This is a genomic window from Lysinibacillus fusiformis, from assembly GCF_002845985.1.
GTDB classification, from domain to species: Bacteria; Bacillota; Bacilli; order Bacillales_A; family Planococcaceae; genus Lysinibacillus; species Lysinibacillus fusiformis_D.
On record NZ_PDFK01000002.1, the window covers coordinates 749,731 to 865,073 of the forward strand.

Consider the following 115,343-nt stretch of genomic DNA (forward strand, 5'->3'; position numbering starts at 1 on the left):
TTCGTGTAATCATATTCACCTTATGAAACTCGTAACTATTCATCGTAAAGCCTTTTGTTGATAGTGTTGCCCGACGCATAGTATTCGCTAAAGAACCCATTTTCGTTAAATCGAAAATCAGTGGTTCAATGGAACGTCCCTGTGACAAGCCACCGGGTTTTTCAGGATAATAATCCGAGTAGCCTTTTGCATACTGGAAGCGTATATGCTTAGTTTTATTGTATAAAAAGCGTAACATTTCAGGTCCTCTCGTAATATAAGCTTCCTTTAACGCTTCTGGCACACGATCACCGATTGTTGAATCTAAATATTGGCGTGCAAGCTCATGTGTATCTGGAACACCTGCGCCTTTAATGACATGATTATTCGGAATCCATAAGGCACCGCCTGAAATAGCAGAAGCACCGCCGTAGCGATCTGTTTTTTCAATCACTAATGATTTCAATCCTTGTAATTTTGCTGTTAAACCTGCTGTCAATCCTGCTGCACCTGATCCTACTACAACTACATCATAACTTGCATCCCATTTCATTCAACCATTCCTCCCTATATGAGCTTAATCGATGAATCTGGTCTTTCTATTAAAAAGTATAAAATTAAACTAATATTCAGTCAATTGAATAAATTCGCTATTTTCCTACATTATGAAATTATCCACCGCTTTCTAGATACATTCTTGCAAGCATATTCATGTCCAATTAGCATATATTTGGAAAAATGACATTAAAGTTTATGATAGGGCGGAGGAACTTTACAGGTGAGTGCAATGATACTTGGCGGATTTCTATTTTTCAGTGTGAGCATTGGGGGTGCGATTGCCTGGATTTTCTCTAAGCTATTTCAGCATACGACACAGGGATTATCATTATTATGTGGGGGCTTTCTAGTAGGCATACTTGTGCTAGATATCATCCCTTCTTCATTTCAAATCTATCAATCATTCGGTATTATACTAGGCATTTTTATCGGTTATTTCATCTTTCAACTACTAGACACCCTATTTCATGCTTCACATACACAAAATCCATCGGTTTCTCTCCTAACTCTTGCTATGATTATCCATACAATCCCTATTAGTCTCACTGTTGGAAACTTACTTGGAAATGCTGCCTTAAGTATTTCGCTCACAGCCTCTATTATTCTTCATCATGTTCCAGAAGGCTTTGCTCTTTCAACCGCACTTATTTCTCAGGGGGAAAAGCTATGGAGACTTTTCATTTATTTCTTTATCTTCTCTATTTTCTTTAGTATCTTTATTTGGTTTGGACAATACTGGTCTTTACCGGAGAAAGCACAGGGGGTCTTAATGGGGATATCGATAGGATTAATTGCCACGGCTAGTATTTCTGAATTTATTTTGCATCAGCTACAGAAAGTCTCATTTAAATCATTTTTTATCTACCTCTTTTTAGGCTATTTCCTCAGCTATATTTTCCATATACTTGTGGAGTAAAAAAAGGGTGTCTCTAATATTAGAGACATCCTTTTTCATTATTCTTCTTCACTTAGTAGCATTAAAGTAAGCGTTAAAATTTTAGAAACCTCTGCACGAGTCAGATTTCCTTTCGGGTTAAATTTCCCATTCGTGCCATTTAAAATTCCTAAATGCTGTAAGAGACCAATAGCTTCTACTGTTTCTTTACGCATTTGATTTTTATCTGTGAAAGTATTAGTTGTGCTCACTTGTGAAACATTAACTTCCATACTTTCTAAATATCTAGCCGTAATGTATGCCATTTCCTCGCGTGTAACAGGCTTTTTCGGCTCAAATTTTTCACCATTAAAAATATCAATTAAGCCATACTCTTCTAGAATCGCTACTTCCTTTGCACCCCAGAATCCATTCAGGTCCGTATAAGTAGCTGGTCCCTCATAATCTTCATTTACATTTAAGCCAGATGCTCGGAAAATAATAGCCGCTAATTCTCCTCTAGTTACTTGTCCATTCGGATTAAAAGTTGTGGCAGATGTACCCGTGATAATATCAGCTTGATATAGCAATTGGATATAGCTCTCAGCCCAATGACCAATGGCATCCTTAAAATAACCACCTGGCTTTAACTCAACATCTGCACGAGCAAATACTTGAACCATATCATTTAAATCCTCTGCGCTAACAGCTTCCCATTTCCCTGCTGTATAAACTTCACTCTTAAAACCATTGCCAGTTTGCGTAATTTTTATTTGAATCGCATTACCGAATAACTTTTTAAGCTCTTCGTAGTTTTCTTTAAATTCTTTTTCTCCCTCTGGATATAGGTTTGTACCATCCTTGTAGGATTGAAGAATCGACTCTAACGAAATTTTTACTGTAATACTATTTTTCGTTGTAACAATCGAGACTTCATCATTCTCAAAGCCTATTTTAGATAGCAATAGCATTTTATAAATATCTTGATAGGACATTGCCTGTAATTGACTAGTAGCTGCAACAGCCTGCTTTGGATGGATAATATTTGCCACATTTACAGTTTCCTGTGCCTGTGCCTGTCCACCAAATCCTCCTGTTAAACATGCAATACTTAGTGCACCAGCTAACATTACTTTTTTCATCGTTCTTCCTCCTTCAATTCATACATCAAGTGTACTAAAACAGGACTTAGTAAATCTATAAAAATATGTAAATAATTCAATAATTATAAGAAAGACCTATTTATTACATACTAAAATTTTACTACTTCCCTTTTTATTTCGGCATGTATTCAATTAAGCAACAAGGTAATTTTTTATTATTTCTAAAAAAATTTAATAATATTACCACCTTATATTGATTACTAGCATGATTTTTATGTGCGTTTCTAGTCATAGATGCTATTGAAACCATCCGCCTCACATGTCCTAAATTTAACAACGACAAACATACAATAGAAAATCATGCTTACAGGAGGCTTCTTTATGGTTATCACCCCTGGTATTAAAGATTTACCCTATGTCATGCAAGTAAATGGTACGAAGTTTTTCACTTTGATTGCAGAAGAAATAACGTGGGAGCTTGTCGATGGAATCTTCATTCAGGCGTGGGGCTACAACGGTTCCACACCTGGGCCAACCATTCGTGTTTATCCGGGGGATCATATATGTATTCGTGTCATTAATCGACTACCTGAAAAAACTAGTGTACATTGGCACGGCTTACTTGTCCCGAACACAATGGATGGTGTTCCTCCCATTGAACCGTCACCTTTTATCGAGCCAGGGCATTATTTCGATTATCATTTTACAATTAAAAACCCTCCTGGAACATATATGTATCATTCGCATGTGAATGTCGCTGTGCAAGATAATGCTGGTCTTTTAGGCGGATTTATCGTTGAAGACCCTTGCTTACAAAACATTTCTCAGCACAAGGATTATCTATGCCTATTACAAGAATGGGCTGTCGATCAATTATCCTGGGGGAAGCTTACAAAAGGTACGTATCCTTTAAACTTTATTAAGCCTGAATTTAATTTTTTCACGATCAATGGCAAATGCTATCCTTTCACAAAGCCATTAGCCGTACATTTAGGTGATACTGTAAAAATTCGTTTTGGCAACATCCAAATGCATCACCATCCCATCCATTTACACGGTCACCAATTCCACGTCGTTGGGGCAGATGGTTTTCCTATCTCTAGCCACACACAAATTGCTAAAAACACCATTCTTGTTGCCTCTGGTGAAACATGGGATATAAGCTTTACGGCTAATAACCCTGGTATCTGGCCCATCCATTGTCATATGCCCCATCATGTTACAAACAATGGCGCACCTGGTGTTGGGGGCATGTTTACTACAGTGAATTATCTTTAACATGGAGGACAGCTTAAAAGCTGTTCTTTTTAACGTTATATTTCTTTATTATTGGGTACATACTTGATAAGGAACATCACATAAATCTTTATATCTCTATAATATTAGAGTCTATCATTTGATTTTTATTGAAGGTTAGAAGTAGTATGGAATTGTAACGAAGGATTATCTACCTATCCACACTATTATATTAATGTAACAATTTCAAAGGAGGAATTTCGATGAATTATCAAAACATTACGGTTGCAGGTAGCGGTGTATTAGGAAGTCAAATTGCTTACCAATCTGCTTTCAAAGGTTTTAATGTAACCGTTTACGACATTAATGACGAGGCTCTAAAAAATGCACAGGATCGCATTACAAATTTAAAACCCTTGTATCAACAAGACCTAGGTGCGACACAAGAAGAAGTAGATGCTGCTTATGCACGTCTTACTTTTAATAGTGACTTAGCTCAAGCTGTTGCGAATGCGGACCTTGTAGTTGAAGCAATTCCTGAGGTTGTGAGCATCAAAACTGAGTTTTACACAAATCTAGGCAAAGTAGCACCAGCAAAAACAATCTTTGCAACAAACTCGTCTACTTTATTACCTAGTCAATTTGCTGAGGCAACTGGACGCCCTGAGAAATTTTTAGCTCTCCACTTTGCAAATACTATTTGGAAAAACAATACAGCTGAAATTATGAAACATCCTGGTACAGATATGACAGTATTTGATGAGGTTGTAGAATTTGCACGTGCAATCGGCATGGTACCTCTACCATTATATAAAGAACAACCTGGCTATATTTTAAACTCATTGCTTGTGCCATTTTTAGATGCAGCTGAATCTTTGCTTGTAAAGGAAGTAGCTGATCCAGAAACGATTGATAAAACATGGATGATTGGTACTGGTGCTCCACTTGGGCCATTTGCTATCCTAGACATCGTCGGCATTAACACAGCCTATAACATTGTGGAAGCGAAAGCAAGTGCTACTGACGATGAAAACATGAAAAAATTAGCTAACCTTTTAAAAACAGAGTACATTGAAAAAGGTAAACTTGGTCGTGCAACTGGCGAGGGCTTCTACACATATCCAAACCCAAGCTTTGCTAAACCAGACTTCTTAAAAGGTTAATGCTTCAAAAGAGCAATTATCCCATTAAAAAGGAAAATTGCTCTTTTCTTTTTTTCATGTAAAGAAATCCCAAAATCCAGGTGTGTCCTTAAATTCTTTTGTCGCCATTTTTTCAATAATTTTTAATTTGATCTCCTGTTCCAGATCCTCTCTGTCCTGATAACTTGTTTGATGAAGACACTGCTTAATTTTTGGCATGAAGTTCTCAATGATTATTAGCGTCTCCTCATTGTAGTTGTTTTCCATTGATTATCTCTCCCCTTTTTTAAGCATCTGCTGAAGTTTCTTTAATGCCTTTCGATGTAGATTGGATATATTTTGAGGTGATGTGTGTAATGTTTCTGCTATTACTTTAATCGTACAATCTTTGACATAAATCAGCTCTAAAATTTGAAGTTGCTTGCCCGTTAATGTTTTTAAAGCTTTAAAGAGCTGTTCGTTTTCAACCATGTCCAATAATCCTCCCTCAATTCTTACGTCTCCTCTAGTACACTCAGTCTCAAATAGGTCATTATCTACGATTAATAAGAAGCGGTTTTGCAATCTTCTCCTTTTTTTATCAAAATCCAAGCTGAAGAAATAAATTAAACTGCTGACATATGTTATTTTTCGAACCCTTATATAGTGAGTTTGAAAAATTTCATCAACCATTTTCCTATTACAATCGGTTGGATATAAAATGGCATTTTGAACCAAATAAAGATTTTTAGCATCAGCTAAAAAACTTCTAATAATTGGATTTTTAATCTGCTCTATATTCCTGCGAAAAAACGCCTCTATTTTTTGATGCTCATTACACATTATTATCACTCCTATCTATCCGTCTTCTTGCTAAATAAAGTGAATATCCTCTCTCTATTATAAACCAAAAACAGAACAAATGTTCTGTTTGAGATTAATTTATATTGATTTTATGGTGCAGCAATTCACTTTAGTCATTGTAAGGCACAACAATATTGAAGGAGGAAGATGTCATGATTACACCTGAAACGATTCAAATATGGGTTAGCTTAATTGGAAACTCTGGTTTCCCTATTGCCATTACCATCTATCTCTTTGTGCGATTCGAAAAGAAAATAGAGGTTTTAGAAGCGGTCATCTTGAGATTATTAGATAAAATGGAGCAATAATCAGCCTAAAAAAATTTACGGCAGCACTCTTTAAAAGGAATGCTGCCGTGTGACTTAACCGTGCAAATTCATACAATATATGTAAGAACAAATACTTTTTAGATGGGAGGGGATTTTATGAATCACAATAACATGCTGTCACCGAATATTGTCATGACCCTTTTTATCATGCTTGGCATTTCCTATAATTACTTTTACGATTCATTCGCCATTCAAATCGAATACTTAGGTAATCTAGGATTTTGGCTAACACTCCCCTTATCAATTATTATTATTGTGTTGAGTATATGGCTACTTAAAAAGAAAGTGCCTATTGTTAGCACTTTACTTATACTTGTTATGGCTGGTATTACTTTAGTCATTGCATTATTTTCATTGTTCCATTGGAGTTCACCATAAAAATTTATAGCCTTTGAAGGCTGACTTCAAAGGCATTTCTTTTTTTACTAGATGTACAGCACCATATAATCTTCATCAACATATTGCTGTCCTATTTTTAACGCACGCTTTTCTGTTCCAAACACCTGAAAGCCTAGCGATTTATATAGCCCTTTTGCTGAATCATTGGAAGACACAACCGTTAAATTGATCTGCTCAACGACCGCTAATACCTTTGCTTGATTAATGACGGCTAACATTAAATGTTTACCTAAGCCAAGCCCTCGCTTTTTTGGAGAAACATAAACGGCAAAAATGTTCGCTTTATGCTTTAGCTTCATTTTATTTTCCTGTACCAATGTCGCAACGCCCAGCAAATCATTCTGTTCAAATGCCCCGAATGTAAACGATTCCTGACCCTCGAGTCTACTTGCAAATAAGGCAAGCCCCATATCCTTTTCCTCTTCAAAGCTAGAACCAAATGCCTCCGGATTCATTTGTAGTCCCTCTAATCTCAAATGACGATATACCTCAGCATCTGCTGCTGTTAAAAGCCTAATTTCCATTCTTCCCCTCCTATAACACTTTTCATTTTTATCGACCCTAGCGAATAGCATTTGATGTATTTTTTCAAGAAAATGAAGGAGGTTAAAATAGATGTCTAGCAGTATCGCGAAACACACTCTTATACTGTCGGTGAACACTATTAGCAGTACAAGAAAAATACACTTTGTACTAAGTAATCAAGACATAGAGCAACCTTAACGAAACAATCGTTTTGCAAGCGTTCTTAAAAGATTTTTCTAGGCAAACCCAATGCATATTTTCAAGCTATACAGTTGCTGGTTATTTATAGAAGACATCATTTTCGTATAACACTAGGGATTTTTCAGGAGATTTGTTTTCTTATCAAGCATAACCTCTACTAAATAAGTGATATAGTATCAATTATTTACGGAAATGATTTTATTAAGCATAAAGGATAATTATATATGAAACACCTTACTTTTAGTGATTATAATCCGTTGTTGATAAAATAAACAAACCAAATTACATACATTAAAGAGAAAAAAAGATATATATTCAGAAAATTACGACATATTATATTGACACTGTGTCATTTTTAATTTAGTATATGCATAGATTCACCAGATTTTTTAGAAATGATAGAAAGAAGTTGATCTATGAAAGATGAAATTTACACAAAGGGGATGAAAGAATGGTTAAACATAACCACAGTATGGAAGACATTATGGAACGTGAGCAAGGTTTAAACAAGGGATTAAAGACAAATCAAATTACGATGATTGCCATTGGAGGTGCCATTGGGACAGGGTTATTTCTCGGCAGTAGCTTAGCCATCGGTCTAGCTGGTCCAAGTGTTATTGTGAGTTACGCTATAGGAGCTCTCATTGCACTATTACTAATGGGTTGTCTCGCAGAAATGACGGTTGCGCACCCTACAACTGGATCATTTGGTGCTTATGCTGAAAAATACGTAAATTCCTGGGCAGGATTTGCTATTCGGTATTCCTATTGGTTCTCATTAATCTGTTCAATTGGTACAGAGGTGACCGCTGTTGCCCTTTATATGCGGTATTGGTTCCCAAGTGTACCCAATGCTGTATGGATTATATTATTTGCTGCTATACTGCTTTATGTAAACGCTACCACAGTGAAATTATTTGGCGCTGTAGAATATTGGTTCTCCGTTATTAAAATCACTGCGATTGTCGGCTTTATTATTTTAGCTAGTATTGTTATTTTCGGGGCAGATAGCTCCTCCAATATTGGCATCCAAAACTACTTCAATGATGGCGGCTTTTTCCCACATGGTTTTTGGGGAATGTGGATGGGTATATTTATTTCATTATTTAGTTATCTAAGTATTGAAATGATTGCTGTAAGTGCTGGGGAAGCAGAGAACCCAAGGAAAGCTGTCCCAATTGCATTAAAATCAGCTGTGATTCGTTTAATTTTATTTTATATTGTAACACTTGTACTAATGCTGATGATTGTCCCTTGGGGAATGGCAGGTGCAGACAAGAGCCCATTCGTTAAAGTAATGGAAATATTAAATATTCCTGGTGGCGCATCCATGATGAACTTTGTTGTTCTAATCGCAGCGCTTTCGGCTATGAATAGCCAGCTTTATATTTCTACTCGTATGATGTTCTCACTTTCACGGGGTGGCTTTGCTCCGAAGCAATTGGGTAAGCTTAACAAAAGACAAGTTCCGACGAGGGCATTGCTCGCATCTGTTATCGGTATTATCATTGCTACAGCATTTTCGATTTTCAAGCCAGAATCAGCTTTATCGCTTATGATTTCAATTTCAAGCTTTGGCGCTATGTTTGCGTGGTTTATGATTTTCATTACGCATCTATTTTTCCGTAAAAAATACAAACCGATAGATGGAGAAAAACTACCTGTACGTATGATTGGTTATCCTTATTTAACCATTTTAGGAGCCGTTCTATTAGCTTCTGTCGTATTATCAACATGGTTCTCTCCTGATTTTAAAGCAACATTACTTGTCGGCTTCCCTTGGCTTATCTTCATTTCCATCTGCTATTATATTTGGAAACGAATAAACATAGCAAAAAATCGTGTCATCACAAATGATCTTGAGGAAGAGCAAGTAGAAACCATATAGCATAGTTGTTAAAGCGCTAAAACTAATAAGATACCTCCAAGACTGATAAAGGATAGGAAATTCTCTATCCGTCTTGGAGGTATTTTTCAGATGAACAAAATGGAAAAATAGTTCCTAGAAAACCAGATGTAAACTTGATCTTAATACTATTAGAAAGCAAAGCCATTCAGTTCAAAAAATCTATTGATCGTACACATAGCTAACAGCCAGATAAAGATGCTACTATATAAAAGGCCTGAGTTCCTATACTATACTGAACTCAGACCTTTTCAATTTCTTTTTACATTCATATAATCTCAGTTCTTCGAGTACAATTACACGATTTGACCTTTTAATAGATCCTCTGCGCTTTCACATGGTAGCTGTAAAGCTTCAGCAACCTTACGCATTGTAATTATACCTTGATAAACATTCAAACCTTTTCGCAATGATTCGTTTTGTAATAGTGCTTCCTTATAGCCCTTTGCTGCAATTTGTATAGCATATGGTAATGTCACATTCGTTAAAGCCATTGACGATGTTTTCGGCACTGCACCTGGCATATTACCAACTGCATAATGCACAACACCGTGTTTTTCGTATGTTGGATTATCATGTGTTGTTACACGGTCTGCTGTTTCCACAATTCCGCCTTGATCAATGGCCACATCTACGATAACAGAGGCTGGCTGCATGGCTTTCACCATCTTCTCTGTCACAAGTCGGGGCGCCTTGGCACCAGGAATAAGTACTGCACCAATAACCAAATCTGCTGTTTTCAATTGTTCTGCAATGTTGAAGCTATTGGATAGCAACGTTTGAATACGATCCCCAAATATCTCTTCAAGCTGGCGAAGTCGAGCGGGATTGACATCTAAAATCGTCACATTTGCACCTAAGCCTACAGCAGTTTTTGCTGCATTATAGCCGACAACGCCACCACCTATAATGGTTACATTCCCTTTTGCCACACCTGGCACACCGCTTAGTAAAATACCTTTACCACCATTTGTTTTTTCTAAATAATGTGCACCGATTTGCGCAGCCATTCGACCAGCCACTTCTGACATCGGAGCAAGAAGTGGCAGGCTTCCATCGGCTAATTGGACCGTTTCATAAGCAATGGCTACTACTTCTTTTTCTAAAAGTGCCTTCGTTAATGCTTCATCTGCTGCTAAATGTAAGTAGGTAAATAAGATTTGTCCTTTGTAAAAATAATCATATTCTGAAGCGATTGGCTCTTTTACCTTTAGGACCATTTCGGCAGCCCATACGTCCTTCGCCTTTGGAACGATGGTTGCACCAGCTTCCATATAGTGCTCATCTGTAAAATTCGAGCCAAGACCTGCGTTCGATTCAACAAGTACTATATGACCTGCAGCTATTAAAACACTTGCACTTGCAGGCGTTAAAGCAACACGGTTTTCCATTACTTTTATTTCTTTAGGTACACCAATAATCATTCCATTACTCCTTTATTATGCAACGATTTCCCGTTCATTTTTGAATTGCTCATACAATTTTTCATCCATAATTGTTTTTAGTATTTGAACGACTTCATAGACCTCTTCAAAGGTGTTATAAAGTGCCACAGGTGCGATACGAATACCATTTGGTGCTCTAAAATCAGGAATAACTCCCTTCGCTTTTAATGCCTTACAAATACGAGCCGCTTCTGTATGTGTTAAAAAGATATGTCCACCTCGTTGCTCATTGATTACTGGGCAATTAACTTCGAAACCATATTCGCCCAAATATTGATAGTATAGTGCAATGAAATACTCTGTTAGCTGAATTGATTTCTTACGAATACGTTGAATGCCTGCTTCATTAAAGAGTTCCAACGCACCTAGCAGTGGCGCAAGGTTTAATAAATGTGGTGAGCCCATTTGATAAGCACCTGCATCTGGTGCCTGTATAAGGCTTGTTTCCATATCAAATTGCTTTTCTTTAGCCGAGCTAAACCAACCTGCCAAGCCTGGCTTTGTATTAAAATGCTTCTCATTGACGAATAATCCAGCGACAGCACCAGGACCTCCGTTTAAATGTTTATAATTACACCAGAAGGCAAAGTCCACATCCCAGTCATGTAGTGAGTGCTCTATAGAACCCACTGAATGACAAAGATCAAAGCCAATTAGAATACCACGCTGATGCGCTTCCTTTGTTAGCGCTTCCATATCAAGAATCTGGCCACTTCGATATAACACACCAGGAAGGATAATCAATGCCACATCATCTGTCATCGCAGATACAATATCATCATGCGCATAAAAGTGCCCGTCCTTACTACGAACATATTGAATATGCTCCTCAATATTTTCATAATGCAAACCTAATTGACTTTGTACTGCATATAAGTCAGTTGGGAAATTTAATTCATCAATAACAATTTTTGTTTTATTACCTGTTGGCTTATAAAATGTTGCAATCATTTGATGCATATTCACAGTAGTAGAACCTGTTGCAATGACCTCCTCTGGTTTCGCGCCTACAATCTTGGCCAGCTGAGCACCCACTTGCTCAGATAAATAAAACCAAGGATATTCCCCTTGCGTCCACCCATCAATGCCGTACTGTTTCCAAGAATCTAAAAGCGTCAACAGACTTGCCTCAGCTTTCTTTGATAAAAGCCCTAATGAATTCCCATCAAAATAAATGGTCTCTGGCTGAAGATAAAATTGTTCTCTAAATCCTTGTAAATCATCATTTTTGTCTAAAAAAGCTGCGTATTCTCTTGTAGGATTAAACTCCATATTAAACACCTCACCTTTCTAAAATAATGGTAGCATGGTCATCTTTTAACCACCTTATATTCATCTTATCAAAAAGTGACACAGTGTCAATATTTTTAAAAAAAGAATTTTTATGTTTTAAAATTGATTTTTAATACATAAAACAGAAAAAACCTCCAACAGGGGGAGGTTAATCAGTATAGAGGCCTTTCATATAAAAATGTACCATTAATTCTACATTTTGCTCGATTGAGACATTTGGGTCTTGCAAGCAACGCCAAAGGAAACTCTCATTAATGTGATACCACATATTTGCAACATCTTTGGCATTTAGATGGGCGTATGCAATATTATTATTTTGCACATATAAAATATCTTTCTCAATATGATCAATAAAGTGTTGCTGAACAAGAGACCATTTTTGACGAATTTCCTCTGAGCTCCCTATTGCCTCAAGAACCAGCTTCATGAGCTTCTCGTTTTCTATACCTTGCTTATTGAATGCCTTTACCTGGAATGTAATTTGCTCTCTTGCTTCTTCCTTTGATTTCGGAACAAAGCTTAACTTCGCAATATTGTACATTTTTTCAAGAAGCGAATCGATTATTTCTATTAAAAGTGCATCTTTATTGGAAAAATAAACATAAGCTGTGCCATGCCCAACACCAGCTTCCTTAATAATTTGCTTCATCGTTGATTTCTGAAAGCCCAGTTCGAAAAATACTTTTTTCCCAGCCTCAATTAATGTCCTACGCGTTTCATGAGCACGGTCTTGTTTAATTTGACTACGATTCTTCATATTACACCAACTTCCACTTTCTCATTATACAGTGATAAAAAATAACAAGGTATTACATGAGGTTGAACAGAACCAAAGCCAATTTTGATTGTACTTCAATCAAAACTGGCTTTCCTTTTCATTATAACATTTTTATTATGACGAAATAAGAAGAAACCTTTTATTACAGCACACTACGTTTTTTCTGCACCCTAACAACACTTAACTTCCCAAAACGAGTAAGCTCACAATCGCTTGTTCAAAATATTTTAATACAAAGTGAAAAGAGAAAGATACGCTGCTTGCACACGATTAAGTAATAAACTTAGCTAATAGAAATTAAAAAGGCTGCCCATATCAAACTTATAACCTCAATTGTATTTTTTAATATTTAACTTTAAATTCTACGCACATTATTTAGTCACAAATAGTGCCCTAAAATAAAAGCGGCGTGTAAGCTCATATTAGCCCCCTCGCCACTCATAAATTTATCAATCCTTCAAGAAAATCAAATGACCCTTTTTCAAATATCCAATAGAGGAAATCAATAATAATCTAAAGTAGCATGCGTAAAAACTGTTCAAAATGTACGCCTGCCTCGCGTGGAACTTGCTCCTTCGATGTAGCTTCGATCGCGGCGGCTAAAAATGTCTCTGCCAGCTTCATAGACTCCACTAAATCTTGCCCACGCATCATGCCGCCCATCACAACGGATGCAAATAGATCACCTGTACCTGAATAGCTCTCACCGTTATAGTTGCGAATACTATGGAAAGACCGCTCCGCATCGACAAACATATTGCCAACATAACGCTTGCCCGCAGCTGCTGTTGGTGGATTCAATCCAGTAATAATGACGTTCGCTCCAGTCGCCTGTTGTAGCTGTTGTCCTGCCTCTTCAAGAGTCTGAATATACTCGATATCGTTTTGATAGCGCTGTAGCTTCTCATACGACAAACCTGTAAGCAAGCAGCATTCCGTAACATTTGGTGTAATAATGTCAGCACACTTCACTAACTCTTTCATTCGATCAAGTAACTCACCCGTAAACATTTTATAAACCTCGCCATGATCGCCCATCACTGGGTCAACAAGCAATGTCGTTTCATTGGCGTGAAACACGTCTAAAAAACGAAAGATATTATCGATTTGCTCCTTCCCTGTGACAAATCCTGTGTGAATGCCATCAAAGGTAGTTCCAAGCTTGCTCCACTCATCTACAAAATAGTCCATCTTTGACGTTAAATCCTCACAATAAAAACTCGAATACCCTGTTTGCGCCGTTAAAATAGCTGTTGGAAGCGGTACTGCTTGTACGCCCATTACAGACAGTACAGGTATCGCAGCCGTTAACGAGCACTTCCCAAAGGACGACATATCTTGAATTACAGCAACTTTTTTCATCATTCATTCCACCTAACTCATCCTGCTTATACTTACCTCATCGTATCACAATTAGAAAGATGCGAAAATAACCTCAATCTGACCTCTAATTTTTTTATAAAATTGACACTTTCACAACAGTCAGTCCTTTGCTAAAGTAAAAATCATCAAAATATTCATCATAGTGAGGAAGAGACAAATGCAAAATATACAAAGGCCATCATCCTTTACAAAATCACGCACGAAAACATTTGATTTAGTCATTACAGCTATTTTAGCAGCACTTGTTTTCGTAGCTACCATGTTCATCAATCTTAAGCTACCGATCGGGCAAGGTGGACTTATTCATTTAGGGACATCCATGCTTTTCATTTCAGCTATTTTATTCGGACCTAAAAAAGGGGCACTTGCTGGAGCCATCGGAATGGGTTTATTCGATATCGTAGGCGGCTGGTTAATCTGGGCACCGACTACTATTATTTCACGTGCATTACAAGGCTTCATCGTTGGTAAAATCGCCTGGTCAAAAGGACATACAGGTGATAATCTTGGGCTGAATATTTTAGGGGCCGTCGTATCCATGCCTGTGATGATTGCCGTTTACTATGTTGGGCAAGCCATTATGTTCAATAGCTGGATTGCACCGATGGCATCCATTCCAGGAGATGTCATTCAAAACTTTGTAGGCTTAATGATCGCCATTCCAGTATGTGTTGTACTGAAAAAAACACCTTATTTTAAAAAGAATTTTTAATCTAAAGACGCCATCTTGCTGTTTTGTACACTGCAATGATGGCGTTTTTTTATTGAGTAGTATGAAAAACAACGAATTTCTAGATAAAGCGAAACTAGCCTTGATCTTTTTCATACTATAGGGTGGAGGTGTAAAAATGCCAAGAGTAAAATACCGCGATGCAGACGTTGCTTTAATGGCAAGGATGATGAGAGCAGAGGCTGAGGGTGAAGGACAACAGGGTATGCTATACGTGGGCAATGTCATTGTCAATCGTGCAGTAGCATCTTGTTTAGACTTCAACGATGTTAGAACCATTGAACAAGTTATTTACCAGGTACAAGGTGGAAATTATTCTTTTGAAGCCGTTCAAAAGGGCAATATGTTTTACCAACGAGCGAGAGAAACCGAAAAAAGATTAGCGAAACAAAATTTAGACTTCTGGCGAGATCATCCAGCAAAATATGCACTCTGGTACTTCAATCCATATGCCCCATGTCCCCCAACATGGTACGGCCAACCGTTTACTGGTCAATTCAAAAATCATTGCTTCTATGAACCTGCTCCAGATACTTGTGAGAGTGTTTATATGGGATAGGGTAATATTTGAGTTCGCTACGCATTTTTAGTTATTCCTATATTAAATAAGGAAAAACATATTATTGACCAATGAAATAAAGGGGAACAATCTAAAACTTAGATGTTCCCTTTTTGAAATTGAGTTAGGATCATTCAGAAGATGGAGCACCAACGTTCAAACGATTCTTATACATTTACGAACAGTAAATAATAAAATGCATTAGTGAAATTGATTTAAACTCCTTATTTAATCTTGGAAACTAGTTAATATACCATCTTCAAAATAAAGATATTGCCCGTTTCCATAAACCCATTGTTCATAAGACCCGTATTCTGTTACTGTTCTATTAATATCATAAGGTGCGCCCCATAGTGATGCTAATACTTCGTCATATGTCATTCCAAGTGTAGGATTCATCCCCCTTGCATTTTCAATTTTTTCGTTCATTACTTTTTTTTCTTCTGCTCTTCTCTCCATTGTATATAAATTACTTCGATATTCATGTTCTATCCATCCCCAATCATTTAGAGTTATTGGCCCAAACGATGATGGATTGGCATAAGACGTATTTGTTATTCCTGCTACAATTTCATCCCTCATTCTTCCAAAGTATTTAGGATTTACAGCAAGTGCTAGTGCTCCTGAAGCCTTATAGGAATTCTGATCGGTTTGTAAATATAAAGCATAATTATACATTGCTAAAAATTCTTCATTGTCTTCTAGTACTTTTGTATTTTCATATAGTTCTTGAACTTTTAGGAAATCTTTTGTTCTGACTGCTTGTTCCATCTCATCTAATTTTAACTTTTTCTCTTCTTCTATAATTTTTACAACCTTATTCCAATCTTCACGATTCAAAACGATTCTCATTCTGTTATATTTAGATCCCAAGAATTGTACATTTTTTTCCTGTATTAATTGATCTACAAATTTTGTACCAACTGCTCTAACTTTATCAATTTCTGATTCTGATACATCTAAAGTTTCCATTTCAACTAAAAGATCCTCATATTTCCTTTCTTTTATAAGTGTTTCTAATGTTAAAATCTCTGCCTCAATACCGCTTTCCATATTTTTTTCTTTTATAACTTTTTCATCATTACAAGCAGACAACATTAAAATGAGACCAACACCGATTGCAACATGTTTAACTTTTAACACTGTTCATTACCCCTTTACGCTTTCCCCATTATGTAATATTGCTATAGAAAATCTTTTGTTCTTGAATGCAAAAAATAATAACGATCCATTGGTACTATTCTTATTTATCAATCGTTTCATAAAAAATAAATCCTACTCAGAGGAAACATCTTTTTAAATACCTGATTATGAAATATGTTACAAAAAGCTCAATATATACATTTTATATTTCTATGTAATTTTAATCAATAAGATAGTAAATTTATACTGTAATGATTACGTTGAAGGAGTAATATGGATTCGTTTTGTACAATAAAAGGGAATTACCTTTAATACAGGTATTCCCTTTCGTCATTACATTATGGCGCAGTTTTATTCACCTTCGAAATCTATGCTCTGTTTATAAGTAGGATAAAAGGATGTTCTCAACCTCCTGTTTCCACACGCCTTTCCTTAAACAACATCACCCCAATTAAGCCCATAACAGAGAATGCGACTGGCGAGATGAAACCATAGTAATATCCATCACTGATGTTACCTGAGGCAGACTGAAAATAATCCAAAATATAGCCAAACATAATGGGTAATAATGCTGCACTTAGAAAGCCCCCTGTATTGGCAAACCCCGAAACGATACCTGATTCAGCTAAAGGGAAAGTTTGGCGAACAGCTGCAAAAGTCAAGGCACTTGCACCATATCCAAAGCCGATGATAAAGAACAGGACAATGAGCATGAAAATGGATGGATGCCCTTTCAATAAAAGAAAGGCAAACCAACTCACTAAAACTGCAATATGAACAACAATATAAGGCTTTTTAATCGTTCCTAACCAACCTGCAACCCAACTCGTTAACGGAGCTCCCATCAGTGCCCCAATCAATCCAATCATAATGAGCTGGCTTGCCTCAGCACGTGTCATCTCATACATATTGATCCCATACGGAACAGCCCACGAGCTGATAAAGCCAACATAGCCTCCCACAACGCCAAAATGACAAAAAAATAAAGCCCACGCTTGTCGACTCGAACATATTCTGCGTAATAAAACAGAGGTTTTTTCACGTTGTACTTCCTCAGTTACTACTACTAATTCTTCTGCAAAAATTCGTTTTGTAGTTTTCACAAGCACAAAATAAAGAAGCACTCCACATAAGCATAATAAGAGCCCCGTTGAAAAAAATGTGATCCGCCAACCAAATAACAGGATCAAGGTCGCAAAAGGGACTGTCGCCAATAAGAAACCAAGACTCCCAGTCATCCCAGTAAAACCAATTAATCGGACAAACTCCTTTTTCTGAAACCATTGCGCCAAAATGAGCACCATATTCACCCATATGGTCGCATCTCCTACCCCAGTAAGCATTCTAGAGAAAAACAGTACGAATTCATGTGTACCTAAACTATAAAGAATTGTACCTAATCCTGTAAGGGCAGCACCAACGATAAGAAAAAAATTCGGCCCAAACCGATCCGCTAAAATCCCCATCGGAATCTGCAAACCCGTATACACAAAAAATTGTATACTCGTCAATAACCCGATTGTCGATGCTGTCACACCAAAATCCTTCATCAATTGATCCGTAATTAACCCTGGAGCAGTTCGCTGACTTGCCATTAACAAATAGGTAAACAATACAGCAACAAACACAACCCATCTGTACTTATGATGTTGTTTGTCCAATAATCACTACTCCCATTAGCTTTTATTTTATGTATATGAATTTTAGGTTGGGGAGAAGACCTTCTATTTGAGGTAGTTTTGAAATGAACATACATGCTGACATTACATTGAAAGAAAATGCACCTAGCCTAGACTAGGTGCATTCCATAGTGTTGAAAAACAAAACCATCAATAGACTTTTTGTGAAAGGTGAAAATAGATTTCCGTTGCAGGCTACTTGCTTTCCTGTGGGCGAGCGCCGAGCCGCTTCCTCCGCTACCGCTCCGTGTAGGGGCTCGCCTGTCTCGCTATCCCACGGGAGTCAAGTAGCCCTCCACTCCAATCCATAAAAATATTTCTTTTTAGTAAAGGTTTTCAAATAAAGGGAAGGTGTTCACTACTTTTTATGAAGAGGTGTGTCACGCATCACTTCTCCATATTGAAAATAAGAGTTTATCCCCTCTAAGAATACAGATAGTGGGCTATTTGATCGCTCTACTACTATGAAAAAAAGTAAAGACACTTTGCAGAATGGTTGATTGGAGTGGAGCCAGCGTCACTCCTAGGGGATTTGGCGTCACAGATGAGACCCTGGAGCGAGCGTAAGTGAGTGAAGCGGCTCATCGGACGCCCCCTGGAGTGGCAACAGGAATGAACTAACTCTGGCACTCTGTAAATCTAGTTTCTTTCTAGCTGCTGATATTCACCTCTTTTCTTTCAACAATATGAATGCACCAGCCTAGACTAGGGTGCATCCATGCTTTCAGGCTAGCTTGAGGCTGTGCTGTGAACGGCATGTATTCCTTAATGTCCTGTCTAGTCCTTGGAAAAAATATCTGACAACCACACAACCTACCTGGCCAGCATTTCTAAAGACATTATCAGTTTGGTATTTATGATCGGACATTATCTGTCCAGGACCAGCCATTATATCTGCATTAAACTCTGTTAAAAAATGGAACTTTACACTTTAAATATCAACAAAATTTTTATTCTTAAAATATGACTCTGAATTACTATCTTTTTAATTCCAATCCATTAGCACTATGCTTTTATATCTATATAATCTGTTCTTTTACCATTTTTAGCTGTGCTGAATCCTATTGTAAATAAATTTTCAAATCCAAGTATTACTATACTGCTCTGATCATTAGAGTAATTGCAACTCCAAACTTTCACTGCCAAGTTCTTTGGTTACTTCACATTTAGACAGACATTCTTGCCATATAATGCAAAAAGAAATAGATAAAACAACTTGAGTCTATACTCAATATGGAAGAATCAGCACTACAATTTTCGAATTAAGGAATATGATATACTAAATAACTTCCAAAGCCTCCCAAAATGAAGACTATATTTTAACTCTAATTGAACTACGCTTAAATTCATTCAAATATTGCTAATTCTATAAATAATGATAGAATGCAACTACTAGATTCTTTGGTAATTGTGTGCAGACTGCATCCATTGAGGAAGATATCATCTTTATGGTGATCCTGAAACTATATCAAGAAATTACTTTGCAAAATCCACATCTCCATTAAAAAATCTCTAGAAGAAGGAAGTGATAGTGATTGAAAAATTTTAAAAATAGCTGCCAGAAACTTCACACACGCTGCTTAGCTATGTTCAATGTAAGAGAAAATCAGTATATAAATCACCCATAATATTATATGCTTATCTATTCGCACTCATTCTGCAATTTCTGCCTACTATGATCTTTCTAAAAAAACTACTAACTCCTACCTATAGTAGAGCTGTGCTCAACTTTTCGACATACAGGTGTACATCTTAGTTGCAAAATTTTCCTAACCATGCATTAAAACATTCAAACTGAATCGTCTGATGTACACTCAACTATAACAATCATACTCTAGATAAAAGAACAGAAATAAAGAACTAGAACAGCCTTTAATGACCTTTTATATCCTATATGAAAACTATAAACATTGTAAACCAAAAACATTGTATAAGAGACAGTTACTAGACTTATAGCAATGATTTTATATGTCCTTACATATAAATACTTCACAAAGAGAAATGATATTAACAAAACAATGATAATTAGTAAAGCTGCGTTCCAATCAAAATTAAAAATTAGCGGCAATAAAAAAGGTACAGTATATAGACCGTTTGTTAAAACCTTTTTCAACGAAGAGATATAAGTTAAATTATGTTTCATTAGTTTAAATAATAAGGTAAATTGTCTCAATAAATCAGTATTTAAAATTTTCATTAGAAATAACACAAAATAATATATTACTAATAACAATATTAATAACAATATTACTTCATTAACAAACGATATACTTTTCGTTAATAATGATAAATCCAACTGATTTGAATCTGGATTATATAAACTTTTAATGTTTTTATCAACAGAAGTGAAAAACTGTTTATCCTTCAATAAGGAAAAAAATCGAATTTGATCGGTAAAATCCACCGTTTTAATAGCCAAAAATAAAGTGAACACAAATGCACTAATAATAATTATAAATTTCTGTGCTTTGTGTAATCCTATAGGTTGTTTCCTACCCATTTTTAACTTCCTCCAATTCTAAGTATTGCTATATAAATTGCTCTCTCCACTTTAAAGACAAAAAAATACTTTTCGAAAAGTACATACTCACTACTGATTTTTTAATAATCCATTTGAAAGCTATGCTATAAGCGGAACCATGAATAATATAATTACTTATTTTTAACACATATTATAAAAACAAAATTTTGATATAATTTACAATTTACATAGTAAATAATCATAAAATAACCAAAAACAATTTAAGTTTTCAAATATAGACCGCCCCCTAATATATAAGGAATTTTGATATTGTTAATAAGCTGAAATTATAATTAAAAAGTATGCGGTAATCGCAAATATTGACATAGAATTAGAAATTACAATGCATTGAGCTTTTTCTAATTGTCTTAAATCCTATTTAGAAAAAACTCCGCTTCAGTAATCCCTGTATATAGCTAGTAATAGGTATAAGTAAAAGTTTTCATCTAATCTATAAAGTTATTTTGTTTGACTTGGCATACTAGAAAACATATAGTGTTGAATCGTTGTTTATCCTTGATAAAGAAATCTTGTATACTCAATAAAAATTTCTTCTAAAGATCCATACACGTTATCTGTGGTCAATCAATAATTCAGGCGGATTATTGCTATCATTTAATTTTCAGTTTTTCATTTATCGTTTTTATAAAAGGCTACCTCAATATCTATTAATGTCAGAGGAGGGCTCGTTTAAATACCGACATCGCCACATTCTACCTACTAAAAATTAAAAAAAAACGGGGTTTCTTCATATCTTCGGCATTTACTTAAAGACTATCCATGCATTTGGATATTAAAACTAAACTGCTCTCTATACTCACACTACAGAAGAATTAGATAATTAGGGATAAGTTACCACTTAACTACCACTATAGTATATAATAATTTTATAAGTTAAGTTTTTATATTTAATGATGTAATGTGGTTTTATGCAAAATTAAACCAAAATGAGATGTTAAATAAAAGAACTTTTTATTAACAATATTAAAAGATGCATTTAAAAAATAAAGCCTTTAATTTACAATAAATGCCAATAAATATATTTAATGAAGCATTTAGGTATGAATCTGATATTATGTTTTTCATCAACAATTAGGAATGCTTATTTTTGAAGTAAAATCCTATAAATTCGATCAAATAAAAGATGTATTTAGGGCAGAATGGTTATATTTCAAGGCATAATTTGGGGGTTATTGAAAAATGAAAAAGAATAACGTTTACAAAGTAATAATTGCAATTTTAACATCTATTATAGTGATGGCTATTGTAGTTATAGGGTATCTCTTATCAACCAATGGTTATCTTACAGAGAACAAACAAGAAAGTTTGAGCCCAGAAGGTGAAAATCCTGAGGTGATAGAAACCAAAGAGGTAGAAGCAGTTGAGGTAATAAACAAGCCAGCTACTGATAAATCTTGTCTATCACCTGAATACGCAATTGCTTTAGACGAAATGTATGCTAATTACCTTGAGTTTAAACGAGTGGCACTTAATGAAGGTGGATCACTAAATTTCGATAACGCAATCAACGCTTATAACGGCATCACACAGAACTTAGCTACATCGGTCCTTATAACTAAAAAAACGGCTTATGACAAAGAAGTATATAAAGTGGTGAACGAATGGGCTGTGGATGCTTCTAACGTCTCGAATGACATGCTGGGATTCATTCAAGGTACGCTGGAGCCGACTGACTTTAATTTAAATGTCTTCAGAGCTTCGTTTGATGATCTTGATAACTTCTATGGAAATAAACTGAAATGGGAGAATTGCCAATGACTATGATGTCGAGAAGTGAGTAACTCCTAATGATATATGCCCAGTTGGGAGGTCGAAAAATTATTCTCCGTCGCTGGTGAAGCGGTAGGATGTCTTAGCACAGTGAAGGATAAAAATAAATATAATGGTGATGGTTTATATTGTTGAAACAGAGAAAATCAAAGCTAATATTTAATAATATATGAACTATTAGAACAAGCTCTTTTTTAGACTTGTTCTTTTTATTTTTCTACAAACTCTAATTTGTCTATAAACACTATAAATAATATGATAAGTATGTAAGGTACTACTCACCTTACACTCTGTCTCTGTAAGCAGTACGGAGGAGGAATTACTTGGACGAGAAACTCCCAAATCAAAGAGTATACATTAACTGCTAATGATGCTAAATCACCCATTGATTTTATAAAATCTGCGGTTTGATAAGCGCTTGTAAAAATTGAAATCGGTTCTTTTACATCCATTTGATCCACTGTTCACCCCCTCCTAACTGCTGTTCCTGTTCATGTGCTTCTTGCACTTGGGCAGCATAGTTTTCGATTGAATGGTACCACCCCCAACAATTTTCACCGTTCCCTTAACTAAGGTGGCAGCATATTTAGCAATCGTAATACCTGCGCTAATGCTGAAGTACTCGCCTATGTCTAACAACATTCTGAAAGGTCCGCCAACTGCACTTTATTTTCTCACTAACAGCTAAAGGCGAGCAAGTAGCCGTTTATATCAGGTTCGAATGTCGATTAAATATCATAAAACTACTTTACCTTTTCAAATAGCCTACAAATGATGAAACACTTAATTTTGGTGGGATACTTATCAAATATGAAAATGATAAGATAGGCGGTTGTTTCAATAAATTCTACACCTCATATAATTGGCGAAGAATTCTATCTATAACTACTTTAATTTGACCATAAATAATTTGCCTTCTATACTTTAGTGCAAAGACGATGTGATACTTACAATTCCATGTTATATGTGCTAAACTTTTATTATCCATTTGGATCCCCTTTCGTACGAAGTCGTTTGACCAGACCTAGATTCATTGTACGGCTGGGGATTTTTTTCTTGTCCATAGCTAAAAGCTTATTGAAACTACTCGTATTGTAAGAGGCTTTCAAAAGAATATAAAAAAAGAGCCTGTTAAACAGACTCTCGTTTCCTCTTCATAATATGGCTGTCTTCACCTCTTTAATTTTTATCGATGATAATAGCTTTCTTCACTACTCAATAACCGTTTGCTATATTTTTTTACTCTTTTCTTGTTCTTCAACTTGCCATTGTTTAATTTGTAGCTACTTTTGTAATAAATCATCAACTTTTATAGTTCCTCTTGCCTTTGGATTGTCTTCCAACATTAAAAGTGATCGATATCGATATGTGAATTATTTCAATCCATTTTTACAATGGGCATATCAATATCGTTTACAAAATAATTTTCATATTAGCATCAAAATAATTCCTATGTAACTATACAACCTTACTATCCATTACTTTCGCAAACTTAATTTTACCCCTTATTCTACTCTATTTATTTCTCTCAACAATCATCGCCTGGCTTCCCAGTTCTTTATAGCTTCTGAAAAACTTCTCGGCATTATGTGAGACTCTTCCTTTTAGCGGATTCATCACATGAACGGTATTATTGAGCTCATTATATCCAACTAACACAACAGCATGTAGATTAATCGGTGCTTTAAAATATTCCTTTGTATCACTGAAATACCAAGAAGACGATACTTTTGGCGTACTTAAATCCAAGGTTACCCAAATGACTACTGGAACGTTATGATTAATTTTCTCATAGAAAAACTCTTTTTCCTTGCCGCTTACATCAGTTGCTGTATATTTAGTCGTTCTTCCAACGAAAAAATTTTCAGCAGCCGCAACAATGGGAGGTGCATAAGAAAAGAAGCCTGTCTCTAAACGAGGGTCACCTGCATATGCCTTATAAGGATTCGGACCGTATCTTTTATTATTTTGATAGGTAAATGATTCCTTTGGTAAATAATTATTGGCCATTTCCATTTTGTTTGTGGAAAATCCATAATAGTTTAAGACAGCTGTTAAAGAGGTTATTTCACAGCCATTTGGCAATTCTGGATTTTGCTTAACAATTGGAACCGTTATGTACATTTTATTTAGCTGAGGTTCTTCTACAGGAGCTTGCGCTTTTGGCGGCTCTGGTGCTACACGATATGTTTCATCTAATAACCTCGCCATCATCACGGCAAATTCTGCTCTCGTTAAAAAGCGTTCTGGTTGAAACGTCCCATCCGCAAAACCAAAAACAATTTCATTTTTCACTAATGCCTGAACAGACGAATAAGCCCAATCGTTCGGTGTAACATCCTTAAATTGAACTGAAGAAAGACCACTTAATTCAAAAGCTCTTGATAGAATCGATGACATTTCCTCCCTTGTCACAAATGCGTTCGGTTTAAATTCTTGCCCCTTTACAACATCATCAAAAACCCCTTCAGCCATGACGGCAGAAATGATATCGAAATGAGCATCTTCATTTTTTACATCAACCAACTGTGGGTCAGGTCGATCGATCACACTATATCCCTTCGCTCTCGTAACCATTAACGCAATTTGTAAACGCGTTAATTTATCATTAGGTGCAAAACTCCCATCCGGACTTCCTTGAATAATATTTTGTTGAGATAAGTATTGGATTTCCTTTGCTGCCCAATGCTTTTGATCCACATCGTTAAAAATCATTTCAGCTGCATAAACATTTGATGCAAAGTAAAGATTATTAATCGCAATCGTTAAAACAACCATTAGTAATAGTATCTTTTTCCTCATATAACGCTCCTCTGTTTTCAAAAATAATCATATTTATACTAAATTACAATAATTATATTTTCTGCATAAGAGGATTTTGTATCATAATAGGAGCTTAGTAAAAAAGGGGGGCATTTTGTAAAAATTTCACTGAATTTGTTTATAGTTTGAACACACCAAATCTACACTATGTAAATTCTAGCTATATTTTACTGCTGGTTGAGGTTGTCTCGCACATATACTGATTCAGTATGACCATCTAGTTGGCTCGTTCTCATCTTTGCAAATAAGAGGGACAAATTAGAGTACATTCACTTTACTACATTTCAACTTCTTTAAAACTTTCAATAGTTTCTTGTGCTTTAGTACGATATAAATAATGAACTCCTTCAAATATCATCACTTTCCCATGTATTAAATCTTTTATTATTTTTTTCCAATGAGAGTGTCTTCCCTATGACAACAAATAAAAAATGCTAGGGTGGGACAAGAAATGTCAAAATCGATTAATGAGGAATCGATATTTGATGAAAGGTTTTCTGTCACCGAATCTGCAATTTGAAAAATTCTACCGTTAATATCAAAGAAAAACATAGGGAGATTTTAGTCTTCCTATGTTTTCATTCAAATTATTAATCTGTTTGTTCTTGCTTCTTTTTCAAATACTCAGCACGTATTTTCTCAAGTTGCTGCTTTTTATCAAATTTGGCCGGCTTATGTTTTTCATGATACTTTGCCACAGCCACCTTACCTTTAGTATCCAATTGATATTTCCCCACTTTGGTTCACCTACTTTTCCTGCCTTTAAAGAAATCTATTCAACAAATATAGTATACCTTATTTTGTTGATGTAAACCTTTTTCCTATATTGGTGTACTGCTTAACCTTAGTTTCGGTAAAAGCTTAGTAAATAAATCATAACCAAATGTATTTAAAATATCTGTATCCGCACACATTTCAGATGATGATCCTTTATTCTTATATACCGCTATAATATTGCTCACCTTTATGTATGGAGACGGCGGGTCTTAAAACGGAAAATATAAAAAGTGCTGAAATACCAGTGTTTTAAATGGTTTTTCAGCACCTGTTTTAAAATCTGACCCATAGTTTGACCCAAAACGAAAATAATTAAAATTTGCTTACGGAGAAATAAATAACTAATAATTAATTTTTGAAAAGGTACTATTTGTGCTTTTATAAAAGATATTTGAAATAGAATTCATCTTAAGTCCCTTTTATTATGTTAATCATTTAAAGAAAGTTAAGCATGTTTAGTAATCTTATATATATATATTTTTCCATCTAATTCATGGTCTGTACCAACGGGAATACATGGACAAAAGTAAATTCTATCCGGCGCTCGAGTTGATATTTTCTCCATTTTTGTATGTAGTTCACAATTTATTTCTTTTCCCCCGTTAATTACCTTGACTAGCTTATCTTTAACAATTTCTCTACTTCTTTCAGGACTGCAGTCTAAAGACATTGCAGATCCTATATTTTGATAACCTCTAATCTCTTGAGAAATAATGTTAGGTATTTCACGTTGGATACAATATAAATGATATATAATTTCATTTTTTCTGTTATCAAACCCATCATTTAATTCTTCTATAGATTTATCAATATCTTCATCGAATACAATATGTGAAAGTATAACTCTTAGTTCATTTGTAAAACTATTAATTTCTCTAAATCTATTAGTAAACAGTAGAAGTGCGGTTTTTAAATCTTCATAATTATTTACATTTCTTAGGCTTCCTTCAGGGATACTTTCATTCGCATAAGTAATAATATTAATGTAATCATCAAAGTAACCATTATTTAATAGTATTTCTTTAAATGAAATAGATTCTTCTCTTCCTAAATTAATAACTCTCAATAATATTTGATTAAATTCTGTTGGTTCTTTAAAACTAAAAAGTTTTTCAAATAATTTACTTATTATTTTCACATCTTCATTTTTATTGGTATAAAGCTCATTATATATATTCATTAAACTATTATTTTCTTGCTGTATAAGTACTTTATATGATATATCCTTCAACAGTTCAATCACTGAAACAAACTCACTTATGTTTACACTATTTCCTTTTATCACTTCTAAAAATTTATTATTATCTAGCAACATCTCTCCCATTATTTAACCTCATTTTCCTAATTTCAAATAAATCTTTATCTTCTTGATCCATAAAACCATCTGGCCATTGTGTTATCTCAGCTAATTCATTTAATAATACTTCTTCCACTGTACATTTATCTCTAAAATTAAAATAGTTTATTGTTAATTCTGTATTAGTTAAAGGATTTTGACTAAAAAGCACTGCTTTTCTAAAACCATTAACAATATGTTCACTATGAGTTTCTATTATTACCTGAACTCCAGATGCGGCAATTACTGCTAAGAAAGTAGCAATATTAGATTGGGCTTGTGGATGTAGATGAAGTTCTGGATTTTCTACTATTATCACCGATCCTTCTTTAGCAATTAATCCTGCAATTATAATTGGAAGTATGAAAGAAATTCCATAACCTACATTGGTTTGATGTAAGTTAGAGTTATCACCGAATAATAAAGAGTAACTATTGTCAATCCCGTTGTTTTTAGCATTAACTCTACTATTCGGTAATATATAATTCAGCCATTCATTAATTTGTATATCTAGGACACTCGTTTCTTTGCTTCCCCAGTGATTTCTTTTTTTATCAACTTTGATGACATTTTTTTGTCGACCCTTTTCAATAATAAAACCCAAATATTCGTTTGATTGCCCAAGTTGTATATTATTAATGTTTCCACTTTTTTGATATTTAGAAATTGCTCTATCTGCACTAAGATAAATTATCTCTTTCGATGTTTTTAAACTTTCGTCAGATAAAGATATTTCCACTACATTAGTGTCATCTGTAGGTTTAAAAATAATTTTGGAAACATTTTTATCATAATTTAAACTTACACTAAAGAAATCATCGCTTGCATTATTATAGATTATTTCATCAAATGAAAATAAATTTAATCCATAGCTGTTAGTTATTAAATCTAGACTTTTTTCACCTGTAGAAACAGATTTTAATGACATTTGTGAAAGTAACAAAGCTTGTATAAAAGAAGATTTACCACCTGAATTTGCTCCTAACAACAAACTTGCTTTATTCAAATTAACGTTAATATTATCAAAACATTTAAAATTATTTATCTCAATATTTTTTATCATTTCTTACTCCCGTATATAGAATCAAGAAATTTTTCAATAAGAAGGAAAGTTGTATCAATTCTTGCTCTATCATTTGTACCGTTTGTTATTGAGTCAAACAAATATTCTTCTTTTTCCAACCACTTTGCAAATTTCAAAATAACGTTACCTTTCTCTTCTACCATCTTTGTGTCATAATTTGACAACAACACAGAAAATGCAGTGAACAACGATTTATTTATCATATTTCTTGATTCTGTTTTATAGTTTATTGATACTTTCCTAAATGCATAATCTCCAAACATTGTATAAGCATTCTTCATAGCAAGTTGGAAATCACATTCGATTTTATTGAATGGAAAACTTTTATATTCACTATTTAGTATTTCCACTACATTATCTAAAAATTCATTCATTTTTCCATTGTAAATTAATTTTATTGTTTGATTTTTATAAACTAGATAAAAACCAATAAATCTTATTATTAGTTCCTGATCCATCATTCTTGTTGGTCTGATACTATAATTAGTACCAATTTTGAAATCCTCTGACTCGGCTAATTTTCGAACAAAATCTCTAGATTTCTTTTTTAATATCGAGTTTCTTATTTCTTGGTTATTTAAACTTCTCCCTCCAGTATTTAATCTTTTAAATATATCTGATTTAACACGAAATGGAGTTTCCGGTTCAATAATATTACAATCAATTTGATATGACCTAAGATGTCTAACAAATTTTGGATGCAGAGAAAGTTTATTTTTCTTTAGAAAGTATCTTTGATCACAATCTTCTTTTAAGTATTCTAAATTTCGGAGTTTAAAACCGTTGGAGAAAAATTCGTTAATTACTGATAAACGCTGTACCCCATCAACAACCTGATATTTACCTTCATTATCTCTTGCAAGATAAAATACTGGCAACGGGATTCTTAGCAAAATAGATTCAATTAAACGAGATTTTCTTGTGTTATCCCATACATAATTTCTTTGAAAGTCGGGAGATAAATCTAAAATAGATTCCTCATCTTCAGTTCCATTAATCATTTCATCAATTTCTCGAAGTGAAAACCTTCCTTGAGTTACTCTTATTGAATTTGGATCATAAGGAATAGTAATATTCGGATCGCTACTTAAATAATCTCCTTCAGTATTCTCAACTCCACTTTTTAAATCTTCAATATTTTTATTCATGATTTGGTTATAAATTTCAACAAACATTTGCTCTATTACATCTGACATTTCATTTAAATAATCATTATTATCTATTCTTTTTGCACCAATACATAGAGATTGATTTCCAGATATTTTTGTATTTAGAATAACCCCTTCTTCTGTATAAAATTCATTTTCTCTCTCAGATCTTTTAAATTTCAAAAGAGTTAATTCACCATTTATATTAACTTCTACTTCCACCAATTTTAAATAATCCACTTTCTCAACTCACTTTCAAAAATCTTACATATCATTTTTTATAGATAACATGAACCTGTATTTCATCATATGAAGGGACTAAAACCTATTAAATGTACTGTTTTAAAGCCTTAATATCCTTCGTTTAAAACAGTTCCATTTCGCCTTATTGCTGAACTTAAATGCGACAATATAGAAAGTATACCACGTTGAACAGCATCTAATTCTTCACATCAATGCGTTCTATTAAAACTTGAACACTAGGACATCTTGTATCATTCGCTTAGCCATATTTTTCACTTAATTCACCACATCAACCTAACTTGAAATTTTTTTGATTTACTGTACTAACAACGCTCTACTTTTAATTATTGTGAACATATGATAATAAGTAAAAGATAAGTATTAGTGAAGAAAAGTTTATTTATAATACAGGAAAATTATAAATCGAAAAATAACGTGTATGAAACTCTTTTTTTAAAATGCGGAGAAGAAAATCTTTATTCCTTCTCCACAAACGTATATAGTGATTTTATCCCTTAATTATTTTACTTAAACGATATATTTCCTCACTATATATAAATGGTACTTGAGCAAATATTAAGTTTGGTTCCCCTGATAATCTAGCAGCAAGATGACCTCTTCCTAATAAATTCTCTGCACCCTTTTCTCCTAGAGCAATTTCGGATGTACCTGTGCTTCCAACTTTTAAGATAAGCCTATTTCCTAAGTTATCTCTTAATTGTACTGGTAATGCATCCTTATCTGGTCTTTGTGCAGCAAAAATTAAGTGAATTCCTGCCGCCCTAGCTTTTACCCCTAATCTTTGGACTGTTGATGAAACAGTATTCTTATATTCATTTATAAGCATCCAATCTGCAAATTCATCATGAATTAAATAAATAAAAGGAAGTCTTTCTGACTCATTTACTTTAGCATTATATTCTTTTAAATTTGGTACTCTGTATTCCCTAAATTTCAAATATCTAGCTTCCATTTCATTTACTAATTCTTCCAATATTTCAGATGCTCTATCTTGATCTATAACGATTCCTTCAGCTAAATGAGGCAACTCTTCAAGATTTTGATAATCAACACCATACTTTGGATCAATTAGATAAATTTTTGCAGTTTCAATTGAATTTGTAGCGCAAATATCAAGTATTAATGTTTGTATCAATACCGACTTACCACTGCCCGTTTCACCTGCTATTAATGTATGTGGTGCATGTTGTTCAAGACCTTCAAATGGTCCTCCGAGGTTTAAATATAACAATTCGCCGTCAATCTCTTTAACACCAATAACAAAGTTTAAGTTTGTATCATTTGCTACATCTTTAATTTTTCGTTTATTCCAAACATTTGCTAATGAGATTGTTTCTCTTTCTGGTCGTTCTATAAATACAACGATTTCTCCCGGTTGAGGCAAAATATTAATAATATTTAGTGCATGAGTAGTAAGCAATTGAGATTTCTTTTTCTCGATATCTTCTATACGAAGTCTATCTGATCCTTTAAGTTTTATAATAGCCGCGTTTGGTGTAAGTCTTGAATCAAGAACTTTACCTTGTAAATCATAAGTTGCCAATGCTCCTTTTAAAGTATTGACCACTTTTGAAAGCCATTCTTTATCGCTATCCCTATATTGTTCTTCATTTATATTTCCTGTTATCCAATCATTTAAATCGCTATTCTTATAAGTTGAAAAAGAATTTGGAGTTACATTTTCTCCACTTGATCCATCATGATCTATAGTAGTAATGGTTTCCTTTTTATCTTGTTTTTCAGAATCGATATATACTTGTCCTGCTCCAGTAACCCCAGAATCCCCCTCTTCTCCTATTATCTTATTATCAGTATCTAAAGAATTTTCACTAGGTAATGAAGGAGTGAAATTTTTCCATGTTACTTCATTCGCAAATTTTGATCTGACTGTAAATAAAGATTTACTGTTTAAAATAGATAATAATAACTCCCTCACAGATTCTCTGGAAAATACCTCCTGATATCCATTATCTAATTCATTAATCTTTATTTGAACACTTTCAAGACCATCTGAACCATCACTAGATGAAGGAACAAATACATGGGAATATCCTTTTAGTTCTACCTCTACTTCTCCACTTCTAATTAGCTCACGCCATCTCTCGATAGATATCGAGGAATTTTGCATATAAACAGTTCCTTCAACTAATAAATCACTTATTTTTGAAAGCCAAATATCTCTATCTAAACGAGTTGGCACTCCAAACAAAGCATTATTTATTCTTGAAACTGTATCTATTAATTGTTTTTTCGATACTTTTTTAGAATTGGAAAGATTTTTTATATCAACAAATTTGGCTTCGGTTACTAATATTTGCAGATAATATTTTCCGTCCTTTTCAAATGGACTTATTGCAAGTATATCGGCTATTTGTTCTTCCTTTTTTCCTAACCAATTTGCATAATCATCTAGGAAATACCAACCAATATTACTATCATCTTGTACTTCTTCTTTAGCAATCAATTTACTTAAAACTACTCCAATAAGTTCATTTGCATTTCTGCCAATCTTCGCAGCTCTTAATACAATATCTCCTGAAAGTTCATTTGCTTCATTTATAAAATAGTCAGATAATCTTTCAATTTCATCATCGGATATTCCTAAATTTAAAGCCTTGAATTTTCTTTTTAATATAATTCTCAATAATTTGAGTGATGTTGTAGTCGAAACAACCAAATTAGGCCCATTTGTTTTATTGTGCTGATACTTAATAACATTAACATCTTGACTCTTTAGCAGCCTTCTATCTAATAACTCATCATAATTAGCAACCCATTCACCGAGTTTATGTGATTCTTCAAAAATATTTTTTGTGTCACTTTTTTGAAATGTAATTTGTCTTGAAGGTAAGTAATATTCATCACTTTCCTCATCAACATTTTTAGTTATGCTTTTAATAAACCTTAAATACTCCCAACCCTCAGCCGTTTGGCTAGGACATACCAAATATGTTATAGATTTTAATTCATCCTTTGCGGCCGGTCTACGACGTGACCATCTTGCTGGATACAATTCTAAAATATCAGGTATGTTTCTAACGATATCCACTTTGATCCAATCAAACTCAGCATGTCGAGATATCACATCTTGTAGGAATACAATATCATAAGGCTTGCCTTCTTCATTTTCAGAAACAGAAGATTGATGCGCCATTACACCAATTCGCAATTTTGCCATAAAATCATTTGTTACTTCACTAGGAACAAACATATCAGCATCAGAATCAGATCCTTCAACCATCTTTGAATAAATTTGATTAAGCTTATTTGTATCCCTATGCCTTAATACTACTTGACACTTAATATTATTATTTTTCTCATTTAGTTTAGCAATTGAATCAACAATTGCTAATGGTAATCTTGTTGAATCTGAGTTATATAACACTACTCCTAAATTAGCCCCTTCATGTGGTTGAAGCTCTAAATAGCGTTCAATTAAATTTGTCAATTTACTACTAGCTTCTTTAGGATCTTCATTCGTTTCTTGAAAACTTGTTTTTATAATAGGTATTTCCATCAAACTATAATCATTTAATGAATCAGTTATAGCAAGAATCTCAGGAACTTCTTGTCCACGGAATCCTAAACATATTTCTGGATAATACGGATGCTCAATATCCTGAACTAATTCATCAAAGAAAAGTTTAGTATCCCCAAATTCAAAGTTACCTGTATTTAACAAATATCTAACCACTTCTTTTAATTGAAGCATCTTAGCAGATAGACCCGCAATCCTCATGGGATGCCACGGAGGTATAATAGCTAATGGTTTAGTATCCTTAACTTCAGCTACTCCCAACTTCATAATTGGATACCATAGTTTTAATCTATTAACATCTCCTTTAGCATACTTTGCTAAAGAAGAAATTAGGTTTCCGTATAAATTCGACTGTAAAATATGAGATTCTGTAATTAACCCTACGCTAAGCCATTGCTCAAGCGCATTTGTGTATTCTTTCGAAAAAGAATTCCATGACTCTAAAATTTCCTTATGACCGGTTTCGTCAATTCTTCCTTCAGCTTTTGCTTGTTCTAATTCTTTTAAAAAAAGTTTTTTGATATCCTTTTTAGCTTCATAAACTCCTACTAAAGAGCCTCTATTCTGCCTATAAACGGGCTGTAAAGTATAAATGTCACTTAATGAAATTCCTTGAAGCTTTCCTTTTTTACTAATCGGATTTTTGGAAACACTTGTTGCTTGGAATGGATGATCATTTAATCTCTTTAAATCCTTTAAAAGCTCTAAACCTATTGAATTAGGATTGCCTTCCCATATTAATTGAACTTTATTAAATTGTTCAATACCGTGAGCGTCTTCATAATGTAGTTCAATATAAAATTTTATTTGTCTTGAACCTTTGGAATTTGAATGATTCTTTTTAAAATTGCTTTTAGCCTTTTTTTGCTCATTCTCAATAAATTCATCATACTTAAATAACCAGAAAGTATCCCATTCTATGAATGGACTTGTTATTTGATCCAACCCTTTATATCTTGTGCTAAAGTATAATCCTAAATCTGTATGTAGATCTAGCCATGCACTTTTTCGATCTCCTTTTTGAGTCTTCACTTTAATTAATTTCTTTCCGCTTGAAGTTTCTGATTGAGCAAACAACCGTTCAATAGCTCTAATTAGTCCCACTAAAAAATCTGTACATTCAATAGGTTTACCATATATAAACTTATCCCATTTTGCCTTTAATTTGTTATCAGTTTCAATTTCACGTCTATGATTATCATAAAATGAAATATCCTCATCATTTGGTTCTTTGGCTTTTCTTTTTTCCAATATTTCAAGATAAGCATAATCTTCATCGGTTATTAACTCCGAAAATTCGTCCTCTAGAAATTCACGAGTTTCTTCTGCAAGACTACTTTTTTTTGTAACTTTTATACCCGTAAATAATGAACCAATATTATCACTTTCCCACTCATAGTTAGCAATAATTTCTGAATTATTCGACCATCCTGAATTTGAATCAATAAATTGATAAATAACAGGGTGAATACTTTCAGGAATATATTCCTTTACTTCTTCAAAAGAATTTTTTAATTGCTCATTTTCAATTACATCTTTATTGGGAGTTAATTTAAACAAATAATAACTTCTTTTATCTTTCAATTCTTTAAAAGATTTACCCCAATTATTCTTATATGTCTGTCTACTTTCAGGAATCACATAAAAATAACCAGAATCTCTAGGTATCCTTAATGCTGGTAAGGCCCACCCTAGTGCGCTAATTAAAGTAGCACCATCCTCATGTAATTTTTGTCGAGTAAGTGAAATATAGCTACTAAAATTCTCTAAACTCCAATCATTTACATCTAGTAAACCTAAAAGTGCCCTTTCCCATATTTTCATTAACCTCTCACTACCATTTATTTGAGGTAAATCGGTTGATGCTATTTTTACCCATAATCGAGTATTAGCTTTAAGATCATTTGCGCCTATTTTGAATAAGTTTCTTAATGAAGGACCCTGATCGTCATTATTATTTGCCAAGAGTAGAACTTGTTTGTCTGTATATGCGTGTCTTAAAGCTGTTGTTCTCTCATTTGTAATTATAGATTCTGGTAAATCTACCGCTAATTCTGCAGGAATTTTTATATCAACAATTCTACTTAAATAATCGTCTTCTAGGATTTCTTTACATATAATAGATACTTGTTGACTTGATAACCTATCGAGTAAGAATCTTGCAATACCATCCTCACTATCATCTGATCCAATATTCTGTTTTAAAAATTCTATTGCAACTTTTCCAATTAACTTCAACTGATCCACTATATACCGTCCTTTGCGAAAGGATTTTCAACATAAGCAACTGCATCTGATAATCTTCGTAATAGTCCCATGCTTGATAATCTTTGTTCCAATCTAATAGCATTATCTGAAAATGCTTCTAAATCAGCCTGACCAGAACTAGTAACTTCGACAGCTTCTTTGTCCCCAATAATAAAACCATATTTTATATTCAAAATATTAAGGAATTCTTGGAATTCTAATCTTTCAGGCACATTTGTTAATACTAATGTTTTTAAAAGACTATCAGTTGGTGCATATCGTATCCTTTGACTATTTCTGCTTGATATTAATCCTATTTCTTTTCCCCATGTTCTATGGAAATTATTCACATGTTGTTTGTGTCGTAAAATTGCTTTATTAACCAATTCATCAATTAATTCTTCAGGACTATCAAATGATGATAAGTCTTCTTTGATAGAAGGCCATAAAAACTTCTCATTTAATAATTTTTGTGCTTCGAATAATGGATCAGCAAAGGTAGATATGTTTACCCATTCATCCGTTTCTTTTATCCCTCTTATATAACGTTCTATTGCTAATCTAGAAAGATTATTATTCTCTAAATAAGAGTCCGAGGCTAACTCCCTAATTATTGTTTTTTTAGGTGCAAGGATTTCCAATATGAAATGCGTTTTAGTTGATTCATTCAACACTTCTTTTGATCTATTTAAAAAATAAATAATCATATGCAAACCAGTAATATTGACTAAATGTGGAATAGTGTCATAAGCAGGGATATTACAATTTATTATCTTAATCCAATCTTCAGCAAGGTTAGAATATTCCGGTAAATATTCATAAGGTAGATATGTTCCTTTCATATCTGCTAAAGTAGCCTCTTCACCCTCATTTGGTTGTAAAATTCTTGCTAATCTACTATAAATTGAATTTGACTTTAATATATTGGATTCAAAAAAAGGCAAAATAATATCTCCTTTTTTTGAACGTGACAACATTAAATATAGTAGTTCACCAGTTCTAGCAAAGAATCTTCTGTCATTTTGTACTTTATCTCCCGTAATTCTTAGATCTTCGTATAGACATTCCTTACCATAGGGGAAAATAAATTGAGAACTCCATCTTTTATTATTTTCCCCTTCAATTGTGTTATTCTGAAGAAACTTAATAGCCTCGTAAAAATATTCAAATTTTTCAAAATTTGATTGGAGGTATATTAAATTAGGATATTCATTATTTAAACCTGCAAAACTTTGCTGCGCTAATTTGGTCCATTCTTCCCATGCTCTTTTTTCATCTCTGTGGTCTTCATAATCTTTATAAACTACTTCGAGATAGGGGTTATTAAATAATAAATTTCTCAAATAAATTCTCGAATATGGATTATAACTTAGAGTATTATATGACTGTTCATTAAACGCAAAGTCTTTCTGATATTCCGAATTTAGTACACCTAAAAATTCCATAAAGCAAAGCCACGGGGTTTGTTCATCATATAACCTATGGCCCCAGATTGCTTCATCAACCCAAAAGTCTAGTTGTGAATAAGCAGATGGTCGTGGAAGAGTTTTTAACATCAAAATACCTCCAATGGTTTACTTTCTACTAACCCTTTTTCATTTACCTTTAAAAGATTTAATGTTAAAAGAGTGTCTTCATCATCATTTTCCACTTTTCGTCTATCCTCTAATCTTTTTAACAGTCGACTCTTAAAGGCTAATATATCTTCATAACATTCTCTAGAAAAACTACCCGGTAAAGTACCCTCAGCAACTCTAGAAATAAACTCAAATCTAATTAATTGAAGATGTAGTCTTACTGGAGGTATATCATTTGAAAATCCTACCGTTAGATAAATTTTTTGAGTATCATTATCTAATTCAAATTTCACATACTCTCCCCTATTTTGTTTAACAGAAATAAATTCTTCTAATACCCTACTAACTTTTGCTTGTGAGGAATTACCGGAGGTAGACAATATTAAGCGATCCTTATCTTCTACTAGTAATCCCGTAATAATTCTATTCAATCCCTTAACCATACGTGTAGTATATTGTGAATGGACTCTTTTTTGCTCTAACAGCGATTTATAAACATCATTTAAAAATTCACCAGCATAATGAAAAGTTGTTAAATTCCATATCTTCAACTTATCTTCTTGATCTTTAGGGATAACAAAGAATAATCTTTGTCTTTGTGATTTTAATAAATCCAGAAAACTGTACTTATCTAACAAATCACCCTCAAGATATGCTTTTTTTTCTGAAATAAAGGTTGCATCTGCACCATAATACTTATCTGAAAGAACAAGCTTTTTATAAAGCTCACTATATTGGTTATCATCTTCACCAAAGATTAGAATATTATCAATTAAGGCATTAGTTTCAGTTCCAATTCCAAATCTATTTAACGTTAAAAAAATATCTATTGAATTTCTCTTTCTTTCAAGAAGATTTTCACCAAAAATATTCCTATAAATGCTTGCTTTATATAAAGAGTTACCATCGATAATCTTAGGTATATCTTTACAATTTAATAATTTATCTTTAACATCAGGATGGCCTAGTAGCATATTAGAAACCAACAATAATAATTGCCTTAATGGAATATGAAGTTCATTTATCTCGCATAAGGATAATAAATCAGTTAATCTTTCAATAATTAAATCTTCTTCATTCTCTAACCTTTTTTTATTTTCAAGTATCGGACACATGGATTCCTCGGAACTATACGGACAATTTGTACATTCTTCCCATCCCGGATTATTTAATATTTCTTTAACTAGTTTAGGGAAGACTTTTGCTGAATTTGTTTGACTAAGATTATACAATTTTATACGGAAATCATTTTTGCGTTGTTTACCTTCAATTAAAAGTTCTTCAATTATCTGTCTTGTATTAATAACATTATAAGTTTGATCTATCTTCTTCCATGAATCTAGCAATTGACCATCATTAGCAGCTACCATATACACAACATTTATATTTTCACTCATCACAGCATCGGCCATTAAAGTTAACGTTCCCTTTTCATCATCCGAAAGTTCGCTAAGGTCTTTAATAAAAATTACTTTATTCCCATTAACAATTAGCTCATTAATTTTGTGGTTTTCATTCCAAAGTGCTTCGGATCCACCAAGTTGTTTCCAAACCTCACGGCAATAGTATGTTTTCCCATCTCCAGCTGTTCCTGTCAATATAACAGATACTGGAACAGGCAATTTAAAGTTCTCAACAAGTTCATCTAAATAGACCATATCAATTTTTATAGGAGTTACTTTTTTCTTTTTAATAATTCTTTGTATTGTTTCGTCATACATATTATCATTTCTTGGAATAGGTCCATATTGCCTTAGAAAACTAATCCATTCAGAATTTTTAGCGACCACTAACTTTTACCTCCTTTTAGACAACCCATTACCATTACTTCTTTACCAAAATTATACCAGATATATATCGAAAAAATTATGTAAATAAAAACAGTATTATCCGTATTATTGGAAAATACAATTAAATTCATTAATTAATCATGTATACTAATCTAGTTTACTAGCAGCATACACCAACACAATGAAGAACCCTGAATCCATTATCTCAACCACTTATTAACTCTTTCTATAATATTCTACGTAATGAACATATCGATAGTTCTTAACACAACACAGTGAGTTACCGTAAAATGCAAAAATGGGTTAGGTCATTTTTGACCTAACCCATTTATTAAGCATAATGACAAACACATGGTACATCATTCTCTTCAACAAGTTTCTTTGCTAATTCAGAATCCTTATCTAGCTCTTTTCTATACTCTTCTAATGTATACGGTTTACCGTTTCTCTTTAGAATTGTTACATTTCCTAATTGATCTCTCAATTTATTTTCCATCTCTTCTTGTTTAATATAGACTTCTGGCCATGTTTCATATAAATGCTTATAATGATTAAATCCACCTCTAACACATCTACCTCCACAGTTAGCATGAGAAAATCCTAAGTTGTACATTTGTGGTAGTTCGATTCCCCATTCCTCTGTAATTATTTTTTTAATTTCATCATCTGAAATGTTACTTTCATATAATGGGAATACAGTTTTTACGGGTTGCTCTTCTCCATCTCGTGGGATCAGAAAATGACTATAAAGTTCCTCTAAATTTTCTCTTCTTCGCTTTTCATGCTTACCAATTCCAAAATATAGTACCGGTTCATACCCTTGATCGCGTAGTTCTTCGAGATATATCATTGTTTGACGAACTTTTAATTCAGAAGAGCATTTAGCTAATCTTGAATTTCCTAAAAATCGAGTTTCTTCAAAAACTTCTTCAGGTGTTCTACCATCTTTTTTTTCTGTAATTTCAATCCCTATTTCCTCTGCCACTTCTAACATAAATCTTCGATTATCTTTATGTTCCCATAATGTATTAGTAAAGAATAATTGCGATTTTTCTTTACCATGTTTTAATGTCATTAAATATGCAACGTATGCACTTGCTGCTCCACCACTGAACATTGCTATATATATAGGTTCTCTCCCGTACATCCAATCACTCCTTCTTACATATTTTCTTCGTAGTAATCTACTAATAATTTAAATAATAAAGCTTTAATTTCATCCTTTGGTAATTTTCTAGCCATTAACTCTAAATCATCTTTAATATTCGTGTATATTGTCTCTCCTTTAGGTGAAAGATCAACTTTAGGTATTGCTAAACTATTGTTTTCAATCTTAACTTCATAATACTCTTCCTTTAATTCCTTTAAATTATCACTTTCTACTAGGCTGTTAATGGTTTTGAAAAACACTTCATCAGTTGCGTCAGACCAATCTTCTCTTTTAACACCTACTAATTCTAATGCCAAATTGTCAATCCAATTTTCTTCACTAGATACTAGCAGTACTTTGTATAGCTTATTATCTACTTTTACTACTTCATTTTTGTTCTGAACAAATTCTAATAACTCGTTAAAGGAATAAACACTTGTTAATTTATAAATTGTTGCTTCTATTAAATTTTGGTGATTGATACAGTATTGCTCATTTTCCTTTTTTATTAATTCAACAGTATCTAAATCTAGTTCTAATTCATAAAACTTCCTTAAAGCGACATCTGGCTCAAACTGACCTTTCTTAATTAACTGTTTAAATGCCAATGATTTATCGGATAGCTTATTAGTTTTCTGAGTAATTTTAGGTAAATTTCTAAACCATTTTGATAACATTCTATTTACACGAACGGCCGGATGATATGATTTATCTTTTTCATCTAAATATGAACTAAAGCATTCATCTATTAATGAAATAGTGGTTTTATATTTATTACCAAGAGACTGATAAGAAAACGAATAATTATAAGGCTTGTCTAACATTCTTTCATATAAGATATCTCCATCTATATCATTAATAAAAGAGCCATCCTTATGGTAAAACATAAGATATTTCCATTCTTTTTTTAATATACTAGTAAGTAAAATTGGAATATTCGGTTCTCTGATTCCAAAAGGTGGATTTTTGAAGATATCTAGTAATGTTGTAAAATCTCCTTTACCTAATTTAGTTTGTTTCATCAATTCCTCTCTTAACATTGTTATTTGAATATTTTCGTTTAATTCATTAACCTTATTATTTTTAACAACAGAAGCATAAATTAATTTAGAAGGACCTTTTAATTCGTCAACAGTATTATTTATTATTGCATCAACTACTTCTTTGGCTGCTTTTAATTGTTGTTTCGAAATGTTTCTTCTGTTAAATGATTCATTATTAATTACTGGCGTTTTATCAAATACATTTTCCATAATTATTGATAATTTTTCGCTTAAAGATAAATTACTCTTTATTTTTAAATCTTCACCATCGCTATACCAATAAGACTTTTGGAATTGTGTAATTGGTTTTATTATTTCTTTAATTGCAAAGAGAGTATTTTCCTTAATTTTTAATAACTCTTCTTCAATAATAGCATCCTCATTTAATAAGTATTTATCGTCTAATAATTTATTGATTGATGCCAATTTCATTAAATATTCATCTATATTATTTAACTTCTTATGAGGTAATACATATATGTTCTTATTATCCACCTGACTTAACTCTGATATCTTCTCTTTAATTTTTTCAATTTCTAAATCCGGTATAACGTAAAAGATAGACATATCAGAATCAATATCACCAAGTGAGTCTTTATTTCTACTAGATAATAAATCGCTTGCATAAACAGGATAAATAGTTGCGTATCTTATCATGTTTTTATCATCGTTATATCTTTTTGGATATGCAAATCTACTTTCTAAATTACATGTTAGCAACTCTAACTTCTCTTGCTTTGCTATTCCCTGTTGTATTACTTCTTCAATTTTTTTATTTACATCAATACTACTTCCCTCGAATATTTCCCAATTGTCATTAAACAAGCTGTATCGAATTAGTTTTTTACCTTCTAATACTTTGATAATTTTATTTAAATTGTTTAACTCCCAATTTAACGCAAAACACATAAATTCCTTATTAAGCTTTTGTATATTATTCAGGTTTGCAATATCCCAAAGAGTTAGTAATTTTAATAACTTAAATTCATCATTAGCAGTTGAAGAATTTCCCACCTTTTTTTGAACTCTTAAATATTTAAAATAAGTACTTCCAGTTGAAGAATCTGTGTTAAATTCTTGAAATGACGGTTCGAAGTAGTCGAATAAATTATAAGCATAATACCATGTACCATTTACCTCAAAATGTTTCTTTAAGCCACCATTTTCATTACTTTCTAAGAAAGTAAACAAAGTTCGTTCATTTTGGGCAACTATATTGGCTAATCTAGGTAATGTAAACATTGTTACAGGATGTAGGGGGTATGAATTATCTACTACGATGGATTTCATTTCTCTACCATTTAATTCTGGGAAAAGATCATATTTTACGATTTCACTATCAAATTTATATTGATTATCCCAATCTATTCGGTATTTTTTTGTAACTTGACTCGAAATCCTGATAAATGTCGCCGGGTCACTAAATGTATGATAAATTCTAAAGCGTCCTTGTATTCGCTGAAATTCACTTTGTAATTCATCGTTATAGTTTAAAAAATATTGCTTTAAGTTTTTATGTGTAATTAATAAAACATTTAAATTAGATCGTTCAGCAAGTTCTGCGATATCCTGTAAATCTTGCATCGTCTCAACAATTTCAGACATTTCCATACCTTGTAAAAGTCTTCCAAATTCATCATAAACCAAGAATATACTATAATTTCTTTTATTAATTTCTTCTAAAATGTATGATAATTGCTCAGTAATATCAACATTACCATAGGATACTGAAAATTCTGCGCCCGCTGTAAGAAGTGGATAAATTCCCTTAAAAGTTTCAATAGCTTCATATTCATAATTATCTATATCATCTAGAAATCCATTAATATCCCAAGTCTTTTCTTTTAGAATTTGACATAATTTATTGTAAGTTTCGTAATATTCATCTTTCCAAAGCTCTATTTTATACTTTATTTCTTCTGCAATTGATGGAAGAGAAAAATCGAAATCCAACTGTTTTAAAGATTTGTAAATTGAGGATAGAACTGCTTCTCTAAATTTGCCTTGCTTCCCATTAATAACAACAGGTATGAATTTTTTATCATGTTCATTAACCTTTTTAAGTAATTCAATTACACTATTTTCTTCAACATTAACTTTATCGAATTTTTGTACTAATTTTTCTAGTTCTTCATTTTCTACATTTTTTGAAACAAAGTTTGCCATGAGTGTTCCAATCATAGATTTTCCGGAACCATAAGACCCAACTAGTATATGCGCTTTATTTCCTATCCCTAAAAAACCTTCTAATAATCCGGATAAACTTTCAAAATGTGTTGGAGTTGGAATGTATCTTTCCTGTATCCACTCACTACCCAAATCAAGCTTAATATTTACACTTGGTTTAAAACTAATTGTATTTAAAGTCATTTTAATGCCCTTTCTTTTCTAATGTACTCTTCTTTTAAGAACTCAATCGGGTCTTCTTGTTCTAACCTAATTAAATCCAATCTATTTGTTCTATCAAAAATAAGAGGGTAACGTGACTTAGAAGCAAGTTGTTCTATTGCTTTTACTATTTCGCTTCTTTGCATATTAAACACTTTCCCCCATAGGTTTTTTGCATTTTCTATTTCATCAATAGATATTTCATATTGATTGTATTTTAATAAAACATACATTAATGCTGAAAGACCTATTTCCTCATACTTAGGAGATTTTTTATAGATTCTCCCCTCTTTTTCGTCAATTAGCTTTAATGAAGTAAGTGGGCTTTGAATAACTTCTTCAGGATCAGTTATTGTACTTTTTGAATAATATTGTTTAAAAAGACATTCTAAATCTCTTTCTAATGTATTAGTAGAATTTTTTGATTCATAATTTTTATTAAGCCATGTTAAATAGTCACCTAAAACTTCTTCTTTTTCAAAGGAGGTTTTATCATATTCGTTAAAAAACCAATACCATGTTGTACAAGGCTCAATATCATCAACCAAATGATAATGAATAATACTCGCTGTATCATTTAATTCTATATATGGATCGTAGCTATCAAAAATTTCACCAAAAGGAGATTTCCTATGTATTACTTTATTATCACTTCCTCTTTTATCTACCTCACATATATCTGCAGCAACAATCCAATGTTTTAATGAGTTAACCATATTTGTTCCTAAACCAATCAACTCGGATGCATTTTTTTGATAAAAAAATCTATTATTTATTTCAATTTGCTGAATTGCTTTCCTCAACCAATAAATTCTTAGATAAAAACTTTGATGTTGTCCAAATCCCAATTTTCTCGCTCCTTTATTCTGGAGATACGTCTCCAGAAGATCTTTTACAATTTTAACATACTGGAGAGATTAATCCAGTGATTGAATGTGAAAAGAATTCTACTAATGATTTAATATCTTTGAATAAAATATCCTAAATTATATTCACAATTACTATCTTAAAATTATTAACTTTTAAGGTATTCATATACCCCATAATTCTCTATTTTTAATTAATTAAGTGAAATTACTAACATGTAGAGAAACCTCATAACCAAATTAATCTTAATTACTAAATACATATCTTTTCATTATACACATGTCAACTAAACTACCATTATTAATTTACCCTATAAAACTTGTCAATAAGTAAATCATTATAACGAAGCTTAAGGAATTTTAGCTAAATAATAATAAATGGCATTATGGTAATATTCGATTTGTTCTCGTTAAAGTTTTTTAAATATTTAGATATTTTTTATAAACAATGCAATTATTTTATTGAATGTTTTTACTGTCTATTCGAATACGATAAATCAACTGCTATTATAAATAGAAATACTTCATATTATTTACTTTATATTTTTAAAAAAAACAATTTGTACAGTCTCTTAGACTGAAAATACAATTACTTTTTATCTTTTATTTTAATAACTAACAAAAACTCAATTTTTATTGAACACCCCTTAAGAATATCCCATGCTCACTTTTGAGCCGATTTTCTATATATCGAACAATCCACTTATCTTTTCTAGTTGGCATTTTACCCTACCAATCTTTGTAATATAGAGCAAAAAAGATACGCTGATTTTTTACTCTAACAGAATCAACACAGCGTTTTATATAAAGAAAAAATCCAATATCAGATCGTGCTGTTGCCTAACTCTGTTTTGGTCTGGTTCAAATAGCTGTTGCTTGATACCAGTTGTTCTAAGATCTTATCTCAAGATTAGCTTGGGGATAAAAATTAAATGGTGATAATACACCTAAAAATATAAGAGGCTAACACTCTATGGGCAAGAGTGACGGAAATATCGCCAAGTGCATTAGCGACTACTTTTAAAAGTAGGTTATATGTTAACTTTAGTCATTGGATTTTTTGTCTGCGGACATTGACCTCACTTCTCATTTTTAAAATGAATCTTACTTTAGAGTAAGCATAAGTGAGCTGCACCCGCTAAATTAGCGTTAAGCATCATTGCTTAAAGTTGTGCAAATGTATTACTTAACACTTTTATTATCGTTATGAAATTTTATAAGACCATATAGACAGTATGTATTATGAGAAAAGGACGTTTGCTATTGCGGGCTTTTTCTATATCCCACTATATAAATTTCATAAAGATAAGCTAATTTCATATATGGGTGGGGTCTGCCCTTTTTTATACAGCTATGAAGAAAGGAATGCTTGTTATCGGAAATCGAGGATGGATTAAAACAGAAAGAGAAATTCGTGTGGCCATATCTACTAATGAAGATGTGAGCAATAAAGGAGCCTATTTAAACTTGATGTTGCAATTAAATAAAATTGCTAGACATGCAAAAGGAGTTAGTGTGAATAAAACTCTACCTCAATACTACAATCATATGGACTTATTTTGCCGCTTCGTAGCGGACAACTATAATTTAAAAGTACTTGCTAACATTCAGAATAAGCATCTCGTAGATTATGTAAGTGAACGACAAAGCGAGGGCAAATCCGCTTCTACAATTAAAAATGATTTAGCTGCTATCAGATATTTTCATGATCAAATCCCTAATCCTCGTTATCAGCTGAGCAGCAATCAAATTTTAAGCGAAAATTATAATGAATTCCATTTAGAAAGAAGGCGCTTTGGTGGAGTTGATCGTCGTCCTACCGAACTGGAATATCAAGCCTTAGTAACATTGGCACAACAATCTAATTCTCCTTCCCTCGCACTTATTATTATGCTGTGTCGTGAACAGGGCTTACGTGTACATGAAGCGGTTAGATTAAGCCGCGTGGATGCTGAAAAAGCATTACGTGAAGGCTTTCTAACTGTTAAAGGAAAAGGTGGACTAATACGACAAATTCCCTTACAAACACAATCCTTTAGCGTTTTACAAGATGCAATGCAACAGGTCAATCGCGGAGAGAAACTTTTTGTTTTGCGAGATCAGAAAGCGCATCAAGTAATTCAACGTGTGCAAGATTTTATTAGGAATAATCGCCAAAAAGTATTAGACCCACTCAACACTCGGCCAAAGGGTGTTGAAATTACAATGCATAGTTTTAGACATGCATATGCAAAAGAACAATATGAATTATTTATTGAAAAAGGTTATACAGAAGGAGATGCACGATTAGCAGTCTCTAAATTAATTGGTCACAACCGTGAGGATGTTACACGAATTTATTTAGCTGAATAAAATTTGTAATTACTCTAGTAATATCATTTTTTGCAGATATAATGTTTTAAAATATCAAAGGATGTGGGTTAAAATACGAAATCAACATGAAGAAAATGAACAAATTGTAGAAATAGAAAAAAAAATTAATTCATTGGAACGCTTATTAAAAATTGAAACATATCGATTAAAAGAAGCAATTGGAGCATGGAGACGTAAAATTGAAGGAAGAGGGTTACGTAAAGACTCTATTAGAGAAGGCTTCAATGCTGAAAGAGGAACACATTATAAAGTATTTGTCTTAGATTTACCTGGGGATTTAGAGATTGAGTTTGTGTTAGATATTATTAAAAATGAAATGTTAGAAGACTTTTATCCCTTTACTTTTCGCAAGGTTGATTTTTCGCGCCGATATAAAGGTTGGTTAATGGAAGTAGAAAGAACTTTAAATAAAGAAATGCAAATAGAAACAGATTTTTTAATGAAATACTATAGTCAAAACTAAAAACTCACTTTCCATATTATCAAAACAGAATAATACAAAACACAAAGAAAGGAGATTATTCCATCTCTTTATGTTTTGTATTATTTAGTCATTAATAAGGTAACTCTTTAAACCCCATCAAAATGTCACTCTCTACTAATTCTGATCCCATATTTAATCTAAGTAGAATTTAAACTCGATATAAGAGTATTTATAACCTGACTATTTCTTTCAATAAATTCCATTTTCTTAGTAGTTTCTCTCTCTATTTCTTTATATACTAGAAAGAGTTCTTTTTCTAAATTACTTTTATGTTCTTGTTCCACAATAATTTCGTTTTTCAAATCTTGAATCTGTTTACTTAAATTTGATGTACATTCACTATCTCTTACATCCAATGGACTGATATTTAATAACCTTTTAAATAAGCCATTCTTTGTTTGCTTTATAAAATCTTTATGCTCATGAATTTTCGAGCTATAGTCAATTTTCAATAACAAAATATTAAAATCACTTTCAAGATAAAGTAACTTTCTCATACATATATTTATCTCGTCATTTATCCCAAAAGCCTTTTTATGCAATATATATAAGGACTGCTCTATTCTAAAAATTTCTTCCTGATTTCCATTCCAAGACAATATTACTTTTTCAATTATCCTCATTTTTTTATTTAATACTTGGACTTCTTCATTGGTTTGCATATTCCCTTTTTCAAACTTAAAAAGGAAGCCAATATTTTGATCCAGTCTTTTTATCGCATTCTTTATTAATTTAATTTCTTTTTGATAACTATCAACGCTTTCATGTAACAATAGCTTAACATTATTCAAATTTTTACCTTGCCTCTTTAAAAACTGCTGCACTAAATACAATTTATAAATACTTATATAATGAAACTTATAATTTCTCCCCTCTCTTACATTCTCAAGATATTCAAATTTACAAAGGTTTGTAACATAATAGCGTAAACTACTAACATTCATGTTAAGCATTGTAGAGACTTCTAAAGAAGTATAAAGCCTTTTAGCATTTAAAGTTTTAATAAACTCAGGAAAAAGCACCTCTTCCTTATAACCATACTTTGTTAGCGCATTATAGATTTTATCTTCTAAAAATAATGATTTAAATTTCTCAATTTCTATGTTGTGATTATTCAATTACGTCACCTCTTGTATACAAGGATTTCCAAATTGAATTTACAAGTTATAAAAAAAGCAGTTTTTTAGAAGATTTTACTTACCAAAAAACTGCACAATTAAATGCTATTTAAAAAGATATATTTGTTATAGTCCCTTTTCCACGAATATATAATTCACTATTCTTAGCTTCTTTAATAGCTTTATTTACTAGTGATTCATATTGTGTAGTAGGTACACCCTCATATTCTAAATTTATCCCCACGTAAGGAACACGATAGCCTTTTGCTTCTACTAACGTACCTAGTTCTTTAAACAATTCAGATGTAATATCTTCATGTGCTAAATTTCGTGTAGCCGCTTCATCCCCTAAACTCTCTACAATTTTGTATACATCCATCGTGAGTTGACCTTTAAAAAGTGCTTTCATCGTTTATCGATCCCCCTGATATTTTTTCTCTGAGTACAATCCCATCTAAAAAGCCTTGCTTGTATATATCTTGAAATAATAAGTGCTGATAATTAAGAATTGATATCTGTATCGACTCAGAAATCTCTTTAACTTCTATTTCACTTATACCTGAAAGAGTTTTGGATAATTTCTGTTTAATATCTTTAACCATTTCATTTTGGTGATTCCTAAAACCTTTATTATGATAAAGCACATCAATCCTTTCATCTATTAATAAAATAAGTGCCGATTCAAAGTTTCCGATAACGTTCAACCCCATTCATTACTTATTATGTATATTTACGTTTTAAGTATAATTTATTTTCTATTGATTGTAAAATACAATAACTGTACGATTAATTAAACGATAAAAGTGGAGTTGAAATAACATATATGAATAACTTGCAAATAGGACAGTTAATACGTTCATTACGCAAAGAAAATAATTTAAGTATGAGTGATCTTGCTCAAAAATTAGATATTTCTCAAGCATCTATTTCACGGATAGAAAGCGGCATTCAGGAAGCGAGTTATACACTGTTAGGTGAAATTTGCGAGCAATTCGGACTAACGCTTAGCTCATTCTTTTTATTACTGGAAAACAAAGTTGATACAACTATTAAGATTCCACAAGATAAATTTCTACAAAGTGAAAATATAGATGATGAATTACTTAATATCATTAAAAATTTATCAGAGGAACAAAAAAAGGGATTATATGTACTATTGCTTCCTTATATCAGATAAATTTCCATAAGAAAAACCTTAGTTTCTCGTATTCAAACGAAATCTAAGGTTTTTAAATTGCCTTTTAAATGTTTTATAAATTTATATCTCATTGTATTTAGTATTTTTCCCAGCAAACTTTTCAATTGGATATTTTTCATTATTTTTTTGAAGTTTATTATTTATTATTTTTACTAAGTCCAAATCCGTTTCATTCGCAAACAATATCGTATAAATCAAAACATCCGCTAGCTCCTCCTTCATCTTATCTAAATTCTTTTCAACTGCTTCCTCACTCGTTTTCCATTGAAATAGCTCTAATAATTCACTTGCTTCTAATGATAAGGAGAGTGCTAGATCCTTAGGATTATGGAATTGCTGCCAGTTACGTTGGTCTCGGAATTGCAAAATACTTTTACGTAGTTGTTCTAACTCACCCATACTATTTACCTGCTTTTTGATATTCTAAAAGTTTATTGCGCAACGCTTCATCACTTGAATAAATGTACAGACCCCTAATTCCACGCTTCATCAAGATATTGATTGAATTTAGGACGATTTTTTCCTTTGCTTCATTTACATTTTCAATTCCGTCCATACCTGTATATGCACCTTTATCCATATACTTACTCGTATCAATGCTGATTTCATCTTTAACAGCGTCATATTGAACAGATGGCCCAAGCACGACACCAACATAATTTAAATCAAAACCCTGTATTGTATAAATTGATCCAGCCTCGTGAACGGTTTCTGCTTTTTCTGCCCATGTATATTTCGTACTTGTTGTATTCCATGGCAGTTGGTATTCACCATTGGATTCTTTCACGTAGTAGGTCCCACCATCTTTTTTATGTATGTAATCAAACGTTGATACAACACGACTTAAACCGTGCTGAGTATTTTGGGATTTAATTTCATCATGCATGTCCTTCAAAGATTCAAATACTTTAAATTCATAGTTTTTATCTTTAGGAAGCGGCAATAATTTTTTACGCTTGAATTCGTTTATCCAATTGATTACGTCATCATTTGCTTGCATGCGAAATTGATTTGTTAACTGGTATTCTTCGTGAAAAGTACTTAATTTCTTAAGCCCTTCTAGTGTTGCTGCTCCCCATAGACTCTTCAGTTTTAATACTTGATCTTGATCATAAATAATGACAACTACCTTTGCTAGCTTCAAAAACTCCTCTAAATGATTATTGCCGTGGAATCCATTATAAGTATCTGGCTTTGTTAGCAATAAATGTGCTTCATCTACGAAAATGATATCAGCCTTTTTTCCCTCTTTTTGCAACATATTAATCAGAGACGTAGGTTTTGCAAAGTTTTTCCCTTTTAAATGTTTCACTTGTTTTGCTATATTTTTATATGTTTTAAACATTTCCTCATGGTTCACAGCTAAATAATTTTCTGTACGATATAAATTTGAAGATGCTTCTTCTACTCTTTCTTGAATCGTATTGAAAATAGAACTTAACACAACGCTTTTTCCAACACCCGCTTCACCTTCAATGATTAATAGACTTCCATATTCACTTGTGTTTTGAGTAACTCGTTTCTCACAAAACTCGAGTACTTTATCTTTTAATTCAAGTTGTTCTAAAGATAAATCTTTGAAAGGAGATAATTTAAATATATCTTTGTTTTCAATTACATGTAACTCATTGTCAACAAGCTTTTGTTCATATAGTTTTTGCCAAAGTTCTTTAAATAGTTGTTGATCGTAATAAGGTTTATTGTAGTAGTTATGAGTAAAATCGTTAGCCATCTTACTTTTATTTTGAAGCGTATATTTTTCATCACCAAGGAAATAGTTAATCAGTTTTGTCTCTAGATGAAAGGTCGCTGATCGATTAAAGTGTTCGTGCTTAATCAAATTTACTTGTTGAATATTTTTACGTGCTTTTAAATGAGCTTTCATACGATTTTTAAAATAAACCGTTTCACCAATATAAGCTTCTTTATTGCCATTCAAAACATAAATAACTGGATAATTTAAATACTGCTCTTTGTTGTTGATTTGATTGATGCTTTCTTGTATAAAAGGCCATGATAGTATTTCGATAGCTGTCATTTCTTTTCTCCTTATCACAATACTACGTATATATAATTTAACTAGTCATAATTTATGTTACTATTTTATCATAATTATCCCTTTTTACTTGTAATAGACTTCTGATCAAATGGAAGCTAATATTTTCGCACCAATTACTACTAGGGGTTAACTTAGCATACCTTACAGGTACATAAACACCCTATTCTCTATCTCTTACTTTAAATCCTTCAGCTACCTTCAGTTACTAGAACCCTCTATAATGGTGTTGAAATGTTTAATAACTGCAAATTGCAATGGTGGGGATAAATCACTATCACACTTTTTTATTTATGTGTAAAACCTGCAAAAAAACCATTTGATGGGGTAAAGTTAATTTCCCTGTTTCACGATCTGTTAATAAAAAAATACTTTGAATTTGATGGATAAATCATTTGCTGTTTATTTCCTATAAAAAAAGATACAATACTAGTAAAGAAAGGAAAACGGAGGGATTTTTATGACAAGATTTTTAAAAACGTTAGAAGCCCGTATGAAAGAACCAGAGCTTAATCTGAATTTTTCAAAGACCGTTCAACCAAACAAAAAACTACTTAAGAAAAATGAAGCTGCCTACAACCAGGCAAAAGAAAATTTTTATTTGGCACAAGACAAATAAAATAAATTCATTCCTTACCTTCTAAATAGGTAAGGTTTTTTTTATAAATAATATTAATCTAGAAGTTATTCAATATTTTAGGAAGTATATCGAGAGCTTCACAAGAGCCATCTTGTTCGTGCTGTAAAATTTTACTATCATCAATTCATCTTAATCATGTTGAAAATCTTAGGATAAATCATTTTCAATATACTCTAAGCTCACTAGAGTCCTGAGTTTTTCATATTTTTAAATACACCTCTATACAATAAGGTTAATTTTTCATTAGAAAAACCTTAATTTCTGCATTAAACAGTAAACTAAGGTTTTTGTATACAGCTATTAAAACTGATAGATGAATTTAAGTTCAGTATTACTTTGTACTTAATCTATTTATTAAATCTTTCAACGTCTTATCGTTTAATTGGTAAATAACTGACATAATTCCTCATCTATTTGCTCTTTTTCAATGTTTTGTATATCTTTTTCCATTGAAAACACCGCTTCATTAGGACTACTCATATTTCATCACAGTTATGTTTTGTTTCATTTTTTAAATGAAAATGCATCTCATAATTATGACCCCCTAATTCAAACTTTTTGCGCAATAGGAGGTCATTTGATAAATATTCAGTTCTCTTAAAACTAGGTTTTGTAAATCTTAGCATACTGTCTTTAATTTTTCAACTTCTATCAAAAGAAATAAAAGAAGAAATAAATAAAAATTACTCTTAAAAAAATAAAATTTGGCGGGTATATTGTTTAGACAAAAAGCAAAGGAGCCAACAAAATGACAGAACCAGAATTTAAACAATATCTAGAAGAGTTGAAAAATGAAATTATTACAGCTATTACTAAGCAAATATCCAAACCTGAGAAACAGTTACTAACTATTAGAGAAGCGGCTGAATATTTAGGAGTTTCGTATAACACCTTTCAAAAATTTAAATGTGAAGGGCTAAAAGTATTTGAAATCGATGGTACTAAACGAATCTATAAACACGAATTAGATAAATTTATAGAAAAAAATAGCTACTAGAAAACGGAGGAGTTATTATGGCAAAAATAAAAGCAATTAAATCATATAAGTTAGTATCAGGGGAAACAAGATATAAATTCAAGATTTATCTAGGAACCACTTCTACCGGTAAACGAATTGAAACTACTCGACGTGGTTTTAAAACAATAACAGCTGCAACAAATGAATATTTACGACTTAAAATAAAATTTAAAGAAGGCTATCGCCCTGAAAAAAAGACATTTAGTGATATTTATAATGAATGGTTATCAATTTATCGAAAATCCGTTAAACCTTCGACATATCATAAAACAAAACAACTTTTTCATGATCATATCCTGCCTTGTTTAGGTCACATTAAAATTCAATCTATTACTTACAAACATTGCGAAAATGCAGCATACATTTGGTATGATCAATTAAAAAAACACAAAACAGTCGAACATTATGCAGCCAAAGTATTTGATTATGCGATGAAATTAGATGTTATTGAACGAAATCCCATGAAGGCAGTTACGACACCCATTAAAAAGCAAAAAGAATCCACCAAAGACTACTATAGCCGTGAAGAACTAATAGAGTTTTTAGAAGCTACTAAAAATGAAGATATAAAAAAATATGCATATTTACGGTTACTATGCTATACAGGTATTAGGCGTGGAGAAGGTTTTGCCTTACAATGGAGTGACATCAATTTTGATAAAAAGGAAATTACAATAAACAAAGGTGTTACCTATGATGAAAATGGGAAACTAATAATTTCTTCCACTAAAACATCTGATCATAGACTATTAAAGATTGATGATCGCACACTTGAAATTTTAAATGAGTGGAAAACAATTCAATCCGTTTTGCATTATAATTTAAGTAGCTATAGCCTTGTATTTTCTGATAAGAAAAATAATATTACTTATCCATCTAAGGCTTGGGACTGGTGCAATAATATCCAAGAAAAATATAAACTCAAAAAGATTTCTCCCCATGATTTAAGACGTACACATGCAACAATGTACTATATAAGTGGTGCAACACCATATGAAATAAAGAAAAGGTTAGGTCATAGCTTTAAAGATATTACTTCAGATGTTTATATTATCGAAACGGATGAAATCAAGACTAATGCATTTAAAAATTTTATTCAATATATGAACTATTAGAACAAGTTTTTTAGCTTGTTCTTTTATTTTTCTACAAACTCTAATTTGTCTTTAAACGCTATAAATAATATGATAAATATGTAAGGTACTACTTACCTTACACTCTGTCTCCGTAAGCAGAACAGAGGAGGAATTACTTTGGCGAGAAATCCCCAAATCAAAGAGTACACATTAAAAGATGGCGAAAAGCGTTTTATGTTTAAGTTTTACCTTGGTACAGATTCATTAACTGGAAAGCCTTTAACTACTACTCGACGTGGTTTTAAATCACGTAATGAAGCTCAAGATGCTATGAATCAGTTACAGCTCGAGGTATACAGTGGCACATATAAAAAACAACAATATGAAACGTATCAAGATATTTATAACATGTGGGTTGAGCAGTACGAAAACAGCGTTGAAGAAAGTACATTTGTAAAAACTATTGGTATCTTTAAAAATCACATTTTACCTGCTATGGGTACTTATAAAGTTGACAAGATTGATATTGCAACTTGCCAAAAGCATGTAAATCAGTGGGCTAAAAAGCTAAAGCGGTTTCGCATGGTTAAGTCCTATGCTGCAAAAGTTCTCGATTATGCGATTAAACATGGCTACATTGATAAAAATCCTTTTACATTGGTTGAGATGCCTAAGAAGCGAAAGCAAATCGTTTTAGATGAGGCAGAATTTGAAAACTTTTACGAACGAGAACAATTAATAAAACTACTTCAAAGCTTTGAACAGCAAGATAATCTAATGGTTTATACAATATTTCATGTATTGAGCTATTCAGGTATGCGTAAAGGCGAGTTATTAGCACTGACGTGGAATGATATCAACTTTGAACGAAGTGAAATTCGTATTAACAAAGCGATTTCACGCGGCAAGGATTGTCAATTGTACCTGAAGACAACTAAAAATGGTGTAGTGCGAACAATTAAAATGGATGAAACGTCAATGTCTTTACTATTAAAATGGAAGTTCCAGCAAAGTAAGATTTATTTAGAAAAAGGCATTAATACATCTAATAAAAAACAACTCGTATTTAGCAATAAACATAACCGCTTCATCCAACCTGTTCAAACGCAAAAGTGGCTCCATAAAGTAATTGATAAATACAAGCTTCAGCCTATTACTACACATGGTTTACGCCATACCCATTGCTCACTATTATTTGAAGCGGGTGCAAGTATTAAAGAAGTACAGGAAAGGCTAGGACATACAGATGTTAAAACGACAATGGACATTTATACGCATGTAACCAAGAAAACCAAAGCTAGCACAATTGAAAAGTTTGATGCATACATCAATTCACGCTAATTCTTTGACCCAATTTTGACCTAGTTTGACCCCAAAAATGACCCAAAACCGTTTGATATCAGTTTAAAGTTTTTGAAATAAAAAAAGCGCCAAACCCTTGATATATCAAGGAATTTGACACTTTTTGAAACTATATTGTTTCCAATGTATGGAGACGGCGGGAGTCGAACCCGCGTCCAAAGACTCCAATACTTCAGCTTCTACGCGTGTAGTTTGCCTATTTAGGATTCACGTAACATTATGCCGACAAACAGGCGTCCTGTACGCTAACCTGGAAATCTCTTGTCGATGACTCAGGTGGTACCATCGACCGTATCCCACTAAAGTTGGGCCCCACGTTCTCTACATGGGCGATAGAGAGGCAGAGCGCTTACGAGCTTACGCTGCGAAAGCTAAGTTTTGTTGTTTGCCAGTTATTATATAACTGTCGTTGATGACGGAGCCGAGCCCTCCGACGCGCGACTAAAGCTTGAACCATCCCTGTCGAATCCGTAACGTCCCCTTGATATATGAATCAAAGCGGTTGGGCTTCGTTCAAACAAAGAGCTAGAATTGCTTCTAGTACGGTGGGAGCTTAAAGTACGCTTCCATGAAATCTGGCAATCAGTAATACATATTATAAAACAAAACTAGCGATAGTTCAAGTATCCCGCTATTGTATAAAAAATTGGCTTAAATACCTAGGATATCCGCTAGATTGGGCTTTCTATCCATCACTTTTGTTGTTCTATCCACCACATTTCAATCTCTCTCCGTCACTTTCGCCGTTCTATCCGCCTCGCCCAGCATCAACACCTAAAAAAGCTCACCAACAACAAGGTGAGCTTTCTCGAAATCTATTAATATTGATTTTTTGATTTGAAGGTACGTTCCATTTCGCGTTTGGCTTCTTTTTTGCGCATGTCGTTACGTTTATCGTAGTCTTTTTTTCCTTTGCCGACGCCGATTAAAAGCTTGGCATAGCCGTCTTTGATGTACATTTTCAATGGAACAATTGTGTAGCCGTCACGCTTTACGGCACCGACTAGCTCGCCGATTTGCTTTTTATGGAGCAGCAGCTTGCGGGCGCGTAGTGGGTCGTGATTGAAACGGTTGCCTTGATCGAAGGGGCTGACATGCATGTTGCTAATCCATGCTTCGCCATTGGTGATTCGGACATAGGAGTCCTTTAGTTGGGCCTTGCCTGCACGGATGGATTTGATTTCTGTGCCGGTTAGGACCATGCCTGCTTCGATTGTTTCCTCAATAAAGTAATCATGTCCAGCTTTTTTGTTTTGTGCTAATACTTTTCCAGAACCTTTTGCCATATTCTTCACCCTCTACTTAAAGGTTGAGCATTAGCGAAAGCATCCTTACTTAGGACACTTTCGCTAATGCTTATTTACGTTTTGATTTTTTCTTTTTGTTTTTCTTTGCAATGCCCTCATAGAACTTTTGCTTTTGTTTCACGCGTTTTTTAGGACCTGGGCTTGAGTCTTCTTTGCGGCGACCACGCGGGTCACGATCGCTTTCACGACGTTCACCTTGCTTGGCGCTACGACTTCCACGGTCATCCTCTTGGCGACCGCCTCTACGGTTGCCACCGCGTCCGCCTTTTTCTTCGTCGCTGCGTGTGCTTCGTTGACTGCGTCCACCCTTGTTATCACTATAATTTTTACGTGCATGGATGACAGTAGGAGCTGCTTTACGTGTTCGTCCATATGAAGTTACCATTCCAACGATTTCAAAGTCAATGGATGACTCCTCAATAATGACATTGGCAACACGGACTGTCACTTCATCACCAATACGGAATTGACGATTTGTTCGTTCACCAATCATAATCATTTGACGATCATCGAAGCGGTAGTAATCATCTGTCATATTACTGATGTGAACAAGTCCTTCGATTGTGTTTGGCAGCTCCACGAAAATACCGAAGTTTGTAATGGATGAAACGATCCCTTCGAATTCCTCGCCAATTTTATCAGACATGTACTGTGCTTTTTTCAGAGCGTCCGTATCACGTTCTGCATCAACAGCACGACGTTCACGCTCAGAAGTATGGTCAGCAATTTCATCCATTGCCATACTCCACTGTGCAATCGTTTCTCTAGAAGTATCCTTATTAATTATATACGTACGAATTAAACGATGTACGATTAAGTCTGGATAACGACGAATTGGTGATGTGAAGTGTGTATAGAAATCCGTTGATAAGCCAAAGTGACCAAGGCTTTCAGGATAATATTTTGCCTGTTGCATCGAGCGTAGTAGCATTGTTGAAATAACGGGCTCCTCTGGCATACCATCAATGGCTTTTAAAACATCTTGCAGTGCCTTGGGATGCACTGTATTACCAGTACCTTTAATTAAAATACCGAAGTTCGTAACAAATTCAAAGAAGCGTTGGAGCTTTTCAGGCTTTGGATCTTCGTGAATACGGTATAGGAACGGTACATTCATCCAGTGGAAGTGCTCTGCAACTGTTTCATTGGCAGCAAGCATGAAATCCTCAATTAGCTTCTCCGCTACTGTACGTTCACGTAATTCAATATCAACTGGCCAGCCTTCTTCATTGACAAGGACTTTGGATTCTTTAAAGTCAAAGTCAATCGCCCCTCGTGTTTCACGTTTACGACGTAATATACCAGATAGCTCAGCCATATTTTTAAACATTGGCACAAGTGGCTCGTAGCGTTCGATTAGTGCCTCATCCTGCTCCTCTAAAATCATGTAAACGTCCTTATATGTCATACGCTCTGTCGTTTTAATGACACTTTGGAAAATTTCGTGTGAAATGACATTACCATTCCCATCAATAATCATTTCACAGGATAATGTTAGACGGTCAACTTGTGGATTTAATGAACAAATACCGTTTGATAGACGATGTGGAATCATTGGGATTACACGGTCTGTTAAATAAACACTTGTTGCACGGTCATAAGCTTCGATGTCAATGACTGAGCCTTGCGTAACATAGTAACTAACGTCTGCAATATGTACGCCAAGCTTGTAAGTACCATCTACATTTTTCGTTACGGTTACCGCATCATCCAAGTCTTTTGCGTCTGCACCATCAATTGTCACGATCGTTTCATGTCGCAAATCACGACGACCTACTAAATCTGCCTCTGTAATTTCATCTGGGACGCGTTGAGCAGCTGCGATGACTTCGTCTGGGAATTCAGGTGGAATGTCGTGCTTATATAAGATTGATAAAATATCCACACCTGGATCATTTTTATGCCCTAAAATTTTGGTAATATAGCCTGTTGCGGATTTTAAATCCTCTGGCCATGTCGCAACCTCAACAACAACCTTATGACCGTCAACAGCTCCTAATGTGTCTCCCTTTGCGATAAAGATATCCATCGGTAGCTTTTTATCGTCTAAGACAACAAAGCCAAAGCCTCGATTAGCCTGGAATGTGCCGACAAAGCTTGTTTGACCACGCTCGACGACCTTTGTGACAGTCCCTTCTCGTCGGTCCCCAAATGATTCTTTTAAGACACGAATTAAAACGATGTCTCCATTAATCGCACCATTAATTTCATGCGGTGGAATGAATACATCATCCATGCCCTCGACATCAGGTGTCACAAAACCGAAGCCCTTCGCATGTCCGATAAATTTACCTCTTAGCAAATTCATACGCTCTGGTAGACCATAACGATTGGAGCGAGAACGCACAACTAAGCCTTGCCCTTCCATACGGACAAGGGTTTTGACAAGCTCCTTGAACTCCTCAGCATCCTCAAAACCGAATTCATCCTCGATTTCACCGACAGTTAATGGTTTATAATCATCTTTGCTGAAAAAATCGAGTAAACGACTTTGTAGTGTATCTTTTTGGTCTTTCATACATATTCCCTCCTTCATGAGAAAATCCTATTTATAATTATTGTGCCCAATTTAGGCTTTCTAAAAAGCGATAAATATCTTCATGTAATTGATCTTTTTCTTGATCCAATGTAATAACATGTTTTGAGTTTTCATACCACTTGATATGCTTTTCAAGTGACTCAGTTTGATTATATATAATGTTGGCAGATTCTGTCTCTATTACTTCATCATTTGTAGCTTGTATGACAAAAATAGGCGCATAAATCATGTCAATTTCTTGTCGTGTACGGGCAATAAATTCACGTAGCTCCTGTAGAGATGGCATCCCTTTTTCAGCAATGAGTGCTACTTCTGCTTCAATTTGCTCATCTTGTTTTCCTAAGAACTTTTTATAATCCCTTGCATATTTCAAGACACCCTCAAACATAATGTCTGTTGTACGCATTGTCATAGGGGCGCACATTGTGACAATTCCTTTAACAGGATTATTTAGTGCCACGTTTAGTGTCATCACACCGCCTAATGAAAGACCAGCGACAGCAATTTCTTGATAGCCAGCATCCTGTAACTGTTTGTAGGCGGCAACGACATCCTGCCACCAGTCTGCTGGACCTGTTGTGATTAGTTCTTCTGGTTCCACACCGTGACCTTTATAGTGAGGTGCCAAAGTAGTATACCCTTTTTTCTCTAAAAATCTACCAAGCATTCGTACATCTGCAGAGCTACCAGTAAAGCCGTGTAATAATAATACAGCACGTGGTCCTGCTTGAAAGAAAAATGGCTGTGATAATGATTTGTTCATTGTAAGCACTCCTTCATCCTAAAACACTCATCCATACTATACCCATTATAGCCATCTCGATTATGTCTAGCGAATAACAAGTTGGATTGTAAATTACAATTCAATTTTTGCTATGGAGAGAGAATTTACCATTTAGTTTTAATAAAAGAAAACGCCCAACCAATTTGGTTAGGCGATATATCTTCAACTATTAGATTTTTGTAATAGCAACTGCTAAAATGAAAAATAGTATAGCTAACACAATTGTTGCACGGTGAAGGATTAAATCCATACCACGTGCTTTTTGCTTTCCAAATAGTTGCTCAGCTCCACCCGAGATGGCACCTGATAAGCCTGCACTTTTACTAGATTGAAGTAATACCACAACGATCAACGCTAATGATACGATAACTAATGAAACTAATACTACTGTATGCATTCACTGCACCTCCCGAACTTTGAAACATCACAACACCTTTTAGTATAACAAAAAGTGGATTATGTGACAACTTTCATGATGAAATCATTTACAAGCTCTATTGAAAATTTACTAGAATCTTGAATTTTCCCAATTTCCTCGTATGGTCAGGTCGCAGTTAGTATACATGCTCTCTTGTGGTACTGTATTCAACGTGGTGACTATCAGCTATGATGTATGGACTTTCTTGACAGTAAATAGTGCTATTACCATGAATATGGCACAGCAGGCAAATAGACTAACTAAAAAAATCCCACCTACCAAATAACCCCAATATTCCACAAGTGAACCAAAAACCGGTGGAATTAAAAATACACCTATGGATGCCACCATTATACTAAACCCACTTGCAAAACCACTCATCGATTTTTCTACACTTTCAACAGCTAGCGTCATCCATATACCATTAAAGCCCGCAAGAGAAAAACCTATAATTGCTATACACATCACTATAAAAAAGGTGGAATAGGTAAAATACATAAGGATTATCCCATTTGCGCTTAGTATAGTAATGATTAATAATACAGCCCATCGATTTTTATTAAAAAATTTATCACTAATAATCCCCCACAACACTCGCCCACTTGCCCCACTAATTTCAGAAATAGCCAAGCATATGCCAGCACTATAAATGGGCCAGTCCTTTATTTCATATAAAAATAATATAATGTAGGTGTTAAATGTCATTTGAATACCCATTAAGATGAATGCTGAGCTATTCGTAAAAAAGAGCCATTTTGAATGAAGGAAAATGCGTAATTGCTGACGTAAAGGCAATTTAGTAGCTATCTCAGTTTGTGAATCTTCTTTTGTTTTTAATACAAAAGGCATTATGAAACTAAACATTAATAATACTACTGCCGCTACAGACAATGTATAACGCCAACCAATGAAAGCTACTAATGGAATCAGGACAACACTCGAGCCTGCTGAACCTAGCGTAATAGACATCTGTTTTAACCCCATTAGCAATGAAACTTGATTTACTGGAAGTATGTTCATAAGGAAACGATTTGTAACAGGATGCATTCCTCCATAACCCATCCCTGCTAGTACAACAAATACTAAGGCCAACGTATAATTGTCTATCCAAGCAAAGCTTAAAAAGCCTGTTCCAACAATAATCATCAAACAAACCATTATTTTACGGGTACTCAATCGATCTGCTAAATAGCCAACTAGCAATGTTGCTATAAATTGACCAATAAAAAGAGCAGTTGGAAGAAATCCTAACTGCCCTTTATTCAATGATAAGTCTGCACTAATATAGAACATTAGAGGACTAATGCTTCTCCCAACAAAGGCAGTTAAAAATTGAGCAATGATGATCCACATTGCAATAAGTTTCATCTGTTGCATAATCCATCAAAACCACCTTTTACGCTCGATGAGCCAATTCATTTCCACCTAATACAGTGGTCGATTTTTTCAAGTGTGTTGTGATTAGCCTACTTTAACTATTACTATTAAAGTTGTGGTTGATTCCCGCTACGGGATGCTCGTTTTCAGGGCAAGCAGAAGTCGTGCATCCTCCTCCACAAATAACTAAAAAAATGTAGTATCATATATTAATTGACTATAAAAGCAACCATAAGATAACCTAATATTCTCCTAATTAACGTACCTGCTACTCCCTACATCCCCAACCATCTTGGTACGAATAATACAAGGTCTGGAATATATGTTAGGAATAGTAGCACGATAAAGGAAATAACAATAAAAGGAAAAACACTCTTTACTAGCGTTTCAAACTTCACTTTTGCCATCGATGATACGATGAAAAGTCCTGTCCCTACTGGCGGTGTTAATAAGCCTAACGTTAAGTTAATACAAATGATGACTCCAAAATGCACCGGGTCAATATTAAATGCTATTACGAGTGGCATCATGACAGGTACTAGAATAATTAATGCGGCAATTCCATCTAGTATCATGCCGATTAGTAACAATGCTAAATTCACTAATAATAAGAATACCCATGGACTTTCTGTAATGTTTAACATATTTTCTACTAACAATTGTGGAATTCGTTCAAAGGCAATCATCCATCCAAAAATATTGGCCATAATAATTAAATATGTTACTGTAGCTGTATTTGTCACCGTATTGATTAGCATTTTAGGGAGCTTTTTGATATTTAACTCTCTATAGACAAATAAACCGACAATTACTGCTAGTAAACAAGCGATAGCAGCAGATTCTGTTGCTGTAAATACACCTGTTAGAATACCTACAACAATTGTAATGGGTATTAATAGTGCTGGGATTACTTTTAATGACTTGCTTCGAATATCTGCCCACGAAGCCCGTTCACTTTTCGGGAATTGTTGTTTATAGCCCATATAAGAAATAACTAAAATAAAAACAAGACCATAAATAATCCCTGGGAGAATCCCAGCCATAAATAGAGCGCCAACAGATGTACTTGATAACGTACCGTAAATAATGAAAATCATACTTGGTGGAATAATAGGTGCGATAATAGAAGATGCTAATGTTATAGACGCTGCGAATTCACGTTTATAGCCTTCCTTCTCCATTTGCGGTACCATTACTTTACTCATCATTGCAGCTTGAGCATTTGCTGAACCTAGAATCGATGCTAAAAACATATTAGCAATAACTGTCACATAGGCCAGCCCTCCCCTAAAATGCCCAAAAAGGACACGAGCAAATTGAACAAGCCTCGTTGTAATACCGCCCTCATTCATAATTTCACCCATTAACATGAATAACGGAATCGCTAATAGGCCAAAATTTTCAAGCCCTGAATACATACGTAATGGTGTAGAATCTAATAATGTCACCTGACCATTTAAGATGAAATAAATAACTGTCGTAATACCAAGCACCATTGAGATGGGAATACCAATGATAAGTAAAAGAAAGAAAATAACGAGTACAATATAAGTCATGTATTTTCTCCTTCTCTATTTTTAAGTGTGTCAATTAAATGTGAAAGAAGATGAATTGCTGCAAAAATTAATCCTATAAATACTGCACTATAAGGAATCCACATTGGTAATTGTAAGGAGCTCGATTTTTGTAGCAACATGGCAGGATTCATCATCCATTTGTAAGCGTAATAGATTAATATAAATAAGAACGCAATCATCATGCAATCCTGAACAATTTTAAAAATCCTTTTACTACGCTTAGATACAGCATCATATAAAAATGTAACTGAAGCCTGAGTACCATATTTCAGACCCCAGCTTCCTCCAATAAACGAAGTCCATATTAATAAGAAAATCGAAACTTCACCAGCCCAAGGGATGGGATCTTTAAAGAAATAACGAAAAATAACCGCAAATATCATTAAGATAGCAAGCGCAGCCATTAAAATGATCATCAGTAGTTCTTCGATTTTAGTAATAACTTGACTAATTTTCGCCATCTAGCCATTCCCCCATTTACTTACGGAATTCATTAATAAACTGTTTAATTAAAGCAGATTTTGCACTATACTCGGCGTCAAATGCTTCGATTTGCTCTTTAAATACATCTGCCCCCAACTCATAAACAGTCATTCCTTGACTGGCAAGTTCTTTTTTGAATTCTTCTTCTTGTCCAACTCGTGTTTCTACTGCATAAGCTATTGCTGCTTGTAAGGATTCATTAATGATTTTTTGAGCATTTTCAGATAATCCATCAAACATTCCCTCATTTGCTACGACAATTGATGGCCATACCATGTGGTTTGTTACAGCTACATACTTGGCTACTTCGGAGTATTTATTTGTGATTGTCGCATCTAAATCCATATCCATTCCGTCAATAACGCCTGTTTGTAATGCTGAATATACTTCTGGTAATGGTAATCCTTCTGGTGCAGCTCCCGCATCTTTATAAAATTTTTGGAGCGGTGGACTTGGTGTTACTCGCATTTTTAAACCTGCTAAATCCGAAGCTTTTTTAACTTCTTTTGATTTCAATACCATCGTACGTTGACCAGCGAAAAGGTAATCCAACCCTTTTAATCCTGTTCCGTCTACTTTTCCTAAAATCTCACGTGCAATATCGGTATGACTTGCATCTGAAGCTTCTTGTAAATTTTCAAACGTGTATGGTGCGAACCATGCAGCCATCTCAGGTGTGCGCGTACTTAAAAAAGCGGCTGTAATAAAAGCAAAGTCTATCGAGCCTGCCTCTACTTGTTGTACCATGTCCGCTTCAGTCCCTAATTGACTTGCAGGGTAAATTTCAAGCTCCATTTTGCCATCTGAGCGTGCCTTTAATTCTTCATTAAATTTTTCAGCAGCTTTATGCCACATATGATCTGTTGATGTAATATGGGCAAGCTTAAATTTCTTCTTTGGAATATCTTCATCCGAACTAGTTGCTGACACAGCTGATTTATTGTCCGTCTTTGCATCTGTTTCATTTGTTGTGTTTGAGTTACCACAAGCTGCCAAAACGAATAAAAGTGCGAATAAACAACTAACTAGCATAAACTTTAGCGGTTTTTTTATCATAAAATATCCCCTCTATTTTTGATTTAATATGTTGCATTGGTTATGGCTCCGCCTTCGTCTTTCCACTAATTCCCCAATGAACGGGTGGCACTTCTATTAAAATAACTCTTACACTATCAATTGGAACTCGTGCCGTTTGAACAATGGTAGTTGTAACTTCTTGTATAATTTTTTTCTTTTGCTCCACAGACCGTCCTTCTAATAACTGAATTTGAACAATTGGCATATTTAGTCCCCGCTACTTCACAACTAATGTTAGCTTGCCAAGTGTCCCATAGTCTGCTTCTATTTCATCACCAGCTTTTACTGGAATTGCATCTGTTATGCCACCTGTTAAAACGAGTTGACCAGGCAAAATACCTCTACCTTCTTTTGCTAACATCGTTAATAATTCAATGACCGAATAAATGGGATGACCAAGTACCGCAGCTCCTGTACCATGTAGTTTCTCTTCTCCATTTTGTTTCAAAATGACTTCTATAGAAGCCCAATCACATGTATAAGGTGAAAATGCTTGCGCACTCAGCCAAATTTTCGATGAAGAAGCATTATCAGCTATTACATCAGGTAAAGTAAATGAAAAGTTTTTATAGCGACTGTCAATGACTTCAAGTGCTAGAAATACGTTTTCAATCGCATCCCATACTCCTAATGGTGTTAAATCCGCACCTTGTAGCTCTTTTTTAAAAACAAAGGCTACCTCTGCTTCCACACGTGGATGAATATATTCAGCAGCTATAATTTCATTTGTCCTAAGATTCATTTGTGAGGTTAAACGCCCATAAATTGGAGAATCCACCCCTACTTGTTGCTGTTTAGCAATGCTTGTTAGACCCATTTTCCAACCGATAAACCGATTGTCAGCTGTCATCGTTTTTTCCATACTAATTTTTTGAATCTCATAGGCTTCTTCTACTGTCAAATTTGGTTTTGAGTTAGTAATCTTTTCAACTGCCTCTTTTGTTGCTTGTGCTTCCGCCACCCGCTCAGCATATTCAAATAAAGACACTATGCACTCCCCACTTTCTGTTGTGCAATTTTTTGTGCTACTTCAATGATCGTATCCTCTTGTCCACCTACAACATTTAATTTGCCTAACTCTACTAAAATATCTCTAGCATCAACACCCACTTTTTCAGCAGCTATATTGGCATGACGTAAAAAGCTTGAATATACGCCTGCATAGCCCATTACTAAACTACCTGTCGTAATATCTTGTGGATGTGGCAAAATATTGGCACGAACATAATCAGCCAGATCGAGTATTTGGTATAAATCTATGCCTGTTTCAATACCCATGCGATTTAATACTGCGACCAATACCTCAGTTTGTGTATTGCCTGCTCCTGCACCTAAACAACAAATACTGCCATCGATACGTGTAGCACCTTCTTGAATCGCTACAAGTGTATTGGCAACAGCCAGAGACAAATTATTATGCGCATGAAAACCAATCTCAATGTTTAAATGAGCACGTAATAAACGAATACGATTCTGTACATCAGACGGTAGCATAGCCCCTGCTGAGTCCGTAACATACACGGCATCAGCCCCATATGATTCCATTAACAACGCCTGCTCTAATACTTTTTCAGGTGATGCAGAATGTGACATCATTAAAAACCCAAATGCCTCCATCCCTAGTGCTTTCGCTGTTTCAATATGTTGCTTTGATACATCTGCCTCCGTTACATGTGTAGCAACACGAACAACTCGAGCACCTGCCTCATAAGCCTCTTTCAAATGATGTATTGTGCCAATTCCAGGAATAAGCAAAACCGTTATTTTAGAATCTCCAGCAACTTCTGCTGCCGCTCTAATTAACGCAATATCATGCTCTTTAGAAAAACCATATTGAAGGGACGAGCCTCCTAAACCATCTCCATGCGTGACTTCAATATACGGTACACCGGCTTCACTTAATTGCTTCGTTACATAACGAACTTGCTCAGAAGAAAATTGATGGGCAACCACATGGCTACCATCACGAAGTGCAACCTCTGTTAAATAGATTTGACTCATCGCACTTCCACCTCCCTAACGCTCATTGTTTTTGCCATTTCTTCAGCCACCTTCAATCCAGCGGCCGTCATAATATCCAAATTTCCAGCATAGATCGGTAAATAATCTCCCAATCCCTCTACTTCAATAAATACGGTAACTTTCTTTCCATCTACAATCGGATCTAGCTTCAAGCGATAACCTGGTACATATTCATTTACTTTTGCGACCATATTTTTTATGGATTTAATAATCTCTTCCGAATTCGCTTCTTCTTCAAGGAGACATAACACCGTATCACGCATCAATAAAGGTGGCTCTGCTGGGTTTAAAATAATAATTGCCTTTCCTTTTTTTGCACCGCCAATCAGCTCAATTGCATTGGATGTTGTTTCTGTAAATTCATCGATATTAGCTCGTGTTCCTGGACCTGCACTTTTCGAAGCAATTGTTGCAACAATTTCAGCGTAATCAACACTTTGTACACGGCTAATGGCGTAGATGATTGGTATCGTCGCCTGACCTCCACACGTAATCATGTTTACAACAGGCTTTTCCATATGCTCTGTCAAATTCACCGTCGGTACAACAAATGGACCTACAGCGGCTGGCGTTAAATCTATTAGTCTTTTGTTTAAACCTTGTAAAGCTTTCACATGAGCAATATGTGCCTTTGCTGATGTTGCATCAAATAAAATATCCGCCAAATGTGGTTGCTCTAGAAATCCTTCAATCCCATTGGAAATCGTCTGAAAACCTGCCTCTTGTGCACGTCTTAAGCCATCTGATTCAGGATCAATGCCAATAAGTACTGACATCTCTAAGTACGGAGATCTTTGAATTTTCATCATTAAATCCGTACCAATATTACCTGAACCAATAATGCCCACTTTCATTTTTGTCATGGTAGCTTCCTCCCTTTACACAAACTCTAGTTCGACTGTACCTAATAGTTCACCGAAGTCGGCTGTGAACTTATCACCTTGTTCAGCATCCAATGCTGCCGATAAAGCACCTGATAATATAACTTCTCCTGCTTCAACACCAATATCGAAATCTGCTAGACAGTTTACAAGCCAAGCGACACAACTTGCTGGATTGCCTAAAACATCTTCTCCCTTTCCTTCATTCATAAACGCTCCATTTTTATAAAGCTGCATTTCGATTGCTGGTAAGTCAACATTGAAGACCTCACGTTTCACTTGACCTAGTACGTATTTTGCAGAGGAAGCATTATCTGCAATGGTATCGAGCAATTTTATTTGCCAATTGGCAATGCGACTATCTACGATTTCAAGACTAGCTACAATATAATCTGTTGCTTCAAGTACCTCCTTAACAGTGACATTAGGTCCCTTTAAAGGAGACTTCAGTACAAACGCAATTTCGCCTTCGACTTTCGGCTTTAAATAACTTGATCGCTCGGTTTTTCCTTCTGTAATTTCCATATTCGATAAAAGATGCCCATAATCTGGTTCATCCACGTTTAATAGATTTTGCATTGCTAAAGATGTCAAACCAATTTTTTTACCTGTAATTTTATGGCCGTTCAGTAACTTCCTATTAACGATTTCAAGTTGAATGGAGTAAGCATCTTTCAATGAAATATCTTTAGCTGATTGAGTAATCGGCTCAATGCCAATGCGTGTTCTTTCTGCTTCTAATAATTTGTTAGACCATTCAATTAGATTCACTACCATGCTTTCCCCCCAAGTTATAATTTAATTGTTACGTTTGAGACCTCGCAGTAGAATTCAAAGCTGTGTGCGCCACCTTCACGCCCGATTCCGCTATGTTTCATCCCACCAAATGGTGTTCGAAGATCTCTTAAATACCATGTATTTACCCAAACGATGCCTGACTCAATTTGACCTGCAACACGATGTGCACGTCTTAAATCATTTGTCCAAATAGTTGCACCTAAGCCGTAATTTGTATCATTTGCACGGGAAATCACGTCGTCTTCTGTATCAAAAGGTAATACTGTAACAACTGGGCCAAAAATTTCTTCGCGTACACAACGGTCCTGATCCGTTAAATCGGTAATAATTGTTGGCTCAATATAGTAGCCTTTATCGATAGTAGCTGGGCGACCACCGCCTGTAAGAATATTGCCACCCTCTTCTCTGGCAATTTGAATGTAACCCATTACTTTTTCATAATGCTCTTTCCCTACGACAGAGCCGATATCTGTCGTTGCATCAAATGGATCTCCAATTTTTAATTCTTTTGTACGAGCTACAAATTTCTCCACAAATTCTTTATAAATATCACGTTCTACATATATACGAGAACCACAGAGACACACTTGCCCTTGGTTTGTAAAGCTTGATTTTAACGTTGTTGCAAGAACTTCATCTAGGTCCGAATCTTTAAAAATAATAGTAGGATTTTTGCCCCCTAATTCAAATGAAACTTTTTTCAATGTAGGGGCAGCAGCCTTCATAATAGTAGTGCCTGTTTTAGTTTCCCCTGTAAATGTAATAGCATCTACATCAGGGTGTTCTGATAGAAAAGCACCTGCTGAATTCCCACCAAAACCGTGAACTAAATTTACAACACCATCTGGTATCCCCGCTTCTTGACATAATTCAACCAAGCGAGTAGCTGTCATTGGTGTAAGCTCCGCCGGTTTCATGACAGCAGTACTACCTGCTGCTAAGCAAGGGGCTAATTTCCAAGTTAAAAGTAGTAATGGTAAATTCCAAGGATTAATCATAGCCACGACACCTACTGGTCGTGTCACTGAATAATGAAGTGCCATATTGTCTTGGTTATAAGATTCATTGCCAAGTGAAGTAACGTAATCCGCAAAGAAGTGGAAATTATGTGCTGCACGTTTAATATCCATTTCTATCGCTAAATGATACGGTTTGCCTGTATCTATCGTTTCTAAAGCAGCAAGTTCTTCAACATTTTCTAAAATGAGGTCGCCAATACGTCGTAACAGTAGAGAGCGCTCTTTGACAGTGAATTTTCCCCACGGTCCTTTCAAAGCAGCTTTTGCAGATTGTACTGCTGCATCGACTTCTTCCCTAGTCGCTTCTGCTACCCATCCAATGACTTCTTCTGTAGCAGGATTTATATTTTCAAACACTTTCCCATCTATAGCGTCAATGAATTCACCGTTTATGAAATTACGACAATTAATACTTTTCGTTTTAAACGTTGCATGTTGCATCACTTTTCACTCCCTCAATTATGGAGCGACTTTAAGAAAAAGAGTGTTTTACCTTTTTCTCAAAGTCGCTTTTTGATTATTCTGAAATTTCCACAACCATTTCTATTTCAATGGCTGTATTATTAGGAAGTTGGGCCATCCCAACTGCTGAACGGGCATGTTTGCCTCGTTCTCCAAAAACATCCACTAGTAAATCTGATGCACCATTCATAACTTTTGGCTGTTGTGTAAAATCAGGCGTAGAATTGACCATCCCTAAAATTTTTACAATACGCTTCACCTTCGATAAATCACCTAATTCAGATTTCAATACAGATAACAGGTTAATCATCGATTGGCGACAAGCTGCATAGCCATCATTTACTGTTAAATCTTCACCTAATTTGCCATGATACTGATCGATACCTTGACCTGATGTAAAAATTAAATTACCTGTTCGTACACAACCAACGTAATTTCCAACTGCTTCCCTTGGCTCAGCAAGTTCTATTCCAAGCTCTTGCAAGCGTTCTTCAGGCGTTTTCACTTGATTTACCATTTAGAACCCTGCTCCTTTCTACATTTAAAAATGACATAGCGTTTTCACCTAGAATGGCTTTACGTACTTCTTCTGATAAGTCCAAGGTTTCATCTATGATTTTTCCAGGGTTAATTTCTCTTAGTAAAAATGGATAGTCTGATCCCATCATAATTTTCTCATGGCCAAAACGTTCAATTAAGTAATGTAGATTTTGTGATTCATATACTAATGAATCAAAGTAAAAATTTTTCGTGTAGTGGCTTGGAGGATATTTTGTACGTCTAAGGCTTGGCCAAACATCCCAACCTTGGTCTAGACGTGGAAGAATATAAGGGAATGATCCGCCACCATGGGCAAAACAAACCTTTAAATTCGGACACTTTTCCATTACACCACTCCACACCAAGCTCGCTGCCGCTAAAGCTGTTTCACTCGGCATGCCAATTGTATATAAAAAGTTATGTCTTGGTGTTCTCTCTTGTGCTAAGGTTTCCCAAGGATGAATAAAGAGCGGCATTTCATATTGTTCTGCCGCTTCAAAAAATGGCAGTAAATACTCGCTGTCCAAATTTTCTCCATTGATATTAGTGCCAATTTCAATTCCGGCTAGACCTATTTCTTTGCACCGTTTTAACTCCACAACAGCCGCTTTTGCATCTTGCAACGGTACAGTTCCTAGGCCGATAAAACGATCTGGATGTGCTTTAACAACATCTGCAATAAAGTTATTTTGGAATTGTGCAAGCTCTACCGCTTGTTCAATAGGTGCCCAATAAGAAAATGTGACAGGTACGGGTGAAATAACCTGCATATCTACACCCTCATGATCCATATCCTCAATGCGTTTTTTTGTGTCCCACACTTGATTGGTCACTTCCCTAAATACTTCACCACTTACCATAATATCCGCTCCACAAGAACATTTTTGCTCTAGAACAGGCCACTTATCATTATCATACTTACTAGCAAAATTCGGTAAATCTCTCGGATAAATATGTGTATGAAAATCGATTCTCATTGCCATTCACTTACAATCTCAGGCATTACATGTCCACAACTATCACATTGACGTAAATCTTTAGAAGCGTTGAAGTAATCAATACCATCTGAAATTTGTTTCCCAATGTTTGTTACTTGTACGCGTAGACGATACAATTCATGGTCACATTCACTGCATAGCCATACTAAATCCTCTAACTCGCCTTCTTTACGTTTTCTCTCCACGACAATTCCATATGTGTCTGCAACGCGGTGTGGTGAATGAGGGACGTTTGCTGGTAGCATAAACATTTCGCCTTCCTTCACTTCAATTACTTCACGTTTACCTTCATCATTAATAACCTCTACAAAACAAGAACCTTTAATTTGATAGAATAGTTCATCTGATGGGTCAACATGGAATTCACGACGAGCATTAGGGCCACCAAGCAACATAATTAAAAACTCAGAGTCTTCCCATAGCACTTTATTATTCACTGGCGGTTTTAGTAAATGCTTGTTCTCCTCAATGATTTTAAAAATGTTTTGAGAACGGGCTTGTAATTTACTTACTTGCGTTGAATTGGACATAATTGAATTCCTCCTAATTTTAAATTTAATAATTTATTGTCATATAGCCTAGTTGTCTCGAAATTAGTTCTGCTGAACGAATTACCTCACGAACAATTGCCTGTTTATCCTTACCGTTCATATAACTTTTTTCACCTACTAAGTTAAGGGCTGCTACAACTTGACCATTATAGGTTTTAATAGGTGCTGCAACCCCATAAGTATTGGACGCATTTTCCTGATCGCTAATGGCATAGCCGTTTTTATAAACTACTTCAAGCTCCTTTTTCAAATCATCTACAGAGGTGATAGTATTGGCAGTTTGCTTAAACATGCCTTTTTCCAACATCGGCAACATAAATGCTGGATTATACGTTAATAATACTTTCCCAATGCTTGTTGAATAAGCAGGATAACGAGTCATACCGACAAATGTTGGTACTATATCCGCATGTGGAGACATAGCCTTGTATACAAATCGAACTTCCCCATTATCAAACATCCCAATATGTGAAGTACCTTTAAAACGCGCAACCAAATTACTTATTATAGGGCCTGCTTCAAAATTAATTTCTTGGTAATACATAACTTTGTTACTCCACTCAAGAATTTTCCAGCCTAATCGGTAACGCTTATCACTGCCTTGCAAGAGAATACTTTCTTGACACATTGTTTTTAAGAAATGATGGACTGAACTCGGAGGTAAATTTAGCTTTTCTGCGATTTCTTTATTACTTAAAGATGGTTCGCCATCCAAAAATAAATCGATAATGCGTGAGATTTTTTTTACCGATGAAATCAAATGCTTCACCTCCAAGTTCAATTTATACTGTTTGTTTCTCGCCTACATCTTCTTTCGCAAGAATGGATTCAACTAAATCAAAGGAGTACCGTTTCTTAAATTTATTGTAGTAAATAGCACGTTTCCGTATTGGATCTCCTGTATAATAGCGTTCGTATTGAAGCGCTCTCATACCAAACCCTTCACCACATAAATCCCAGGCTAGCTTAAAGATTTTCATTCTTAGTTCTGCATCTACACCTTCTCGTCCACCATAATGACGATCAATGCTTGGACGAAGCTCTGGATTTAAGAAATCAGCTTCAGTTGGCATCATTAGCAAACCGCCTGCACCAATTGTTTGCATGACTTCAATGGCTCTCGGATATATTTCTGGCATCATGCCGCGAATGGTCTCTAAAGCATCTGGATTTAATCGCGCTTCACCATGCTCTGTTACCGTAAATTCATGCTCCGCTGTTCGAATCAATGCACGAATGACTTCTACATATTGCACTAATTCGCCGAGATCACGTTGCACATTTAAATATTGATCTACACCAATCGAATCAGCAACCTTACAAGCTACCTCTACAGCAAATGCCAGTTTAATGTATCCTCTAACCCCTGACTGATGTGCGGGCTGTTCAGCAATACCTGTCATTGGATACAGCAAGTTCGCAGCCTCAACGTTGTTATATAAAAACACACGATCCCATGGTACTAATACATCTTCAAAAATGAGTAGTGCATCCATTTCCTCATAGCGAGAAGCCAGTGGATGATCGAATGTTGAACGTGTACCATCTTGAACGGGTTCACGACAAATAATTTTTAACCCTTTCACATCAATCGGTACAGCAAAAGCTAATGCATAACGCTCGTCTCCTGGTACAAATCCTGGGTATGAATAGATAATGACTTCATCCGTAAACGCCGCTAATGTTGCTAGCATTTTTGCTCCGCGGACAACTAATCCATCAGGACGTTCTTCTACTACACCTAAGTGCGTAAACTTATCTGTCTGTTCATGTGATGCTTTACTTCGGTCATTTTGTGGATTCACAATGGCATGAGTTAAGAACACATCATTATCTCGTATATAGCGATAATAAGCTTCAATATTCTTAGCCCAATCTTGGTTGTATTTCGCCAAGAACCAAGAATTTTGTGCTAAAGAAGTTACCACTGTATTTAAAAAATCTGGTGTTCTCCCCATCAAGCCAAAAGTTTGCCGAGCTACCACTTCAAAAGCTTTACTACGTTTCATAATGTCTTCGTAGGATTTTGCAAAAAGGAATGAAGTGGCTACACGCTCCCCTGTTTCATCACATACATGCGTTAAATCTTCTTGATATTTTGGATCATGTTGTAAATCATATAACTTTGCGATTTCTTTAATTGGTTGTTGAAAATAGGGTTCATCGTAAACACTCTCTACTAAACGACCATTTAGCCATACTTCCGGGTTTCTTGACTTTAATGCATCCATAAATTGTTGCCCTGTTCTAATTCCCATAATTAATAATCCCCTCTACTAAATAACTATTGTTGTATGAACTGTTTTGTCGAGCCCATCTTGCCTTCAAAAAATGTAAGCGCTTCACTATTAGTGCGTCCAAAATTAAGGATTTCTCCTATAAATAAAACATGGTCTCCCGCATCCACTTCTTTCCATGGCTTACATTCGATAAAAGCACAAACATCTTCAATTTTTGGAGCTATACCATCTTTAATCCATGTAATTTCAAGCCCCTCTTGTTTACGTCCTGCAAACTGCCATGCTATAGACTCCTGTTGATCTGATAAAATATTAATTGTAAATGCATTGTTTTTCATTTGAGATAATGCATTTGCTTTTTTATCAATAGATACTAGTGCTAGAGCAGGCTCTAACGAAACTGAAGTAAATGAGTTCACTGTAATCCCATTAATCCCCACACCATCAAACCAAGTAACGACCGTCACACCTGTAGGAAATTTTCCAAATGTTTGTCTAAGTAATTTTGTATCCATTTATAGCACCCCCCTTTAATTTATTATCAGTATCATAACAACTTCTCTTCCCCTTGAAATGCATTATATTTCAAATAGTGAAATCAAATAAAATTATTTTTCTACTTTAAACCTATTTTTTCTATAAAAAATCATTTTTATCTATTTTAACAAAATGATATTCTTGTTAGATTTGATAATCTGCTAGTTTAATATGTTATTCTTCGTTTGAACTCTCTTTATCTAAAACTATATCAATATTTTTATCGATTCACACTGGAATTAACTGAAAAATCTAAAAATATTTCTATTTATCGCCTGTTTATAAGCTAAAAAGGGAAATATCTATATAGATTGCTTCATGCCATTGTTTATTAATAATTGAACTATGGCATGGTGACGGCTTGCCATTTAATAGAACTTGTACTATACACGGTAATAAAAAGTTGCCTCCAAAGCATTTTTACATACTTCTGAGGCAACATATATTTAGTGAACTAATCGGCAATGAAAATTACCTATTGGCGGCATCATTAGCTACGGCTTTCAAACTAAGCAAACCCACTGTTGAACCAAATGATTTTAAATGCGCAGAAGTTAAGTGTATTTGGCAAGTTAGTGTTGATGGTCATTGGTATCATCTTTCATGATGAAAAACTAAGTTAAGTCATTTATGGACTACTGATATTTATTTTGCTGCGACTAGTGCCAACTATACTTATGCAAAGACTCCATTTATTGTAGTGACTATGACAATGCTGGCTATTTAACAAAAATTGAAATTTAAACGGTTGAAGAAGTATTAATCGAGGATGAAGTTCTTAAATTAGACGGCTCACAGCATCACCAAAGTTTATACTGCCTCAATCGAATCCATGTGATAAACGCACAGATTCCTTCCATTCTTATCTCTTCATTTACAGTATTACCATATTTTATTAACAAATATTTAACAGTAGCTTTACACCCTTCCTTTACACTTACAATTGAAATCATTTAAAGGAGGAAAATCATGAAATACGCAAAAAAATGGACTTCATTGTTTTTAGCAAGTGCTGTAACGTTATCCGCAGTTAGTATCCCACAACAAGAGGTAGAAGCAGCCGAAGTAAAGAAACCGACAAATGTCATTATGCTTGTAATGGATGGGAGCAGTAATAATGCGGTTACCCTTTCTCGTTGGTATAAGGGTGAGGGCTTAGCAATGGATGAGATTTTATCTGGTGCTATGCGCACGTATTCTGCTGAATCAGCCATTACAGATTCTGCGCCTGCTGCTACGGCTTTAGCAACTGGTCATAAATCGAATGATAAATATGTAGGCGTTTTACCATCCGTGATTAATTCCCCTGGTTTAGCACAAATTGCTCAACAAGATGCCTTCCGACCTGTAGCCAATGTGCTAGAAGGAGCTAAACAAAAGGGCAAGGCGACTGGACTGATTTCTACTTCTGAAATTCAACATGCAACGCCAGCTGGTTTTTCAGCGCATGTTAACAATAGAAGTCAATATGGTGATATTGCTGAACAGCAAGTTTACCAAAATATTGACGTCGTTTTAGGTGGTGGCTTAGAGTCGCTGTCACCAGGAACTACAAAAAATGCCCGTCAAGATGGCGAGGATTTAATCCAGGTTCTGAAAGAAAAAAATTATGATTTAGTTCAAACACGTGATGAACTATTCAAAAGTCAGTCTTCAAAAATTTGGGGAAGCTTTGCACCAAGTGCACTTGCCTACGATTTAGATCGCGCTAAAACAAGAGCATCCGAGCCTACGCTTGCTGAAATGACAAACAAGGCAATCAATACGCTAAAAAAGGATGAGGACGGCTTCTTCCTCTTTGTTGAAGGTAGCAAGGTCGACTGGGCAGCACATGCCAACGATACAATCGGTATCATTAGCGATATTTTATCGTTTGATGATGCTGTAAAAGAAGCGGTTAATTTTGCGAAGGAAGATGGCAATACATTAGTTATTGCCGTAACAGACCATGGAAATAGCGGGATTACGATGGGGAATGCCAACACGACTAATACCTACTCCAGTATTCCAGTCTCTGCTTACATTGATCCGTTGAAAAAAGCGTCCATGACCGTTGAGGGAGCATTAAGTCAATTAAAAGAAGACCGTTCTAATTTAAAAGAAGTGGCTGCCCTTTATGGCTTAGATCAATTAACAAAGACTGAATTGACTAAACTAAAACTTTCTAAAGACTTAGGCAGTGAAATGGTCAAAATGCTGGCAAATCGTGCGAACATTGGCTATACGACAGGTGGTCATACCGGTGAGGATGTGTTTTTATATTCATTCGGTCCATCTAAGCTGACAGGGCTAGTAGAAAACACTGATTTAGCTCATACAATGGCGCAATTCATGGGCTTTGACTTAAATACACTTACAAATGATTTATATGTGCCAGCAACAAAGGCATTTACGGAAAAAGGCTTTACAACAAAAATTGACTTATCCGATAAAGAAAACCCAACATTTATTGCACAAAAGGCAGATGTGATGGTGAAAATCCCAGTCAATAAAAACACAATGCTGTATGAGCAAACTTCAACAAACACTGTAAAGACCCATACATTTGACACAATAAATATCTATAATGGCTCTGAATTTTATGTATCAAAAAAAGTTTTGAATGCCGTGAAATAAAAACAATAGCGCGAACATAAGTTGAGATTATTCCCTTATGTTCGTGCTTTTTTTACATAAAAAGACCAACCAATAGTTTGTAAAATCCACACTTTCCCCCATAACCTTAAATTTACCTTAAATTAATCTTATGATTTACTGAATTCACCTTAATTCAGCAACATTTTTCTCCACATTCCGTCAAATCAGTGTTAAAAACATAAGGTAAGGATTTTTCACTAGTAAATTACTATTTTTTGAAAATTTAATCCTATACTTTTTTCATTGGAGGTGGACAAATGCAATCCATCAAAAATAACGAGCCTTTGCGCTTTATTGCCTTGACGCTATTTTATTTGATCGTTTTGGTACTGCTGTTTCTTATACATGGTTTCCATGATATGAACGCTGGACCATTTATATATACGGAATTTTAAATAAAGGAGATTTTATAATGTTAAGTATTTTAGCAGCTATTGAACGCGTGGCCCTCCAGCAGCCACAAAAAACTGCTTATCAAACGCACCATGCTTCCTTAACATACGGTGAGCTTTGGCACTTATCGGATAATGTAGCTGATTATCTGATGAAGCTTAACTTGCGGAGACAACAACCTATTGTCGTTTATGGACATATGTCCCCCCTACAAATTGTCGCCTTTTTAGGTGCTGTAAAAGCTGGTCACTCATACGTACCTGTTGACTCTTCAACGCCAATAGAAAGATTACAGCTTATTTTAGAAGCATCTGGAGCAGGTTTATTATTGATAACAGAAGAGCCATTACACATGCTCACAAATATCCCTGTTATGGCGGTGAGTGATATCTTAGCGAGTTCCTCAAAGGATGTTACCCTATCATCAGCGACATGGGTGCAAAACGAGGAAATCCATTATATTATTTACACTTCTGGTTCAACTGGTCAACCAAAAGGTGTCCAAATAACAGCTAGTAATTTAGCACATTTTGTCTCTTGGATGCACGAAAACTTCCCTTTACAGGACGACGGTGTATTTTTAAATCAAGCGCCTTATTCCTTTGATTTATCTGTCATGGATCTGTACCCGGCTCTTGTTGGAGGTCACACACTTTACGCGATTACACAGCAAGAAATCGCCAATCCTAAAGCATTATTTGATTCTTTAGCTACGTCGAATACTCGTGTTTGGACTTCTACACCTTCCTTCGCCAAGATGTGTTTAATGAACAAAGAGTGGAACCAGCAGCTCATACCGACATTAGATACTTTTTTATTTTGCGGCGAGGTTTTACCAATAGCGGTATGTAAAGAGTTAATGTCACGCTTTCCACAGGCTACCATTTATAATTTATACGGTCCTACGGAAACAACGGTCGCGGTATCCTATGTAGAGGTGTCCAAAGCATTAGTGGAACGCTTTGAACAATTACCGATTGCTCCTATAACGGAGCCGAACGTCGCTTTATTAGAAGATGGTGAAATTGTTATTTCAGGCCCAACTGTCAGTGCAGGGTACTTGGGAGCGCCTGATTTAACAGCGAAGGTTTTTTCAACAGTAGCTGAACAACGCATCTATCTAACAGGTGATTTAGGCTATGAGCAGGATGGTTATTTATTCTTTTCTGGGCGCAAGGATTTCCAGGTTAAACTACATGGTTATCGTTTGGAAATTGAGGAAATTGAAAAACAAATTAGCAACCTACCACCCGTTTCAAGCTGTGTTGTTGTACCGATTTATAAAGAAAAGGAGATCATCTCGCTTAGTGCACATGTTGTTTTGCGCGAGCCATTAACAGACTCTCCCTTCAAAATGACAAAGCAGTTAAAAACACTTCTATCAGAGTATTTGCCTGCTTATATGGTACCAAAAACGTTTAAATATATGGACGCTTTACCATTAAATCCGAACGGTAAGGTTGATCGTAAAGGATTGGCGGTTATGGAAACAGTATGACGCCTTATGGAAATATAGCATTCTTTGTGATCATCGGACTTTTATTACTACCAACAATCCTATTGGGTTTACAAGGCAAATCTTCTAAATACTATAATCTATTTGTGTCATTGATTGTCTTAGCTCTTATCTTTGGACATTCATTGAATGGGTCCATTTCGCTCATTCTATTTACGGTCTTTCAGATAGTCCTTATTGTGGCTTATCAGCGTTACCGCCTTCAGCAAAATAGTGGAACAATCTTTATAATAGCTGTACTCTTGTCGATATTACCACTTGTCCTTGTGAAGGTACTACCGATTCTTGGATTACATCATTTATTTGGCTTCCTTGGTGTGTCCTACATTACATTTAAAGCAGTGCAAATGATTTTAGAAACCCGTGACGGCTTAATGAAAGAGAAAATTCCTGTCATAGAGCTAGCGTATTTCTTACTATTCTTCCCTACAGTATCATCAGGGCCGATTGATCGCTGGCGACGTTTTACAAAGGATTTTCATACTGTACCTTCCTCGGAGGATTATCAAAAGCTGCTGTTAAGTGGGCTCAACTATATCTTTGTCGGCTTTTTATATAAATTTATTTTGGCGTATTTAATTTACAACTACACCCTCATTTATTTGCCAAATCATACGTATAACTATTTGACACCTTTCCAGGGGCAATTAGCGTATATGTATATGTATAGCTTTTACTTATTCTTTGATTTTGCTGGCTATAGTGCATTTGCTGTTGGTGTGAGCCGAATAATGGGCATACAAACGCCTATTAACTTTAATCGTCCATTCGCAAGTCGCAATATTAAAGACTTTTGGAACCGTTGGCATATGAGTCTTTCCTTTTGGTTTAGAGATTACGTCTATATGCGCTTTGTGCTTTGGATGACGAAGAAAAAGTGGCTGAAAAATAAATTCGCTATTTCGTATATAGGCTTCTTTTTACTATTCTTTTTAATGGGTATTTGGCATGGCCTAGAATGGCACTTTGTGGTCTACGGACTCTATCATGCCCTATTAATTATTAGCTTTGATAAGTTTGAACGCTGGAATAAAAAGCATAAGCGCTGGCCTAAAAATAAGTGGACCCATGCTATTGGCGTCTTCATTACGTTTAATGCCGTATGCTTTGGCTTCTATATTTTTTCTGGCAAATTATTTTAACCAAGGGCTGAAAGAGCCTGTTCAATAAAGGAGAATTATTAATGGATCAACAACAAGTTTTAGAAATGCTAGTCGAGTTATGTGAAGATGAAATTATTGTAGAGAACCCAGATATTGATTTATTTGAAGAAGGTTTGCTAGATTCGTTTGGGACAATTAATTTATTAGTAGAAATTGAAAACCGCTTTAATATTTCTGTACCTATAACTGATTTTAATCGTGAAGAATGGAATACACCGAATCGAATTGTAGGGAAATTAGCTGAAAGACAATGATGAAGAAAGGCTTCCTCTCTCTATTTATCGCCTTTGCTCTTTTTACTGGCTTTGTCTTCTTTCCGAATGCATGGATCAAGGCGTGGATTTCCGATGAGGATGTGGAGCAAGCCAAAACAAACATGTCTCCACTTGTCTTTCAAGGTACGTATTTACAGGAACGCATGTTACAGGAGCCTCATTCCATGCCTTTGTATGGCTCCTCTGAATTAAATCGTTTTGACCCTTTCCATCCCTATAATTATGCGCGAGCATCTGAAGCGCCGTATTCAACATTTATGATTGGGCGTGGGGGAATGCAGTCCATTACTCATTTTTTAAATTTTGCTGCTCAAGAGGGAAATTTAAAGGATAAAAAATTAGTTTTCATCATCTCCCCACAATGGTTTACAGAAAAGGGCATGGGTGAATTTCACTTTTCACCGAATTATTCGATGTTACATGCCTATGATTTAGCTTTTAATCAAGAGATGGATGCCGACCTTCGTAAACGCGCCATGGAACGACTGCTAGAATTTGATACCGTTGAGCGGGATCGTCTCTTAAAAACGATGTATCAATATCAAATGTCAAACGGTAAGGAAAAGCCGATTACGGGACGTTTGGCGATGGTGGCAGGGCGCTTCCATAAGGAATTGCTAGAAAAGAAGGATTTATATTATTCCCTTTTCCCACGTAAAGGTCATCACTTAAAAAGCAATGACAAGCTCATTGCCAATCAAAGCTTTGAACAGCAATTACAGCATGCTGAGGCGTACGGAAAGAAACGTGTTTCCAATGACTACATGATTGAAAATCGCGCTTACCAGCGACTTGTTAATGCTAATTTTTCAAAGTTTAAAGGAATGCGAAAGAAAGAGGATTACACGAAGTCTCCGGAATATAAAGATTTTCAATTGGTCATGGATGTGTTAAAAGATGCTGGTGCCAAGCCATTATTCGTATCCATTCCGGTTAATGGCTACTGGTATGATTATAATGGCTATCCAGAGGAACGTCGTCAGCAGTACTATGATAAGATGCAGCAAGTATTAAAGGCTGCCAATGTTGACTACGTTGATTTTACAGACCATGAATATGACCCTTATTTTATAATGGATACGATTCATATTGCCTGGAAGGGCTGGGTCTATCTCGATCAAGAACTAGACCAACATTGGGCACAGCCATAAAAAGGAACTGTAGACAAACTCAAAAAAATTGAGAGTTTGTCTACAGTTTTTTTCTTTTATAATGACATAAAGTAAAGCCGTTGATTTCCACTTCAATAGGCACAAAAAGAAATGCCCCAAAGTATCAATAAACTTTGAGGCATTTTTTGTCTATTATTTAAGGTTGTAGAAAGATTGTAATCCAAGGAACTCTGCTGTTGAACCAAGTTGATCTTCAATGCGAAGAAGTTGGTTATATTTTGCTACACGGTCTGTACGTGAAGGAGCACCTGTTTTAATTTGACCAGCATTTGTAGCAACGGCGATATCTGCAATTGTTGCATCTTCTGATTCACCAGAACGGTGAGAGATAACAGCTGTGTAACCAGCACGTTTCGCCATTTCGATTGCTTCAAATGTTTCAGTTAATGTACCGATTTGGTTTACTTTGATTAGGATTGCATTTCCTACGCCTTGCTCAATACCAGCCGATAATTTTTTCGTATTTGTTACAAATAGGTCATCACCTACTAATTGCACACGACTACCGATGCGATCTGTTAATAGCTTGTGGCCAGCCCAGTCGTTTTCGTCTAAGCCATCTTCAATTGAAATGATTGGGTATTTGTTTGTTAACTCTTCGTACCAATCAACCATTTCTTCAGAAGTTTTCACAACACCTTCACCATCTAAGTGATATTTGCCATCTTCTTTGTTGAATAGTTCAGATGATGCTACGTCCATAGCAAGTCGAACTTCTTCACCTGGTTTGTAGCCTGCTTTTTCAATCGCTTCTAAGATAACTGTAATCGCTTCTTCGTTAGAGCCAAGGTTTGGTGCGAAACCACCCTCATCACCTACTGCCGTGTTGTAGCCTTTTGCTTTTAGAACCGCTTTTAGGCTATGGAAAATCTCAGCGCCAATGCGTAATGCATGACGGAAAGATTCAGCCCCAACAGGCATAACCATGAATTCTTGAATGTCTACATTGTTATCTGCGTGAGCTCCACCATTTAAAATGTTCATCATTGGTACTGGTAATTGTTTAGAGTTAAACCCACCAAGATATTGATAAAGAGGTACATCTAAATAATCTGCCGCAGCATGTGCAACTGCCATCGATACACCTAGAATTGCGTTGGCACCTAGCTTGCCTTTGTTTTCTGTGCCATCTAGCTCGATTAAAGCTTTGTCGATGACAACTTGGTCAAGAACTGAATAGTTACCCTCTAATTCTTGCGCAATAATTGTGTTTACATTTTCAACTGCTTTTAATACACCTTTGCCTAGGTAACGAGATTTGTCACCATCGCGTAATTCCACCGCTTCGTATTCACCTGTTGATGCACCTGATGGTACGATTGCGCGTCCAAATGCGCCTGATTCTGTAAATACTTCAACCTCTACTGTTGGGTTCCCACGTGAGTCTAAAACTTCGCGCGCATAAACTTGTGTAATAAATGGCATAATTAATTCTCCTCTTTTTCAATTAATGATTGTCCTGTCATTTCAGTAGGCTGTGACACCTTTAATAATTCTAACATGGTTGGTGCTAAATCGGCTAAAATACCACCATTTCTTAACATTATATTTGCTTTTGTCACAATTACTGGAACAGGATTTGTTGTATGAGCTGTCATAGGCTCACCTGCTAAAGTCAATACTTCATCAGAATTACCATGGTCAGCTGTAATAATAGCTGCGCCTCCTTTTGCAAGAAGAGCATCTACTACTTTGCCTAAACATTCATCTACCGCTTCAATCGCTTTAATCGTTGGCTCAAGCATTCCACTATGACCCACCATATCAGGGTTGGCAAAGTTGAGAATAATGCCATCAAATTTCTCAGCAGCAATTTCTGCAAGCAAGGCTTCTGTTACCTCATAGGCAGACATTTCAGGTTTTAAATCATATGTTGCCACTTTTGGAGAGGCAATTAAAATACGTTCTTCACCTGGGAATTTTTCCTCACGTCCACCACTCATAAAGAATGTAACATGTGGGTATTTTTCAGTTTCAGCAATGCGTAACTGTGTTTTCCCATTCGTTGCTAGTACTTCACCAATCGTATTTTTTAAGTTGTCATTTTCATAAGCAACTTGTGCATTGACGTTATCACTATAGTGTGTGAAGGATACAAATTTTAAATTCTTTGGATGCTTTGCAGATACAGCAAAACCATCAAATCCTTCATTTGTGAACACTGTGGATAGCTGAATAGCACGATCAGGACGGAAGTTAAAGAAAATCACTGCATCATGATCGCTAATTGTTGCTACTGGCTCACCATGCTCTTGAATACTGAAGGGAATCACAAATTCATCGGTTACTTCACGCTCATAGGATGCTGCTACACCACTTTTTGCACTTTCTGCTGTTTGACCAACACCATCAACAAGTACATTGTACGTGAGAGCGACACGATCCCAGCGCTTATCCCGATCCATTGCATAATAACGTCCGTGAATCGAAGCAAACTGACCAATACCCATTTCAGCCATTTGTTTTTCTGTTTCTTCGATATAGTCTAATGCCGTTGTTGGACCAACATCACGTCCATCTAAGAAGCCATGTACATAAACTTCATCTAATCCCTGCTGTTTAGCTAGCTTTAATAGCGCAAACATATGCTCATAATGACTATGAACACCACCATCTGATAATAAGCCCATAACATGGAGCTTGGAGTGATGAGCTTTTACATATGCTACTGCATCTAAAAACGCTTGATTCGTAAAGAAATCCCCTTCACGAATCGATTTATTTAAGCGTGTTAAGCTTTGATAAACAATTCGTCCAGCACCGATATTTAAGTGCCCTACCTCAGAATTCCCCATTTGGCCGTCAGGTAATCCAACGGCTTCTCCCGCAGCAGTTAATGTAGCGTGAGGATATTGACTCCAATATCGATCAAAATTTGGCTTGTTGGCTTGTGCTACTGCATTCCCGAATGTTTCATCTCGAAATGCAAAGCCATCTAAAATAATTAATGCTACTGGCTTTTTAGGCATTTGCTGCCGCCTCCAATAATGTTAAGTAAGATTCTGGCTGTAAGCTTGCTCCACCAACTAAAGCACCATCAATATGCTCTTTCGTTAAAAGCTCCTGAATGTTATCAGGCTTCACACTGCCGCCATATTGAATGCGTACAGCATTCGCCGTTTCAGCATTATATAGCTCTTCGATAACTGCACGAATCGCTCCACATACTTGATTTGCATCGTCTGCTGTAGCAGTTTTACCAGTACCAATCGCCCAAATCGGTTCATAGGCAATGACCATATGCTCAACTTGCTGTGCATCAAAACCAGCAAGTGCCGCTTTAATTTGTCCAGCCACCTTTTGCTCTGTCGTGCCAGCCTCACGTTCCTCTAGTGTTTCACCACAGCAAATAATTGGCACGATATTATGTGCAAGCGCTGCTGCTACCTTTTTATTAATCGCTTCATCTGTTTCATTGTAGTATTCACGACGTTCTGAGTGCCCTAAAATGACATAGTCAACATCTACACTTGCTAGCTGGGCTGGGCTAATTTCACCAGTAAAGGCACCTTCATTTTCAAAGTGCATTGTTTGTGCACCAATCGCCAGCTCTGACTCACTAGCAACCTGCACAAGTGTAGGTAGGTAAAGAGCTGGTGCGCAAACAACAGCATCTACTTTGTCATTGGTAGGAAGTTTATCCTGTACTGCATCTACAAACTGAATAGCTTCTTCAAATGTTTTAAACATTTTCCAGTTACCCGCAATAATTGGTTTACGCATCATGTTGCCTCCGATTGTTTAGTTAGTTTATTTATCGTTTAGTGCTACAATTCCTGGAAGTTCTTTACCTTCCATTAATTCTAGAGAAGCACCGCCACCTGTAGAAATATGATCCATCTTATCTGCTACTTCAAATTTTTCAACAGCAGCTGCTGAATCACCGCCACCGATTACTGTATAGCCTGCTGTTGTTGCCATTGCATCAGCAACCGTTTTTGTGCCGTTAGCAAATTTATCCATTTCAAAGACGCCCATTGGTCCATTCCAAATGATTAATTTAGAGTTTTTAATAACTTCCGCATAGTTTGCAGCTGTTTTTGGTCCAATATCTAGACCCATCCAATCAGCTGGAATAGCATCCACATCAACGATTTGTGTTTCAGCATCTTGTGAAAATTCATTTGCCACAACAGCATCGACTGGCATATGTAATTGCACGCCTTTTGCTTTTGCCTTTTCAATAAAGGACTTTGCTAGCTCAATTTTATCTTCTTCTAACAATGATTTACCGATATCGTAGCCCTGCGCCTTGATGAATGTAAAGGATAAACCACCACCGATAATTAAGTGATCTACTTTCTCTAATAGGCTTTCAATAACACCAATTTTATCTTTTACTTTGGCACCACCAATAATCGCTGTAAAGGGATGCTCTGGGTTCGACAATGCTTTACCGAGTACATCTAATTCCTTTTGCATAAGGAAACCAGATACAGCTGGAATATGCTTAGCAATTCCTTCTGTAGAAGCATGTGCACGATGAGCTGCGCCGAAAGCATCATTGACATAGATATCAGCTAGCTGTGCAAATTGCTGTGCTAATGTTGGATCATTTTTCTCTTCACCTGCATGGAAACGCACATTTTCCAGAAGAAGAAGATCCCCATCATGCATGCTAGCAACAGCCTCTTCCACCACTTGACCAATAGATTCATCCAGCTTCGTAACAGGCTTGCCCATTAATTGTGCTAAGCGAACACCAACTGCTGTTAAACGCATATCTTCTTTTACTTCACCCTTTGGACGACCTAAGTGAGAGGCTAAAATAACTTTCGCACCTTGCTCTACTAAATACTCAATTGTAGGAATAGCTGCACGAATTCGCGTTTCGTCTGTAATGGCACCATCTGCCATTGGAACATTAAAATCTACACGTACAAATACGCGTTTACCCTTTACATCAATATCTTTCATCGTCTTCTTATTTAACATGAAGAAACTCCCTTCAAAGCTGTTTTAGTCTTACATTCTTGTGTTTTACCCATCTTGGCGCGACACCATGCTTGCTAAATTGAAAAGGCACTTTGGTACTTTTTTGGCACATCAGCTAAAAGAATTTCAATCTCCAACTTTTGATAATGCACCCTAATACTTGTTTTTATAGTAGCAAAAGTTAAGTGTTATGTCTTGCAATTGCTTGTCCTGTATAAAAAGAGAGCAAGGGTAAAATCCCTTACTCTCTTTACCCTTGTATATTATATCTATTCGATATTATAAAGGCTATACTTTTTGTGCATAAAAAGCAGTAATATGTCACACTTTTTACTCAAAATGTCGAAATATGATACTTATTTATGGTTTAATCCTTGTTCAGCAATGTATAAAGCTAAATCCATTAAACGAGTAGAGTAACCAATTTCGTTATCATACCAAGCTAGAACTTTCACCATTTTGTTTTCTAATACCATTGTTGAAAGGCCATCAACAGTAGAAGAATGATGGTTACCGTTATAATCAATCGATACTAATGGTAGCTCATTGTAATCTAAAATGCCTTTTAATTCATTTTCAGAAGCTTCTTTTAATACAGCATTAATTGTTTCTTTTGTTACGTCTGCTTTTAGCTCTACTACTAAGTCAACACATGATACGTTAGGTGTTGGCACACGCATAGAGAAGCCATCTAGCTTACCTTTTAATTGTGGTAATACTTTTGATACAGCTACTGCTGCACCAGTTGTTGTTGGAATCATAGATACCGCACCTGCACGAGCACGACGTGGGTCAGAGTGTGGGAAGTCTAAAATTCGTTGGTCATTTGTGTAAGAGTGAATTGTTGTCATCATACCGCGTTCAATGCCAAATTTTTCATCAAGCACTTTAGCTACTGGTGCTAGACAGTTTGTTGTACAAGAAGCATTTGAGATTACGTCATCAGTTGCTGGGTTATAATCCTCGTGGTTTACACCCATAACAAATGTTGGCATTGCCCCTTTGGCTGGTGCAGATAGAATAGCTTTCTTCGCACCTGCTTCAATATGCTTGCCTACTTCTTCCATTGAACGGAAATGTCCAGTACATTCAAGAACTACGTCTACACCTAGCTCACCCCATGGTAACTGTGCAGGGTCTTTTTCAGCATAAACTTTTATGCGTTGACCATTTACTACGAAAGAATCTTCATCTGCATTGACTTCAGCATCATAGATACCGTGGACTGAATCATATTTCAATAAGTGTGCAAGCTGACCAGCATCTGTTAAGTCGTTTACAGCTACTACTTCAAATTCATCATGCTTCATTGCCTCACGAAATACTAAACGTCCAATACGTCCAAATCCATTAATCGCTAATTTTAATGCCATTGTTAATTCCTCCAATAATGTGTAATGTCTGTTTCTAATGAATAGAAACTTTAAATTTGCTTTATGCTCATTCAAAAAGTGTTTCACCACTTTCTGAGATCGAGTGATAAGTTTGGTACTACCCCATCATTTAAGATGGTTGTTTTCTATAGAAGATAAATTCGCCGCAATGGCTTTTGCAGCTGCTTCATCTGTTATAAATATTGTTTGTTTGGGTGCTACTTTAAAATAAGAAAGCATAGCATTGACCTTTTGTTTCCCCGCTGCCACTGCAATAACTTGCTGACTATTTTGTACTTGCTCCAGTTGAATACCAATCGTGCGTATACGATGGACAATTTCACCTTCTGCATTAAAATAATAGCCAAAAGCTTCACTTACAGCACCTTTCTCCTCAAGAATTCGTAAATCCTCAGGAGATGAATTACGACGAATCGCCATTTCCTCTGCGGAGCCAATTCCATGAATGACACAATCTGCTTGATCATAAAATGCCATCATTTCTGTAACCATAGGCTCTGTTAACATGGCTTGATAAGCTTGCTCACTTAAATGCTCTGGTAAAAATAAAGTACGGTACTGTGTCTCCATCTGCATGGCAAATGTTGCAACAAGTGTATTGGCTTGCATTTGCATTTCATGTCCAATACCTCCACGTGCAGCAACAAATGTAATATCCTTTTGTATATCGCCAGGATGTAAAAATTGTGCAAGAGACGCAACGGATTTTCCACCTGTGACAGCTACTACCTGCCCATCAAAGGCTGAAGACATAAATTGTAGTGCCGCTTCTTTGCCAAGTAAGGTTAAAATCGTATCGTCTTCATTGTAATCACCAGGAACTACAACTACACGCTCAATACCAAAATGCTGTTCCAGCTTTTTCGCAAGCTGAGTTAAGCCAGACCATTCGTAAACGATAGCTCTTAGTTTTTCAATAACTATTTCACCATCATCTGTACATACCATACCCGACTTTTGTGAATCTAATAACCCTTGCTCGCGTAAAATATCAGTTTCTTTACGAATTTCTCTTTCTGTCATTTTCAGTGAATCGGCAAGTGTACGTCGTCCGATTGGCTGCATGAGCTGAACAGCTTGTAAAATTCGATATCTTGATTGCAGAAGCGGATACAATTCAGGAAGTAGCCTTTGTTGTGCCTCTGGAACAGTGAACATATTTATCTACTCCCTTATTAATAGATGTGGGTTATTTTTTATCCCACAACATTATTTTGTGTCCCACTTATGGTTTTATTATAATATGCATTGTTTTAAAGCGCAAGTAAATGTATAGTTTTGGCTAAAAAAAAGCCTCATAGCTTTGAAAACAGCTACGAGACTTTGTTGCGTTTATTTTGTGAAAGATAAAATTGCGTTCTTCTTAAATCCTTCTAAAGCTTTTGTTGCTTCACTTTTATTTGTAAATTCAAAAATACGAACATCCTTTTTCTCAAATACTGTAATAACCCACATTGTAAAATCTCCCTTCACATCATTTATTTTTGTAATATAACAATCACGAAACTCTGTGATACATCTGATAATCTGTTTTATAACAACTTCTTACTTGATACCTATTCTACTCCGTTTTTTCTGAAAAGGAAGTCAAATGTGAAGGTCTTCACAAACTGTTCAAATTCAAAACGCTTTCATTGAACAATTTGTGAATTGTGTGGAATACAGCTAACAATAGTGTCATTTATACCGTTATTAATTCTTTATTAGTCTGGTGCATCAACTACTTAATTGCTCCAGCAATATAGCATAATCTAGATTGCCATACTGAATCACAGCACCATCCTTTTCGACTACCGGAATCATTAGCATATATTTTTCATGTATATCATCATCCTGTTCGATATCAACGATATCAATATCGAATGGTAGATCCTCCTGTACAAGCTTTAATGTCTGCAAGCCTTCCACACATAATGGGCAATTTGCTCGACTAAAAAATTTAACAATCATCGATAGCACCTCCTCATCTTATTATAAACGAAAGTGTGATGAAGGAATGTTTTCTATTCTTTGATAACTTTTGATTGAACTGTCTTAGCTTCCCTTTTCGCATCCATATAATGGACTATTGTAATAAAAAAGGCATTGACTGTGCGGAAGCCGCACATCAATGCCTTTCGGTTATAATTATTTTAAATGACTGTCGAAGAATTTCACCATGGCATTGTAGAATTCAATTCTGTTTTCTTCATTAGCGAAGCCATGTCCTTCGTTATCCTTTAGCATGTACTCAACATCCACACCTCTAGCACGTAAGGCTTCCACAATTTGATCGGATTCTGCCTTATTAACACGTGGATCATTTGCACCTTGAGCGACAAATAATGGTGTTTTGATTTTATCTGCGTGGAAAATAGGTGAAACAGCTGTTAATAAGTCTTTGTCCTTTTCTGGATGACCTACGCGTTCATAAAACAAGTTACGCATCGTTTCCCAGTATGGAGGAATGGTATTTAATAAAGTGAAAATATTAGATACTCCTACATAATCAACTGCTGCAGCATATAAATCAGGTGTATACGTAATACCAGCTAATGTTGCATAACCACCAAAGGATGCACCATAAATGCCGATACGCTCAGGGTCTGCAATACCTTGATCAATCGCCCATTGCACACCATCTGTAATATCGTCCTGAATTTTAAGTCCCCATTGCTTATTACCAGCTTGAAGGAATTCCTTCCCATAGCCAGTTGACGAACGGAAATTCACTTGCAGTACGGCATAGCCTCGATTAGCTAATAATTGTACTTCTGGATTGAAGCCCCACATATCGCGTGCCCAAGGTCCTCCATGTGGATTGACGATAAGAGGAAGATCTTTAGCTTCTTGATTTTTCGGTAAAGTTAAATAGCCGTTAATTGTCAAACCGTCTCGACTCTTATAAGAAATTGGATGCATTTCAGCAAGTCCTTCTGGTTTTAACCAAGGGCTTAAAGTAGCCAACTCTGTTAAGTCACCTGTTATGGAATCATAGTAATAATATTTTCCATACACGGTATCACTTGAAACGCTCACAATAAATTTTGTCATCTCTTTATTGTAATCATTGATACCTAATTCACTTTCATGCACGCCAAGCTTATTTTGTATTTTACGGAACAGCTTTTCAAACTTTTTATCAAAGAATTGATAATGCAGCTTATCAGTAACATAAGCACCATATAATAATTTATCTTGTTCAGCGCTATATAAAACACCCGAAACATCTACTTCATCATTGGACATTATAACTTTTTCATTGCCTTCTAAATCATATTTTACAACTTCTACTTTATCTCTACCTTTGTTGGAAGTTGCATAAATTGTTTGATTGTCTTTAGAGAAAGCCAGTGGCACTACTTCATCCCCTGCTTCCACTTCAATAAACGGTTTAAATTCATCCTTTTCAGAATCTCGATAAAGGATTGTTCCTGCCACACCATCTGTTGCTACGGCAATACGCACATTTCCATTCCGATCTGCTAACCAGTTTGTAATATTACCTGGATTTTTAGCAACATGCTTTGTTTTACCTGTCTTGACATTCAGCTTGTACACATCAAAGACAGTGGCATCCTCTTTATTCATCATTATAAGAATTTCATCTTTAACACCCTGTAGGCCACTTAATATTCCTACTGTTACATTTGGATATGGCGTTAAATCTTTTTCCTTTGACCCATTAAATGTAGTAGAATAAATATGGAAGTTTTCATCTCCACCTTTATCCTTTAAATATAATAAACTATTTTCCTTCCAGAAAAATCCTGCAATATCACGATCTTTAGAGTTCGAGACGCGAACAGGCTCACTATCATCATTCATTTTTTTTACGAAAACATTGGATCTGTTGTTCCATGCAGAGGCAAATGTGATGTAATTACCATCAGGTGAAAGTTCATAGCCGAAATTCCCAGGATTCTTCATGAAATCTTCTACAGAAATTTCCTTTACACCTTTATTATTAGAACCATTTTTAATTTGTTTTGCATTGTTTAACATTTTAACTGCATCTTGTTTAGCAATAGCATCCGTGCTTACTGACACATTTTTAAATATACCAAGCTTATTGGCTTTCTCTAAATACTCAGCAAGCGATGCTTCTTTTTCTTCTTTATTTAAAGCTCTTACTAAAATACGAGCGGCTTCATCACGTTTAATCGATAAATTTAAATCCGCGAACTCCTCAGCCTTTACCCATGTATCAATAATTTGTTGCCGCATTGAATCTGATCCGTGTTGGAAAGTTAATGCTGTTACAGCTAAATTCAAAAATTCCTGCACTGAAATGCGCTGCTCCTGCGCTATTACAAAGCTATTTGTTTCATTGGCAGCACGTACTTCTTGCATGGTTGCAGGAATAGCTACAGATGTTGTTAAAATGATCGCTAATGATGCAGATAAAAATCTTTTTTTCAAAATGATTCCTCCCTATATCAGTTTACGTTATATCGAAAGTCGATATATTCAAATTATACCAATTTTTGTATTATTGTCAATGTTTGATATTTTTTATGATCATTACTTTTTCTTCACTCATAATGAAAGCGAACTAAATAATTAGTTCGCTAGGTATTACGATTAAAATTTTCTGCTCGCTCCTCCGCCTGCGGAAGATCCTCCACCGAATCCTCCAAAGCCGCCTCCGCCTGAACGCCCTCCACCAAAGCCACCTGGATAACCACCATAGCCTCCAGCACGAGGACCTCCACCACCTTTCGAAAAGAACGTATAAATAATAAGAACAACGAGAACGATCAATATAATTAACCAAGTTGGCATGTCTTCACCTTCGTCTGCTGTCGCTGGTAATTCACCATTCCAATTATACTCCTCGGCAACAGTGCGAAATATTTCAGCATATGTCGATTGGAAGGCTTGATCTATGTCACCCGTACTTGCAGAAGGATAAAATGCCTCATCTAAAATACGTCCTAATTTTCCATCTGGTAATGGCCCCTCTAATCCTTGACCAACAGCTATTACTACGTCATTATTCCCTTCACCCTGTCCAAATGTAGCTAAAATTAAAACACCGTTATTTTTCTGTTCGTCACCTATTCCCCAAGAACGAATCATTTTTGTAGCATACATCTTTGGCTCCTGTCCATCTAGACTATCAATGGTTACAATCATGATTTCAGCGCCTGTGCCTTGATCCAATTGCGCGGAGTAATGATTTAATTGTTCTTTGATACTTGCAGATAATACATTGGCAAAATCATGTATATACGTATTTTTCATCGGTGACGGCATAGTTGCCTTTGCCATGTTCGTAAATAAAAGAAACACCGAACAAACGATGATTATCTGTACAAGGCTACGCTTCATTAGTGTGTACCTGATTGACTAAAATCGATTGATGGTGCTTTGTCAGCTCCTGCTGCGGCTTTAAAGTATTCTTTTTGTTCAAAGCCAAACATTCCTGCCATCAAATTACCTGGGAAACGTTTAACTTGCTTATTAAATTGCTGAACTTCATTATTGTAATCCTCACGTGCTACCGCCAGGCGATTTTCAGTGCCTGCTAGCTCATCCATTAACTGACGAAAGTTTGTATCTGCCTTTAAGTTTGGATAATTTTCAACAACTACAAGTAAACGACTAAGTGCTCCAGTTAAAGCATCATTTGCAGCAGCTTGCTCCTCTGGAGTGTTTGCACTACCCATTTGTGCACGTGCTTGTGTAATACTTGCAATCACCTCTTGCTCATGGTTCGCATAGCCTTTCACTGATTCGACTAAATTTGGAATCAAATCATAACGACGTTGGAGCTGATTTTCCACTTGTGCCCATTTCGAATCTACATTTTCCTCTGCAGTCACCAGGCTATTATATTTAGGAATGAATAATAAGGCGAATAGAACAAGAATAAGAACAATTATCCCAATTGGTCCAAGCAACTTTTTCAATTTATAGAACCTCCTCGACCTACTTTTCCTTTCTTCAATAGTCTACATTTTTGTCTTTACATTTATACCGTATGAATTTCATTTGACTTGACATACTAATTACTGCATCAAAAAATCATTGAGGAGGCGTTTTTTTTGTCACAATCGTTTTACAATGAATCATCAAATCAAACCAATTTCAATCAACAACATAGTCTAAATCATGGTGGCCATGAAATGATGGACATGCATGAAACAATTGGCGAAATTATCGCAGGTATGAACCAAGCCATAATTTTACGCCCACATGTACAAGATCCGGAATTATTGAATATTTTGGATCGCCAGTATAATTTTACTTTAGGTATGTACAATACAATTGTAGAGTCCTTCAAAACAGGACATGATCCATCTGTTCCAACAGGACGTTACCAAATGGAGACAGGAAATGACTTTAAATATGGCGTAAATCCTGGTCAACCAAAAAAGCCAATGCAAAATGCCAATGAAATTAATGATGAAACTATTTCAGGGTTCTTACTTGGTGCTCAAAAAGGTTCAGCAAAATGTATGACAACGGCTGCTTTAGAGACAACAAACCCAGTTGTTCGTCGCGTTGTTGCTGATAGTATTCCTAACTGCATTGAAATGGGCTACGAATTATCCATCTATCAAAATAAACATGGCTATTATCAGGTACCTCAATACTCACAACAGGATATGCAAACGATGCTGAATGCATATGACACAACAACTAATCCCCTTCATTAACACGAAAGAGCAGTCTCTGGTGGTAAACACCAGAAACTGCTCTTTATTCATTAAGATTATAATACCTTCCCTAAAAACGCCTTTGTACGGTCACTTTGTGGATTGCCAAAGAGTTCCTCTGGAGAGCCTTCTTCTACAATATAGCCACCGTCCATAAAGACTACTCGATCCCCTACTTCACGAGCAAAGCCCATTTCGTGCGTAACAACAACCATGGTCATCCCTTCAGCTGCTAGATTTTTCATAACATCTAGCACCTCTTTGACCATTTCAGGATCAAGTGCTGAAGTGGGCTCATCAAATAAAATGGCTTTTGGCTTCATGGCTAAGGCACGTGCAATGGCTACACGCTGCTGTTGACCACCCGACAGCTGCTCAGGATAGTTATATGCCTTGCTGTCGAGTCCAACCTTTTTTAACAGCTCATGCCCTAATTCTTCAGCTTCTGGACGACTCATTTTGCGAATTTGCATAGGGGCCATCGTGACATTATCGATAACTGTCATATGCGGGAATAGATTAAATTGTTGAAACACCATGCCAACTTCTGCCCGAATCTCATTGATATTCGTTTTTGGCGCATTAATTTTCACATTTTCAATATAAATAGCACCATCTGTTACATCTTCCAGCATATTGATGCATCGTAAAAATGTACTTTTGCCTGAGCCAGATGGTCCAATCACACAAACAACTTGTTTCTCTTGGATTTCATAATCAATGCCTTTTAATACTTCAAGCTTTCCGAAATATTTGTGTAGGTTTTCAATTTTTATCATCTTGCTTCCCGCCCTTCTGCCTTAGCTTTACGAGGGACATAACTATTGCTAAATCGTTTCTCGATAAATGCCACGATCTTCGTTACACCATATGTTAAAACTAAATAGAGTAGTGCAGCAACGATGTACGGTTCCCAGAAGCGGAAGCTTGCACCTGCTACTACCTTACTTGCGTATAAAATATCTGGTGCTGCAATAACTGTTACTAATGAAGAATCTTTTAATAATGCGATAAATTCGTTCCCTAATGGTGGAATCATACGTCTAAATGCCTGTGGTAAAATGACCTTACGCATCGCTTGGTTATGTGTTAACCCTAAAGAACGAGCTGCCTCCATTTGCCCCTTTGCAATACTTTGAATACCTGCACGGAAAATTTCCGCATTGTAAGCAGCACAGTTTAATACGAGCGCTGTAATCCCTGACACCATATATCCTAAAGAATGACCAAAAATTGTTGGAATAACTGCTAGGTGAATTAATAAAATTTGCACAAGCATTGGTGTTCCACGGAATAAATCGATATATAATTTTGATGGCCAATAAATCCATTTTTTACTCGATAATTTTCCTAGGCCTAAAAATAGTCCTAATAGAATACCTCCAAAATAACCACTAAGTGTCAAAATAATTGTTACGCCAATACCCCGTATAAACATATCTCGGTAGTTCCAGACAATGTCCCAGCGTAAGTCAAAGATGTCCATCCGAAAACCCCATTTCCCCTTTAAAGTGAATGAGCCGCTAGCATACTAGGGGCGTCATCATTCATTTATTACTTGAAATCAGAACCTGTAATTTCTTTTAATTTACCGTTTTCTTTAATCTTTTTAAGACCTTCATTTAATTTATCTAATAGCTCTTTGTTTCCTTTTTGAACCATAAAGCCATAATATTCTTTTTCAAATGCATCATCTTCGATTACTTTTAGTTTTTGATCTGGATGCGCTTTAATGTATTCGTAAACTACCGCATTGTCTCCAATAGCTGCATCAACGTTACCGTTTAACATCTCTTGAATTGCGATTGGTTGACTTTCAAACGCCATAATATTTGTACTTGCTTCCCCTTGTAGCTTTTTCGCCGCCATATGACCTGTAGCATTAATTTGTACTGATACCTTTTTATCTTTTAGTTCAGCTAGAGATTTAATTTTTGAATCTTCTTTTACAACAATCAATAATTGAGACTCATAATAAGGCTCTGTAAAATCAAATGATTCTTTACGCTCTTCAGTAATTGTGATTCCTGAAGCACCAATATCTGTTTCACCGTTTTTAATTGTTTGGAAAACTGGCTCCCAACCAATGTTATTCCAGTCAACTTCAAAGTCCATTTCATCAGCAATAGCTTTTAAAACATCGACATCAATCCCCACAATTTTCCCTGAATCGTCAACAGATTCAAATGGTGCGAAAGTTGCCTCTGTACCAACTTTATATATTTTCTTACCATCTTCTGAAGATGAGCTTCCTGAAGATGCACCATCCTTTGTACCACATCCTGCAAGTGCTAATGTTAATGCTGCAACCATCATCAGTAGCATCCAACCTGTTTTCTTCATTGTATTTCCCCCTATTTCGATAATTTTCCGAAATGCGTATTATTTTTCGCAATTCGGAAATGTTAGACTATTAGGTCAATTATATTAATATTATAGTATTTAGACAACAACTTTTCGCATAAAACTAAATATTTTTTCATATTAATTTATAATAAACTTATATAATTAGAAGAAACATGTATAAATAACAAGAAATCTAATCTAAAATTAATATATATAAACTACAATCCACACCAAATTTCGATAAATTTAGGCAAAAAAAAAAGAATCCCCTCAGATAGGATTCTTTTTTTCGACTATTTCTAGTCTTCACGTACAGTATGTCCACTAAAAAATAATTTGGAGTTATTGCTTTTTTGAAGGTTTGAAAGGAATAAATAGGGGAATAATGCCAACTAGGACAGTATTGCACCTATATCTCCCTCTCGATCTCCGCTAAGCAGGCTGCTAAACTACTTATTAGGAGATGAGCTATAACAAGTCTATCTATATTCAGTAAAATGGCGCCCTCGGAGGGAATCGAACCCCCAGTGCAAGAACCGGAATCTTACGTGTTATCCATTACACCACGAGGGCAAAGGCACAAAAAAAAAGTACTCACTCTAGGCTTACGAAAAGCATGATGTAGATAACCCTCATTTTTTGAAGCATACCTGCAAAATAGTGTACTGTACTTTAAACTTATAACCTCAATTATTATACAAGCCTATCACATATAATTCAACCATAGAATGCAAAAACATTTTATTTTTTTTATTTCACTTTAGCAGGGTTAATATTTGACCTTCCCTGACTATAATGTGTATGATAAGGATACAGCTGAAATAACAATGGAAATTTTCAGCAAAGGTATTCGAATTTAGTTTTTTAAGGAGGATTTAACATGAATTTAATTCCTACAGTTATTGAACAAACAAGTCGCGGTGAACGTGCATATGACATTTATTCACGTCTACTTAAAGACCGTATTATTCTTTTAGGAAGCGCTATTGATGACAATGTGGCTAACTCCATTGTTGCACAACTTCTTTTCCTACAAGCGGAAGATCCAGATAAAGATATCTCTCTTTACATTAATTCACCAGGTGGATCAATTACGGCTGGTATGGCTATTTATGACACAATGCAAATCATTAAACCACAAGTTCAAACAATTTGTATTGGTATGGCTGCATCAATGGGTGCTTTCTTACTAGCTGCTGGTGAGCCTGGTAAACGTTTTGCATTACCAAATGCAGAAGTAATGATTCACCAACCACTAGGTGGCGCACAAGGTCAAGCGACAGAAATTGAAATTGCTGCTAAACGTATTTTATTCTTACGTGAAAAATTAAATGGCATTTTATCTGAACGCACAGGCCAACCACTTGAAGTCATTGCTAGAGACACAGATCGTGATAATTTCATGACTGCTGAACGTGCTAAAGAATATGGTTTAATCGATCACATTATGCACCGTAGCGATAATAAATAAAAATGAGAAGGCATCACAGACTCGCTCTGTGATGCCTTTCGTGTTGTTGAGAAAAGGTGATGTCAACGGCAGAAACAGCCATTTTGAAAGGCGAGGGGTTGATTTCCGTTCCGCCAGCGTCCTTTCCAGGGGGCGCGCTTCACTCACTGCATTCGCTCCAGGGGCTCCTCTAGGACGCTAATCCCCTAGGAGTGACGCTGGCTCCACTCCCATCAACCATTCTGCAAAAGTGTCTTTTCCTGAACAAAATAGCCCTTTATTTATATTATTAGAAAGAGGATAGGCTCTTATTTTCAATGCGGAGAAGTAATGGATGACAACACTTCTCCATAAAGCGTAGTGAATACCTTCACTTTATTTGAAAACCTTTCTAAAAAGAAACATTTTTATGGATTGGGATGGAAGGCTACTTGACTCCCGTGGGATAGCGAGACAGGCGAGCCTCTAAACGGAGCGGTAGCGGAGGAAGCTGCTCGGCGCTCGCCCACAGGAAAGCAAGTAGCCTGCAATGGAAATCCATTTTCGCCTTTCACAAAAACGCTATGGATGGTTTTGTTTTTCAACACTATGAAGGCATCACAGATTTGCTCTGTGATGCCTTTTGTGTTCAATGAATGTTAGTCTTCATTTTCGATAATTGTAGCCAATGCTGTAACCGCTTGCTCCGCATCGCTGCCGTCACTACTTAAAGTAACTTCAGTGCCTTTAGCGACTGCTAAGCTCATGACACCCATAATGGATTTGGCATTTACTTTTTTCTCGTCTTTTTCCAGAAAGATATCCGCACTAAAACGATTTGCTTCCTGCACAAATAGTGCTGCTTGTCTAGCTTGTAGTCCTAATTTTAATTTGACCTGGACTCTTCTCTCAATCATACTCAAAACTCCCCTTCACTACCGTTCATCTATTAGTTTTATCTTACCTCACTTACTAGCAAAAGAACAATAAGCGATTACGCATGACATTCATACCTGAAAAGTATGAAAACTTAACCACCTATTTTTTCACCGCGTCTTAATGCATCAGCAATCTCATCAATTTTTCTCAATCGATGGTTAACACCTGATTTACTAACCGTTCCACTTGATACCATTTCACCAAGCTCTTTTAATGTCACATCCTGATATTCTACCCGTAGACGTGCTATTTCACGTAGCTTTTCTGGTAGCTGATCCAGACCAATTGAATTTTCAATAAATCGAATATTCTCTACCTGTCGTAATGCTGCACCAATAGTTTTGTTTAAGTTGGCTGTTTCACAGTTCACAATACGGTTGACGCTATTTCGCATATCTCGCAATATGCGCACATCCTCAAACTTCATCATGGCCTGATGTGCGCCAACAATATTAAGGAAATCTGAAATTTTCTCTGCTTCCTTTAAATAGGTGACAAAACCCTTTTTTCGTTCAATTGTTTTGGCATTAAGTTCAAATTCATTCATCAAATCCATCAATGCCTCACCATGCTCTTTATACAAAGAATAAATCTCTAAATGGTAGGCTGATGTTTCTGGATTGTTGACAGAACCTCCTGCTAAAAATGCTCCTCTTAAATAAGCTCTTTTTTGACCACTCTTTTTGATGAGCTTTCTTGAGATTGTATGGTTAAATTGAAAGTCGTCTGAGATGATTTCTAAATCAATTAGCAGCTCGCGCGCACCTTCTCTTACACGGCAAATATACACGTTATTTTTTTTCAGTCGCATCTTCTTACGAACAAGCAATTCTACATTGTACGGATACAATTTTTTCATAATCGTATATAGTCTTCTAGCAATTGCAGCGTTTTCAGTTTGCACGTCTAAACTTAGTTGTTTATTTGCAAAGGATAATGAACCATTCATACGAATTAGGGCAGAAACTTCTGCTTTCATACAATGATTGTCCGCTTCTATTTGCGTTAATTCCTTTTTTGTTTCAGAAGCAAAAGACATATCATGCCCCCCTTTCAATCATGATTTCTATGTATATGTTCATCTTACCATATACAATCAATCCATTATGTTTCTATAATGGGTCTTCTTACTTTTTGCTGGTAAATATCAGCATAATCTACCAGCCATTCTGCAACATTGATAGCATTATGTCGAACAGTCCCATCTGACCGAATTGTAGCAATATCACGTTGTATAACCTCTAAGCCCATACTTTCAAGCTTTGCCACATCAAATGTCACTGGCTCTGCTCTTTCTTCTTTATATAGTTCTTTTACAGGGTTAGGGAGTTCTTCGTCGTTTACTAAAATAGAATCAATAAAATCGCCGCCAACATGCTTATGTATGGCTGTTACATGATCACCTGCTGTATAAGAAATCGTTTCACCTTTTTGCGTCATTAAATTACAAACATATATTTTTCTGCCTTTCGCTTTCACAACAGCTTCCCCTATCTCCTTCACAAGCAGATTTGGAATAATACTTGTATATAAGCTTCCTGGACCTATTAAAATATAGTCTGCACGCTGAATCGCACGAATGGCTTCTGGTAACGGTTGCACATTTTCGGGTACTAAAAAAACACGATCAATGCGCTTTGATGCTGTTGGAATTTTTGATTCTCCTTCAATAATTGAACCATCCTCTAGCACAGCATGTAAGTTTATTTTTTTATTTGCAGCTGGTATGACACGACCATGAACTTTTAAAACCTTGCCCATTTCACTTATAGCATGATTAAAATCTCCAGTAATATCAGTAAGTGCCGTAAGCATTAAATTTCCTAAGGAGTGACCTTTTAAATCCTCTGATGCTGAAAAGCGATATTGAAACATTTGCTCTACAAGTGGTTCAATGTCTGATAATGCCGCAATCACATTACGTACATCACCAGGTGGCGGAATATCGTAGTCATCACGTAAACGGCCTGAAGAACCCCCATCATCTGCCACTGTCACAATGGCAGTAATATCAAATGGGTGATGCTTCAGCCCGCGTAGTAATGTGGAAAGCCCTGTACCACCACCTATTACGACAAGCCTTGTTTGCTTTTTCCCCATTCACTCATTCCTTTCTACGATTAATATCACGATGCGTAATAACCGTATTTTCCTTGCCTGCTAAATATGCCCCAAAAAATTCTGCTAATGTCACTGAGCGATGCTGACCGCCAGTACAACCAAAAGCAATGACAAGCTGTGACTTACCTTCTTGTCGATAAAGAGGAATCATAAAATCTAATAAATCCGTTAGTTTTTTTATGAGTATTTGCGTATCTTCCAAAGCTAAAACATAAGAGGATACCTCTGTTTGTAATCCTGTTTTGGGACGTAGCTCCTCTACATAATAAGGGTTTTTAAGAAAACGAACATCAAACACTAAGTCTGCATCAATAGGCATCCCATGTTTAAAGCCAAAGGACATAATGTTCACAGTAAAAATAGTATCTGCCTCACTAGCGAATTCATTGACAATTCTTTCACGTAATTGCTTCGGTTTCATGTTCGATGTGTTATACACAAAATTAGCACGGCCCTTTACTTCAGATAAAAGTGCCCGTTCCTGTTTAATGCCATCTAAAGGTAAACCATTGACTGCTAGTGGATGGGCACGTCTTGTTTCTTTATAGCGTCTAACTAATGTGGCATCGTCTGCATCTAAAAATAACATACGAGTATCAATATCGCCTTCTTTTAGTATATGGTCTAACGCGCCAATAAGAGCATCAAAAAAGTCGCCACCACGCATATCCATTACGGCTGCAATACGCGTACTATTTTTACCAGAATCTCTTAGCAGAGTTAAAAAAGTTGTAAGTAACGCTGGTGGTAAATTATCAATACAGTAATACCCTAAATCCTCAAAGCTTTGAATAGCTACGGTCTTCCCAGCCCCAGACATTCCTGTAATAATAACCAATTCGTGTGTACATTGTTGGCCTTCAACCACCACTGTCATGCAACTCCTTTATTGTTCTTTTGATATTTGTATTTTTTGATGAAGTAATTCAAAATTCGTTGTATAGTCAAACGTGCCATATTGAATGCCTGATTGCGAAACCGCAAATTGTAAATTAGTTCGATCTCCTTCAGCCATTGGCAAATGTGCTAAATCCTCTACTGGGTGCCATGCAAGCTTGCCTTCTCTCGTTTCTTCGAATGGTATACCTTCTACATCCTTAGCAACAAATGTATAGAGCATCCACTCATCCACTACATCATTATTTTCTTTAATAATCATCGTATAAACACCCTTTAAATGAACATTTAAAGGTGTGACATTTGTTTCTTCTTGAAACTCACGTACAGCAGCCTCAAAGATGGATTCACCGCTCTCCATTTTCCCTCCTGGAGCAACGTACCAGCCTCGTCTTGGTTTCTGAAGTAATAATACTTTACCGTCTTTTACGGCAATTAAATTTGCAATTCTTTGCATAGGCACACCTCTAATCACTTTTGCATTCTACTCCCCATTATAGCAAGACCTTGCAAGATTTGTCCTCATTTACAACTCTCTAGTAAAGACAATTAACAATTTAGGTTTATTCATGTGTAATGCTTTTATGTTAGGCGAAAAATACGTTTATTTTTTTAATTTGTACAAATAAAAAAGTAGGTTGCTCCCACCTAATTGAGGCGGAAACAACCTACTAAACAAAATAAAAGGGGGATTGCTAATTACATTTTTTATCATACACCTTTTATATGTCATTCAAGTTACAGCAATATTAAAACCACATTAAAATTGTATTTTTTTCCTTTAAATAGCCATGTTAGGCATTAATTTTCTCTAATAGCTCTTCCACATAATGCTGTACAGCTTGTGCGGCAATACTACCGTCACCTGTCGCTGTCACAATTTGGCGAAGTGTTTTTTCACGAACATCTCCAGCTGCAAAGATACCTGGGATTTTAGTTTCCATATTGGCATTTGTCAAAATATAGCCAGCGTCATTTAAAATGCCTAATGATTCAAATGGTTTAGTTAAAGGCAACATACCAATATAGATAAAGACACCATCTGCTGCAAATTCAGATTCTGTACCATCAACAGTTGATTGTAATGTGACACTACCAACTTTACCATTAGCTTCATTAATTTCTTTTACAGTTGCATTCCAAATGAAATCAATTTTGTCATTGGCAAAGGCACGATCTTGTAGAATTTTTTGGGCACGTAATTTGTCACGACGGTGGACAATCGTTACTTTATCAGCAAAGCGAGTTAAATAAACGCCCTCTTCAACAGCTGAATCGCCACCGCCTACAACTACTAGATTTTTTTGTTTAAAGAATGCCCCATCACATACTGCACAGTAGCTGACACCACGACCGCCTAGCTCTTTTTCACCTGGCACACCCATTTTTTTATACTCCGCACCTGTTGTAATAATAATGGCACGTGTTTTATATTCTTTTGCACCAGATTTAATTGTTTTATATTCTTCACCATCAATGATTTCGGATACATCACCATAGGCATATTCTGCACCAAATTTTTTAGCGTGCTCAAACATTTTTGTAGATAGCTCAGGCCCTAAAATGGTATCAAAACCTGGGTAATTTTCTACTTCCTCTGTGTTTGCCATTTGCCCACCAGGAATCCCACGTTCAATCATTAATGTTGATAAATTTGCACGAGATGTATAAACAGCAGCAGTCATCCCAGCAGGACCTGCACCAATTATTACTACATCATAAATTTTTTCTTCTGACATCAATACTTCCCCCTAAACAGAATACTTTTTATCTTCATTCAACCAATAAGTGTAACGTCACCTACAGAAGAAGATAAAGCCCTTGACGGATAGGATAATGTCGCCAAGGAACATTGGTGATAACGTTAGTATGTTCATCGTATGTGAAAGTATAAAGTTATTCAACTATGTTGCTCACACGTTAATTATGACTATTAGGTAAAAACGTTAGAATTTCATCAATATACTTCGATAATGTTGATACAGATACTCCATATTGTTGGGCAATTTCCTTTTTTGTCACTTTGAGCATCTGTGAAGATCTAAATAAATAATCATTGGCTCCTGCAATTGCTGTTGGGTTTGTAAAACGATAGTTTTGTATTAGTGCTTGTTCACATAGTACAAACCACATTTGAAACATTGGTACAATGAGTGATGAGAGCTTCCCATACTGTTCTAATAAAATTTCTGGTACGTTGACAGCACGTAAAAAGCTCGCTTCTACTTTGTTCTTCTTATCAAATTCGTGGCCGAGTGAATAAGCTAAAAACAATTTCTCAAATGTGTCTAATTGTTCAACATTAACCAATTTCGGATGAGCGATAATTTCTTGCTTATGTGCAGTATCCTTCAGTAAAAACAAACCAAAAATGCGCTCACTCGTATAAGTGCTTTCTAATTTTTCAACAATAAAATCACGGTCATGCTCCAATGCATCAAGTGCAAATTCATTTTCTTGTTGGCGCCATGGCTCAAAGCCCTCTTTGTCAGGGTCTAGCTCTAGTAGCTGATCCCATGCACTTTTCGATACTTCCTCATGACCTGAGAAATAGGCCGCATGTGACAACCAAAAGTAAAAACCAGCATCTCCAACATAGCCTCTCTTTTGCATACTACGCAACCATTTATAGGCTAATTCATACTGTCCTATTAAGGCTAATGTAGCCCCTAATTTATAACGGTGCTCCCATGTGTATGGCTGAATTTTGACAAGTATATTTAGTAGTTCTTGTAAATCCTCTTCATTTTTTTCATAATAAGCAATCACCGTTAAATTACATAGTGCATGTAAGTTCCCCTTATTTTCACGTAGCACGGTATGTAAGAGAGCCTTCGCCTGCTCTTCTTCTCCTACATAAAAATAAGCAAGTGCTAAATTATTATAGGCTGACCAAAAGGCTGGTCGATCTTCAATTAAATCTTCTAAAATAGTAATAGCTTCTGGAAAATCCCCTTTTTCCATACAACGACGAGCTTGCTCCTGACGATACAAATCCTCACCAGATTCTTCAGGGTCTTCCAAATCATCTTGCTCGAAAGCGACAAATTCTAGTATTTCTGCTGCTTCATCTGCATAAGCACCCTCTGGTTCTAGCCGCAAATATTCTTCTGCAAAACGTTTCGCATCATGCATGATGCCCACACATCCTGATACTTCTGCCATATAGAAAATGATTTCTGGATTATCTGGATCAATTTGATAGGCATGACGAAGCAGATCATACGCTTCCTCAAAACGTTGACCTTCTAACTCTACGATGGCTAGCTGCAAGATAATCATAGGATCATCAGGGCTTAAATCTACCGCACGTTGTAAATATTTATAAGCTTTATTCATTTGTCCACTATTCATTGCTTGAATTGATTTTTTATAATAATAGTCGCCTGTTGGAATGAACGACACTATATTCGATTGAGTCTCATTTTGACGTTTCTTTTCCAATATATTTCCTCCGAAACAAGAAATAAGGAACGCATTTTACGTTCCTTTACACAGTAATTTCTATTATACCATACAATCAATAATATGCTGTTATTTCTCCTCATGACGTTTTTCCAACACATGTAGAACATCATAAATACTTACTTTTTGTTCTTGTAGCAATACTAGGAGGTGATAGATTAAATCAGCTGCCTCCCATTTTACTTCTTCGGCATCGCGGTTTTTAGCCCCAATGACAACCTCAGTTGCCTCCTCCCCAACCTTTTTACAAATTTTATCGATACCCTTGTCAAATAAATATGTAGTATAGGCTCCTTCTGGCATTTCCTGCTCACGCTTTGCAATCACACGCACAAGTTTAGCGATGATGTCTACAGAGCCAATCTGCTCATTTTGTTGAATCACCTCTGTAAAGCAAGAAGTTGTACCATTATGACAAGCTGGGCCAGCGGGTAGCACTTCCACCACTAATGCATCCTGATCACAGTCTGCTTTTATGGACACCACTTGTTGTCTATGACCACTTGTTGCTCCTTTATGCCACAGCTCTTGACGAGAACGAGAATAAAACCAAGTTTCTCCTGATTCAATTGTTTTAGCTAATGATTCTTTATTCATATAGGCCACTGTTAGCACTTCTTTTGTGTTGGCATCTTGTACAACAGCTGTAACAAGACCTTTCTCATCGAACCGAATATTCTCTATCATCTTACTGCCACTCCTTTGTCACGTAAGTATTCTTTTACTTGTAATACGTTCGTTTCTTTGTAATGGAAGATTGAAGCCGCCAATGCAGCATCTGCATCTACCTCTTGTGCTAATACTTCGTAAAAATGTTCGGCATGTCCCGCTCCACCACTAGCGATAACAGGAACTGTCACTGCCTCTCTTACCGCTTTAGTTAAGGCCAAATCAAAGCCAGATTTTTCACCATCTTGATTCATACTTGTTAATAAAATTTCCCCTGCTCCTAAGCGCACGGCTTCTTGTGCCCACTCAACGGCTGACCAAGTTGTTTTATTGCGTCCACCATGTGTATAAACCATCCATGTATCATCTTCTTTACTATAGCGAGCATCGATTGCAACAACGATACATTGTGCACCAAAGAAATCAGCGCCCTCTTGAATAAGAGCTGGTCGCTCCAAAGCAGATGTATTCACGGATACTTTATCAGCACCTGCACGTAAAATACGCTTCATATCTTCCAACGTACGAATACCACCACCAACTGTAAAAGGTATTGCAAGTGTAGCAGCTGTTTGACGAACAACATCTATCATCGTTTCTCGACCTTCATGTGAAGCAGAAATATCTAAAAATACAAGCTCATCTGCGCCCTGCTCATCATAGAACTTTGCAAGCTCCACTGGATCACCTGCATCACGGATAGATACAAATTGGATACCTTTTACAACGCGACCTTCCTTGACATCAAGACATGGGATAATACGTTTTGTTAGCATGCCTTCACACCTTTCAGCCATTGCTCTAATAAATAAATGCCTAGTTCTCCCGATTTTTCAGGGTGAAATTGCATGCCTGTCACGGAACCATTCGTTACAATACCAGGTACTTTTATGCCACAATAGTCTGCATAGGCAACAAGCTCAGATTCCTGAATATGTGTCGCATAAAATGAGTGAACAAAATAGACATGCTTCGCTGATACTTCACCGTCCAACCATGTAGGGCGATTCGTCAAGATCAGTTCATTCCAGCCCATATGCGGCACACGATATGCTTGATCTCCTTCGATACCACTAAAGCGTTGAATATGCCCCTTGAAAAAACCTAGCCCTTGTGTTGGGGTTACTTCTTCACTTTGCTCAAACAATAATTGCATGCCTAGACAAATTCCCAATAGAGGGCGATTTTCACTTTGTGCCTTTTGTAAATAACGGTCTATTTTAGTTTCTGCTAAACGCTTGCGAGCATCAGGAAATGCGCCAACCCCCGGTAATAGTAGTGCATCTGTTGCATCTAACACGCTCTCATCAGCCGTCACAACGACCTCACAGTCTAGTCGTTTTAATGCTTGTTCTACACTAAATAAATTGCCCATTCCATAATCAATAACACCTATCTTCACGTTAACAGCCCCTTAGTCGATGGTACTCCTTTAACACGTGGGTCAATTTCAACTGCCGCATCAATCGCACGTGCTAATGCTTTGAAAATTGCCTCAATAATATGATGTGTATTATGGCCATAAGGTACAATCACGTGAACATTCATGCGTGCCTCTAGCGCAAATTTCCATAAAAATTCATGCACTAATTCTGTATCAAACGTTCCCACTTTTTCCTTTAAAGTTGGCACACGATACTCTAAATGTGGACGATTGGAGCAATCTACAACTACCTGTGCTAGTGCATCATCCATCGGCACAAATGCTGTGCCATAGCGTTTTATGCCCTTCTTATCACCAAGTGCTTCACGAACAGCCTGCCCTAAGACAATGCCAAGATCCTCTGTTGTATGGTGATCGTCGATATAGGTATCACCATTTGCTTGTATGGTCCCATTAAATAATCCATGCTTCATAAATAAATCGAGCATATGGTCCATAAATCCCACACCAGTTTGAATATTTGCTTGCCCTTCACCATCTAAATCGATTGCTACTGAAATTTGCGTTTCATTTGTTGTACGCTCTACCTTTGCATATCTCTTCTTTACTGTCATCGCCCTATTCCTTCTCCCATCCGCGTGATTCCACTGCACGTGCATGCCCCTCTAAGCCTTCCATACGTGCTAGACGTGCAATTTTTGGTGCATTTTCTTGCCATGTTTTTTCACTGTAATAAACAATGCTTGATTTCTTTACAAAATCATCTACGTTTAAGCCACTTGCAAAACGAGCCGTGCTATTCGTTGGTAATACATGATTGGTTCCTGCAAAGTAATCTCCCACAGGCTCCGAGCTATACCGACCTATAAAAATACCGCCAGCATGTCTTATCTGTTCAACAATCGTTTCAGCATTTTCTGTCACAATTTCTAAATGCTCAGGCGCTAATGAATTAATGGCTTCCACCGCATGTGACATCGTTTCAGCTACATAAATGACCCCGAAGGTTTCTATGGAGGCACGAGCTACTGCCTGACGTGGCAATTCCAGCAATTGCTTCTCTACTTCCTCAGCTACCCTTTGAGCTAATGGCTCTGAGGTAGTGACAAGGATGGCACAAGCCAATGCATCATGCTCTGCCTGTGATAACAGATCTGCAGCTATTTCATCAGGATATGCTGTATCATCTGCCAAAACCGCAATTTCACTTGGCCCCGCGATCATATCAATTGCTACTTCTCCAAATACCTCACGTTTGGCGAGAGCCACAAAAATATTCCCTGGACCTGTAATTTTATCAACTGGAGCAATTGTTTCTGTACCATATGCAAGTGCAGCAATCGCTTGTGCACCACCAATTTTATAAATTTCATCCACCCCTAAAAGATGAGCTGCCACAAGGACACCTGCTGGCAGTTTCCCATTCTGACCTGCCGGAGAAGTAATGACGATACGCTTCACACCTGCAACCTGAGCTGGAATCACATTCATTAATACAGATGAAGGATATGCTGCTGTACCACCTGGAACATACAATCCTACTGCGTCTAGTGCTGTTACGCGTTGACCTAGCCAAGAACCTTGTCCTAGCTCTAAGCGATAGCCTGAACGTATTTGTTGCTCGTGATACAGACGAATATTTTCGGCTGCTTCTGCTAAATCCTTATAAAGTTGCTGGTCTAGCGTATTTACTGCTTCCTCGATTTCTGCCCCTGTAACACGTAAGCTCTCTGGGGCATAGCCGTCCCATTTTTCAGTATAAGTACGGAGCGCTACATCTCCTTGTGTCCTAACATCTGCTAGCACTTGTCGCACAACTTTTAATTGTTCCTCATTTCCCCCTTCAAGTGGTCTTTTTAAGGAAATGCCTTTTTCAAGCTTTGTTATTTTCATAGGATTAATCCCCTTTAGTCCTTCATATGTAGCTAAATATGATTCCTTTTTTGCTCATTTACACATTTCTTTAATCGCTTCACAAGATCAATAATACGCTCACCCTTCATACGATAACTTACGGGATTTGCAATTAATCGTGATGAAACAGCTGTAATAAACTCATATTCTACTAAGCCATTTTCTTTTAAGGTACGCCCTGTTGAAACGATATCGACAATGCGATCAGCTAAACCAATCATTGGTGCTAATTCAATAGAACCGTTCAGCTCGATGATTTCAACCTGCTCTCCAATGCCCTTGTAGTACTTCATTGCGATATTCGGATATTTCGTAGCGATTCGAGGCGCAATTTCATTCATTGGTGTGTTCGGTAATCCCGCAGATGCGATATAGCAATGACTAATTTTTAAATCTAATAACTCATGCACTTCACGCTGTTGTTCTAACAAAACATCCTTCCCAGCAATGCCAATATCAGCAACACCATGTTCAACATAGACAGGGACATCCATTGGCTTGGATAAAATAAAGCGAATTTTTTCCTCTGGTATCTCAATCATTAATTTACGTGACATTTCTACCTCTTCTGGTAAATTAAAACCTGCCTCTAACAGCATTTGATATGCCTCTTCAAAGATCCGTCCCTTTGGCATTGCAATTGTTAATTCATTCACCGCCTACTTCCCCCTGTCCAACAACCACCACTTCTGTAAAGTATGCTAAAAAGGCTGCCTCATCAACTAGGCTACTACGCAACTGTAAAGTAGCTAATTTTCCTGCTGCCCGTAATGTTTTCACCTTTAGTAATGCTGCCTCGAATTGTTCTTCTTCAAAAAGCACAACTGTTGCTTCCTGTCGTTTCTCTGACTGGCCATTGAAGGTTTCTAATAAACGATCAACTCGAATACTAAAACCTGTTGCACCAACTTTTGAGCCAAATACTTCTAATAAACCATCATAGCGTCCACCATTTCCTAACGGAAAGCCACTTCCTACCGCAAAAACTTCAAAAAGCATGCCAGTGTAATAACTCATATGACTCGAAAGGGTGAAATCAAAAGCTATATACTCAGCTAAGTCAGCCAATTCCAGCAGTTGAGCAAGTTGTTGCATGTATTCTAATGCATCATTTTTACGCACATATTTTTCAATATCTCGGATGTCTTTAACATTCATTGCCTCCCCAATAAATTGTAGGAGGGCATCAGATTTAGCTTTGGGTAGATCAAATGATTCTACTGCTTCTTCAAACCCTACATAATTTCGTTGAACCAACAATGTTCGAAGTGTTGCTTGCTGTTCAATACTCTCTGTGTAATCTTGTAAAATGCAATTTAGTATACCCGCATGACCAATCGTGACTTTAAACTCTTCTAATTTAAAATGTTTTAATAGCTCCATTGCTGTCACAATAACTTCTGCATCGGCAAATACAGATTGATCCCCTATTAACTCAATCCCCATTTGATCGAACTCCGCTGGTCTTCCACCTTCCGTTTCTTGAGCTCGAAAAACACTTGCGAAATAAGCAAGACGTAAAGGAATCATTTCTTTTAATAATTTCGATGTAGCTACTCGAGCAATCGGTGTTGTCATATCAGGTCGTAATACTAATGTATTTCCTTGGCTATCCACTAGCTTAAATAAATGAGCATCAGCAATAGCTGAAGCTTTCCCCACTGTATCGAAATACTCTACAGCGGGTGTTTTAATGAACTCATAACCCCTTTTATATAAAAAGTCTCTGCCAGCATGCCTAACGGCTTCAACCTTCTCATAGATTTGCGGAAATGTATCGCGCATTCCAAGTGGTTTTTCAAACATTTTTATCGACGACATATGAACACTTCCTTACATTTCACTTTAATTCACTAGAGTGTTAGAGAATTAGATTATGAAAGAATTCTAACTTATTTCTTTTAAGCAGTCAACTTTTCTTCTTTAATTAACGAAATCTTTAAATACTTATTATTCTGTTAATTATACCTATTACTTAGTGAACAACGGTATAAAAACAAGACATCATTTCTCTTAAATTTTGACAAAATGTTTTACTGAGAATGAGAATATGTCTAAAATGTGACATGATGATTATAAATCAACTAAAGTATTCACTAAAAAATTGAGAATGATTCTCTCTTATACAATTGTTGGAAAAAATTAAGTTTTATCAACAACCTATTCTCAATACAGTCACGCATATATTATATAGATATAATATTATTGAATGAAATATTAAAAATGATTCTCAATCTCATTATCAATAAGAATACCTTAATATCAATACTTTTATTGATTATTACTCTCATTCTATTTTTTCTTTTACTTTTTTAAAAGCTTAATATAGAATAGCATTAATAACAAAAAGCACCATATAAACTACACATTGGAGGGATTTATTATGGCATGTCCATTCGTACAACTAAGTGAGCAAATGATCGTAAGTATTTGTAAAGGTGAGTTTTACCCTGGCGACAAAGTAACACTTCATACAACAGAAGACATAGATGGGACTGCAATTAAATCAACCTTTGTTGAATCAACTTGCTTAGGTGATCACGACAATTGTGAATTCAAATCAGACTATGACGCAGCACTTGCATAAATATTAAAAGCTACTCCAAAACCGGAGTAGCTTTTTAATATGAAAAAACTCACGAAGTATGTAGTCATACAACATGAGTTTGTATTATTTTTTTGGTGTACACCATTCTACAACCTCATTGCGCTTACGCTCAGCCATTTGTTCAGCCGTATAAATAATCCGCATAGGATTGCCCCCTGCCAAACACCCTGCCGGCACATCCTTATGTACAAGGGTGGCGGCTGAAACAATGGCACCGTCTCCGATTGTTACACCTGGTAGAATCGTTGAATTTGCGCCAATCATTACTTCATTTCCAATATAAACATCACCTAAGCGATATTCCTCTATTAAATACTCATGCGCTAAAATTGTCGTATTAAAACCAATCACTGTATTTTCACCAATGAAAATACGTTCGGGAAACATGGTATCTGGCATGACCATTAAGGCTAATGAAGTTCGCTCGCCAATAGTCATGTTTAAAAATGTACGATAAAGCCAGTTTTTCACACGTAAAAATGGTGTGAAGCGTCCAATTTGAATGACAATGAAACACTTCATCACCTTCCAAAAGGACACCGTGTCATATATATTCCAAAGCGAATTGGCTCCTTCGACACGATAACGTTCTGTTTTACGCGCCATCTGCCCTTACCCCTCTTTCACAATATCCAATAAATCTGTCATATGCTGTAGCATATATTCTGGTTGATATTGCTGTAAGTATGCCTCACCTTTAATTGCCCAAGCAACACCTGCTGCTCTTACACCTGCACGATGCCCTGCTTCAATATCGTGCGAATTATCACCAATCATAATGGCATCTTCTTTGTCTATTCCTAAACGTTGTAAAGCAAGTAGTACTGGCTCTGGGTCAGGCTTCACATTTTTTACATCATCTGTGCCAATACGCACATCAAATAAATGTGTCGCACCCATAATAGAAAGCCCACGATCAATAGTCTCATTACGTTTTGTTGAAACGATAGCCAATCGAATACCCTGTGCTTTTAATTGCTCTAGTGTTGACACAACATCAGGATATTCGCTAACTAGTTCATCATGATGCTCTATATTCCAAGCGCGATAATTTGCGATCAAAGCTTCCTCTTCATCTGGTGCAATGTCATTAAATGTCTGTTTGAGTGATGGACCAATGAATTTCAAGCAATCTTTTGGCGAATATTGCCCGGGAAATCGCTCATTTAATACATGCATAAATGTTTGAATGATTAAATCATTCGTATTAAGTAACGTGCCATCAAAATCAAACAATAGTGCTTTAACAGCCATATTTTACATCCCCTTATTTATTATCCAAGTATTTTACGGCTGGCTTTACCTTTATTCTGCGATAAATAATGGCACCTAGTCCAACTACAATACCAATAATGGACACTACCTGTGCTGAGCGTAAATCGCCTACTAGGTAGAGACTATCTGTACGCATACCTTCGATATAGAAGCGACCAATAGAATACCAAACTAGATAGCTAAAGAAAATTTCCCCACGATTTAAGTTTACTTTACGTAAGACTAATAAAATGATAAGCCCAATCAGGTTCCAAACGGATTCATATAAAAATGTCGGATGTACATAAGAACCTAATTCTTCGATATACATTTGATTGATAATCCAATCTGGTAGCATTAGATTTTCTAAAAAGGCTTTTGATACTTCCCCACCATAAGCCTCTTGGTTCATAAAGTTGCCCCATCGACCAATAATTTGTCCAATTAAAATACTAGGTGCTGCAATATCTGCTACTCGTAAAAAGCTTACATTTTTTATACGAGTAAATATGTAAGCTGTGACAAATGCTCCAATAAGTGCACCATGGATGGCAATACCGCCATTCCAAATCTCAATGATTTTACCTGGATTTTCACTATAGTAATCCCATCGCATGGTCACATAGTAAATACGTGCACAGATGATGGATATAGGAACTGCCCATAACAATAAATCTGCCAGGAAGTCTTCAGGCAATCCTCGCTTAACGGCCTCTCTCTGCCCGACAATATATGCTAAAATGATTCCCGACACAATTAACAATCCATACCAACGAACCGGAATAGGCCCTAAATGAAAGGCAAT

Annotated in this window: 105 protein-coding genes, 1 tRNA gene, 1 other RNA gene and 1 pseudogene (2 of these 108 only partly in view); 25 read left to right on the forward strand and 83 right to left on the reverse strand. The window is 35.6% G+C overall.

What is annotated here, in order from left to right; genetic code table 11:
* On the reverse strand, window positions 1-532 hold the 5' portion of the coding sequence (locus CRI88_RS09745) for an FAD-dependent oxidoreductase (protein WP_058844814.1). Its footprint begins 1,157 nt before the window's first position; only the first 532 of its 1,689 coding nucleotides appear in the window; its start codon is at window positions 530-532; its stop codon lies beyond the left edge, outside the window.
* Window positions 533-766: 234 nt separating this feature from the next.
* On the opposite strand from CRI88_RS09745, the gene CRI88_RS09750 reads away from it, so the two are divergent.
* Window positions 767-1,453 carry a ZIP family metal transporter gene (locus tag CRI88_RS09750; protein ID WP_230593770.1) on the forward strand — a complete coding sequence of 229 codons (687 nt, stop codon included), beginning with the start codon at window positions 767-769 and terminating at the stop codon, window positions 1,451-1,453.
* Between the two features lie 38 nt (window positions 1,454-1,491).
* Here the strand turns inward: CRI88_RS09750 and CRI88_RS09755 are convergent, their stop codons facing one another.
* Complete coding sequence (locus tag CRI88_RS09755; RefSeq protein ID WP_058844811.1) at window positions 1,492-2,553, reverse strand: S-layer homology domain-containing protein; 1,062 nt, start codon at window positions 2,551-2,553, stop codon at window positions 1,492-1,494.
* A 342-nt stretch (window positions 2,554-2,895) separates the two neighbouring features.
* Between CRI88_RS09755 and CRI88_RS09760 the strand changes: the two genes are divergently transcribed.
* Entirely contained in the window at window positions 2,896-3,792 is an 897-nt protein-coding gene (locus CRI88_RS09760; protein WP_058844810.1) for a copper oxidase, read from the forward strand.
* 221 nt (window positions 3,793-4,013) lie between these two features.
* Window positions 4,014-4,913 (forward strand): 3-hydroxyacyl-CoA dehydrogenase, encoded by a 900-nt coding sequence (locus CRI88_RS09765; protein ID WP_058844809.1) that lies wholly within the window; start codon window positions 4,014-4,016, stop codon window positions 4,911-4,913.
* Window positions 4,914-4,967: 54 nt separating this feature from the next.
* Here CRI88_RS09765 and CRI88_RS09770 read toward each other — a convergent pair whose 3' ends face one another.
* Together CRI88_RS09770 and CRI88_RS09775 are read right to left on the reverse strand one after the other, a co-directional pair.
* Entirely contained in the window at window positions 4,968-5,159 is a 192-nt protein-coding gene (locus tag CRI88_RS09770; RefSeq protein ID WP_058844808.1) for a hypothetical protein, read from the reverse strand.
* 3 nt (window positions 5,160-5,162) lie between these two features.
* Complete coding sequence (locus CRI88_RS09775; protein ID WP_058844807.1) at window positions 5,163-5,714, reverse strand: sigma-70 family RNA polymerase sigma factor; 552 nt, start codon at window positions 5,712-5,714, stop codon at window positions 5,163-5,165.
* A 173-nt stretch (window positions 5,715-5,887) separates the two neighbouring features.
* Between CRI88_RS09775 and CRI88_RS09780 the strand changes: the two genes are divergently transcribed.
* Together CRI88_RS09780 and CRI88_RS09785 are read left to right on the forward strand one after the other, a co-directional pair.
* Window positions 5,888-6,043, forward strand: a complete 156-nt coding sequence (locus CRI88_RS09780) for a YvrJ family protein (protein ID WP_080717074.1) — start codon at window positions 5,888-5,890, stop codon at window positions 6,041-6,043.
* A 117-nt stretch (window positions 6,044-6,160) separates the two neighbouring features.
* On the forward strand, window positions 6,161-6,442 hold the full coding sequence (locus CRI88_RS09785) for a hypothetical protein (RefSeq protein ID WP_231745100.1): 282 nt from the start codon (window positions 6,161-6,163) through the stop codon (window positions 6,440-6,442).
* 47 nt (window positions 6,443-6,489) lie between these two features.
* On the opposite strand, the gene CRI88_RS09790 is transcribed toward CRI88_RS09785, so the two are convergent.
* Window positions 6,490-6,987, reverse strand: coding sequence for a GNAT family N-acetyltransferase (locus CRI88_RS09790; protein ID WP_036122871.1), 498 nt, complete (start codon window positions 6,985-6,987; stop codon window positions 6,490-6,492).
* A gap of 653 nt (window positions 6,988-7,640) precedes the next feature.
* Here CRI88_RS09790 and CRI88_RS09795 point away from each other — a divergent pair.
* Window positions 7,641-9,077: an amino acid permease gene (locus CRI88_RS09795; protein WP_036122875.1), complete on the forward strand. Its 1,437-nt coding sequence runs from the start codon at window positions 7,641-7,643 to the stop codon at window positions 9,075-9,077.
* Window positions 9,078-9,391: 314 nt separating this feature from the next.
* Here the strand turns inward: CRI88_RS09795 and ald are convergent, their stop codons facing one another.
* From ald to CRI88_RS09815, 4 genes are all read right to left on the reverse strand, one after another.
* Window positions 9,392-10,519: an alanine dehydrogenase gene (gene ald, locus CRI88_RS09800; protein ID WP_058844806.1), complete on the reverse strand. Its 1,128-nt coding sequence runs from the start codon at window positions 10,517-10,519 to the stop codon at window positions 9,392-9,394.
* 15 nt (window positions 10,520-10,534) lie between these two features.
* Window positions 10,535-11,821, reverse strand: coding sequence for a kynureninase (gene kynU, locus CRI88_RS09805; protein ID WP_170829884.1), 1,287 nt, complete (start codon window positions 11,819-11,821; stop codon window positions 10,535-10,537).
* Between the two features lie 160 nt (window positions 11,822-11,981).
* The gene (locus CRI88_RS09810) at window positions 11,982-12,590 is read right to left on the reverse strand and encodes a TetR/AcrR family transcriptional regulator (protein ID WP_036122895.1); all 609 of its coding nucleotides are present in this window, start codon (window positions 12,588-12,590) and stop codon (window positions 11,982-11,984) included.
* Window positions 12,591-13,124: 534 nt separating this feature from the next.
* Window positions 13,125-13,973 carry a pyridoxamine kinase gene (locus CRI88_RS09815; RefSeq protein WP_036122898.1) on the reverse strand — a complete coding sequence of 283 codons (849 nt, stop codon included), beginning with the start codon at window positions 13,971-13,973 and terminating at the stop codon, window positions 13,125-13,127.
* A 178-nt stretch (window positions 13,974-14,151) separates the two neighbouring features.
* Between CRI88_RS09815 and CRI88_RS09820 the strand changes: the two genes are divergently transcribed.
* Together CRI88_RS09820 and CRI88_RS09825 are read left to right on the forward strand one after the other, a co-directional pair.
* Entirely contained in the window at window positions 14,152-14,706 is a 555-nt protein-coding gene (locus CRI88_RS09820; RefSeq protein ID WP_036122901.1) for an ECF transporter S component, read from the forward strand.
* A 136-nt stretch (window positions 14,707-14,842) separates the two neighbouring features.
* Entirely contained in the window at window positions 14,843-15,283 is a 441-nt protein-coding gene (locus tag CRI88_RS09825; protein ID WP_036122904.1) for a cell wall hydrolase, read from the forward strand.
* 228 nt (window positions 15,284-15,511) lie between these two features.
* Here the strand turns inward: CRI88_RS09825 and CRI88_RS09830 are convergent, their stop codons facing one another.
* The 3 genes from CRI88_RS09830 to CRI88_RS09845 all read right to left on the reverse strand — a co-directional run bounded on the left by CRI88_RS09830 (window position 15,512) and on the right by CRI88_RS09845 (window position 20,605).
* Window positions 15,512-16,426, reverse strand: a complete 915-nt coding sequence (locus CRI88_RS09830; RefSeq protein WP_101966552.1) for a hypothetical protein — start codon at window positions 16,424-16,426, stop codon at window positions 15,512-15,514.
* Between the two features lie 404 nt (window positions 16,427-16,830).
* Window positions 16,831-18,087 (reverse strand): MFS transporter, encoded by a 1,257-nt coding sequence (locus CRI88_RS09835; protein WP_036122910.1) that lies wholly within the window; start codon window positions 18,085-18,087, stop codon window positions 16,831-16,833.
* A 1,852-nt stretch (window positions 18,088-19,939) separates the two neighbouring features.
* Window positions 19,940-20,605, reverse strand: a complete 666-nt coding sequence (locus tag CRI88_RS09845; RefSeq protein ID WP_101966553.1) for a hypothetical protein — start codon at window positions 20,603-20,605, stop codon at window positions 19,940-19,942.
* A 1,221-nt stretch (window positions 20,606-21,826) separates the two neighbouring features.
* Between CRI88_RS09845 and CRI88_RS09850 the strand changes: the two genes are divergently transcribed.
* A complete protein-coding gene (locus CRI88_RS09850; RefSeq protein WP_036122920.1) occupies window positions 21,827-22,405 on the forward strand; it encodes a hypothetical protein in 579 nt (192 codons plus the stop codon).
* Window positions 22,406-22,695: 290 nt separating this feature from the next.
* On the opposite strand, the gene CRI88_RS09855 is transcribed toward CRI88_RS09850, so the two are convergent.
* From CRI88_RS09855 to CRI88_RS09915, 13 genes and pseudogenes are all read right to left on the reverse strand, one after another.
* Complete coding sequence (locus CRI88_RS09855; protein ID WP_036122923.1) at window positions 22,696-22,878, reverse strand: hypothetical protein; 183 nt, start codon at window positions 22,876-22,878, stop codon at window positions 22,696-22,698.
* A 290-nt stretch (window positions 22,879-23,168) separates the two neighbouring features.
* Window positions 23,169-23,405, reverse strand: a pseudogene (locus tag CRI88_RS22785) (transposase); the annotation flags it as partial.
* A 527-nt stretch (window positions 23,406-23,932) separates the two neighbouring features.
* Complete coding sequence (locus CRI88_RS09865) at window positions 23,933-25,219, reverse strand: S-layer homology domain-containing protein (protein WP_051891661.1); 1,287 nt, start codon at window positions 25,217-25,219, stop codon at window positions 23,933-23,935.
* A 611-nt stretch (window positions 25,220-25,830) separates the two neighbouring features.
* A complete protein-coding gene (locus tag CRI88_RS22445; RefSeq protein WP_036122926.1) occupies window positions 25,831-25,977 on the reverse strand; it encodes a hypothetical protein in 147 nt (48 codons plus the stop codon).
* 485 nt (window positions 25,978-26,462) lie between these two features.
* Window positions 26,463-27,341 (reverse strand): hypothetical protein, encoded by an 879-nt coding sequence (locus CRI88_RS09875; RefSeq protein ID WP_101966554.1) that lies wholly within the window; start codon window positions 27,339-27,341, stop codon window positions 26,463-26,465.
* Window positions 27,319-28,416: a DUF3696 domain-containing protein gene (locus CRI88_RS09880; protein WP_101966555.1), complete on the reverse strand. Its 1,098-nt coding sequence runs from the start codon at window positions 28,414-28,416 to the stop codon at window positions 27,319-27,321. The genes CRI88_RS09875 and CRI88_RS09880 overlap by 23 nt, the downstream gene beginning before the upstream one ends.
* Complete coding sequence (locus tag CRI88_RS09885) at window positions 28,413-29,807, reverse strand: DUF262 domain-containing protein (protein ID WP_257982886.1); 1,395 nt, start codon at window positions 29,805-29,807, stop codon at window positions 28,413-28,415. Before CRI88_RS09885 ends, CRI88_RS09880 begins: the two co-directional genes overlap by 4 nt.
* Window positions 29,808-30,336: 529 nt before the next feature.
* On the reverse strand, window positions 30,337-35,634 hold the full coding sequence (locus CRI88_RS09890; protein WP_101966557.1) for an FtsK/SpoIIIE domain-containing protein: 5,298 nt from the start codon (window positions 35,632-35,634) through the stop codon (window positions 30,337-30,339).
* Window positions 35,634-37,190 carry a methylation-associated defense system protein MAD7 family protein gene (locus tag CRI88_RS09895; RefSeq protein WP_101966558.1) on the reverse strand — a complete coding sequence of 519 codons (1,557 nt, stop codon included), beginning with the start codon at window positions 37,188-37,190 and terminating at the stop codon, window positions 35,634-35,636. The genes CRI88_RS09890 and CRI88_RS09895 overlap by 1 nt, the downstream gene beginning before the upstream one ends.
* On the reverse strand, window positions 37,190-39,001 hold the full coding sequence (locus CRI88_RS09900) for a hypothetical protein (protein ID WP_101966559.1): 1,812 nt from the start codon (window positions 38,999-39,001) through the stop codon (window positions 37,190-37,192). The genes CRI88_RS09895 and CRI88_RS09900 overlap by 1 nt, the downstream gene beginning before the upstream one ends.
* 331 nt (window positions 39,002-39,332) lie before the next feature.
* The gene (locus tag CRI88_RS09905) at window positions 39,333-40,148 is read right to left on the reverse strand and encodes a phosphoadenosine phosphosulfate reductase domain-containing protein (RefSeq protein WP_101966560.1); all 816 of its coding nucleotides are present in this window, start codon (window positions 40,146-40,148) and stop codon (window positions 39,333-39,335) included.
* 14 nt (window positions 40,149-40,162) lie between these two features.
* Window positions 40,163-43,564, reverse strand: a complete 3,402-nt coding sequence (locus CRI88_RS09910; RefSeq protein ID WP_101966561.1) for a hypothetical protein — start codon at window positions 43,562-43,564, stop codon at window positions 40,163-40,165.
* Window positions 43,561-44,430 (reverse strand): DUF4007 family protein, encoded by an 870-nt coding sequence (locus CRI88_RS09915; RefSeq protein WP_180957789.1) that lies wholly within the window; start codon window positions 44,428-44,430, stop codon window positions 43,561-43,563. Before CRI88_RS09915 ends, CRI88_RS09910 begins: the two co-directional genes overlap by 4 nt.
* Before the next feature lie 1,371 nt (window positions 44,431-45,801).
* Between CRI88_RS09915 and CRI88_RS09920 the strand changes: the two genes are divergently transcribed.
* Both CRI88_RS09920 and CRI88_RS09925 read left to right on the forward strand, forming a co-directional pair.
* The gene (locus CRI88_RS09920; RefSeq protein ID WP_101966563.1) at window positions 45,802-46,800 is read left to right on the forward strand and encodes a tyrosine-type recombinase/integrase; all 999 of its coding nucleotides are present in this window, start codon (window positions 45,802-45,804) and stop codon (window positions 46,798-46,800) included.
* A 61-nt stretch (window positions 46,801-46,861) separates the two neighbouring features.
* Window positions 46,862-47,284, forward strand: coding sequence for a hypothetical protein (locus tag CRI88_RS09925; protein WP_101966564.1), 423 nt, complete (start codon window positions 46,862-46,864; stop codon window positions 47,282-47,284).
* Between the two features lie 158 nt (window positions 47,285-47,442).
* Here the strand turns inward: CRI88_RS09925 and CRI88_RS09930 are convergent, their stop codons facing one another.
* The 3 genes from CRI88_RS09930 to CRI88_RS09940 form a co-directional block, all read right to left on the reverse strand.
* Window positions 47,443-48,423, reverse strand: a complete 981-nt coding sequence (locus CRI88_RS09930) for a MerR family transcriptional regulator (protein ID WP_101966565.1) — start codon at window positions 48,421-48,423, stop codon at window positions 47,443-47,445.
* 109 nt (window positions 48,424-48,532) lie between these two features.
* Window positions 48,533-48,802 (reverse strand): hypothetical protein, encoded by a 270-nt coding sequence (locus tag CRI88_RS09935; protein ID WP_180957790.1) that lies wholly within the window; start codon window positions 48,800-48,802, stop codon window positions 48,533-48,535.
* A gap of 13 nt (window positions 48,803-48,815) precedes the next feature.
* Window positions 48,816-49,127, reverse strand: coding sequence for a hypothetical protein (locus CRI88_RS09940; RefSeq protein ID WP_145991306.1), 312 nt, complete (start codon window positions 49,125-49,127; stop codon window positions 48,816-48,818).
* Between the two features lie 119 nt (window positions 49,128-49,246).
* Between CRI88_RS09940 and CRI88_RS09945 the strand changes: the two genes are divergently transcribed.
* Window positions 49,247-49,600: a helix-turn-helix domain-containing protein gene (locus tag CRI88_RS09945; protein ID WP_101966568.1), complete on the forward strand. Its 354-nt coding sequence runs from the start codon at window positions 49,247-49,249 to the stop codon at window positions 49,598-49,600.
* Between the two features lie 81 nt (window positions 49,601-49,681).
* On the opposite strand, the gene CRI88_RS09950 is transcribed toward CRI88_RS09945, so the two are convergent.
* Together CRI88_RS09950 and CRI88_RS09955 are read right to left on the reverse strand one after the other, a co-directional pair.
* Window positions 49,682-50,020, reverse strand: coding sequence for a nucleotide pyrophosphohydrolase (locus tag CRI88_RS09950; protein ID WP_101966569.1), 339 nt, complete (start codon window positions 50,018-50,020; stop codon window positions 49,682-49,684).
* Window position 50,021: 1 nt separating this feature from the next.
* The gene (locus CRI88_RS09955; protein ID WP_101966570.1) at window positions 50,022-51,659 is read right to left on the reverse strand and encodes a DUF2075 domain-containing protein; all 1,638 of its coding nucleotides are present in this window, start codon (window positions 51,657-51,659) and stop codon (window positions 50,022-50,024) included.
* A gap of 478 nt (window positions 51,660-52,137) precedes the next feature.
* On the opposite strand from CRI88_RS09955, the gene CRI88_RS22450 reads away from it, so the two are divergent.
* The 4 genes from CRI88_RS22450 (at window position 52,138) to CRI88_RS09970 (ending at window position 55,752) form a co-directional block, all read left to right on the forward strand.
* Window positions 52,138-52,296, forward strand: coding sequence for a hypothetical protein (locus tag CRI88_RS22450; RefSeq protein WP_180957791.1), 159 nt, complete (start codon window positions 52,138-52,140; stop codon window positions 52,294-52,296).
* 769 nt (window positions 52,297-53,065) lie between these two features.
* Window positions 53,066-53,314: a helix-turn-helix domain-containing protein gene (locus tag CRI88_RS09960; protein WP_101966571.1), complete on the forward strand. Its 249-nt coding sequence runs from the start codon at window positions 53,066-53,068 to the stop codon at window positions 53,312-53,314.
* A gap of 17 nt (window positions 53,315-53,331) precedes the next feature.
* Window positions 53,332-54,450, forward strand: a complete 1,119-nt coding sequence (locus tag CRI88_RS09965; protein ID WP_101966572.1) for a tyrosine-type recombinase/integrase — start codon at window positions 53,332-53,334, stop codon at window positions 54,448-54,450.
* A 138-nt stretch (window positions 54,451-54,588) separates the two neighbouring features.
* Complete coding sequence (locus CRI88_RS09970) at window positions 54,589-55,752, forward strand: tyrosine-type recombinase/integrase (RefSeq protein ID WP_257982884.1); 1,164 nt, start codon at window positions 54,589-54,591, stop codon at window positions 55,750-55,752.
* 146 nt (window positions 55,753-55,898) lie between these two features.
* Here CRI88_RS09970 and ssrA read toward each other — a convergent pair.
* From ssrA to CRI88_RS10075, 21 genes are all read right to left on the reverse strand, one after another.
* Window positions 55,899-56,254: a transfer-messenger RNA gene (ssrA, locus tag CRI88_RS09975) on the reverse strand.
* A gap of 337 nt (window positions 56,255-56,591) precedes the next feature.
* Entirely contained in the window at window positions 56,592-57,059 is a 468-nt protein-coding gene (gene smpB, locus CRI88_RS09980; RefSeq protein WP_025116583.1) for an SsrA-binding protein SmpB, read from the reverse strand.
* Window positions 57,060-57,129: 70 nt separating this feature from the next.
* Window positions 57,130-59,598: a ribonuclease R gene (rnr, locus tag CRI88_RS09985; RefSeq protein WP_058844381.1), complete on the reverse strand. Its 2,469-nt coding sequence runs from the start codon at window positions 59,596-59,598 to the stop codon at window positions 57,130-57,132.
* A 37-nt stretch (window positions 59,599-59,635) separates the two neighbouring features.
* Complete coding sequence (locus CRI88_RS09990; protein ID WP_101966573.1) at window positions 59,636-60,382, reverse strand: alpha/beta hydrolase; 747 nt, start codon at window positions 60,380-60,382, stop codon at window positions 59,636-59,638.
* 190 nt (window positions 60,383-60,572) lie between these two features.
* Window positions 60,573-60,800, reverse strand: coding sequence for a preprotein translocase subunit SecG (secG, locus tag CRI88_RS09995; RefSeq protein ID WP_036116760.1), 228 nt, complete (start codon window positions 60,798-60,800; stop codon window positions 60,573-60,575).
* Between the two features lie 207 nt (window positions 60,801-61,007).
* Window positions 61,008-62,198, reverse strand: coding sequence for an MFS transporter (locus CRI88_RS10000; RefSeq protein WP_101966574.1), 1,191 nt, complete (start codon window positions 62,196-62,198; stop codon window positions 61,008-61,010).
* A 275-nt stretch (window positions 62,199-62,473) separates the two neighbouring features.
* Window positions 62,474-63,754, reverse strand: coding sequence for a TRAP transporter large permease (locus CRI88_RS10005; RefSeq protein ID WP_036116764.1), 1,281 nt, complete (start codon window positions 63,752-63,754; stop codon window positions 62,474-62,476).
* Window positions 63,751-64,236 carry a TRAP transporter small permease gene (locus tag CRI88_RS10010; protein ID WP_036116766.1) on the reverse strand — a complete coding sequence of 162 codons (486 nt, stop codon included), beginning with the start codon at window positions 64,234-64,236 and terminating at the stop codon, window positions 63,751-63,753. The genes CRI88_RS10005 and CRI88_RS10010 overlap by 4 nt, the downstream gene beginning before the upstream one ends.
* 16 nt (window positions 64,237-64,252) lie before the next feature.
* Window positions 64,253-65,314, reverse strand: a complete 1,062-nt coding sequence (locus tag CRI88_RS10015) for a TRAP transporter substrate-binding protein (RefSeq protein WP_082673735.1) — start codon at window positions 65,312-65,314, stop codon at window positions 64,253-64,255.
* Window positions 65,315-65,354: 40 nt separating this feature from the next.
* Window positions 65,355-65,540, reverse strand: coding sequence for a 2-hydroxymuconate tautomerase (locus CRI88_RS10020; RefSeq protein WP_036116769.1), 186 nt, complete (start codon window positions 65,538-65,540; stop codon window positions 65,355-65,357).
* A 12-nt stretch (window positions 65,541-65,552) separates the two neighbouring features.
* Entirely contained in the window at window positions 65,553-66,323 is a 771-nt protein-coding gene (locus tag CRI88_RS10025) for a 2-keto-4-pentenoate hydratase (protein ID WP_089933843.1), read from the reverse strand.
* Entirely contained in the window at window positions 66,323-67,336 is a 1,014-nt protein-coding gene (dmpG, locus tag CRI88_RS10030; RefSeq protein WP_089933846.1) for a 4-hydroxy-2-oxovalerate aldolase, read from the reverse strand. Before dmpG ends, CRI88_RS10025 begins: the two co-directional genes overlap by 1 nt.
* Window positions 67,333-68,220 carry an acetaldehyde dehydrogenase (acetylating) gene (locus CRI88_RS10035; protein ID WP_058844377.1) on the reverse strand — a complete coding sequence of 296 codons (888 nt, stop codon included), beginning with the start codon at window positions 68,218-68,220 and terminating at the stop codon, window positions 67,333-67,335. Before CRI88_RS10035 ends, dmpG begins: the two co-directional genes overlap by 4 nt.
* Window positions 68,221-68,235: 15 nt before the next feature.
* Window positions 68,236-69,015, reverse strand: a complete 780-nt coding sequence (locus CRI88_RS10040; RefSeq protein WP_089933849.1) for a 2-keto-4-pentenoate hydratase — start codon at window positions 69,013-69,015, stop codon at window positions 68,236-68,238.
* Between the two features lie 14 nt (window positions 69,016-69,029).
* Window positions 69,030-70,496 (reverse strand): aldehyde dehydrogenase, encoded by a 1,467-nt coding sequence (locus CRI88_RS10045; RefSeq protein WP_058844375.1) that lies wholly within the window; start codon window positions 70,494-70,496, stop codon window positions 69,030-69,032.
* A gap of 76 nt (window positions 70,497-70,572) precedes the next feature.
* On the reverse strand, window positions 70,573-71,034 hold the full coding sequence (locus tag CRI88_RS10050) for a RidA family protein (RefSeq protein ID WP_089933853.1): 462 nt from the start codon (window positions 71,032-71,034) through the stop codon (window positions 70,573-70,575).
* The gene (locus CRI88_RS10055; RefSeq protein WP_036121153.1) at window positions 71,009-72,040 is read right to left on the reverse strand and encodes an amidohydrolase family protein; all 1,032 of its coding nucleotides are present in this window, start codon (window positions 72,038-72,040) and stop codon (window positions 71,009-71,011) included. Before CRI88_RS10055 ends, CRI88_RS10050 begins: the two co-directional genes overlap by 26 nt.
* A complete protein-coding gene (locus CRI88_RS10060; RefSeq protein ID WP_089933856.1) occupies window positions 72,031-72,585 on the reverse strand; it encodes a 3-hydroxyanthranilate 3,4-dioxygenase in 555 nt (184 codons plus the stop codon). Before CRI88_RS10060 ends, CRI88_RS10055 begins: the two co-directional genes overlap by 10 nt.
* A gap of 25 nt (window positions 72,586-72,610) precedes the next feature.
* Entirely contained in the window at window positions 72,611-73,366 is a 756-nt protein-coding gene (locus CRI88_RS10065; RefSeq protein WP_036121159.1) for an IclR family transcriptional regulator, read from the reverse strand.
* A gap of 22 nt (window positions 73,367-73,388) precedes the next feature.
* Window positions 73,389-74,864 carry a 4-hydroxyphenylacetate 3-hydroxylase family protein gene (locus CRI88_RS10070; RefSeq protein ID WP_036121163.1) on the reverse strand — a complete coding sequence of 492 codons (1,476 nt, stop codon included), beginning with the start codon at window positions 74,862-74,864 and terminating at the stop codon, window positions 73,389-73,391.
* 26 nt (window positions 74,865-74,890) lie between these two features.
* Entirely contained in the window at window positions 74,891-75,361 is a 471-nt protein-coding gene (locus CRI88_RS10075) for a flavin reductase family protein (RefSeq protein WP_036121167.1), read from the reverse strand.
* A 991-nt stretch (window positions 75,362-76,352) separates the two neighbouring features.
* Here CRI88_RS10075 and CRI88_RS10080 point away from each other — a divergent pair.
* The 6 genes from CRI88_RS10080 (at window position 76,353) to dltD (ending at window position 82,518) form a co-directional block, all read left to right on the forward strand.
* A complete protein-coding gene (locus CRI88_RS10080; protein ID WP_036121172.1) occupies window positions 76,353-77,999 on the forward strand; it encodes an alkaline phosphatase in 1,647 nt (548 codons plus the stop codon).
* A gap of 278 nt (window positions 78,000-78,277) precedes the next feature.
* On the forward strand, window positions 78,278-78,415 hold the full coding sequence (locus CRI88_RS10085) for a teichoic acid D-Ala incorporation-associated protein DltX (RefSeq protein ID WP_036121175.1): 138 nt from the start codon (window positions 78,278-78,280) through the stop codon (window positions 78,413-78,415).
* A 17-nt stretch (window positions 78,416-78,432) separates the two neighbouring features.
* Window positions 78,433-79,911 carry a D-alanine--poly(phosphoribitol) ligase subunit DltA gene (dltA, locus tag CRI88_RS10090; protein WP_089933861.1) on the forward strand — a complete coding sequence of 493 codons (1,479 nt, stop codon included), beginning with the start codon at window positions 78,433-78,435 and terminating at the stop codon, window positions 79,909-79,911.
* Window positions 79,908-81,071, forward strand: a complete 1,164-nt coding sequence (gene dltB / locus CRI88_RS10095) for a D-alanyl-lipoteichoic acid biosynthesis protein DltB (RefSeq protein WP_036121180.1) — start codon at window positions 79,908-79,910, stop codon at window positions 81,069-81,071. The genes dltA and dltB overlap by 4 nt, the downstream gene beginning before the upstream one ends.
* A gap of 41 nt (window positions 81,072-81,112) precedes the next feature.
* Window positions 81,113-81,346: a D-alanine--poly(phosphoribitol) ligase subunit 2 gene (dltC, locus tag CRI88_RS10100; protein ID WP_036121183.1), complete on the forward strand. Its 234-nt coding sequence runs from the start codon at window positions 81,113-81,115 to the stop codon at window positions 81,344-81,346.
* A complete protein-coding gene (dltD, locus tag CRI88_RS10105) occupies window positions 81,343-82,518 on the forward strand; it encodes a D-alanyl-lipoteichoic acid biosynthesis protein DltD (protein WP_058844371.1) in 1,176 nt (391 codons plus the stop codon). Before dltC ends, dltD begins: the two co-directional genes overlap by 4 nt.
* A 153-nt stretch (window positions 82,519-82,671) precedes the next feature.
* Here dltD and eno read toward each other — a convergent pair whose 3' ends face one another.
* The 11 genes from eno to CRI88_RS10155 form a co-directional block, all read right to left on the reverse strand.
* Entirely contained in the window at window positions 82,672-83,964 is a 1,293-nt protein-coding gene (gene eno, locus CRI88_RS10110; protein ID WP_036124037.1) for a phosphopyruvate hydratase, read from the reverse strand.
* 2 nt (window positions 83,965-83,966) lie between these two features.
* The gene (gpmI, locus tag CRI88_RS10115) at window positions 83,967-85,508 is read right to left on the reverse strand and encodes a 2,3-bisphosphoglycerate-independent phosphoglycerate mutase (RefSeq protein ID WP_036124040.1); all 1,542 of its coding nucleotides are present in this window, start codon (window positions 85,506-85,508) and stop codon (window positions 83,967-83,969) included.
* A complete protein-coding gene (gene tpiA, locus CRI88_RS10120; RefSeq protein ID WP_036124043.1) occupies window positions 85,501-86,262 on the reverse strand; it encodes a triose-phosphate isomerase in 762 nt (253 codons plus the stop codon). The genes gpmI and tpiA overlap by 8 nt, the downstream gene beginning before the upstream one ends.
* Before the next feature lie 27 nt (window positions 86,263-86,289).
* Window positions 86,290-87,474 carry a phosphoglycerate kinase gene (locus CRI88_RS10125; RefSeq protein WP_036124045.1) on the reverse strand — a complete coding sequence of 395 codons (1,185 nt, stop codon included), beginning with the start codon at window positions 87,472-87,474 and terminating at the stop codon, window positions 86,290-86,292.
* 356 nt (window positions 87,475-87,830) lie between these two features.
* Complete coding sequence (gene gap / locus CRI88_RS10130; RefSeq protein ID WP_036124048.1) at window positions 87,831-88,847, reverse strand: type I glyceraldehyde-3-phosphate dehydrogenase; 1,017 nt, start codon at window positions 88,845-88,847, stop codon at window positions 87,831-87,833.
* Between the two features lie 126 nt (window positions 88,848-88,973).
* Window positions 88,974-90,026 carry a sugar-binding transcriptional regulator gene (locus CRI88_RS10135; protein WP_058844370.1) on the reverse strand — a complete coding sequence of 351 codons (1,053 nt, stop codon included), beginning with the start codon at window positions 90,024-90,026 and terminating at the stop codon, window positions 88,974-88,976.
* A 174-nt stretch (window positions 90,027-90,200) separates the two neighbouring features.
* Window positions 90,201-90,323, reverse strand: a complete 123-nt coding sequence (locus tag CRI88_RS22790; protein WP_255358808.1) for a hypothetical protein — start codon at window positions 90,321-90,323, stop codon at window positions 90,201-90,203.
* A gap of 261 nt (window positions 90,324-90,584) precedes the next feature.
* Complete coding sequence (locus tag CRI88_RS10140) at window positions 90,585-90,818, reverse strand: glutaredoxin family protein (RefSeq protein ID WP_089933864.1); 234 nt, start codon at window positions 90,816-90,818, stop codon at window positions 90,585-90,587.
* A gap of 177 nt (window positions 90,819-90,995) precedes the next feature.
* A complete protein-coding gene (locus CRI88_RS10145) occupies window positions 90,996-93,269 on the reverse strand; it encodes a S9 family peptidase (protein WP_089933867.1) in 2,274 nt (757 codons plus the stop codon).
* 162 nt (window positions 93,270-93,431) lie between these two features.
* Window positions 93,432-94,121: a TPM domain-containing protein gene (locus CRI88_RS10150; RefSeq protein WP_257982885.1), complete on the reverse strand. Its 690-nt coding sequence runs from the start codon at window positions 94,119-94,121 to the stop codon at window positions 93,432-93,434.
* Between the two features lie 59 nt (window positions 94,122-94,180).
* Entirely contained in the window at window positions 94,181-94,762 is a 582-nt protein-coding gene (locus CRI88_RS10155; protein ID WP_036125688.1) for a LemA family protein, read from the reverse strand.
* Window positions 94,763-94,897: 135 nt separating this feature from the next.
* Between CRI88_RS10155 and CRI88_RS10160 the strand changes: the two genes are divergently transcribed.
* Window positions 94,898-95,512 (forward strand): spore coat protein, encoded by a 615-nt coding sequence (locus tag CRI88_RS10160; protein WP_036125689.1) that lies wholly within the window; start codon window positions 94,898-94,900, stop codon window positions 95,510-95,512.
* A gap of 56 nt (window positions 95,513-95,568) precedes the next feature.
* Here the strand turns inward: CRI88_RS10160 and CRI88_RS10165 are convergent, their stop codons facing one another.
* The 4 genes from CRI88_RS10165 to CRI88_RS10180 all read right to left on the reverse strand — a co-directional run bounded on the left by CRI88_RS10165 (window position 95,569) and on the right by CRI88_RS10180 (window position 98,431).
* The gene (locus CRI88_RS10165) at window positions 95,569-96,291 is read right to left on the reverse strand and encodes an amino acid ABC transporter ATP-binding protein (protein WP_036125693.1); all 723 of its coding nucleotides are present in this window, start codon (window positions 96,289-96,291) and stop codon (window positions 95,569-95,571) included.
* A complete protein-coding gene (locus CRI88_RS10170; RefSeq protein ID WP_036125696.1) occupies window positions 96,288-96,998 on the reverse strand; it encodes an amino acid ABC transporter permease in 711 nt (236 codons plus the stop codon). Before CRI88_RS10170 ends, CRI88_RS10165 begins: the two co-directional genes overlap by 4 nt.
* A gap of 68 nt (window positions 96,999-97,066) precedes the next feature.
* The gene (locus CRI88_RS10175; protein WP_036125699.1) at window positions 97,067-97,855 is read right to left on the reverse strand and encodes a basic amino acid ABC transporter substrate-binding protein; all 789 of its coding nucleotides are present in this window, start codon (window positions 97,853-97,855) and stop codon (window positions 97,067-97,069) included.
* A 501-nt stretch (window positions 97,856-98,356) separates the two neighbouring features.
* Window positions 98,357-98,431: transfer RNA gene (locus CRI88_RS10180), tRNA-Arg, on the reverse strand.
* A gap of 307 nt (window positions 98,432-98,738) precedes the next feature.
* On the opposite strand from CRI88_RS10180, the gene clpP reads away from it, so the two are divergent.
* Window positions 98,739-99,329: an ATP-dependent Clp endopeptidase proteolytic subunit ClpP gene (gene clpP, locus CRI88_RS10185; RefSeq protein WP_004228025.1), complete on the forward strand. Its 591-nt coding sequence runs from the start codon at window positions 98,739-98,741 to the stop codon at window positions 99,327-99,329.
* A 617-nt stretch (window positions 99,330-99,946) separates the two neighbouring features.
* On the opposite strand, the gene CRI88_RS10190 is transcribed toward clpP, so the two are convergent.
* From CRI88_RS10190 to CRI88_RS10255, 14 genes are all read right to left on the reverse strand, one after another.
* The gene (locus tag CRI88_RS10190) at window positions 99,947-100,204 is read right to left on the reverse strand and encodes an HPr family phosphocarrier protein (protein ID WP_036126715.1); all 258 of its coding nucleotides are present in this window, start codon (window positions 100,202-100,204) and stop codon (window positions 99,947-99,949) included.
* 113 nt (window positions 100,205-100,317) lie between these two features.
* Window positions 100,318-101,265 (reverse strand): DNA-binding protein WhiA, encoded by a 948-nt coding sequence (whiA, locus tag CRI88_RS10195; RefSeq protein ID WP_036126718.1) that lies wholly within the window; start codon window positions 101,263-101,265, stop codon window positions 100,318-100,320.
* Between the two features lie 65 nt (window positions 101,266-101,330).
* A complete protein-coding gene (locus CRI88_RS10200; RefSeq protein WP_036126720.1) occupies window positions 101,331-102,326 on the reverse strand; it encodes a gluconeogenesis factor YvcK family protein in 996 nt (331 codons plus the stop codon).
* Between the two features lie 4 nt (window positions 102,327-102,330).
* Window positions 102,331-103,224, reverse strand: coding sequence for an RNase adapter RapZ (gene rapZ, locus CRI88_RS10205; RefSeq protein WP_058844366.1), 894 nt, complete (start codon window positions 103,222-103,224; stop codon window positions 102,331-102,333).
* 9 nt (window positions 103,225-103,233) lie between these two features.
* Complete coding sequence (locus CRI88_RS10210) at window positions 103,234-103,701, reverse strand: NUDIX hydrolase (RefSeq protein ID WP_036126724.1); 468 nt, start codon at window positions 103,699-103,701, stop codon at window positions 103,234-103,236.
* A 337-nt stretch (window positions 103,702-104,038) separates the two neighbouring features.
* Window positions 104,039-104,983, reverse strand: a complete 945-nt coding sequence (trxB, locus tag CRI88_RS10215) for a thioredoxin-disulfide reductase (RefSeq protein WP_036126726.1) — start codon at window positions 104,981-104,983, stop codon at window positions 104,039-104,041.
* 181 nt (window positions 104,984-105,164) lie between these two features.
* A complete protein-coding gene (locus CRI88_RS10220) occupies window positions 105,165-106,688 on the reverse strand; it encodes a tetratricopeptide repeat protein (RefSeq protein WP_101966575.1) in 1,524 nt (507 codons plus the stop codon).
* A 90-nt stretch (window positions 106,689-106,778) separates the two neighbouring features.
* Window positions 106,779-107,396 (reverse strand): bifunctional phosphoribosyl-AMP cyclohydrolase/phosphoribosyl-ATP diphosphatase HisIE, encoded by a 618-nt coding sequence (gene hisIE, locus CRI88_RS10225; RefSeq protein ID WP_036126729.1) that lies wholly within the window; start codon window positions 107,394-107,396, stop codon window positions 106,779-106,781.
* Window positions 107,393-108,154 (reverse strand): imidazole glycerol phosphate synthase subunit HisF, encoded by a 762-nt coding sequence (gene hisF / locus CRI88_RS10230; protein ID WP_089933875.1) that lies wholly within the window; start codon window positions 108,152-108,154, stop codon window positions 107,393-107,395. Before hisF ends, hisIE begins: the two co-directional genes overlap by 4 nt.
* Window positions 108,148-108,780: an imidazole glycerol phosphate synthase subunit HisH gene (gene hisH / locus CRI88_RS10235; protein WP_089933877.1), complete on the reverse strand. Its 633-nt coding sequence runs from the start codon at window positions 108,778-108,780 to the stop codon at window positions 108,148-108,150. The genes hisF and hisH overlap by 7 nt, the downstream gene beginning before the upstream one ends.
* Window positions 108,777-109,376: an imidazoleglycerol-phosphate dehydratase HisB gene (gene hisB / locus CRI88_RS10240; protein WP_036126736.1), complete on the reverse strand. Its 600-nt coding sequence runs from the start codon at window positions 109,374-109,376 to the stop codon at window positions 108,777-108,779. Before hisB ends, hisH begins: the two co-directional genes overlap by 4 nt.
* 4 nt (window positions 109,377-109,380) lie before the next feature.
* Window positions 109,381-110,655, reverse strand: a complete 1,275-nt coding sequence (gene hisD, locus CRI88_RS10245) for a histidinol dehydrogenase (RefSeq protein ID WP_036126737.1) — start codon at window positions 110,653-110,655, stop codon at window positions 109,381-109,383.
* Window positions 110,656-110,687: 32 nt separating this feature from the next.
* Entirely contained in the window at window positions 110,688-111,332 is a 645-nt protein-coding gene (gene hisG / locus CRI88_RS10250) for an ATP phosphoribosyltransferase (protein WP_036126740.1), read from the reverse strand.
* Window positions 111,325-112,497 carry an ATP phosphoribosyltransferase regulatory subunit gene (locus CRI88_RS10255; RefSeq protein ID WP_089933881.1) on the reverse strand — a complete coding sequence of 391 codons (1,173 nt, stop codon included), beginning with the start codon at window positions 112,495-112,497 and terminating at the stop codon, window positions 111,325-111,327. Before CRI88_RS10255 ends, hisG begins: the two co-directional genes overlap by 8 nt.
* A 562-nt stretch (window positions 112,498-113,059) precedes the next feature.
* On the opposite strand from CRI88_RS10255, the gene CRI88_RS10260 reads away from it, so the two are divergent.
* Window positions 113,060-113,263, forward strand: coding sequence for a hypothetical protein (locus CRI88_RS10260; protein ID WP_036126744.1), 204 nt, complete (start codon window positions 113,060-113,062; stop codon window positions 113,261-113,263).
* Between the two features lie 84 nt (window positions 113,264-113,347).
* Here CRI88_RS10260 and CRI88_RS10265 read toward each other — a convergent pair whose 3' ends face one another.
* The 3 genes in view from CRI88_RS10265 to lgt are tightly spaced (at most 13 nt apart) and all read right to left on the reverse strand, a layout consistent with a single transcriptional unit that may run on beyond the window.
* Window positions 113,348-113,890, reverse strand: a complete 543-nt coding sequence (locus CRI88_RS10265) for an acyltransferase (RefSeq protein ID WP_036126746.1) — start codon at window positions 113,888-113,890, stop codon at window positions 113,348-113,350.
* A 6-nt stretch (window positions 113,891-113,896) separates the two neighbouring features.
* Complete coding sequence (gene ppaX / locus CRI88_RS10270; protein ID WP_036126748.1) at window positions 113,897-114,538, reverse strand: pyrophosphatase PpaX; 642 nt, start codon at window positions 114,536-114,538, stop codon at window positions 113,897-113,899.
* A 13-nt stretch (window positions 114,539-114,551) separates the two neighbouring features.
* Window positions 114,552-115,343, reverse strand: the 3' portion of a protein-coding gene (lgt, locus tag CRI88_RS10275) for a prolipoprotein diacylglyceryl transferase (RefSeq protein WP_036126751.1). The gene runs 30 nt beyond the window's last position; the window shows 792 of its 822 coding nt (coding positions 31-822); its start codon lies beyond the right edge, outside the window — the gene reads right to left on this strand; it ends in the stop codon at window positions 114,552-114,554.

Excerpts from the sequence above, each read along its gene's own strand:
- CRI88_RS09750 (WP_230593770.1), top strand. The coding sequence starts at position 767 with ATGATACTTGGCGGATTTCTATTTTTCAGTGTGAGCATTGGGGGTGCG.
- CRI88_RS09755 (WP_058844811.1), bottom strand. The coding sequence starts at position 2,553 with ATGAAAAAAGTAATGTTAGCTGGTGCACTAAGTATTGCATGTTTAACA.
- CRI88_RS09760 (WP_058844810.1), top strand. The coding sequence starts at position 2,896 with ATGGTTATCACCCCTGGTATTAAAGATTTACCCTATGTCATGCAAGTA.
- CRI88_RS09765 (WP_058844809.1), top strand. The coding sequence starts at position 4,014 with ATGAATTATCAAAACATTACGGTTGCAGGTAGCGGTGTATTAGGAAGT.
- CRI88_RS09770 (WP_058844808.1), bottom strand. The coding sequence starts at position 5,159 with ATGGAAAACAACTACAATGAGGAGACGCTAATAATCATTGAGAACTTC.
- CRI88_RS09775 (WP_058844807.1), bottom strand. The coding sequence starts at position 5,714 with ATGTGTAATGAGCATCAAAAAATAGAGGCGTTTTTTCGCAGGAATATA.
- CRI88_RS09780 (WP_080717074.1), top strand. The coding sequence starts at position 5,888 with ATGATTACACCTGAAACGATTCAAATATGGGTTAGCTTAATTGGAAAC.
- CRI88_RS09785 (WP_231745100.1), top strand. The coding sequence starts at position 6,161 with ATGAATCACAATAACATGCTGTCACCGAATATTGTCATGACCCTTTTT.
- CRI88_RS09790 (WP_036122871.1), bottom strand. The coding sequence starts at position 6,987 with ATGGAAATTAGGCTTTTAACAGCAGCAGATGCTGAGGTATATCGTCAT.
- CRI88_RS09795 (WP_036122875.1), top strand. The coding sequence starts at position 7,641 with ATGGTTAAACATAACCACAGTATGGAAGACATTATGGAACGTGAGCAA.
- ald (WP_058844806.1), bottom strand. The coding sequence starts at position 10,519 with ATGATTATTGGTGTACCTAAAGAAATAAAAGTAATGGAAAACCGTGTT.
- CRI88_RS09810 (WP_036122895.1), bottom strand. The coding sequence starts at position 12,590 with ATGAAGAATCGTAGTCAAATTAAACAAGACCGTGCTCATGAAACGCGT.
- CRI88_RS09815 (WP_036122898.1), bottom strand. The coding sequence starts at position 13,973 with ATGAAAAAAGTTGCTGTAATTCAAGATATGTCGTCCTTTGGGAAGTGC.
- CRI88_RS09820 (WP_036122901.1), top strand. The coding sequence starts at position 14,152 with ATGCAAAATATACAAAGGCCATCATCCTTTACAAAATCACGCACGAAA.
- CRI88_RS09825 (WP_036122904.1), top strand. The coding sequence starts at position 14,843 with ATGCCAAGAGTAAAATACCGCGATGCAGACGTTGCTTTAATGGCAAGG.
- CRI88_RS09845 (WP_101966553.1), bottom strand. The coding sequence starts at position 20,605 with ATGGGTAGGAAACAACCTATAGGATTACACAAAGCACAGAAATTTATA.
- CRI88_RS09850 (WP_036122920.1), top strand. The coding sequence starts at position 21,827 with ATGAAAAAGAATAACGTTTACAAAGTAATAATTGCAATTTTAACATCT.
- CRI88_RS09865 (WP_051891661.1), bottom strand. The coding sequence starts at position 25,219 with ATGAGGAAAAAGATACTATTACTAATGGTTGTTTTAACGATTGCGATT.
- CRI88_RS09875 (WP_101966554.1), bottom strand. The coding sequence starts at position 27,341 with ATGGGAGAGATGTTGCTAGATAATAATAAATTTTTAGAAGTGATAAAA.
- CRI88_RS09880 (WP_101966555.1), bottom strand. The coding sequence starts at position 28,416 with ATGATAAAAAATATTGAGATAAATAATTTTAAATGTTTTGATAATATT.
- CRI88_RS09895 (WP_101966558.1), bottom strand. The coding sequence starts at position 37,190 with ATGTTAAAAACTCTTCCACGACCATCTGCTTATTCACAACTAGACTTT.
- CRI88_RS09905 (WP_101966560.1), bottom strand. The coding sequence starts at position 40,148 with ATGTACGGGAGAGAACCTATATATATAGCAATGTTCAGTGGTGGAGCA.
- CRI88_RS09910 (WP_101966561.1), bottom strand. The coding sequence starts at position 43,564 with ATGACTTTAAATACAATTAGTTTTAAACCAAGTGTAAATATTAAGCTT.
- CRI88_RS09920 (WP_101966563.1), top strand. The coding sequence starts at position 45,802 with ATGAAGAAAGGAATGCTTGTTATCGGAAATCGAGGATGGATTAAAACA.
- CRI88_RS09925 (WP_101966564.1), top strand. The coding sequence starts at position 46,862 with ATGTGGGTTAAAATACGAAATCAACATGAAGAAAATGAACAAATTGTA.
- CRI88_RS09935 (WP_180957790.1), bottom strand. The coding sequence starts at position 48,802 with ATGGATGTATACAAAATTGTAGAGAGTTTAGGGGATGAAGCGGCTACA.
- CRI88_RS09945 (WP_101966568.1), top strand. The coding sequence starts at position 49,247 with ATGAATAACTTGCAAATAGGACAGTTAATACGTTCATTACGCAAAGAA.
- CRI88_RS09950 (WP_101966569.1), bottom strand. The coding sequence starts at position 50,020 with ATGGGTGAGTTAGAACAACTACGTAAAAGTATTTTGCAATTCCGAGAC.
- CRI88_RS09955 (WP_101966570.1), bottom strand. The coding sequence starts at position 51,659 with ATGACAGCTATCGAAATACTATCATGGCCTTTTATACAAGAAAGCATC.
- CRI88_RS22450 (WP_180957791.1), top strand. The coding sequence starts at position 52,138 with ATGACAAGATTTTTAAAAACGTTAGAAGCCCGTATGAAAGAACCAGAG.
- CRI88_RS09960 (WP_101966571.1), top strand. The coding sequence starts at position 53,066 with ATGACAGAACCAGAATTTAAACAATATCTAGAAGAGTTGAAAAATGAA.
- CRI88_RS09965 (WP_101966572.1), top strand. The coding sequence starts at position 53,332 with ATGGCAAAAATAAAAGCAATTAAATCATATAAGTTAGTATCAGGGGAA.
- smpB (WP_025116583.1), bottom strand. The coding sequence starts at position 57,059 with ATGGCAAAAGGTTCTGGAAAAGTATTAGCACAAAACAAAAAAGCTGGA.
- rnr (WP_058844381.1), bottom strand. The coding sequence starts at position 59,598 with ATGAAAGACCAAAAAGATACACTACAAAGTCGTTTACTCGATTTTTTC.
- CRI88_RS09990 (WP_101966573.1), bottom strand. The coding sequence starts at position 60,382 with ATGAACAAATCATTATCACAGCCATTTTTCTTTCAAGCAGGACCACGT.
- secG (WP_036116760.1), bottom strand. The coding sequence starts at position 60,800 with ATGCATACAGTAGTATTAGTTTCATTAGTTATCGTATCATTAGCGTTG.
- CRI88_RS10000 (WP_101966574.1), bottom strand. The coding sequence starts at position 62,198 with ATGCAACAGATGAAACTTATTGCAATGTGGATCATCATTGCTCAATTT.
- CRI88_RS10005 (WP_036116764.1), bottom strand. The coding sequence starts at position 63,754 with ATGACTTATATTGTACTCGTTATTTTCTTTCTTTTACTTATCATTGGT.
- CRI88_RS10010 (WP_036116766.1), bottom strand. The coding sequence starts at position 64,236 with ATGGCGAAAATTAGTCAAGTTATTACTAAAATCGAAGAACTACTGATG.
- CRI88_RS10015 (WP_082673735.1), bottom strand. The coding sequence starts at position 65,314 with ATGATAAAAAAACCGCTAAAGTTTATGCTAGTTAGTTGTTTATTCGCA.
- CRI88_RS10020 (WP_036116769.1), bottom strand. The coding sequence starts at position 65,540 with ATGCCAATTGTTCAAATTCAGTTATTAGAAGGACGGTCTGTGGAGCAA.
- dmpG (WP_089933846.1), bottom strand. The coding sequence starts at position 67,336 with ATGAGTCAAATCTATTTAACAGAGGTTGCACTTCGTGATGGTAGCCAT.
- CRI88_RS10035 (WP_058844377.1), bottom strand. The coding sequence starts at position 68,220 with ATGACAAAAATGAAAGTGGGCATTATTGGTTCAGGTAATATTGGTACG.
- CRI88_RS10040 (WP_089933849.1), bottom strand. The coding sequence starts at position 69,015 with ATGGTAGTGAATCTAATTGAATGGTCTAACAAATTATTAGAAGCAGAA.
- CRI88_RS10045 (WP_058844375.1), bottom strand. The coding sequence starts at position 70,496 with ATGCAACATGCAACGTTTAAAACGAAAAGTATTAATTGTCGTAATTTC.
- CRI88_RS10050 (WP_089933853.1), bottom strand. The coding sequence starts at position 71,034 with ATGGTAAATCAAGTGAAAACGCCTGAAGAACGCTTGCAAGAGCTTGGA.
- CRI88_RS10055 (WP_036121153.1), bottom strand. The coding sequence starts at position 72,040 with ATGGCAATGAGAATCGATTTTCATACACATATTTATCCGAGAGATTTA.
- CRI88_RS10060 (WP_089933856.1), bottom strand. The coding sequence starts at position 72,585 with ATGTCCAATTCAACGCAAGTAAGTAAATTACAAGCCCGTTCTCAAAAC.
- CRI88_RS10070 (WP_036121163.1), bottom strand. The coding sequence starts at position 74,864 with ATGGGAATTAGAACAGGGCAACAATTTATGGATGCATTAAAGTCAAGA.
- CRI88_RS10075 (WP_036121167.1), bottom strand. The coding sequence starts at position 75,361 with ATGGATACAAAATTACTTAGACAAACATTTGGAAAATTTCCTACAGGT.
- CRI88_RS10080 (WP_036121172.1), top strand. The coding sequence starts at position 76,353 with ATGAAATACGCAAAAAAATGGACTTCATTGTTTTTAGCAAGTGCTGTA.
- CRI88_RS10085 (WP_036121175.1), top strand. The coding sequence starts at position 78,278 with ATGCAATCCATCAAAAATAACGAGCCTTTGCGCTTTATTGCCTTGACG.
- dltA (WP_089933861.1), top strand. The coding sequence starts at position 78,433 with ATGTTAAGTATTTTAGCAGCTATTGAACGCGTGGCCCTCCAGCAGCCA.
- dltB (WP_036121180.1), top strand. The coding sequence starts at position 79,908 with ATGACGCCTTATGGAAATATAGCATTCTTTGTGATCATCGGACTTTTA.
- dltC (WP_036121183.1), top strand. The coding sequence starts at position 81,113 with ATGGATCAACAACAAGTTTTAGAAATGCTAGTCGAGTTATGTGAAGAT.
- dltD (WP_058844371.1), top strand. The coding sequence starts at position 81,343 with ATGATGAAGAAAGGCTTCCTCTCTCTATTTATCGCCTTTGCTCTTTTT.
- eno (WP_036124037.1), bottom strand. The coding sequence starts at position 83,964 with ATGCCATTTATTACACAAGTTTATGCGCGCGAAGTTTTAGACTCACGT.
- gpmI (WP_036124040.1), bottom strand. The coding sequence starts at position 85,508 with ATGCCTAAAAAGCCAGTAGCATTAATTATTTTAGATGGCTTTGCATTT.
- tpiA (WP_036124043.1), bottom strand. The coding sequence starts at position 86,262 with ATGCGTAAACCAATTATTGCGGGTAACTGGAAAATGTTTAAAACATTT.
- CRI88_RS10125 (WP_036124045.1), bottom strand. The coding sequence starts at position 87,474 with ATGTTAAATAAGAAGACGATGAAAGATATTGATGTAAAGGGTAAACGC.
- gap (WP_036124048.1), bottom strand. The coding sequence starts at position 88,847 with ATGGCATTAAAATTAGCGATTAATGGATTTGGACGTATTGGACGTTTA.
- CRI88_RS10135 (WP_058844370.1), bottom strand. The coding sequence starts at position 90,026 with ATGTTCACTGTTCCAGAGGCACAACAAAGGCTACTTCCTGAATTGTAT.
- CRI88_RS22790 (WP_255358808.1), bottom strand. The coding sequence starts at position 90,323 with ATGTGGGTTATTACAGTATTTGAGAAAAAGGATGTTCGTATTTTTGAA.
- CRI88_RS10140 (WP_089933864.1), bottom strand. The coding sequence starts at position 90,818 with ATGATTGTTAAATTTTTTAGTCGAGCAAATTGCCCATTATGTGTGGAA.
- CRI88_RS10150 (WP_257982885.1), bottom strand. The coding sequence starts at position 94,121 with ATGGCAAAGGCAACTATGCCGTCACCGATGAAAAATACGTATATACAT.
- CRI88_RS10165 (WP_036125693.1), bottom strand. The coding sequence starts at position 96,291 with ATGATAAAAATTGAAAACCTACACAAATATTTCGGAAAGCTTGAAGTA.
- CRI88_RS10170 (WP_036125696.1), bottom strand. The coding sequence starts at position 96,998 with ATGGACATCTTTGACTTACGCTGGGACATTGTCTGGAACTACCGAGAT.
- CRI88_RS10175 (WP_036125699.1), bottom strand. The coding sequence starts at position 97,855 with ATGAAGAAAACAGGTTGGATGCTACTGATGATGGTTGCAGCATTAACA.
- clpP (WP_004228025.1), top strand. The coding sequence starts at position 98,739 with ATGAATTTAATTCCTACAGTTATTGAACAAACAAGTCGCGGTGAACGT.
- CRI88_RS10190 (WP_036126715.1), bottom strand. The coding sequence starts at position 100,204 with ATGATTGAGAGAAGAGTCCAGGTCAAATTAAAATTAGGACTACAAGCT.
- whiA (WP_036126718.1), bottom strand. The coding sequence starts at position 101,265 with ATGTCTTTTGCTTCTGAAACAAAAAAGGAATTAACGCAAATAGAAGCG.
- CRI88_RS10200 (WP_036126720.1), bottom strand. The coding sequence starts at position 102,326 with ATGGGGAAAAAGCAAACAAGGCTTGTCGTAATAGGTGGTGGTACAGGG.
- rapZ (WP_058844366.1), bottom strand. The coding sequence starts at position 103,224 with ATGACAGTGGTGGTTGAAGGCCAACAATGTACACACGAATTGGTTATT.
- CRI88_RS10210 (WP_036126724.1), bottom strand. The coding sequence starts at position 103,701 with ATGCAAAGAATTGCAAATTTAATTGCCGTAAAAGACGGTAAAGTATTA.
- trxB (WP_036126726.1), bottom strand. The coding sequence starts at position 104,983 with ATGTCAGAAGAAAAAATTTATGATGTAGTAATAATTGGTGCAGGTCCT.
- hisIE (WP_036126729.1), bottom strand. The coding sequence starts at position 107,396 with ATGATAGAGAATATTCGGTTCGATGAGAAAGGTCTTGTTACAGCTGTT.
- hisF (WP_089933875.1), bottom strand. The coding sequence starts at position 108,154 with ATGCTAACAAAACGTATTATCCCATGTCTTGATGTCAAGGAAGGTCGC.
- hisB (WP_036126736.1), bottom strand. The coding sequence starts at position 109,376 with ATGACAGTAAAGAAGAGATATGCAAAGGTAGAGCGTACAACAAATGAA.
- hisD (WP_036126737.1), bottom strand. The coding sequence starts at position 110,655 with ATGAAAATAACAAAGCTTGAAAAAGGCATTTCCTTAAAAAGACCACTT.
- CRI88_RS10255 (WP_089933881.1), bottom strand. The coding sequence starts at position 112,497 with ATGTCGTCGATAAAAATGTTTGAAAAACCACTTGGAATGCGCGATACA.
- CRI88_RS10260 (WP_036126744.1), top strand. The coding sequence starts at position 113,060 with ATGGCATGTCCATTCGTACAACTAAGTGAGCAAATGATCGTAAGTATT.
- CRI88_RS10265 (WP_036126746.1), bottom strand. The coding sequence starts at position 113,890 with ATGGCGCGTAAAACAGAACGTTATCGTGTCGAAGGAGCCAATTCGCTT.
- ppaX (WP_036126748.1), bottom strand. The coding sequence starts at position 114,538 with ATGGCTGTTAAAGCACTATTGTTTGATTTTGATGGCACGTTACTTAAT.